Origin of the sequence: Nocardioides koreensis, from assembly GCF_039531775.1 — a bacterium.
GTDB lineage: Bacteria > Actinomycetota > Actinomycetes > Propionibacteriales > Nocardioidaceae > Nocardioides > Nocardioides koreensis.
In genome coordinates this window covers 1-114,669 of record NZ_BAAAQR010000016.1, presented here as the reverse complement: position 1 = coordinate 114,669, position 114,669 = coordinate 1, and the positions used below count along the sequence as shown (strand labels likewise).

Annotated in this window: 106 protein-coding genes, 1 tRNA gene and 1 pseudogene (1 of these 108 only partly in view); 48 read left to right on the top strand and 60 right to left on the bottom strand. The window is 72.3% G+C overall.

Going from position 1 to position 114,669, the window contains the following annotated elements; translation table 11 throughout:
* Positions 1-46, bottom strand: partial view of an HIT domain-containing protein gene (locus ABD268_RS21065; RefSeq protein ID WP_344157283.1) — the 5' end (the start) only. The gene continues 302 nt to the left of window position 1, outside the view; the window shows 46 of its 348 coding nt (coding positions 1-46); the start codon lies at positions 44-46; the stop codon falls past the left edge of the window.
* Positions 47-154: 108 nt separating this feature from the next.
* Between ABD268_RS21065 and ABD268_RS21060 the strand changes: the two genes are divergently transcribed.
* From ABD268_RS21060 to ABD268_RS21050, 3 genes are read left to right on the top strand one after another with little or no spacing between them, the layout of a single operon-like run.
* A complete protein-coding gene (locus ABD268_RS21060) occupies positions 155-676 on the top strand; it encodes a SigE family RNA polymerase sigma factor (RefSeq protein ID WP_344157280.1) in 522 nt (173 codons plus the stop codon).
* A gap of 1 nt (position 677) precedes the next feature.
* The gene (locus tag ABD268_RS21055) at positions 678-1,754 is read left to right on the top strand and encodes a Gmad2 immunoglobulin-like domain-containing protein (protein ID WP_344157277.1); all 1,077 of its coding nucleotides are present in this window, start codon (positions 678-680) and stop codon (positions 1,752-1,754) included.
* Positions 1,755-1,791: 37 nt separating this feature from the next.
* Positions 1,792-2,841 (top strand): winged helix DNA-binding domain-containing protein, encoded by a 1,050-nt coding sequence (locus tag ABD268_RS21050; RefSeq protein ID WP_344157274.1) that lies wholly within the window; start codon positions 1,792-1,794, stop codon positions 2,839-2,841.
* A 25-nt stretch (positions 2,842-2,866) separates the two neighbouring features.
* Here ABD268_RS21050 and ABD268_RS21045 read toward each other — a convergent pair whose 3' ends face one another.
* Genes ABD268_RS21045 through hrcA form a run of 3 tightly spaced genes read right to left on the bottom strand, consistent with a single transcriptional unit; the run spans position 2,867 to position 5,849 of the window.
* Positions 2,867-3,607 carry a 16S rRNA (uracil(1498)-N(3))-methyltransferase gene (locus ABD268_RS21045; protein ID WP_344157271.1) on the bottom strand — a complete coding sequence of 247 codons (741 nt, stop codon included), beginning with the start codon at positions 3,605-3,607 and terminating at the stop codon, positions 2,867-2,869.
* Positions 3,607-4,779, bottom strand: coding sequence for a molecular chaperone DnaJ (dnaJ, locus tag ABD268_RS21040; protein WP_344157268.1), 1,173 nt, complete (start codon positions 4,777-4,779; stop codon positions 3,607-3,609). Before dnaJ ends, ABD268_RS21045 begins: the two co-directional genes overlap by 1 nt.
* Positions 4,780-4,835: 56 nt before the next feature.
* Entirely contained in the window at positions 4,836-5,849 is a 1,014-nt protein-coding gene (hrcA, locus tag ABD268_RS21035; protein WP_344157265.1) for a heat-inducible transcriptional repressor HrcA, read from the bottom strand.
* Positions 5,850-5,994: 145 nt separating this feature from the next.
* On the opposite strand from hrcA, the gene ABD268_RS21030 reads away from it, so the two are divergent.
* The 5 genes from ABD268_RS21030 (at position 5,995) to ABD268_RS21010 (ending at position 9,458) form a co-directional block, all read left to right on the top strand.
* Positions 5,995-6,843, top strand: a complete 849-nt coding sequence (locus ABD268_RS21030) for an MBL fold metallo-hydrolase (RefSeq protein WP_344157262.1) — start codon at positions 5,995-5,997, stop codon at positions 6,841-6,843.
* 10 nt (positions 6,844-6,853) lie between these two features.
* Positions 6,854-7,705 carry an MBL fold metallo-hydrolase gene (locus ABD268_RS21025; RefSeq protein WP_344157259.1) on the top strand — a complete coding sequence of 284 codons (852 nt, stop codon included), beginning with the start codon at positions 6,854-6,856 and terminating at the stop codon, positions 7,703-7,705.
* 35 nt (positions 7,706-7,740) lie between these two features.
* On the top strand, positions 7,741-7,926 hold the full coding sequence (locus tag ABD268_RS21020; protein WP_344157256.1) for a hypothetical protein: 186 nt from the start codon (positions 7,741-7,743) through the stop codon (positions 7,924-7,926).
* A gap of 69 nt (positions 7,927-7,995) precedes the next feature.
* Complete coding sequence (locus tag ABD268_RS21015; RefSeq protein ID WP_344157252.1) at positions 7,996-8,844, top strand: DUF3097 domain-containing protein; 849 nt, start codon at positions 7,996-7,998, stop codon at positions 8,842-8,844.
* A gap of 77 nt (positions 8,845-8,921) precedes the next feature.
* Complete coding sequence (locus ABD268_RS21010; protein ID WP_344157249.1) at positions 8,922-9,458, top strand: DUF4870 domain-containing protein; 537 nt, start codon at positions 8,922-8,924, stop codon at positions 9,456-9,458.
* Between the two features lie 33 nt (positions 9,459-9,491).
* Here the strand turns inward: ABD268_RS21010 and hemW are convergent, their stop codons facing one another.
* From hemW to ABD268_RS20950, 12 genes are all read right to left on the bottom strand, one after another.
* The gene (hemW, locus tag ABD268_RS21005; protein ID WP_344157246.1) at positions 9,492-10,721 is read right to left on the bottom strand and encodes a radical SAM family heme chaperone HemW; all 1,230 of its coding nucleotides are present in this window, start codon (positions 10,719-10,721) and stop codon (positions 9,492-9,494) included.
* 22 nt (positions 10,722-10,743) lie between these two features.
* Positions 10,744-12,564 carry an AMP-dependent synthetase/ligase gene (locus ABD268_RS21000; protein WP_344157243.1) on the bottom strand — a complete coding sequence of 607 codons (1,821 nt, stop codon included), beginning with the start codon at positions 12,562-12,564 and terminating at the stop codon, positions 10,744-10,746.
* Between the two features lie 144 nt (positions 12,565-12,708).
* Positions 12,709-13,356, bottom strand: coding sequence for an MOSC domain-containing protein (locus tag ABD268_RS20995; protein ID WP_344157240.1), 648 nt, complete (start codon positions 13,354-13,356; stop codon positions 12,709-12,711).
* Positions 13,357-13,418: 62 nt separating this feature from the next.
* Positions 13,419-14,345, bottom strand: coding sequence for an aminoglycoside phosphotransferase family protein (locus ABD268_RS20990; RefSeq protein ID WP_344157237.1), 927 nt, complete (start codon positions 14,343-14,345; stop codon positions 13,419-13,421).
* 43 nt (positions 14,346-14,388) lie between these two features.
* Complete coding sequence (locus tag ABD268_RS20985; RefSeq protein WP_344157231.1) at positions 14,389-14,688, bottom strand: hypothetical protein; 300 nt, start codon at positions 14,686-14,688, stop codon at positions 14,389-14,391.
* Complete coding sequence (locus tag ABD268_RS20980; RefSeq protein WP_344157228.1) at positions 14,685-15,107, bottom strand: hypothetical protein; 423 nt, start codon at positions 15,105-15,107, stop codon at positions 14,685-14,687. The genes ABD268_RS20985 and ABD268_RS20980 overlap by 4 nt, the downstream gene beginning before the upstream one ends.
* Position 15,108: 1 nt before the next feature.
* A complete protein-coding gene (locus tag ABD268_RS20975; RefSeq protein WP_344157225.1) occupies positions 15,109-15,834 on the bottom strand; it encodes a WXG100 family type VII secretion target in 726 nt (241 codons plus the stop codon).
* Positions 15,831-16,406 carry a hypothetical protein gene (locus ABD268_RS20970; protein WP_344157222.1) on the bottom strand — a complete coding sequence of 192 codons (576 nt, stop codon included), beginning with the start codon at positions 16,404-16,406 and terminating at the stop codon, positions 15,831-15,833. The genes ABD268_RS20975 and ABD268_RS20970 overlap by 4 nt, the downstream gene beginning before the upstream one ends.
* Before the next feature lie 85 nt (positions 16,407-16,491).
* A complete protein-coding gene (lepA, locus tag ABD268_RS20965; protein WP_344157219.1) occupies positions 16,492-18,429 on the bottom strand; it encodes a translation elongation factor 4 in 1,938 nt (645 codons plus the stop codon).
* A 34-nt stretch (positions 18,430-18,463) separates the two neighbouring features.
* Complete coding sequence (locus ABD268_RS20960; RefSeq protein ID WP_344157216.1) at positions 18,464-20,503, bottom strand: acyltransferase family protein; 2,040 nt, start codon at positions 20,501-20,503, stop codon at positions 18,464-18,466.
* 75 nt (positions 20,504-20,578) lie between these two features.
* Complete coding sequence (locus ABD268_RS20955) at positions 20,579-22,303, bottom strand: thiamine pyrophosphate-dependent enzyme (protein ID WP_344157213.1); 1,725 nt, start codon at positions 22,301-22,303, stop codon at positions 20,579-20,581.
* 10 nt (positions 22,304-22,313) lie between these two features.
* Entirely contained in the window at positions 22,314-23,894 is a 1,581-nt protein-coding gene (locus ABD268_RS20950; protein WP_344157210.1) for an FMN-binding glutamate synthase family protein, read from the bottom strand.
* Between the two features lie 66 nt (positions 23,895-23,960).
* Between ABD268_RS20950 and ABD268_RS20945 the strand changes: the two genes are divergently transcribed.
* From ABD268_RS20945 to rpsT, 3 genes are all read left to right on the top strand, one after another.
* Complete coding sequence (locus tag ABD268_RS20945; RefSeq protein WP_344157207.1) at positions 23,961-24,902, top strand: phosphotransferase; 942 nt, start codon at positions 23,961-23,963, stop codon at positions 24,900-24,902.
* Positions 24,872-25,882 carry a hypothetical protein gene (locus tag ABD268_RS20940; RefSeq protein ID WP_344157204.1) on the top strand — a complete coding sequence of 337 codons (1,011 nt, stop codon included), beginning with the start codon at positions 24,872-24,874 and terminating at the stop codon, positions 25,880-25,882. Before ABD268_RS20945 ends, ABD268_RS20940 begins: the two co-directional genes overlap by 31 nt.
* A 97-nt stretch (positions 25,883-25,979) precedes the next feature.
* Positions 25,980-26,240 carry a 30S ribosomal protein S20 gene (gene rpsT, locus ABD268_RS20935; RefSeq protein WP_344157201.1) on the top strand — a complete coding sequence of 87 codons (261 nt, stop codon included), beginning with the start codon at positions 25,980-25,982 and terminating at the stop codon, positions 26,238-26,240.
* A gap of 79 nt (positions 26,241-26,319) precedes the next feature.
* Here rpsT and holA read toward each other — a convergent pair whose 3' ends face one another.
* The 7 genes from holA to leuS all read right to left on the bottom strand — a co-directional run bounded on the left by holA (position 26,320) and on the right by leuS (position 36,344).
* Complete coding sequence (gene holA / locus ABD268_RS20930; RefSeq protein ID WP_344157198.1) at positions 26,320-27,312, bottom strand: DNA polymerase III subunit delta; 993 nt, start codon at positions 27,310-27,312, stop codon at positions 26,320-26,322.
* Positions 27,313-27,367: 55 nt separating this feature from the next.
* Positions 27,368-29,686: a ComEC/Rec2 family competence protein gene (locus ABD268_RS20925; RefSeq protein ID WP_344157195.1), complete on the bottom strand. Its 2,319-nt coding sequence runs from the start codon at positions 29,684-29,686 to the stop codon at positions 27,368-27,370.
* A 1-nt stretch (position 29,687) separates the two neighbouring features.
* Complete coding sequence (locus ABD268_RS20920; RefSeq protein WP_344157192.1) at positions 29,688-30,704, bottom strand: ComEA family DNA-binding protein; 1,017 nt, start codon at positions 30,702-30,704, stop codon at positions 29,688-29,690.
* A gap of 137 nt (positions 30,705-30,841) precedes the next feature.
* Positions 30,842-31,186 (bottom strand): hypothetical protein, encoded by a 345-nt coding sequence (locus ABD268_RS20915; protein ID WP_344157189.1) that lies wholly within the window; start codon positions 31,184-31,186, stop codon positions 30,842-30,844.
* 28 nt (positions 31,187-31,214) lie between these two features.
* Positions 31,215-32,069, bottom strand: a complete 855-nt coding sequence (locus tag ABD268_RS20910) for a DegV family protein (RefSeq protein ID WP_344157186.1) — start codon at positions 32,067-32,069, stop codon at positions 31,215-31,217.
* A gap of 21 nt (positions 32,070-32,090) precedes the next feature.
* Positions 32,091-33,734, bottom strand: coding sequence for an alkaline phosphatase D family protein (locus tag ABD268_RS20905; RefSeq protein WP_344157183.1), 1,644 nt, complete (start codon positions 33,732-33,734; stop codon positions 32,091-32,093).
* A gap of 99 nt (positions 33,735-33,833) precedes the next feature.
* The gene (gene leuS, locus ABD268_RS20900; protein WP_344157181.1) at positions 33,834-36,344 is read right to left on the bottom strand and encodes a leucine--tRNA ligase; all 2,511 of its coding nucleotides are present in this window, start codon (positions 36,342-36,344) and stop codon (positions 33,834-33,836) included.
* Positions 36,345-36,514: 170 nt separating this feature from the next.
* Here leuS and ABD268_RS20895 point away from each other — a divergent pair, with 170 nt between their 5' ends.
* From ABD268_RS20895 to ABD268_RS20885, 3 genes are read left to right on the top strand one after another with little or no spacing between them, the layout of a single operon-like run.
* A complete protein-coding gene (locus ABD268_RS20895; protein WP_344157178.1) occupies positions 36,515-37,285 on the top strand; it encodes an SDR family NAD(P)-dependent oxidoreductase in 771 nt (256 codons plus the stop codon).
* A 58-nt stretch (positions 37,286-37,343) separates the two neighbouring features.
* A complete protein-coding gene (locus ABD268_RS20890; RefSeq protein WP_344157176.1) occupies positions 37,344-38,741 on the top strand; it encodes a wax ester/triacylglycerol synthase domain-containing protein in 1,398 nt (465 codons plus the stop codon).
* Between the two features lie 26 nt (positions 38,742-38,767).
* Positions 38,768-40,228 carry a flavin-containing monooxygenase gene (locus ABD268_RS20885; protein WP_344157173.1) on the top strand — a complete coding sequence of 487 codons (1,461 nt, stop codon included), beginning with the start codon at positions 38,768-38,770 and terminating at the stop codon, positions 40,226-40,228.
* A gap of 8 nt (positions 40,229-40,236) precedes the next feature.
* Here the strand turns inward: ABD268_RS20885 and ABD268_RS20880 are convergent, their stop codons facing one another.
* The 3 genes from ABD268_RS20880 to ABD268_RS20870 are packed head-to-tail and all read right to left on the bottom strand — an operon-like array spanning position 40,237 to position 41,911.
* On the bottom strand, positions 40,237-40,899 hold the full coding sequence (locus ABD268_RS20880) for an HAD family hydrolase (RefSeq protein ID WP_344157170.1): 663 nt from the start codon (positions 40,897-40,899) through the stop codon (positions 40,237-40,239).
* A 41-nt stretch (positions 40,900-40,940) separates the two neighbouring features.
* The gene (locus tag ABD268_RS20875; RefSeq protein WP_344157167.1) at positions 40,941-41,309 is read right to left on the bottom strand and encodes a metallopeptidase family protein; all 369 of its coding nucleotides are present in this window, start codon (positions 41,307-41,309) and stop codon (positions 40,941-40,943) included.
* A 53-nt stretch (positions 41,310-41,362) separates the two neighbouring features.
* Positions 41,363-41,911: a mycothiol transferase gene (locus ABD268_RS20870; protein WP_344157164.1), complete on the bottom strand. Its 549-nt coding sequence runs from the start codon at positions 41,909-41,911 to the stop codon at positions 41,363-41,365.
* A 61-nt stretch (positions 41,912-41,972) separates the two neighbouring features.
* Between ABD268_RS20870 and ABD268_RS20865 the strand changes: the two genes are divergently transcribed.
* Positions 41,973-42,935: a helix-turn-helix transcriptional regulator gene (locus ABD268_RS20865; protein ID WP_344157161.1), complete on the top strand. Its 963-nt coding sequence runs from the start codon at positions 41,973-41,975 to the stop codon at positions 42,933-42,935.
* Between the two features lie 73 nt (positions 42,936-43,008).
* On the opposite strand, the gene ABD268_RS20860 is transcribed toward ABD268_RS20865, so the two are convergent.
* The 5 genes from ABD268_RS20860 to ABD268_RS20840 form a co-directional block, all read right to left on the bottom strand.
* A tRNA-Ala gene (locus ABD268_RS20860) sits at positions 43,009-43,081 on the bottom strand.
* A 45-nt stretch (positions 43,082-43,126) separates the two neighbouring features.
* Positions 43,127-43,852 carry a histidine phosphatase family protein gene (locus tag ABD268_RS20855; protein WP_344157158.1) on the bottom strand — a complete coding sequence of 242 codons (726 nt, stop codon included), beginning with the start codon at positions 43,850-43,852 and terminating at the stop codon, positions 43,127-43,129.
* Positions 43,849-44,229 carry a ribosome silencing factor gene (gene rsfS / locus ABD268_RS20850; protein WP_344157156.1) on the bottom strand — a complete coding sequence of 127 codons (381 nt, stop codon included), beginning with the start codon at positions 44,227-44,229 and terminating at the stop codon, positions 43,849-43,851. The genes ABD268_RS20855 and rsfS overlap by 4 nt, the downstream gene beginning before the upstream one ends.
* Complete coding sequence (gene nadD / locus ABD268_RS20845; protein ID WP_344157292.1) at positions 44,226-44,864, bottom strand: nicotinate-nucleotide adenylyltransferase; 639 nt, start codon at positions 44,862-44,864, stop codon at positions 44,226-44,228. Before nadD ends, rsfS begins: the two co-directional genes overlap by 4 nt.
* Positions 44,865-44,986: 122 nt before the next feature.
* Positions 44,987-46,249, bottom strand: a complete 1,263-nt coding sequence (locus ABD268_RS20840) for a glutamate-5-semialdehyde dehydrogenase (protein WP_344157154.1) — start codon at positions 46,247-46,249, stop codon at positions 44,987-44,989.
* A 127-nt stretch (positions 46,250-46,376) separates the two neighbouring features.
* Here ABD268_RS20840 and ABD268_RS20835 point away from each other — a divergent pair, with 127 nt between their 5' ends.
* A complete protein-coding gene (locus tag ABD268_RS20835) occupies positions 46,377-47,843 on the top strand; it encodes a lysyl oxidase family protein (protein ID WP_344157151.1) in 1,467 nt (488 codons plus the stop codon).
* A gap of 30 nt (positions 47,844-47,873) precedes the next feature.
* Positions 47,874-48,371, top strand: a complete 498-nt coding sequence (locus ABD268_RS20830) for a DNA polymerase ligase N-terminal domain-containing protein (protein WP_344157148.1) — start codon at positions 47,874-47,876, stop codon at positions 48,369-48,371.
* Positions 48,372-48,386: 15 nt separating this feature from the next.
* On the opposite strand, the gene ABD268_RS20825 is transcribed toward ABD268_RS20830, so the two are convergent.
* Positions 48,387-48,836: an iron chaperone gene (locus ABD268_RS20825; RefSeq protein WP_344157145.1), complete on the bottom strand. Its 450-nt coding sequence runs from the start codon at positions 48,834-48,836 to the stop codon at positions 48,387-48,389.
* 399 nt (positions 48,837-49,235) lie between these two features.
* Between ABD268_RS20825 and ABD268_RS20820 the strand changes: the two genes are divergently transcribed.
* Both ABD268_RS20820 and ABD268_RS20815 read left to right on the top strand, forming a co-directional pair.
* On the top strand, positions 49,236-49,547 hold the full coding sequence (locus ABD268_RS20820; RefSeq protein ID WP_344157142.1) for a hypothetical protein: 312 nt from the start codon (positions 49,236-49,238) through the stop codon (positions 49,545-49,547).
* Positions 49,544-50,464 carry an HNH endonuclease signature motif containing protein gene (locus ABD268_RS20815; protein WP_344157139.1) on the top strand — a complete coding sequence of 307 codons (921 nt, stop codon included), beginning with the start codon at positions 49,544-49,546 and terminating at the stop codon, positions 50,462-50,464. The genes ABD268_RS20820 and ABD268_RS20815 overlap by 4 nt, the downstream gene beginning before the upstream one ends.
* A gap of 141 nt (positions 50,465-50,605) precedes the next feature.
* Here ABD268_RS20815 and ABD268_RS20810 read toward each other — a convergent pair whose 3' ends face one another.
* Positions 50,606-50,827, bottom strand: a complete 222-nt coding sequence (locus ABD268_RS20810) for a hypothetical protein (RefSeq protein WP_344157136.1) — start codon at positions 50,825-50,827, stop codon at positions 50,606-50,608.
* 105 nt (positions 50,828-50,932) lie between these two features.
* On the opposite strand from ABD268_RS20810, the gene ABD268_RS20805 reads away from it, so the two are divergent.
* Positions 50,933-51,478, top strand: coding sequence for an SGNH/GDSL hydrolase family protein (locus tag ABD268_RS20805; RefSeq protein ID WP_344157133.1), 546 nt, complete (start codon positions 50,933-50,935; stop codon positions 51,476-51,478).
* A gap of 37 nt (positions 51,479-51,515) precedes the next feature.
* On the opposite strand, the gene ABD268_RS20800 is transcribed toward ABD268_RS20805, so the two are convergent.
* The 4 genes from ABD268_RS20800 to ABD268_RS20785 all read right to left on the bottom strand — a co-directional run bounded on the left by ABD268_RS20800 (position 51,516) and on the right by ABD268_RS20785 (position 54,537).
* A complete protein-coding gene (locus ABD268_RS20800; protein WP_344157130.1) occupies positions 51,516-52,469 on the bottom strand; it encodes an electron transfer flavoprotein subunit alpha/FixB family protein in 954 nt (317 codons plus the stop codon).
* Between the two features lie 14 nt (positions 52,470-52,483).
* Positions 52,484-53,266: an electron transfer flavoprotein subunit beta/FixA family protein gene (locus ABD268_RS20795; protein ID WP_425573771.1), complete on the bottom strand. Its 783-nt coding sequence runs from the start codon at positions 53,264-53,266 to the stop codon at positions 52,484-52,486.
* Positions 53,267-53,413: 147 nt separating this feature from the next.
* Entirely contained in the window at positions 53,414-53,758 is a 345-nt protein-coding gene (locus ABD268_RS20790; RefSeq protein ID WP_344157124.1) for a hypothetical protein, read from the bottom strand.
* Positions 53,758-54,537: an enoyl-CoA hydratase/isomerase family protein gene (locus ABD268_RS20785; RefSeq protein ID WP_344157121.1), complete on the bottom strand. Its 780-nt coding sequence runs from the start codon at positions 54,535-54,537 to the stop codon at positions 53,758-53,760. Before ABD268_RS20785 ends, ABD268_RS20790 begins: the two co-directional genes overlap by 1 nt.
* A 116-nt stretch (positions 54,538-54,653) precedes the next feature.
* Here ABD268_RS20785 and glgX point away from each other — a divergent pair, with 116 nt between their 5' ends.
* Together glgX and ABD268_RS20775 are read left to right on the top strand one after the other, a co-directional pair.
* Positions 54,654-56,819 carry a glycogen debranching protein GlgX gene (glgX, locus tag ABD268_RS20780; protein ID WP_344157118.1) on the top strand — a complete coding sequence of 722 codons (2,166 nt, stop codon included), beginning with the start codon at positions 54,654-54,656 and terminating at the stop codon, positions 56,817-56,819.
* A complete protein-coding gene (locus ABD268_RS20775; RefSeq protein ID WP_344157115.1) occupies positions 56,816-57,631 on the top strand; it encodes a serine/threonine-protein kinase in 816 nt (271 codons plus the stop codon). The genes glgX and ABD268_RS20775 overlap by 4 nt, the downstream gene beginning before the upstream one ends.
* Positions 57,632-57,634: 3 nt before the next feature.
* On the opposite strand, the gene ABD268_RS20770 is transcribed toward ABD268_RS20775, so the two are convergent.
* Entirely contained in the window at positions 57,635-58,318 is a 684-nt protein-coding gene (locus ABD268_RS20770) for a response regulator (RefSeq protein WP_344157112.1), read from the bottom strand.
* Positions 58,315-59,961, bottom strand: coding sequence for an ATP-binding protein (locus ABD268_RS20765; protein WP_344157109.1), 1,647 nt, complete (start codon positions 59,959-59,961; stop codon positions 58,315-58,317). Before ABD268_RS20765 ends, ABD268_RS20770 begins: the two co-directional genes overlap by 4 nt.
* 124 nt (positions 59,962-60,085) lie before the next feature.
* Between ABD268_RS20765 and ABD268_RS20760 the strand changes: the two genes are divergently transcribed.
* The 3 genes from ABD268_RS20760 to ABD268_RS20750 all read left to right on the top strand — a co-directional run bounded on the left by ABD268_RS20760 (position 60,086) and on the right by ABD268_RS20750 (position 62,919).
* On the top strand, positions 60,086-60,913 hold the full coding sequence (locus tag ABD268_RS20760) for an ABC transporter ATP-binding protein (protein WP_344157106.1): 828 nt from the start codon (positions 60,086-60,088) through the stop codon (positions 60,911-60,913).
* Entirely contained in the window at positions 60,903-61,778 is an 876-nt protein-coding gene (locus ABD268_RS20755; RefSeq protein WP_344157103.1) for an ABC transporter permease, read from the top strand. Before ABD268_RS20760 ends, ABD268_RS20755 begins: the two co-directional genes overlap by 11 nt.
* Positions 61,779-61,863: 85 nt before the next feature.
* On the top strand, positions 61,864-62,919 hold the full coding sequence (locus tag ABD268_RS20750) for an ABC transporter substrate-binding protein (RefSeq protein ID WP_344157100.1): 1,056 nt from the start codon (positions 61,864-61,866) through the stop codon (positions 62,917-62,919).
* A gap of 78 nt (positions 62,920-62,997) precedes the next feature.
* Here ABD268_RS20750 and glgP read toward each other — a convergent pair whose 3' ends face one another.
* The gene (gene glgP / locus ABD268_RS20745; protein WP_344157097.1) at positions 62,998-65,577 is read right to left on the bottom strand and encodes an alpha-glucan family phosphorylase; all 2,580 of its coding nucleotides are present in this window, start codon (positions 65,575-65,577) and stop codon (positions 62,998-63,000) included.
* A 116-nt stretch (positions 65,578-65,693) separates the two neighbouring features.
* Between glgP and ABD268_RS20740 the strand changes: the two genes are divergently transcribed.
* The 7 genes from ABD268_RS20740 to ppdK all read left to right on the top strand — a co-directional run bounded on the left by ABD268_RS20740 (position 65,694) and on the right by ppdK (position 80,153).
* Entirely contained in the window at positions 65,694-69,107 is a 3,414-nt protein-coding gene (locus tag ABD268_RS20740; RefSeq protein ID WP_344157094.1) for a M36 family metallopeptidase, read from the top strand.
* A gap of 152 nt (positions 69,108-69,259) precedes the next feature.
* Positions 69,260-71,230, top strand: coding sequence for an alpha-1,4-glucan--maltose-1-phosphate maltosyltransferase (locus tag ABD268_RS20735; protein WP_425573770.1), 1,971 nt, complete (start codon positions 69,260-69,262; stop codon positions 71,228-71,230).
* Positions 71,231-71,271: 41 nt separating this feature from the next.
* A complete protein-coding gene (treS, locus tag ABD268_RS20730) occupies positions 71,272-73,002 on the top strand; it encodes a maltose alpha-D-glucosyltransferase (RefSeq protein WP_425573776.1) in 1,731 nt (576 codons plus the stop codon).
* Complete coding sequence (locus ABD268_RS20725; RefSeq protein WP_344157088.1) at positions 72,999-74,402, top strand: maltokinase N-terminal cap-like domain-containing protein; 1,404 nt, start codon at positions 72,999-73,001, stop codon at positions 74,400-74,402. The genes treS and ABD268_RS20725 overlap by 4 nt, the downstream gene beginning before the upstream one ends.
* Positions 74,399-76,639: a 1,4-alpha-glucan branching protein GlgB gene (gene glgB / locus ABD268_RS20720; RefSeq protein WP_344157085.1), complete on the top strand. Its 2,241-nt coding sequence runs from the start codon at positions 74,399-74,401 to the stop codon at positions 76,637-76,639. The genes ABD268_RS20725 and glgB overlap by 4 nt, the downstream gene beginning before the upstream one ends.
* Before the next feature lie 9 nt (positions 76,640-76,648).
* Entirely contained in the window at positions 76,649-77,437 is a 789-nt protein-coding gene (locus ABD268_RS20715) for an NUDIX hydrolase (protein ID WP_344157082.1), read from the top strand.
* 49 nt (positions 77,438-77,486) lie between these two features.
* The gene (gene ppdK / locus ABD268_RS20710; RefSeq protein WP_344157079.1) at positions 77,487-80,153 is read left to right on the top strand and encodes a pyruvate, phosphate dikinase; all 2,667 of its coding nucleotides are present in this window, start codon (positions 77,487-77,489) and stop codon (positions 80,151-80,153) included.
* Between the two features lie 36 nt (positions 80,154-80,189).
* Here the strand turns inward: ppdK and ABD268_RS20705 are convergent.
* A pseudogene (locus tag ABD268_RS20705) lies at positions 80,190-80,999 on the bottom strand (EamA family transporter); the annotation flags it as partial.
* Between the two features lie 92 nt (positions 81,000-81,091).
* Here ABD268_RS20705 and ABD268_RS20700 point away from each other — a divergent pair.
* Complete coding sequence (locus ABD268_RS20700) at positions 81,092-81,979, top strand: LysR family transcriptional regulator (RefSeq protein ID WP_344157076.1); 888 nt, start codon at positions 81,092-81,094, stop codon at positions 81,977-81,979.
* Positions 81,980-82,046: 67 nt separating this feature from the next.
* Here the strand turns inward: ABD268_RS20700 and ABD268_RS20695 are convergent, their stop codons facing one another.
* The 8 genes from ABD268_RS20695 to ABD268_RS20660 all read right to left on the bottom strand — a co-directional run bounded on the left by ABD268_RS20695 (position 82,047) and on the right by ABD268_RS20660 (position 89,332).
* Positions 82,047-83,027 (bottom strand): co-chaperone YbbN, encoded by a 981-nt coding sequence (locus ABD268_RS20695; protein WP_344157072.1) that lies wholly within the window; start codon positions 83,025-83,027, stop codon positions 82,047-82,049.
* Between the two features lie 10 nt (positions 83,028-83,037).
* Positions 83,038-84,255, bottom strand: a complete 1,218-nt coding sequence (locus tag ABD268_RS20690) for an acetyl-CoA hydrolase/transferase family protein (protein WP_344157069.1) — start codon at positions 84,253-84,255, stop codon at positions 83,038-83,040.
* 26 nt (positions 84,256-84,281) lie between these two features.
* Entirely contained in the window at positions 84,282-86,015 is a 1,734-nt protein-coding gene (gene icmA / locus ABD268_RS20685; protein ID WP_344157066.1) for a coenzyme B12-dependent isobutyryl-CoA mutase large subunit, read from the bottom strand.
* A gap of 39 nt (positions 86,016-86,054) precedes the next feature.
* Positions 86,055-86,603: an MmcQ/YjbR family DNA-binding protein gene (locus tag ABD268_RS20680; protein ID WP_344157063.1), complete on the bottom strand. Its 549-nt coding sequence runs from the start codon at positions 86,601-86,603 to the stop codon at positions 86,055-86,057.
* Positions 86,603-87,094, bottom strand: coding sequence for a MarR family winged helix-turn-helix transcriptional regulator (locus ABD268_RS20675; protein ID WP_344157060.1), 492 nt, complete (start codon positions 87,092-87,094; stop codon positions 86,603-86,605). Before ABD268_RS20675 ends, ABD268_RS20680 begins: the two co-directional genes overlap by 1 nt.
* A gap of 37 nt (positions 87,095-87,131) precedes the next feature.
* Positions 87,132-87,653, bottom strand: coding sequence for a PH domain-containing protein (locus tag ABD268_RS20670; RefSeq protein WP_344157057.1), 522 nt, complete (start codon positions 87,651-87,653; stop codon positions 87,132-87,134).
* A 25-nt stretch (positions 87,654-87,678) separates the two neighbouring features.
* Entirely contained in the window at positions 87,679-87,849 is a 171-nt protein-coding gene (locus ABD268_RS20665; RefSeq protein ID WP_344157054.1) for a hypothetical protein, read from the bottom strand.
* A gap of 133 nt (positions 87,850-87,982) precedes the next feature.
* Positions 87,983-89,332, bottom strand: a complete 1,350-nt coding sequence (locus ABD268_RS20660; protein ID WP_344157051.1) for a UDP-glucose dehydrogenase family protein — start codon at positions 89,330-89,332, stop codon at positions 87,983-87,985.
* Between the two features lie 201 nt (positions 89,333-89,533).
* Here ABD268_RS20660 and mptB point away from each other — a divergent pair, with 201 nt between their 5' ends.
* On the top strand, positions 89,534-90,934 hold the full coding sequence (gene mptB, locus ABD268_RS20655; protein ID WP_344157048.1) for a polyprenol phosphomannose-dependent alpha 1,6 mannosyltransferase MptB: 1,401 nt from the start codon (positions 89,534-89,536) through the stop codon (positions 90,932-90,934).
* Here the strand turns inward: mptB and ABD268_RS20650 are convergent.
* Together ABD268_RS20650 and ABD268_RS20645 are read right to left on the bottom strand one after the other, a co-directional pair.
* Positions 90,879-92,030: a glycosyltransferase gene (locus ABD268_RS20650; protein ID WP_344157045.1), complete on the bottom strand. Its 1,152-nt coding sequence runs from the start codon at positions 92,028-92,030 to the stop codon at positions 90,879-90,881. The two genes, mptB and ABD268_RS20650, sit on opposite strands and share 56 nt — an antisense overlap.
* Before the next feature lie 5 nt (positions 92,031-92,035).
* The gene (locus ABD268_RS20645) at positions 92,036-93,166 is read right to left on the bottom strand and encodes a glycosyltransferase family 4 protein (protein WP_344157042.1); all 1,131 of its coding nucleotides are present in this window, start codon (positions 93,164-93,166) and stop codon (positions 92,036-92,038) included.
* A gap of 77 nt (positions 93,167-93,243) precedes the next feature.
* On the opposite strand from ABD268_RS20645, the gene ABD268_RS20640 reads away from it, so the two are divergent.
* On the top strand, positions 93,244-94,113 hold the full coding sequence (locus tag ABD268_RS20640; protein ID WP_344157037.1) for an alpha/beta hydrolase: 870 nt from the start codon (positions 93,244-93,246) through the stop codon (positions 94,111-94,113).
* Positions 94,114-94,135: 22 nt separating this feature from the next.
* On the opposite strand, the gene meaB is transcribed toward ABD268_RS20640, so the two are convergent.
* A complete protein-coding gene (meaB, locus tag ABD268_RS20635) occupies positions 94,136-95,137 on the bottom strand; it encodes a methylmalonyl Co-A mutase-associated GTPase MeaB (protein ID WP_344157034.1) in 1,002 nt (333 codons plus the stop codon).
* Between the two features lies 1 nt (position 95,138).
* Positions 95,139-96,326, bottom strand: a complete 1,188-nt coding sequence (locus ABD268_RS20630; RefSeq protein ID WP_344157031.1) for an acetyl-CoA C-acetyltransferase — start codon at positions 96,324-96,326, stop codon at positions 95,139-95,141.
* Positions 96,327-96,513: 187 nt separating this feature from the next.
* Between ABD268_RS20630 and mce the strand changes: the two genes are divergently transcribed.
* Together mce and ABD268_RS20620 are read left to right on the top strand one after the other, a co-directional pair.
* Complete coding sequence (mce, locus tag ABD268_RS20625) at positions 96,514-96,966, top strand: methylmalonyl-CoA epimerase (RefSeq protein ID WP_425573768.1); 453 nt, start codon at positions 96,514-96,516, stop codon at positions 96,964-96,966.
* Positions 96,967-97,083: 117 nt separating this feature from the next.
* Complete coding sequence (locus ABD268_RS20620) at positions 97,084-97,353, top strand: hypothetical protein (RefSeq protein ID WP_344157025.1); 270 nt, start codon at positions 97,084-97,086, stop codon at positions 97,351-97,353.
* A gap of 40 nt (positions 97,354-97,393) precedes the next feature.
* Here the strand turns inward: ABD268_RS20620 and ABD268_RS20615 are convergent, their stop codons facing one another.
* Positions 97,394-97,780: a hypothetical protein gene (locus ABD268_RS20615; RefSeq protein WP_344157022.1), complete on the bottom strand. Its 387-nt coding sequence runs from the start codon at positions 97,778-97,780 to the stop codon at positions 97,394-97,396.
* A gap of 271 nt (positions 97,781-98,051) precedes the next feature.
* Between ABD268_RS20615 and ccrA the strand changes: the two genes are divergently transcribed.
* The 3 genes from ccrA (at position 98,052) to ABD268_RS20600 (ending at position 102,046) form a co-directional block, all read left to right on the top strand.
* A complete protein-coding gene (ccrA, locus tag ABD268_RS20610) occupies positions 98,052-99,392 on the top strand; it encodes a crotonyl-CoA carboxylase/reductase (RefSeq protein ID WP_344157019.1) in 1,341 nt (446 codons plus the stop codon).
* Positions 99,393-99,545: 153 nt separating this feature from the next.
* The gene (locus ABD268_RS20605; RefSeq protein ID WP_344157016.1) at positions 99,546-100,886 is read left to right on the top strand and encodes a hypothetical protein; all 1,341 of its coding nucleotides are present in this window, start codon (positions 99,546-99,548) and stop codon (positions 100,884-100,886) included.
* Entirely contained in the window at positions 100,883-102,046 is a 1,164-nt protein-coding gene (locus ABD268_RS20600) for an AI-2E family transporter (RefSeq protein WP_344157013.1), read from the top strand. The genes ABD268_RS20605 and ABD268_RS20600 overlap by 4 nt, the downstream gene beginning before the upstream one ends.
* 12 nt (positions 102,047-102,058) lie before the next feature.
* Here the strand turns inward: ABD268_RS20600 and ABD268_RS20595 are convergent, their stop codons facing one another.
* On the bottom strand, positions 102,059-103,036 hold the full coding sequence (locus ABD268_RS20595) for an EamA family transporter (RefSeq protein ID WP_344157010.1): 978 nt from the start codon (positions 103,034-103,036) through the stop codon (positions 102,059-102,061).
* 39 nt (positions 103,037-103,075) lie between these two features.
* Between ABD268_RS20595 and ABD268_RS20590 the strand changes: the two genes are divergently transcribed.
* From ABD268_RS20590 to ABD268_RS20580, 3 genes are all read left to right on the top strand, one after another.
* A complete protein-coding gene (locus ABD268_RS20590; RefSeq protein WP_344157007.1) occupies positions 103,076-103,624 on the top strand; it encodes a CGNR zinc finger domain-containing protein in 549 nt (182 codons plus the stop codon).
* A 55-nt stretch (positions 103,625-103,679) separates the two neighbouring features.
* Positions 103,680-104,948 carry a M23 family metallopeptidase gene (locus ABD268_RS20585; RefSeq protein ID WP_344157004.1) on the top strand — a complete coding sequence of 423 codons (1,269 nt, stop codon included), beginning with the start codon at positions 103,680-103,682 and terminating at the stop codon, positions 104,946-104,948.
* A gap of 70 nt (positions 104,949-105,018) precedes the next feature.
* Positions 105,019-107,190 carry an acyltransferase family protein gene (locus ABD268_RS20580; protein ID WP_344157001.1) on the top strand — a complete coding sequence of 724 codons (2,172 nt, stop codon included), beginning with the start codon at positions 105,019-105,021 and terminating at the stop codon, positions 107,188-107,190.
* Here the strand turns inward: ABD268_RS20580 and ABD268_RS20575 are convergent.
* The 3 genes from ABD268_RS20575 to ABD268_RS20565 are packed head-to-tail and all read right to left on the bottom strand — an operon-like array spanning position 107,150 to position 109,740.
* Positions 107,150-107,965 carry an alpha/beta hydrolase gene (locus ABD268_RS20575; protein WP_344156998.1) on the bottom strand — a complete coding sequence of 272 codons (816 nt, stop codon included), beginning with the start codon at positions 107,963-107,965 and terminating at the stop codon, positions 107,150-107,152. The two genes, ABD268_RS20580 and ABD268_RS20575, sit on opposite strands and share 41 nt — an antisense overlap.
* 19 nt (positions 107,966-107,984) lie before the next feature.
* A complete protein-coding gene (locus ABD268_RS20570) occupies positions 107,985-108,764 on the bottom strand; it encodes a hypothetical protein (RefSeq protein ID WP_344156995.1) in 780 nt (259 codons plus the stop codon).
* A gap of 4 nt (positions 108,765-108,768) precedes the next feature.
* The gene (locus ABD268_RS20565; RefSeq protein ID WP_344156992.1) at positions 108,769-109,740 is read right to left on the bottom strand and encodes a helix-turn-helix transcriptional regulator; all 972 of its coding nucleotides are present in this window, start codon (positions 109,738-109,740) and stop codon (positions 108,769-108,771) included.
* Between the two features lie 61 nt (positions 109,741-109,801).
* Here ABD268_RS20565 and ABD268_RS20560 point away from each other — a divergent pair, with 61 nt between their 5' ends.
* Positions 109,802-110,407 carry a DinB family protein gene (locus ABD268_RS20560; RefSeq protein ID WP_344156989.1) on the top strand — a complete coding sequence of 202 codons (606 nt, stop codon included), beginning with the start codon at positions 109,802-109,804 and terminating at the stop codon, positions 110,405-110,407.
* A 1-nt stretch (position 110,408) separates the two neighbouring features.
* The gene (locus ABD268_RS20555; protein ID WP_344156986.1) at positions 110,409-111,008 is read left to right on the top strand and encodes a DinB family protein; all 600 of its coding nucleotides are present in this window, start codon (positions 110,409-110,411) and stop codon (positions 111,006-111,008) included.
* On the opposite strand, the gene ABD268_RS20550 is transcribed toward ABD268_RS20555, so the two are convergent.
* On the bottom strand, positions 111,009-111,260 hold the full coding sequence (locus tag ABD268_RS20550; protein WP_344156983.1) for a hypothetical protein: 252 nt from the start codon (positions 111,258-111,260) through the stop codon (positions 111,009-111,011).
* A gap of 13 nt (positions 111,261-111,273) precedes the next feature.
* On the bottom strand, positions 111,274-112,707 hold the full coding sequence (locus tag ABD268_RS20545) for an MFS transporter (RefSeq protein ID WP_344156980.1): 1,434 nt from the start codon (positions 112,705-112,707) through the stop codon (positions 111,274-111,276).
* Between the two features lie 278 nt (positions 112,708-112,985).
* On the opposite strand from ABD268_RS20545, the gene ABD268_RS20540 reads away from it, so the two are divergent.
* From ABD268_RS20540 to ABD268_RS22855, 3 genes are all read left to right on the top strand, one after another.
* Complete coding sequence (locus tag ABD268_RS20540) at positions 112,986-113,483, top strand: DUF4234 domain-containing protein (RefSeq protein WP_344156977.1); 498 nt, start codon at positions 112,986-112,988, stop codon at positions 113,481-113,483.
* A 62-nt stretch (positions 113,484-113,545) separates the two neighbouring features.
* Positions 113,546-114,409: a phosphotransferase enzyme family protein gene (locus tag ABD268_RS20535; protein ID WP_344156974.1), complete on the top strand. Its 864-nt coding sequence runs from the start codon at positions 113,546-113,548 to the stop codon at positions 114,407-114,409.
* 86 nt (positions 114,410-114,495) lie between these two features.
* A partial coding sequence (locus tag ABD268_RS22855) for a helix-turn-helix domain-containing protein (protein WP_425573775.1) occupies positions 114,496-114,669 on the top strand: 174 nt, incomplete at its 3' end.

The window sequence follows — 114,669 nt, the reverse complement described above, 5'->3', positions numbered from 1 at the left end:
CCCCGGCCACGATCTTGCAGAACAGGCAGTCGGATGCCGCAGCCATGTGTCTCCCTCTCGTCCTGGTCATGCTGACACGGATGTCCATGAAACCTCCCGCGTCGCGCGTGTAAACCCCCGGGCCACCCTGCGCGTGGCACTAGCGTGATGACCCATGCAAGGGGGGCGCGAGGTGTGGAGCGCCGACGACGCGTTGGAGCGGCTGTACGCCGCGCACTGGCGCCGGCTGGTCCGGCTCTCAGTGCTGCTGGTGCGCGACGTACCGACGGCCGAGGAGGTCGTCCAGGACGCCTTCGTGGCCGTGCACGCGCGCTGGTCCCGGCTCCGCGACCCCGACCTCGCGCTGGCCTACCTGCGCCAGACCGTGGTCAACCGCTCCCGGTCCGCCCTGCGGCACCGGGCGGTCGTGACCCGGCATGCCGAGCGCAGCGTGCCGGCGTACGCCAGCGGCGCCGACGAGGAGGTGACCGCGTCCTCGCGGCGCGACGCCGTGCTCGACGCGATGCGGGAGCTGCCCCGGCGCCAGCGCGAGGTCCTCGCGCTGCGCTACTACCTCGACCTGTCCGAGGCCGAGATCGCCGACACCCTCGGGATCAGTCGCGGAGCGGTGAAGAGCCACGCGTCGCGCGGCTCGGCCGCACTGCGGGACCGCCTGCGCGACCAGTGGGAGGACTGACGTGACCGAGCCCCACACTCCCGGCTCCCGACCCGACGACGACACCCGCCTCGCCGCGCTGCTCTCGGACGCCGTGTCCGACGTGGAGCCCCGCGAGGCCCTCGACTCCATCCGCAACCGAACGAAGGTGACTCCCTTGTCCGCTCGCCGCCCCTGGACCTACGCCGTCGGCGGTGCCGTCGTGGCCACCGCCGCCGTGATCGGCGCGATCGCGTTCGCCGGTGACCAGCTCGGGCTCACCGGCTCCGACGACACCACCCCGGCCGCCTCGCACCGTCCGCGGCACACGCCGACGAAGGCGGTCACCAGCCCCGACCAGAACGCCACCGCGAGCAGCGCGCCCTCCGCGTCCCCGGTGACGACGTCCTCGACGCTGGCGGGGTACTACCTCGGGGACACCCCGCAGGGCCCGCGGCTCTACCGGGAGTTCGACCGCGTGGAGGCGACCGACCCGGTCGACGGCGCGCTGCAGCTGCTGGTCGCCGACCCGCACGATCCCGACTACTCCACGCCCTGGAAGCCCGGCGACCTCACGGACGGGGTGCTGAAGGACGGCGTCGTCGACGTCGTGGTGGACAGCTCGCTGGCGCAGCGGCCGGCGGGCATGACCGAGCAGTACGCCCGCGAGGCGGTGCAGCAGGTCGTCTACACGGTGCAGGCCGCGGTGCAGTCCCGGGTGCCGGTCCACTTCTCGCTCGACACGGTGCTCGGCGTGGACACCTCCGAACCGGTGGCCAACGCCCCGGTGCTCGACACGCTCTCCCACGTCTCCCTGACCTCGCCGTCGGAGGGCCAGGTCGTCGACAACGGCAAGCTGGCCGTCGAGGGCGTGGCCAACTCCTTCGAGGCCAACGTCGTCGTCCGCGTCCAGCGCTACGAGGGCACCGAGATCGTGGCCCAGGAGCCGTTCACCGCCGAGGCCTGGATGGGCGACAAGCTGTTCCCGTTCTCGGGCACCATCGACCTCTCCGGCGTCCCGGCGGGCAGGTACCTCGTGATGGCCATGACCGACGACCCGTCCGGAGGCACGGAGGGCAGCGGCGCGTTCACCGACACCCGCACCATCACCATCCCCTGACCCGTAGCTTGTTCACGCAGGAGAGCGCCGACCCGTCGTGAGCTCGCGCCTGACCGCCCGCCGGCTGAACCGGACCCTGCTGCAGCGACAGCACCTGCTGGCCCGGACGGACCTGCCCGTGGACACGATGGTCCGGCACCTCGTCGGGCTGCAGGCGCAGGACAACCTGCCGCCGTACCTCTCGCTGCACGCCCGGCTCACGTCGTTCGACCCGTACGACGTCAGCCGCGGCCTCGAGGACCGGACCCTGGTCCGCCTGCTCACGATGCGCGGCACGATCCACCTGCTCACGGCCCAGGACGCGCTGACGCTACGACCGTGGGTCCAGGCGCGGCTCGAGCAGCAGATGCGGGGCAGCGCGACGTACCGCCCCGCGTGCGACCTGGACCCGGACGCGTTCGCCGCGGCCCTCGCCGCAGCGCTCGCGGCCGGCCCGGTCAACGTCCGGACCCTGGGTGAGTCCCTGGCCGACGCGTTCCCCGAGGTCCCGGTCGCCGCGCTGAGCGGGTTGGCCCGCGTCGCTGCTCCCCTGGTCCAGCTGCCACCGCGGGGCCGGTGGAAGCAGACCGGCGGGGTCGTCTACGACCGCCTCGACCGGTGGGTGGACACACCGTTGGGCGAACCCGACCCCGCGGCCGTCGTACGCCGCTACCTGGGAGCGTTCGGCCCGGCGACGGCCGCGGACGTGACGGCCTGGTCCGGCGTGACCGGTCTGGCGAAGCTGGTCGCGGGCATGGACGACCTGGTGCGGTACGAGGACGAACGCGCCCGGACGCTGTACGACGTACCCGACGGCCGGCTCGCCGACGAGGACGCCCCGGCACCGGTGCGCCTGCTCGGCACCTACGACAACCTGTGGCTCGCCCATGCGGGACGGGACCGGGTCACCACCCCGGAGAACCGGCGCCGCTGGATGGGCGCCAACGGTGGCACCGCCCAGACGGTCTTCGTCGACGGGATGCTCGAGGGACTCTGGCGGCTCGTGGACGGCCGCGTCGAGGTCGACCCGTTCCGCAGGCTGGCCCGGGCAGAGCGCGCGGACCTCGACGCCGAGGTCGCTCGGGTCGACGCGCTGCTCGCCCTGTGACGCGTCGACGAGCGCCGGGTCGGGGTCAGGACCAGCGGGGGGTGCGGGAGAGCAGCGCCGCGGCGGCGGCGACGCCGGCGGTGGAGGTGCGCAGCACCTCGGCGCCCAGCCGGACCGAGGAGGCCCCGGCGGCCGCGAAGGTCGCGACCTCCGCCTCGGTGAGGCCGCCCTCGGGGCCGACGACGACCACGACCGGGCCGGCGGCCGGGACCTCGAGCGATGCCAGCGGCACCGACGCCTCCTCGTGCAGCACCACGCCGAGCGACGCGGCACCGAGCAGGGCCGAGACGTCCGCGGTGGACGCGAGCTCGTCCACCTGCGGGAACCACGACCGGCGCGCCTGCTTCGCGGCCTCGCGCGCGGTCGAGCGCCAGCGGGCCAGCGACTTCACCGCCCGCTCGCCCTTCCAGACCGCGACGCTGCGCGCGGCCGCCCAGGGCACGATCCGCGCGGCCCCGACCTCGGTCAGCATCTCGACCGCGAGCTCGCCCCGGTCGCCCTTGGGCAGCGCCTGCACGACGACCAGCTCGGGCTCGGGCCGGGCTCCGTCGGAGATCGCGGCGACGGTGACGGCGAAGACCCGCTTGCCGGTGCTCGCCACCTCCCCGGTCACCGAGCGCCCGGCGCCGTCGGTCAGCACCACCGGCTCCCCCACGCGCAGCCGGCGTACCGCGACCGCGTGGTGGGCCTCGTCGCCGGTCACCTCGACCGTGGCGCCGACCGTCACGCCGCCCAGGGTCGGCACGACGTGCACCGGCAGCGACATCAGTGCGGGTTGAAGGCGTCGCGCAGCCGGCCGAAGACCGACTTCGACCCGGGCCGGACGTGGCCCGAGGGCTGCTCCTCGCCACGCAGGGCCGCCAGCTCGCGCAGCAGCTCCTCCTGGCGCTCGTCGAGCCGGGTCGGGGTCTCCACCACGACGGTGACCACCAGATCGCCCCGCCCGCCCCGGAGCCCGGGGACGCCGCGCCCGCGGAGCACCTGCTCGGTGCCGGACTGGGTGCCGGGCTTGATGTCGAGCTCGAACGTGGTCTCCACGCCGGAGTCGGCGCCCTGCTCGACGTCGGCCTCCAACGTGGGCAGCGTCAGCGTGGTGCCGAGCGCGGCCGCGCTCATCGGCAGCGTGACCGTGCAGTGGAGGTCGTTGCCGTGCCGGGTGAAGGTGTCGTGCCTGGCGATCTGGATCTCGACGTAGAGGTCTCCGGGCGGCCCGCCGCCGGGACCGACCTCGCCCTGCTCGGAGAGCTGGACGCGGGTGCCGCTGTCGACGCCGGCCGGGATCTTCACGGTGATCGTGCGGCGCGAGCGGACCCGGCCGTCACCGGAGCACTCCCGGCACGGCTCGGGGATGATCGTCCCGAACCCGCGGCAGGCCGCGCACGGGCGCAGGGTGCGGATCTCGCCGAGGAACGAGCGCTGCACGTGGGCGACCTCGCCGGCGCCCCGGCAGGTCTCGCACGGGATCGGGTGGGTGCCCGTCGCCGTTCCCTCGCCCTGGCAGGTCCCGCAGAGCACGGCGGTGTCCACGGTGAGGTCGCGGGTCACGCCGAAGGCCGCCTCGGCCAGGTCGACCTCGAGCCGGATCAGCGCGTCCTGGCCGCGCCGGGTCCGCGGGCGCGGGCCGCGGCCGGCCGCGGCACCGCCACCGGCGCCGCCGAAGAAGGCGTCCATGATGTCGGTGAACGAGAAGCCGGCGCCCTGGCCGAAGCCCCCGGCGGCGCCACCGAACGGGTCACCGCCGCGGTCGTACGCCGCTCGCTTCTGCGGGTCGGACAGCACCTCGTAGGCGCGGGAGACCTCCTTGAACTTCTCCTGCGTCTCGGGGTCCGGGTTGACGTCGGGGTGCAGCTTCCGGGCCAGACGCCGGTAGGCCTTCTTGATGGCGTCGGCGTCCGCGTCGCGGTCGACACCGAGGAGGTCGTAGAGGTCCTGACTCAAGTCGGGTTCCTTCGCGTGATCGGGGGTGGAGCGTGGATCTGGTGTACGGGTGGGGGTCAGCCCTCGTCGAGGAAGCGGGAGACGTAGCGGGCGACCGCCCGCACCGCCGCCATCGTGCCGGGGTAGTCCATGCGGGTCGGGCCCACGATGCCGAGCGTGGCCAGCGCCTCGTCGCGCGGGCCGTAGCCGGTCGCCACGACGCTGGTCGAGGCCAGCTCCTGGTAGGGGCCCTCGTGGCCGATGCGCACCGTGACCGCGCCGCCGGTGCTGGCCTCGCCGAGCAGCTTGAGCAGGATCACGTGCTCCTCGAGCGCCTCGAGCAGCGGACGGACCGCCGAGTCGAAGCTGTCGCCGTACCGCGCCAGGTTGGCGGCCCCGCCGACCGCGATCCGCTCGTCGGAGCGGTGGTCGGACATCGCCTCGACCAGGGAGTCGACGACCGCGGCGATGGCGTGCCCGTCGACGTCGGGCACGCTGCCCTTCAGCGCGGCTGCGGCGTCGGCGATGATCTCGCCCGTCGCGGCCCGGTTGACCAGCAGCCGCAGGTCGGCCAGCTCGTCGTCGCTCAGCGACGTCTCGAGCTCGACCAGCCGCTGCTCGACCCGGCCGGTGCTGAGGATGAGGACCACGAGCAGGCGGCTGGGGGTCAGCGCGACCAGCTCGACGTGGCGGACCGTGGAGCGGGAGAGTGTGGGGTACTGCACGACCGCGACCTGGCGGGTCAGCTGTGAGAGCAGCCGCACCGAGCGGCCGACGACGTCGTCGAGGTCGACCGCACCGTCGAGGAAGGTGGCGATCGCGCGCCGCTCCGCGGGGCTCATCGGCTTGACCGTCGTCAGCCGGTCGACGAAGAGGCGGTAGCCCTTGTCGGTGGGCACCCGGCCGGCGCTGGTGTGCGGCTGGGTGATGAACCCCTCCTCCTCCAGCACCGCCATGTCGTTGCGCACGGTCGCAGGCGAGACGCCCAACCGGTGCCGCTCGACGAGCGCCTTGGAGCCGACCGGCTCCTCGGTGGACACGTAGTCCTCCACGATCGCGCGGAGCACGGCGAGCCTGCGCTCCTCCTGCATCCCGCCTCCTCTCGGCTGTGGCCCGACTCTGGCACTCGAAAGTCCTGAGTGCCAAGACTACAACCCGCGCGTACTGAGACTCACTCGACGCAGGCTCCCGACAAACCCGTGGCCCGGGTGGACGGGCCGCCCTAGGGTCTGCCCCATGCCATTCCCCACAGACACCGGCTTCCACGAAGTAGCCGACCGCATCTGGGTCGCGCGCTACGCCTGGTTCGACGTCAACGTCACCCTCGTCGGTGGTGAGCGCGGGCTGCTGGTGGTCGACACGAACGCCTCGAGCCTTTCGGCCCGACAGGTGATCGACGACGTACGCCGCCTCGGCGCCGGCGACGTCGTGGGGGCGGTCAACACCCACGAGCACTTCGACCACACCCTCGGCAACGCCGAGTTCCGCACGGCCTACGGCGCCATCCCGATCCACGCCCACGCGACTGCGGCCGAACGGACCGCGGCCGCGTGCGAGCGGGTGAAGGGACTCTTCGCCGACCAGCCCGACGACGAGCCCCTCGACGAGCACACTGACGACGTCCTGGGGACGGAGATCGTGCCCGCCGACCACACCTTCACCTCGACGGCCACCGTGGACCTCGGCGACCGCCTCGTGGAGCTGGTCCACCCCGGTCGCGGCCACACCGGCGGTGACCTGGTCGTGCGGATCCCCGACGCCGACGTCGTGCTGGCCGGGGACCTCGTGGAGGAGTCGGGCCCGCCCGGCTTCGCCGCGGACTGCTACCCCCTCGACTGGCCGTCGAGCCTGGAGAACGTGCTCGGCCTGCTCACACCGGGCAGCATCGTCGTGCCAGGGCACGGCGCGCCGGTCGACCGGGCCTTCGTGGAGCGGCAGCGCAAGGAGATCGGCATCGTCGCCGAGACCATCCGCGACCTGGCCGGGCGCGGCGTACCGCTCGAGGAGGCCCTCGACGCCGCCGACTGGCCGTTCCCGAAGCGGGCCCTGGCCAGCGCTGTGGCCCGCGGCTACGAGCTGCTCTAGGGTCCGCGGCATGGCGGAGTTCACGGAGGTTGCGGAGCGGGTCTGGGTCGCGCGGTACGAGTGGTTCGACGTCAACGTCACCCTCGTGGGCGGCGAGCGCGGGCTGCTGGTGGTGGACACGCACGGCTCGGCGGCCGCGGCCCGTGAGGTCGTGGACGACGTACGCCGCCTCGGCGCCGGCGAGGTCGTGGAGGTCGTCAACACGCACTGGCACTTCGACCACACCTTCGGCAACGACACCTTCCGCGAGGCGTACGGCGCGCTGCCGATCCACGCCCACGAGAACGCCCGGGACGAGCTCGAGAAGTGGGGCGAGCAGGTCAAGAAGCGGTACGACGACGCTCCCGAGGACCCGCGCCACGACGACATCATGGCGACCCGCATCGTGCTGCCGGACCACACGTTCTCCTCCGCGAAGGTGCTCGACCTCGGCGACCGGGCGGTCGAGCTGGTCCACCCCGGCCGCGGCCACACCAGCGGTGACCTCGTGGTCCGGGTGCCCGACGCCGACGTCGTGCTCGCGGGCGACCTGGTCGAGGAGTCCTCCCCGCCGTACTTCAACGACGACTCCTGGCCGATGGACTGGCCGCTGAGCCTCGACATCGTGCTGGGCCTGCTGACGCCGGCGACCGTCGTCGTCCCCGGCCACGGCACCCCCGTGGACCGCGACTTCGTCGAGGAGCAGCGCAACACCGTCGGGATCGTGGCCGAGACGATCCGGGACCTCGCCTCGCGCGGTGTCCCGGTCGACCAGGCCCTCGAGGCCGGCGAGTGGCCCTGGCCGCGGGAGCACCTGGCCACCGCCGTGCGGCGGGGCTACGAGCACCTGCCCCGCAGCCAGAAGCGCCTGCCGCTGATCTGAGGTTCACCCTCTTCGCCCGTGGGTACGGTCGCCGCATGACGAACTCCAGCGACGAGGCAGCCGAGCAGGGCATCACCGACGAGCAGCTGCCCGAGGACCTCCAGCCGAGCGAGGAGAACCCGCTCGCCCAACCGCTCGACGACGAGGTCGACCCCGCGGATCTCGACATGGACGGCGGCCGGGGCGCCGACGAGTGGGACGACGAGCAGCTGGAGGACTGAACCGCTCGAGGTCCGGGCGTCCGGCGCGTCATCCCGACCCGGGGCCGTCCGCCCACCTAGCGTTGTCCGGTGACTTCTCGCGACCGCTACGGATCCGACGTCCTCTCCACCGACTGGCGCGCCCCGAAGCGCGGCCGCGCCGTCGAGGCGCCCGCCGAGCTCGGGGCCGTCGTCGAGGAGGTCACCACCGACTGGTGCGGCGAGATCGTCGCGGTCGACCGGGACCTCCACACCGTCACGCTGGAGGACCGCCGCAGCAAGCGGCGCACCTTCCCGCTCGGCGCCGGCTTCCTGCTGGAGGGCAAGCCGGTGATCCTCACCGCACCGGTGCGCGCCGCGGCGCCCGCCAGGCCGACGCGTACGGCGTCGGGCTCGGTCGCCGTCCACGGCGCCAAGGCGCGGGTGGCCAGGGCCAGCCGGATCTTCGTCGAGGGCCGGCACGACGCGGAGCTGGTCGAGAAGGTCTGGGGCGACGACCTGCGGATCGAGGGCGTGGTGGTGGAGTACCTCGGCGGTGTCGACGACCTCGCCGACCACCTGCGCGACTTCAAGCCCGGGCCGCAGCGCCGGGTCGGGGTGCTCGTCGACCACCTCGTCAAGGGCTCCAAGGAGAGCCGGATCGCCCAGAACATCGCGAAGTCCCCCATCGGCAAGGACGTGCTGATCGTCGGGCACCCCTTCATCGACATCTGGCAGGCGGTCAAGCCGGCCCGGCTGGGCTTCGCGCGCTGGCCCGACGTGCCGCGCAGCATCGACTGGAAGACCGGGACCTGCCAGCAGCTCGGCTGGCCGCACCGCGACCAGGCCGACATCGCCCGCGCCTGGAAGCACATCCTCGGCGGGGTGCGCTCCTACAACGACCTGGACCCGGCGCTGCTCGGGAGGGTCGAGGAGCTGATCGACTTCGTGACGGCCTGAGGCCCCGAGGACTACGGTGGAGACCAAGGACCGACGCTTCATCCGACAGTGAGCAAACCCGACCCAGGGAGCACGTGATGAGTGATCCGACCCGACCGCCCCACCACGGGGACGAGCCGCCTCGGGAGTCCGGCACGGGGAGCGGCGGCTACGGAGTGCCCCCGGCGGGACCACCCCCGCAGGGCCAGCCCGGCCTCGGCCCGCAGCGCCCGGCGTACGGCGGCCCGCCCCAGCAGCCGGCACAGCAGCCGGGACAGCAGCCGGCGTACCCCGGCGGCGTCACCCCGCAGGAGATCACCTGGGGCTGTGCCGCCCACTGGAGCGCGCTGGTCGCCTCGGTGATCGCGCTGGCGTTCCTCGGCCCGCTGATCGTGATGCTCACCAAGGGCAACGAGTCGGCCTACGTGCGCCGGCAGGCGGTCGAGTCGCTGAACTTCCAGCTGTCGATCCTGATCTACGGGATCATCTCGTTCGTGCTCGTCTTCGTGCTGGTCGGCTTCGTGCTGCTGCCGATCGTCGGCCTGATGTGGCTGGTCTTCACGATCATCGGCTCGATCCGCTCGTCCAAGGGCGAGGAGTACCGCTACCCGCTCACGATCCGGATGGTCAGCTGACCAACGCCCCCGTCGAACCGGAGCGGGGCGGAGTCAGGGCAGCAGGTCACGCACGACCGCGTCGGCGAGCAGCCGGCCCGTCCGCGTGAGCACCAGCCGGTCCCCCGCGGTCACGAGCAGCCCGCGCGCGACCAGGTCGGGGACCGCCGCCCGTCCGACCGGGTCCAGCACCTCGGGCGCCAGGCCCTCACGCAGCCGCAGCTCCAGCAGCACCCGCTCGACCCGCCGGCTCTCCGCGTCGAGGACCTCCCGCGCGTGGGCCGGGCTGCGGCCGGCGGCCAGCCGGTCGGCGTACGCCGCGGGGTGCTTGACGTTCCACCAGCGCACCCCGCCCACGTGGGAGTGCGCACCGGGGCCGACCCCCCACCAGTCGGCGCCGGTCCAGTAGAGCAGGTTGTGGCGGCACCGGCTGGCCTCGTCGCGCGCCCAGTTCGAGACCTCGTACCACCCCAGGCCGGCGGCCACGAGCCGCTCGTCGGCGAGGGTGTACTTGTCGGCCAGGTCGTCGTCGTCCGGCATCGGCAGCTCGCCGCGCCGCACCTGACGGGCCAGCGCGGTCCCGTCCTCCACGATGAGCGAGTACGCCGACACGTGGTCCGGCCCGCAGGCCAGTGCCGCGTCGAGGGAGGCCTCCCAGTCCGCGAGCGACTCCCCCGGCGTCCCGTAGATGAGGTCCAGGCTGACCTGGTCGAAACCCGCCTCGCGGGCCCAGGCCACCGCGTCGGGCACCCGGCGCGGGTCGTGGGTGCGGTCCAGGGTGCGCAGCACGTGACCGACCGCGGACTGCATGCCGAAGGAGACCCGGTTGATCCCGCCCGCGCGCAGCTCCTCGAGGTCGGCGCGGGTGACGCTGTCGGGGTTGGACTCGGTGGTGACCTCGGCGCCCGGCGCCAGCCCGAGCTCGGACTCGATCGCCGCCACCACCGCCGTCAGGTCGCCGGCCGGCAGCAGCGTCGGCGTACCCCCGCCGAAGAAGACCGTGGAGACCGGGACATCGCGGTCACCCAGCGCCTTGCGGACGCGGCGCACCTCCTCGATCGCCGCCTGGGCGTACGTCGCCCGCGACGCGCCCGGGGCGGCGGAGGCACCGCCGAGCTCCTCGGCGGTGTAGGTGTTGAAGTCGCAGTAGCCGCACCGCACCGTGCAGAACGGCACGTGCACGTACAGCCCGAACGGCCGCTCCCCCACGCCCTCGAGCGCTGCCGGCGGCAGCGCACCGTCCTCGGGCACCGGGTCGCCGACGGGCAGGGAGGATGGAGGCACGTGCTCCATCCTCCCATCCGGGTCAGGCGTAGAGCGCGTCGATCCTCTCCTGGTAGTTGGTCTCGACGACGTTGCGCTTGACCTTCATGGACGGGGTGAGCTCTCCGGACTCGACGCTCAGGTCGTGGTCGAGGAGGTCCCAGCGCTTGATGGTCTCCCACCGGTTCAGGCGCGTGTTCAGCTCGTCCACGTAGTCGGCGACCATGCTGTGGACCGTGTCCGAGGTGACGATGTCGGAGTACGACGCGCCCGCCATGCCGTTCTCCTCGGCCCAGCCGGCCATCGCGTCGGGGTCGAGCGTGACCAGCGCGACGCAGTAGTTGCGCTCGTTGCCGAACACCATGAACTGGCTGGCGTAGGGGCAGATCGCCTTGAACTTCGACTCGATCGCCGACGGCGCGATGTACTTGCCGCCCGAGGTCTTGAAGAGGTCCTTGATCCGGCCGGTGATGGTCAGGAAGCCCTCGGCGTCGATGCTGCCCTTGTCACCGGTGCGCAGCCAGCCGTCCTCGGTCAACGACTTGGAGGTCTCCTCGGGCAGGTTGTGGTAGCCGTCCATGATGCCCGGGCCCTTGATCAGGATCTCGTCGCCCTCGCCGAGCTTGACCTCGCTGCCGGGGAGCACCGGGCCGACGGTGCCGATCTTGTAGTCCTGTGGGTGGTTCACGAACGAGCCCGCCGAGCTCTCGGTCAGTCCGTAGCCCTCCAGGATCAGGATGCCGGCGGCGTTGAACCACTGCGCGATGTCCTGGTTCAGCGCGGCCGCGCCAGAGATGAAGAAGCGGACCCGTCCACCGAAGCGATCCCGGATCTTGCTGAAGACCAGCCGGTCGAACAGGCCGTGCTGCACCTTCAGCGGCAGCGGCACCGACTTGCCCTCGCGGCGCAGGCCCTCGACCTCCAGCCCGACCTTGAAGGCCTGGTTGAAGATCTTCTCCTTCAGCCCGCCCTCGGTCTGCTGCATGGTGATGATGCGGCCGTGGGCCTTCTCGAAGATCCGCGGGGCCGCACCCATGAAGGTGGGCTTCACGATCCCGAGGTTCTCCACGATCTTCTCGACCCGCCCGTCGATCGCCGTGGCGAAGCCGCAGGCGAGCTGCGTGGAGAGCAGCACCTTGCCGAACGAGTGCGCCATCGGCAGCCACAGGAACTGCAGGTCGTCCTCGTGGAGGATGTCCTGGACCTCGATCGCCGCGCCCTCGTAGACCCAGGACCGGTGCCGCAGGCGAACGCCCTTGGGGCGGCCGGTGGTGCCGGAGGTGTAGATCAGCGTCGCCAGCTGGTCGGGGGTGATCGCCTTGGCCGTCTCCTCGATCACGTCGGGGTGCTCGGCGAGGTAGGCGTCACCGAGCTCGGCGAGCGCGTCGAGGTCGATGACCCAGCTGTCGTCGGTGGTCCCGTCGAAGGTGACGACGCGGAGCAGGTGCGGCAGCTCCGCCTTGTGCTCCTTGAGCTTGGCGATCTGCTCGTCGTCCTCGGCGAAGACGACCCGGCACTCCGAGTCGCTGAGGATGTACGACGTGTCCGCGGCGTTGGTGGACGGGTAGACGGTGGTCGTCGCGGCACCGGCGCACATGACGGCGAGGTCGGCGAGGATCCACTCGTAGCGGGTGTTGGAGGCGATACCGACGCGCTGCTCGCGCTCGATCCCCAGGGACAGCAGGCCGGCCGCGAGCCGCTTGACCTGGTCTCCGGTCTGCTTCCAGGTGACGGACTCCCAGTCCTCACCCTTCGGGTAGCGGTAGGCCTCGCGGTCGGGCGTCCTGGCCACGCGGTCGAGGAACTGCGCGGCCACGTTGGGGGCCAGACGGTCGAGGAAGCTGGTGTCGTAGTTGATCGGCATGACACTCCTGCACGGCGGCGATCGGGGCGGGGAAGACGTCTCTGCCGCTAACCTAGATCACCCGGTTACGCTCCGGTAGCCAATCCCACCCGAGCGTCCCCATCCCGGGCTACGTGCGGGGCCGTGCAGCCACCCGGGACCGTCTCATCGCAGTGCGGCCACGTAGCGCTCGGCCGTGGCGCGGGCCTCGGCCACCAGGCCGTCCACGCGCAGCAGATCCGGGAGCAGGCTGCGGTCGGTCGTCAGCGCGCGGAACATCGTGCTCACGGTGACGCCGTGCCCGGGTTCGTGGACGACCTCGATCTCGTCGCCGGCCGCGATCGCGCCCTCGCCCAGCACCCGCAGGTACGGCCCGGGCCGGCCCTGCTCGGCGAAGCGCCGGACCCAGGCCCGGTTGTCGTAGCCGCAGAGACCCATCCAGCCCTTGAAGTCGTTGCAGGGGATGCGGATCGAGGCCACCTCGAGCAGGACCTCCCCGATGCGCCAGCGCTCGCCCACCTCGGCCTCGTTGACGTCGATCCCGGAGGTGGTGAGGTTCTCGCCGAACTGGCCGTCCTGGATCTCCTGGCCCAGCTCCCCGGCCCAGAAGTCGAGGTCCTCGCGGGCGAAGGCGTAGACCGCCTGGTCGAGCCCACCGTGGTGCTTGGTGTCGGAGACCTGGTCGCCCTCGATGCCCAGCAGGCCCACGTGGACGGGTCGCCGCACCGGCCGCTTGTCGATCGAGGTGCGGCCGATGCCGGCCCAGGCGGCCTCGCGCGGGAGGCCGACGTTGACGGAGACGAGGGAGGGCACCCCCGGATTGTCGCCGCGCGGGGCGATGCCGGCCAACTCATTTCGGTCCGGCCGCGGCGCGGTCAGTCCTGCACGGCCTTGGCAATCGTGACGCACCGGGTGATCCAGTCCCGCTGCTCCTCGTCGAGCGGGCTCCCGGCCCGCTCGGCGTCCTCGATGGTCCAGTGCGCGTTGATCACCATCCGCACGACCACCCAGTCCCGGGCGCGCTCCTCGTCGAGGGCGGCGTCGTCGACGAGGGTGTGGAAGCGCCGCCGCACGGCGCCGCGTACGTCGCCGGAGGCAACCACCCGGTCCCAGCAGTTCCAGAGCATCGGCGCCGGCTCGTAGTGCGGGTCCCCCGACATCGGCTTGGGGTCGATCACCAGCCACGGCTCCCGGTCGGCGGCGAGCACGTTGTGGTGGTGCAGGTCGCCGTGCACGGTGACGCCGGTGCTGGCCGGGTCGGCGACCAGGTCCCGCGCCAGCGCGAGGGTCTGCTCCACCATCCGGTGCGGGACCGGCGCCCCACGCGGGAGCGCGGCGAGCGGCGCGACCCAGCGCTCGACGTACGACGTGACGGTGCGCAGCTGCGGCGGTGCGGGCCGGTGGATCCGGCCGTAGAGCCCGGCGACGACCTCGCACGCCTCCGCGTCGCCGACCCCGGAGAGGTCCCGGGTGTGGACGCGCTCGAGCAGCAACGCGCGACGGGCGGGGTCGGCGCGCAGCAGTCGGACCATCGCCTCACCGCCGGCGCGCTGGAGCATCAGCGCCTCGAACTCGCTCTCGTCGTCGCCGTCGAAGGTGATCTTGAGGACGCACCGCTCTCCCGCGGGCGTCCGCACCGGCAGCACCAGCGAGCAGAAGCCGTGCATCGGCTCGCCGTCGCGCTCCAGCTCCCACTCGGCCAGCACGTCGGCTGCGCGGCCGGGCAGCCGGTCCAGCCAGGCCGCCCAGTCCGGCCCGAGGGCGCGGTTGCTCTCGAGTCCCTCGGGCACGTCCACCTTCACGAGGAGAAGCGAACCATCCGCGCGGTCCCGTCGGGTGGCGCGCTCACATCAGGTAGAAGGGCACCATCGCGCCGAGGACGAAAAGCAGCAGGCCCAGAGCCCGCCACGGGAGGCGCTGGTAGACCCATCCCCGCAGGATGAACCAGCCGGCCAGCGGCAGCGCCACGACGCCGAGCAGCGCCCAGGTGTTGTCGGCCATCACGAACATGGCGACCTGGATGCCGAGCATGAACAGGCAGCCGAAGGCCGCGAAGGAGCTGCGGACCGTACCGGTCGGGTTGGCGACCCAGATCCGGCGGAACGCCTCCTTGAACGGCACCTGCTCCTGGGTCTCCACGGTCACCACTGGGCCCTCCTCGCCATCTCCTCGGCCGACCGGATGGCGGCCTCGTGCTCGCGCAGGAAGTCGGGGTCGGCCTCGCGCATCTGCTCGACCTGCTCCTCGACCTGCTCACCGACGGCCTCGCGCAAGGCAGCCGCGGTCCAGTGGTCGTCGGTGCCCGCGGCGACCGCGCGCCACGTCGTCTCGCCGCGGTCGATGCGCTGCACGAGCGCGCGCTCCTGGTGCCCGAGGGTCCCGTTGCGGTACGCCGCCAGCGCGTCGCGCTCGAGCCGCTGCCGCTCGGCGCGCAGCTGGGCACGCTGCTCCTGGAGGGCGGCGCGACCGGCCTGCGCCTCCCGGGTGAGCCGCAGCGCCTGCTCCCGCGCCCGGGCCACGACGGTGCGGAGCTCGGTGAGGTCGGCCTCGCCGGCCCTGGTCATCTCAGAACCCCGCGTTCGCCAGGTCGTCGGTCTTGGTGCCGTTGTTGATGTTCACGCTCGAGCTGGCCACGAGGAACACCGCGTCGAGGGCCTTCATCATCCCCTCGAGGCAGGCGCAGGCCTGCAGCAGTGGCGGGATGACGTTCTCGAGCTTCTTGATCAGCTCGATGGCCTGGTGGACGAGGCCGATCACCTTGCGGATGCCGGCGCCGCCGGTGGCGATCTCCTTGAGCACCTTCGCGACGGTCATCGAGAGCACGATCTCGTCGACCATGCTCAGCAGGTCGGCCAGGAACTCCACGATCGACTTCGTGGCGACCAGCATGTCCTGCATGGCCACGCCGATGAGCTGGGCCCCTTCGGACTGGGTGGCGAAGCCGTCGGCGAAGTGGGAGATCCTGGCGATCGCGGCGTCGGAGGCCTCTCCCGTCCACACGCCGGGCGTCGCGCCGGCGAGGGCGGTGAAGTTGTCGCCCACCTGCCCCAGGGCTGCACCCAGGACCCCCCAGTTGGCGGCCATCGCGTCGACCGCGTCGTAGTCCCCGGCGATCGGGTCGAAGATGGCCGCGATCAGGTCGAACCCGAGCTTCCGGGTCACCCAGTCGACCGCCTGGATGATGAAGCCGCAGTTGTCGCGGACCTGGTCGATCAGCGGCCCGTCACCGCCCGAGGTGTTGGGTACCATCGTGCTCGCCGGGTCGACGAGCGAGATGTCGAGCGTGCTCACCGGCCGTTCCGTCCCAGGTAGTCGTCGATGTCGTCGTCGTGGTCCAGGCCCTGGCCGGTGTTGTCGGCGTTGTCGGCCATGCTCATGGTGGCGTCGACCAGGCCGAGCGGAGAGTTGAGGGTGGCCTCGGGCACCCAGCCCGGCGGCCTCGGGCCGGTCATGTGCCAAGGAGCGTCGGCGAGGTCGTTGGCGTTGACCACCTGGTCGTCGAGCTGCGGTACGCCGCCACCCGAGCCGGGCACGTATCCCTGGCACTCGACCGCGGCGTTGATCCTGGTGTGCAGCTCCGCGACCCCGCTGTCGGTGCCGCGCAGGTCCTCGCGCACGTCGCCGATCCGGGCCGAGAGCTCGCGGGCACCGGTCATCGCCTTGTCCAGGCTGTCGGTGACGGTCTCCAGGGCGCTGGTGTACGACCCCTTGAAGAGGCCAAGGATCCCGCTGAAGGCGCCGGTGTTGCCCAGCTGCGCCGAGCAGATGAAACCCGACGCCTCGGACAGGTTGAGGTACTGGTCCCGGGTCATCGAGACCAGCTGGTCCATCCCCTGCCAGGAGACGGCGACCTGATCGTTCATGCGTGTTCCCCCGTCGTGCTCGTCGAGCCGGCGATCACGCCGGCTCACCCGAGGGCCTACCCGGCGGCGCGGCGCGCCAAACAGGCTACTTCTTGCCGGGCTTCTCCGCGGTCGGCGCGTTGGAGAGGGCGGCGATGAAGGCCTCCTGGGGGACCTCGACCCGGCCGACCATCTTCATCCGCTTCTTGCCCTCCTTCTGCTTCTCCAGCAGCTTGCGCTTGCGGGTGATGTCACCGCCGTAGCACTTGGCGAGCACGTCCTTGCGGATCGCGCGGATGTTCTCGCGGGCGATGACCCGGGCCCCGATGGCGGCCTGGATCGGCACCTCGAACTGCTGGCGCGGGATCAGGTCCTTGAGCTTGCCGGCCAGCATCACGCCGTAGGAGTACGCCGCGTCGCGGTGCACGATCGCGGAGAAGGCGTCGACCGGCTCGCCCTGCAGGAGGATGTCGACCTTGACCAGGTCGGCGGCCTGCTCGCCGGAGCGCTCGTAGTCGAGCGACGCGTAGCCCTTGGTGCGCGACTTCAGCTGGTCGAAGAAGTCGAAGACGATCTCGCCCATCGGCAGCGTGTAGCGCAGCTCCACGCGGTCCTCGGAGAGGTAGTCCATGCCCTGCAGGTTGCCCCGCTTGGTCTGGCACAGCTCCATGATCGTGCCGATGTAGTCCGAGGGGCTCAGGATCGTGGCCTTGACGACCGGCTCGCGCACCTCGGCGATCTTGCCCTCGGGGTACTCGCTCGGGTTGGTGACCGTGTGGACGGTGCCGTCCTCCATGGTCACCTCGTAGACCACGTTGGGCGCCGTCGAGATCAGGTCGAGGTTGAACTCCCGCTCGAGCCGGTCGCGGGTGATCTCCATGTGCAGCAGGCCGAGGAAGCCGCAGCGGAAGCCGAAGCCGAGGGCGCCGGAGGTCTCCGGCTCGAAGGTCAGGGCGGCGTCGTTGAGCTGCAGCCGCTCGAGGGCGTCGCGCAGCGTCGGGTAGTCGTCGCCGTCGATCGGGTAGAGGCCCGAGTAGACCATCGGGTTCGGGTGCTTGTACCCGCCGAGGGCCTCCGTGGCGCCGTTGTGCTGGCTGGTGACGGTGTCACCGACGCGCGACTGGCGCACGTCCTTCACCCCGGTGATCAGGTAGCCCACCTCGCCGACGCCGATCTCCCCGGCCTTGACCGGCTCGGGGCTGATCACGCCGACCTCGAGCATCTCGTGGACCGCGCCGGTCGACATCATCTTGATCCGGTCGCGATGGGACAGCTTTCCGTCGACCACGCGCACGTAGGTGACCACGCCGCGGTAGGTGTCGTAGACCGAGTCGAAGATCAGGGCCCGCGCGGGGGCATCGGCCTTGCCGACCGGTGCCGGGGTCTGCTTGACGATCTCGTTGAGCAGCGCCTCGACGCCCAGCCCGGTCTTGGCCGAGGTCCGGAGCACCTCGGAGGGGTCGCAGCCGATCAGGCCGGCCAGCTCCGCGGCGTACTTCTCGGGGTTGGCGCTCGGCAGGTCGATCTTGTTGAGCACCGGGATGATGTGCAGGTCGGCGTTCATGGCCAGGTAAAGGTTGGCCAGGGTCTGGGCCTCGATGCCCTGGGCGGCGTCGACCAGCAGGACCGCCGCCTCGCACGCCTCGAGCGAGCGGGACACCTCGTAGGTGAAGTCGACGTGGCCGGGCGTGTCGATCATGTTCAGCACGTAGGTGCCGGGCCCTGAGTCGACGCCGTGCCCTGCTGCCGCTTCGTCCGTGACCGTCCACGGCATCCGCACGGCCTGGCTCTTGATCGTGATGCCCCGCTCCCGCTCGATGTCCATGCGGTCGAGGTACTGGGCGCGGGCAGCCCGCTCGTCGACCACTCCGGTCAGCTGCAGCATCCGGTCGGCCAGGGTGGACTTGCCGTGGTCGATGTGGGCGATGATGCAGAAGTTGCGGATGATCGCGGGATCGGTGCGGCCGGGCTGCGGCGCGGGCGTGGTGGGCACGGGAACGACTGCCGACTCTCGTTGGGTTACGGGACCCGCCCATTGTTCCATCCGGTGCCGCCTCGCCCCCACTCGGCGGCGAAGGTCAGCCCGACGAGCCGTCGTCGAGCAGCCCGGTGCCGAGCAGCGCCTCCCACAGCGCGTGCCGGCGCTGCATGGCCCAGCTGACCGTGTAGTGGTGGTCGTCGCGCCACACCACGGTGTCGTCACGCACCGGCGGGCAGACCGGGGTGGTCGGGCAGAAGACCCGGCCGAGCGAGAGCGGGTGCACGTCCTCGTCCTGCGCCGCGATCGCCGAGACGTACCCGTCGCTGGCCGAGGGATCGACCGGCACCGAGACCGTGCACTGGCCGAGCCGGTCGGCGCCGGCCAGGCACTCCAGCGGGTCGAAGCTCTCGGGCATGACCAGGCGCTGCACCACCACCGCGGGCGCCACCCGGGTGACCTGGCGCAGCGTGGCGCGGGTGGTCTCGTAGACGGCGCGGCCCAGCGGCTGGCTGCGGCCGTCGCGCCGGGCCACCTCCCCGCCCCACTCCTCGGGGTCGTCACGGGGGCGGTCCAGCAGGACCACGACGTCGGGGTCCAGCTGCCGCAGCGCGGTGCGGTACCAGCCCACGCGCGCCTGGGTGCACTCCTGGGTGCGCCCCTCGGCGAGCCGGTCGTTGGCCAGCCCCTCCTGCCACGGGCAGCCGGCGATGACGTTCACCGACAGCGTCAGGTCGTACTCGCGGGCCAGCCGCTCGAAGACGGGGACCAGCGTCTCGGCCTGACTGTCGCCCACGAGCAGCACGTGCGGCCCGGAGCCGTGGGCGACGGTGCAGGACCCCGGGTCGTCGGCGGCGCACCAGTGCTCGGTGCCGTGCTCCCCCTCCCCCGCGGCCTCCTCGAAGTCGATCGAGGGCACCGGCCGGCCGAGCTGGCGGTCGATCTGCTCGGTGGGCGCTGCCGGCTCGGTGCTTGCCGCCGCCGGCGCGACCAGGGCCGGCTTGCGCTCCGAGGAGAGCACGGGCGCCACCACCAGGCCGGCGACGAGGGCACTGGCGGCGACACCCGCGACGGCGACCGGCCAGCCGCGGGTGTCCAGGCGTCGCCAGCGGCGCACCGGCATCTCGAGGACCTCGTAGGAGAGGGCGGCCAGGCCGGTGGCCACGAATGCCGTGAGCAGCGCGACCGCACCGGCACCGGCGTCCAGCAGCGCCCCGAGGGCGATGATGACCGGCCAGTGCCACAGGTAGGTGCCGTAGGAGATCCGCCCGAGGTGGACCGGCACCCGCGTCGCCAGCAGCCGCGACAGCGCGCTGCCCTCGGCGAGCGCCAGGCCGCCGAGCAGCAGCACCGACGCCGCCGTCGCGCCCACACCCCGGCCCGAGGGCCCCAGGGCCAGCAGCCCGCTGCCGAGGAGCACGACGCCCCCGAAGCCGAGCAGCGCCGCAGCGTGGGCGACCCGTGGCGGGGGCCGCCGGGAGGTGCCGGCCAGCCACGTGGTGAGCAGCGCGCCGGCGAGCAGCTGGTAGAGCCTGGTGTCGGTGCCGTAGTAGGCGCGGTCGGTGCTGCCGGGGGCGAGCACCAGCTGGGCGACAAGCGAGGCCACCAGCAGGGCGCCGAGGACGCCCAGCGTGACCGGGCGCCGTACCCGGCGGGGCACCCGGGAGAGCAGCAGGAGCAGCAGCGGGAACCCGACGTAGTACTGCTCCTCGATGGACAGCGACCAGAAGTGCAGGAACGGGCTCTTGTCCACGTCAGCGGCGAAGTAGTCGCCGGAGGAGGCCAGGAAGTGCCAGTTGGCGTAGTAGAGCAGCGCGCTGCGCGCGTCGCCGATGATCGCCAGGCGCGGCACGACCGACCACAGCAGCGTGAACACCAGGCAGGTCGCCACCACGACCAGGACCGCGGCCGGCAGCAGCCGGCGGACCCGTCGGGCGTAGAAGCGGCCGATGCGCAGCGTCCCGGTGTCCTCGAGCTCGCCGAGCAGCACCCCGGTCACCAGGAAGCCGGAGAGGCAGAAGAACAGGTCGACGCCGATGAAGCCGCCCGTGGCCCAGCCCACCCCGGCGTGGAAGAGCAGCACGAGGTAGACCGCCACGGTGCGGAGCCCATCGAGGTCGGGTCGGTAGCCGCGGATCACGCCCGACACCGTAGGCGAGGCCGGGAGGCCGGCTCGTGGCCGCCGACCCGGCACGTGAAGCACCTCACTCGCCCGTCACTCCGCGCTGGCCACGAACTCCTTGCTCTTGGCGATGGCGAACCCCCAGCCCTGCTCGAGCGTGGGCTTGGGCGGTACGGCGATCTCGTCGGGGTTGGTGAGCACGTCCAGCAGCACCGGGCCGTCGTGCTCGAGGGCCTCGCGCACGGCGGTCTCGACGTCGCGCGGTCGCTCGACCCGGATGCCGCGCATGCCGATGGCCTCGGCGACCCGGGCGAAGTCGGGGTTGTGCAGCACGGTGCCGAACTCCGGCAGCCCGACCTGCTCCATCTCGAGCTTGACCATCCCGAGGCGGCCGTTGTCGAAGACGACCAGCTTGACCGGCAGGTCGTGCGAGACCGCGGTGATCAGGTCCCCCATCAGCATGGACAGCCCGCCGTCCCCGCAGAAGGCGACGACCTGGCGCTGCCGGTCGAGCCCCTGGGCGCCGAGGGCCTGCGGCATCGCGTTCGCCATCGAGCCGAGGTTGAACGAGCCGAGCAGCCGGCGGTCGCCCGACATCCGGACGAAGCGGGCCAGCCAGGTCGTCGCCATGCCGGTGTCGGTCGTGAAGATCGCGTCGTCGGCGGCGTGGCGGTCGACCATGGCGGCGAGCAGCTCGGGGCGGATGCGGGAGTCGGGGTTGTCGACCTTGCGGCGCAGCAGCCCCTTGGGCTTGCGGTCGTAGCCGGGGTCGAGGAACTGCTGCTGGCGCTCCCGCCACGCGTCGTACGACGACCGCGCCTTGTCGAGGTGGCCGCGGTCGGGCTTCGGCTCGAGCATCGGCAGCAGCGCCTGCAGCCCGAGGCGGGCGTCGCCGACCACGGGGTGCTCCACCGGGGTCCGCCGCCCGATGTGGGTGCCGTTGGCGTCCAGCTGGACCACGGTCTTGCCCTGGGGGAAGAACTCCTTGTACGGGAAGTCCGTCCCCACCATGAGCAGCACGTCGCAGCCGTCGAAGGCGACCGCGCTGGCGTGGTTGCCGAGCAGCCCGGACTGGCCGACCTCGTAGGGGTTGTCGTGCTCGAGCCCCTCCTTGCCCTTGAGCGAGATCACCATCGGCGCGGAGAGCCGCTCGGCCAGCTCGAGCACCTCGTCCCGCGCGTGCCGGGCTCCCTGGCCGACGAGCAGCGTCACCGGGCCGGCGGCGTTCACGGCCGCGGCCGCCCGGGCGAGGGCCTCGTGGCTCGGCGCCGCCGGGGGCAGGTCGGTGACGAACCGCGGGACCGTGGTGCCCTTGGGCAGGTCGAGGCCGCCGACGTCACCCGGCAGCGTCAGCACCGCGACGCCGCGCTCGTGGAGGGCGGCGTTGCCGGCCTGCTCGATGAGGCCCGGCAGCTGGTCGGGGGAGGTGACGGTCGCGGTGAAGACCGCGACGTCGGAGAAGAGCGTGTCGTTGTCGACCTCCTGGAAGAAGTCCGTGCCGATCTCCCCGCGCGGCACCTGCCCGCAGATGGCGAGCACCGGGGCGTGGGACTTCTTCGCGTCGTACAGGCCGTTGAGCAGGTGGATCGCGCCGGGGCCGACGGTGCCCATGCAGACGGCGAGCCGGTCGGTGAGCTGGGCCTGCGCGCTGGCCGCGAACGCCCCCGCCTCCTCGTGCCGCACCCCGACCCACTCGATGCGGTCCTCGCGGCGGATCGCGTCGGTGACGGGGTTCAGCGCGTCGCCCACCACTCCCCACACCTGGGTCACGCCGTGCTCGGCGAGGGCCTCGATCAGCAGCTCGGCAACGGTGGTCATGCCACTCCTGTCAGGGGTTGAAGACGTCCGGGTCGGCTCGTACCCAGTCCCGCTCCCACGATGCCGGCGGGTCGCGGAGCAGCTGCCCGTCGGCCAGGTGCTCGAACATCTCGGCGTAGGAGCGGATCGTGCCGTGGTCGACGCGGCGGCGCAGCATGTGCGGGCGCAGCTGGTCGAAGGAGCTCAGCCCCATGGAGGCCACGACCTGCATCGCCTGCTCGACGGTGGCCTGCTGGTAGCGGACGACCCGCTCGGTCTTGTCGGGCACGTCGAGCGCCCGCATCCGCTTGGGGTCCTGGGTGGCCACCCCGACCGGGCAGGTGTTCGTGTGGCAGGTCTGGGCCTGGATGCAGCCGACGGCCATCATCATCGCCCGCGCCGCGTTGGTGTAGTCCGCGCCCTGGATCAGCCGCTTGACCAGGTCGATCCCGGTGGCGACCTTCCCGGAGGCCGCGACCTTCACCCGGTCGCGCAGGCCCGCGCCGACCAGCGCGTTGTGCACGGTCATCAGCCCCTCGGTGAGCGGCATCCCGACGTGGTCCTCGTACTCCAGCGGCGCCGCGCCCGTGCCGCCCTCGGCACCGTCGACGATGACGAAGTCGGGGGTGATGTCCTCCTCGACCATCGCCTTGCAGATCGCCAGGAAGTCCGTCCGCGAGCCGAGGCACAGCTTGAACCCGGCGGGCTTGCCAGCGGCCAGCTCGCGGAAGTGGCCGATGAACTGGACGAGCTCGCGCGGTGTCGAGAACACCCGGTGGTACGGCGGCGAGATCACGGTCTGTCCCTGGGGGACGTCCCGGGTCTCGGCGATCTCGCGGGTCACCTTCGCGCCGGGCAGGACGCCGCCGATCCCGGGCTTGGCGCCCTGGCTGAGCTTGAGGCTGACCATCTTCACCTGGTCGTCGGCGGCCTTCTCGGCGAACTCCCGCTCGTCGAAGCCGCCGTCGTTGGTCCGCGCGCCGAAGTAGCCCGACCCGATCTCCCACACCAGGTCGCCACCGTTGCGGTGGTAGGGGCTGATCGCCCCCTCCCCCGTGTCGTGGGCGAAGCCGCCCCTGGCCGCGCCGCGGTTCAGGGCCTCGATCGCGTTGGCCGACAGCGACCCGAAGCTCATCGCCGAGACGTTCAGCAGCGCCATGTCGTAGGGCTGGGTGCAGGCCGGGCCGCCGATACGGACCCGGGGCGGCTCCTCCATCTTCTCCACCGGCGCGGTGGAGTGGACGAGGTACTCGTACCCCACGGCGTACAGGTCGCGCTCGGTGCCAAAGGGCTGCTCCTGCTTGATGCCCTTGGCCCGCTGGTAGATCGACGACCGGGTGTCCCGGTCGTAGGGGCGGCCGTCGAAGTTGCGCTCGATGAAGTACTGCTGGAGCTCGGGCCGGATCCCCTCGAGCAGGAAGCGCATGTGTCCGAGCACCGGGTAGTTGCGCAGGATCGAGTGCTTCTTCTGGAGCAGGTCGTGCACGGCGACCAGCAGCAGGAAGACCAGGACCACCAGCAGCAGCGCCCACCCCGGATCACCCAGCGTGGCCGCCAGGGTGGTGAGTGCACCCAGCACGACGAGGACCCCGAGGACGAAGAAGCGCAGCACGCCGCCAGTCCTACCACCGCGGCAATCCGTTCGCGGTGTGGCGCGGCCGTGGGAAAGGATGTGCCGGTGATCCCGACGACGATCCCCCACGGCAGCACCGCGCGACGTCTCGAGTGGGTGCACCTGCCGCCGCACATCCGCGCGGTGGTCGAGCGTCGCACCGGCTCGCCGGTGGTCTCCGCGGAGTCGCAGACGGCGGGCTTCACGCCGGGCTTCGCCTCGGTCCTGACCTGCGCCGACGGCAGCCGGCACTTCGTCAAGGCGGCCTCGCTCAAGGCGCAGCGGCCGTTCGCCACGTCGTACCGGGTGGAGGCGCGCAAGCTCGGCGCGCTGCCGGCCGGCGCACCCGCCCCGAGGCTGCTGTGGACCCACGACGGCGACGACTGGGTGGTGCTCGGCCTGGAGTACGTCGAGTCCCGCCGGCCGCGGCGCCCGTGGCGGCAGTCCGACCTCGACGCAGCGCTCGCCATGATGACCGAGGTCGCCTCGCTGCTCACCCCCGCGCCACCCGCGCTGGCCCTCGACGACTTCGCGACGGAGTTCGCGCAGTGGCCGTCCTGCTGGGACCACCTGCGCACCCATCGGCCGGACCTCCCCCACCTCGAGGAGGCCGCCGCCCTCGCGGCTCGGTTCGCCGAGGTGACCGGCGGGACGACCGTGGTGCACACCGACGTCCGCGACGACAACATCCTGCTGGCGAGCGACGGCCGGGTGCTGATGTGCGACTGGAACTGGCCGGTCGTGGGGGCGCCGTGGCTGGACACGCTCTTCCTGATGATCGGCCCGCGCGGCGACGGCCTCGACGTCGAGGGCGTGCTGGCCTCGCACCCGCTGACCCGCGACGTGCCGGCCGAGCACGTGGACATCGTGCTGGCCCTGGCCGTCGGCTACTTCCTGAAGTCGGCGGACGAGCCGGTGCCGCCGACCTCGCCGTACGTCCGGGACGTGCAGCGGTGGCAGGGCGAGGTCGTGTGGCAGTGGCTGTGCGAGCGTCGGGCCTGGTCGTGAGCGGCGCGCAGCCGCGGGCGGTCGGCGTCCGCGCGCCCTACGCCGCCCTGCCGGACGCCGTGCGCGCCTGGGTGGACGACACGCTCGGTTCCCCGGTCGTCGCGGTCGCCGAGCAGGTGGGCGGGATGTCGCCCGGGTGCGCCACCCGTGTCACCTGCGCCGACGGGACGCGTGCCTTCGTCAAGGCTGTCGGAACCGAGCTGAACCCGGACACCCCGAACCTCTTCCGCCGCGAGGCGACCGTCCTCGGCCTGCTCGGCTCGCACCCGCTGTGGGCGGAGCTGCTGGCGTCGTACGACGACGGCGCCTGGGTGGCGCTGCTGCTCGAGGACGTCGAGGGCACCCACCCCGACCTCGACGACGACCGGGAGATGGCGCGACTGCTCGAGGCCACCGACGAGCTGGCCGCGGTCACCAGGTCCCGCGTGCCGGACCCGCCGGTGCCCGACCCGGGCTCCGGCGGGCTGAACGACCTGAGGGACTTCTCGCGCTGGAGCAACGCCTTCGACCACCTCGACGAGGTCCCCGCCCACCTGTTGCCCGGCTGGGTCCGGGAGCGGGCCGGGTCGCTCCAGGCCGGCGTGGACGCCCTGTCGGCGATGCCGGGCGCCCAGCTCGTCCACTGGGACATCCGCCAGGACAACCTGCTGGTGCGGCCGGGCGGCGAGCTGGTGTTCGTCGACTGGGGGCAGGCAGGCGTCGGCGCCGACTGGCTGGACCCGCTGCTGGCGCGCCTGGAGCGGGTCCACCTCCCGTGGTTCGACGACGCGCTCGCGGCCTCCCCCGCGCTGGTGCGCGCGGGCGACGGGGCGGTGACATCCTGGCTGGTCGGGTTCGGTACGTTCCTTGCCTGGCGCGCCGTCACCGCGGTGGACGTGAACCTGCCGACGCTGGGCGACTTTCGGCGGCGGGAATCGGCTCGGGCGCTGGGCGCCGCGGCGCGGCGACTCGATTTGGGCGGTCACGCGGCCCGCTGCTAGTCTTTCTCGTCGCGTGTCTGGCGCCAGCAGACCTGGCTGGAGCGCCGACAGCACCACAGCTCAGCACCACCCCCACACCTACGACGAAGGCGCAGTAGTGGCGAACATCAAGTCCCAGATCAAGCGGAACAAGCAGAACGAGAAGGCTCACGAGCGCAACAAGGCCGTCAAGACCGGCCTGAAGTCCGCCGTGCGCAAGTTCCGCGAGGCCGCCGAGGCCGGTGACAAGGAGGTCGCGATCGTGGCCGGCCGCGACGCCGCCAAGAAGCTCGACAAGGCCGCCTCCAAGGGCGTCATCCACAAGAACCAGGCCGCCAACCGCAAGTCGGCGATTGCCAAGAAGGCCGCCTCTCTCTGAGGCCCTCAGCTACTGGCGCCGTCCCCTCGGGGGCGGCGCCTTTTTGCGTGCCCGAGCCGTGGTCTCCGATGGTCGAGGCTCAGCGCTGGTCACGCAGCCCGGTGATGGTGAGCACCAGCCGCTCGAGGGTGTACGACGCGTCGCTGGCGGCACCCTTGATGTCGGCGTCGGCCCGGGCCACCGCGCGGATGGCCCGGGAGATCGCGGCATCGGACCAGCCGCGGGACTGGTCGCGGATGGTGCGCAGCTTCCACGGCGGGACGCCCACCTCGCGGGCCAGGTCGGCGTCGCGCATGCCCCGCGGGGCGGCCTTGTAGCGGGCCACGCCCCGCGCTCCCCCGGCGAACGCCGAGGTGACCAGCACCGGCGCCGTCCCGGCGTCCAGCGCCCAGCGCAGCTCCTCGAGCGCCGCCTCCCGGCGGCCCCAGAACGCGGCGTCGGCCACCGCGAAGGACTTCGCCTCGGCACGCCCGCCGAAGTACTGCTTGACCTTCTCGATGCTCAGGGACTGGCCCGGGAAGTCGTTGGTCAGCTGGTCGGCCGCGGCGGCCAGCGAGCGCAGGTCCTGGCCGACCGCCTGCACGAGCACCGCGGCCGCCTCCCTGTCGATCGACGAACCGTGGCTGCGCACCTCGGCCGCGACGAACGACGGGAACTCCGAGGCCTTGAGGTCACCCGACTTCGACTCCGTGACCGGGCCGAGCTTGCGCAGCTTGTTGAGCACGCCGCTGCCCTTGGGGCCGCCGCCGTGGACGAGGACCAGGGCGACCTCCTCGGCCGGCGCCGCGGCGTAGCCGAGCAGGCCGTCGACCGACTCGTCGGGCAGGTTCTCCAGGCCGCGGACCACGACGCACCGGATGCTGGAGAACAGCGACGGCGCCGCCAGCTCCCCGAGCGTGGCGAGGCTGAGCTCGGAGGCCGAGGTCTCGGAGAGCTCGGCCTCCGGGTCGTGGGCCCGGACTGCCTGGCGCACCCCGGTGACCGTCCGCTCGTTGAGGAACTCCTCCTTGCCGGTCACGAGGATGACCTTGCCGAGGACGTCTGCTGTGCGCATCTGGGAGGGGCCTGCCATGGTGCGGACAGCCTCCCACAGCTCACCGACCGTCCGGTGCCGGGCCGGGCCCGCCTCACCCGCCCGTGAGGGCGGACAGGCGGCCGTCGCGCTCGACCACGACGAGGTCGCCGTCGAGATCGGTGCGCAGCACCCGGGCACCGGTCGCGGCCAGCGGTGCCAGCGTCGAGGCGGCCGGGTGGCCGTAGTCGTTGTCGGCCCCGACCGAGACCAGCGCGAGCCGGGCGCCGAGGGAGAGCAGGAAGTCGAGGTCCTGGTAGCGGCTCCCGTGGTGCGGCACCTTGAGCACGTCGACGTGCAGGCCCGGCAGCAGCTGCGCGAGTCGCGCCTGCCCCTCCGGCTCGACGTCACCGGCGAGCAGCAGCCGCACCCCGCGCACCTCCGCGAGCAGCACCACGCTGGCCTCGTTGGCGGTGCTGCCGTCGCCCGGCCCGACCGTGGGCGAGTCGGCGGGCGGCCAGAGCACCTGCAGCGTGACGTCGCCGACGGTGCGCGTCACGCCGTACGGCGCGGGCACGGCGGCGACACCCGCCTCGCCGGCCATCTCCTCGACCAGCCCGACACCGCCGGGCGGGTCGCGCAGACGGGTGGTCTCGACAGCGCCGACGCTGCGGCCGTCGAGGACGCCCTCGATGCCGTCCACGTGGTCGGCGTGGAAGTGCGTGAGCACCAGCAACGGCACGGCGGTCACCTCCAGACGGTCGAGGCAGGCGTCGACGGCGGCGGGCTCGGGGCCGGCGTCGACGACGACACCGCTGTGGGGGCCGGCGTTGAGGACCAGCGCGTCGCCCTGGCCCACGTCGCAGGCGGCCATCACCCAGCCGGCCGGCGGCCAGCCCGGGGTCGGCGGACGCACCAGGACGCCGAGCACCAGCAGCCCGGAGCAGGCCAGCCCGGTGCTGCGCCGCCGCAGCAGGGCCGGTCCGGCGAGCGCGAGCCCGAGGGTGAGCAACGTCAGCACCGTCAGCGACAGCATCCCGGTGCCCCAGTCGACGGCCGCTGCCGGCAGGGCCGCGCCCCGGCGGGCCACCAGCACGATCCAGGCCACGCACCAGGCCGCCATCGTCCCGGCGAGATGGCCCACCGGCGCCCAGAGCAGGCCCAGCAGGCCGCCCGCGAGCCCCAGCACGGTCGCCGGCCCCACCGCCGGGGCGACCACCAGGTTGGCGCCGACCGCCACCAGGCTCACCTGGCCCGAGATGGCCGCGACGAGCGGGGTGCAGGCGAGCTGGGCTGCGGACGGCACGGCGATCGCCTCGGCGAGCCAGCGGGGCAACCAGCGGCACAGCGCGTCGCGCCAGCCGGGTGCCAGCAGCAGGATGCCGCCCGTCGCCAGCACCGACAGCGCGAAGCCGACCGACGTGGCCAACCCGGGATCGACGAGCAGCAGCGCGACCAGCGCGACCCCGAGCGCCCGGGTCCCGCGCTGGCGGCCGTTGGAGCCCATGGCCAGCAGCCCGACCCCGCCCATGGCGGCCGCCCGCAGCACGCTCGGCTCGGTGCGGGCGAGCAGCACGAAGCCGAGGATCCCGAGCGCGCCCACGACGTACAGCCATCGCCCGCGCACCCACAGCCAGCGGGCCAGCACCAGCAGGAAGCCCACCACGAGCGTCAGGTTGGTCCCGGAGACCGCCAGCAGGTGGGTCAGGCCGGTGGCCCGGAAGTCGTCGGCCAGCGCCGGGTCGACCCCGCCGTCGTCGCCGTCGACGAGCGCGGGCACCAGCGCCCGCTGCTCGGCGGGGCGACCCGACACCGACTCCCGCAGCGAGGCCCGGACGGCGCCGGAGGCCCGCCACCACACGTCGGGCCCGTGCAGGGTGCGCGGCGGGCCGGTCGCCATCAGCACCGCGGCCACGTCGGGGCCGCGCGACGGGCCCAGCCGCCCCGAGGCCCGCACCGTCGCGCCGAGCGGCACGTCGCGCCAGCCCTCGTCCGCGAGGACCAGCACCGGCGTCGCCAGGCGGTACGTCGCGCCGCGACCGCTCACCCGGCGTACCTCGAGCCGCACCAGCACCTGCTGCCCGAACGGGCCGGTCGTCACACGCGGGTCGGTGGTGACCGTCCCCTCGACCGTGGCGACCGCGCCGTCGCCGGCCAGCGCCGACACCGGGTTGTGGGTGACCTGCTGCTGCCGGACCACCCCCACCCAGGCGACCGAGGCCAGCACCAGCAGCACGCCGGCGCCGGTCAGCCAGCGCCGCGGCCCCAGCCGGTGCCGAGCCGCCAGCAGCACGATGAGCAGCGCCAGCACCACCGCGGCCGCCGCCGGGACCGGCAGCCAGTGGGCGACCAGGCCGCCGGCCCACGCGGCAGCCCCCAGTGCCGGCATCCGGAGGTCGGGGACCTCGCCGGCGCCCGGCTCCGGCGGGGCCACGTCAGACGGTCACGAAGGGCGCGAGCTGGCTGAGGGTGGCATCGCCGATCCCGTCCACCTCCAGCAGCTCGTCGACCGACGAGAACCCGCCGTGCTCGTCACGCCAGGTCAGGATCGCCTGGGCCGTCACCGGTCCGACCTCGGGCAGCGACTCCAGCTCGGGCTCGGTGGCGGTGTTGAGGTTGACCAGTGGGCCGCCCGGCGCGCCCGCGGACGGGACGGCCGACGCGGCGAGCCCCACCGGCGCGGGGACCCCGACCAGGATCTGCTCGCCGTCGACGAGCAGGCGCGCGAGGTTGAGCCCGGAGAGGTCGACGCCCGGGCGCGCTCCCCCGGCCGCCTTCAAGGCGTCCACGACCCGGGCGCCGGCGTCGAGCACCGCGATGCCCGGACGGCGTACCTTCCCGGCCACGTCCACCGTCACCGAGCCGGCCGGCGCCGCCGCGGCCGTGGAGGCCGCCGATCCGGTCGCCGCCACCTCGCTCGGCGCCGCCGGTGACAGGGACACCAGGCCGGCCGCCGGGGTCGGCAGGACCGGTGCCACCACCTCGTCGGCGCCCCCGCGCACCACCCACCAGCAGGTGACGCCCAGCCCGAGCGCGACCAGCACCGCCAGCACCGCCACCTGGGAGGGGCCGATCGCCACCCGGCCGCGCACGGTCTCGGGCACCACCGCCGCGAGCAGCCGCCGGGGTCGCCGGGAGGCGTGCCGGCCGGGGACGGGCACCAGCGGCGCGGGCTGGTCCTCGGGTGGCACTGCGGGTGGCACGGCGGGTGGCACGGCGGGTGGCACGGCGGGCGGGTGCGGCACCCGGTTGCCCGCGACGCGCGTGTGGGACGCGGTCCAGTCGTCCCACTCCTCCCCCCATCCGTCGTCGAGCTCGTCGGGCTCGTCCTCGGGCTCGTCGTGGGGCGGGGGCTCCTGCGCAGCCGGGCGCACCGCCGCGAGCTCGGCGCTCAGCTGCGCCAGCCGGCGCGCGACGGCTTCCTGGTGCTCGGGCGTGGGGCGACTTCGCATGGGAGCGACGCTAGGAAGCACTCCCGTCGGTCGGCGGGGCACGGCCGAGCACCTGTGGACAGCCGCCGCGGTGGCACCGGCTGTGGACTGCTCGCGGCGCGGGGGTAGCCCCCGCCGGCACCTCGGTGCCGCAGCAATCAGCGCAGTCGGTTCTCGGGCCGTCGCCTGAGCGTCACATCGACGGCGCTGCCTGCGCCTGCCACGATCAGGAGCACGTAGGCGACCGCGGCGCCCAGGCCCGCGGCGGCCTGCGCACGCTCGATGCCCGCCGGGACCGGACGGTAGGAGTCCGCGTGCTCGAACCCGATCCCCCACAGCCACCAGTAGGCGGTCAGGGACCCGACAAGGGTCACGCCGGAGACGATGCTCGCGGTCGCGACCCAGCGACGACGGTGGTTCAGGCTGATCGCGAGCACCGCCAGGGCCAGCGCGAGTGGAACGACGGTCAGCACGACCAGAGTCAGCACGTCGTCCCGGTCCACGACCCAGAGGGTACGCGCAGCGCGGAGCTCAGAGCCGCGGGGCCACGCAGACGGCCAGCATGCCGGGCCCCACGTGCGCGCCGAGGACGGCGCCGAGCTCGCCGCACCACACGTCACGACCGCCGAGCTGGTCGGCCAGCCGCGTCGAGAGGTGCTCGGTGAGCTGGCCGGCCCGGTCCGGGCTCGCCAGGTGGGCGACGCAGACGTCGACCTCCTGCTCACCGGCCGCCTGGACGGCGAGCTCCTCGAGCCGGCTGAGCGCCCGGGCGGCGGTGCGGACCTTCTCGAGCGTGGCCACGACGCCGTCCTCGATCTGGAGCAGCGGCTTCACCGACAGCGCGCCGCCGAACAGGGCGGCGGCGGCGCCGATCCGGCCACCGCGGCGGAGGTACTCCAGGGTGTCGACGTAGAACAGCGACGACGACGCGGCGGCCCGGGCCCGGGCCGCGGCCGCCGCCTCGTCGGCGGAGCCGCCCTCCGCGAGGACGTCGTGGGCGGCCAGGGCCGCGAAGCCGGTCGCCACGCCCACCTGCCGGCTGTCGACCGGGGTGACCGGGATCGACGCCTCCCGGGATGCCAGCTGGGCGGACTCGAAGGTGCCGCTCATCTCGCCGGACAGGTGGATCGACAGGACCTCGGTCGCCCCGGCGCGCGCCGCCGCCTCGTAGGCCTCGAGCAGCACGGTCGGCGCCGGCCGCGAGGTGCTCACCGGCTTGAAGGCACGCAACGCCTCGGCCACCACCTCGGGCGTGGCGCCGTCGGCGCCCTCGTCGAGCACCTGCGCCCCGATCACCACCTGCAGCGGCACCACGACGATCCCGCGCTCGGCCGCCACGTCCGCAGGGATCATGGCGGTCGAGTCGGTGACGATCGCGGCCGGCATGGCGCGAAGGTTACCCGGGAGTCAGCTGTGAATCCCCTGTCCGACCGTGTCCTCCACGATCTGCGCGTCGCTCGGTCGGGCCCGACGCGCCGGCGACCCGACCGGCGACGGGTGGTCGCCCGTCTGGTGCAGCCCGGGCACCCGGTCCTCGACCACGAACGACGCCCGGGTGAACACCGGGGCACCCGGCTCGGTGACCGCCCGCACGCACCGGAAGTCCGCGGTCAGCGAGTCCGGCGTGATCGTGGTGCTCACGTAGCCGCGCAGGTTGGCCCAGAACCTCAGGTTGGGGTTCCAGGCCGCCCACGGGTGCTTCCCGTCCCCGGAGTCGTAGCCGTCGCCCCCCGACGTGATCGAGCTGGTGACGAGCTCCGCCCCGAGCACCTCGGAGCTGTCGTCGTCGAAGTCGGCGAGCACCTCCGAGGCCCAGTGCGCGTGCACGTCCCCGGTCAGCACCACCGGGTTGCGGACCCCGGCGTCCACCCACCCGCGGACCACCCGGTGGCGAGAGGCCGGGTACCCGTCCCAGGCGTCCATCGACACCGTGCTCGCGGCGCCGGGGTCCCGGTCGCGGCGCCCGAAGAAGACCTGCTGGCCGATCAGGTCCCATCGTGCCGCCGACTCCCGGAAGCCGTTGACCAACCAGTCCTCCTGGAGCAGCCCGGGCAGCGAGCGGTTCGGGTCCGCGGCGGCCTTGCAGTCGTCGTACCCGTCGCCGCAGGCCTGGTCGGAGCGGTACTGCCGGGTGTCGAGCATGTGGAAGGTCGCGAGGCTCCCCCAGCCCACGCGTCGGAAGAGCTGCATGCCGGGTCCGGCGGGGACCGACGTTCGCCGCAGCGGCATGTTCTCGTAGTAGGCGCGGTACGCCGCGGCGCGGCGCTCGCGGAAGCCGTCCGCGTCCCCGGCCTTCTCGGGCACCTCGCCGGCGTAGTTGTTCTCGACCTCGTGGTCGTCCCACACGGCGAGCCACGGCGCCGCGGCGTGGGCGGCCTGCAGGTCCGGGTCCGTCTTGTACTGCGCCTGCCGCTGGCGGTAGTTGGCCAGCGTGGTGGTCTCCGGCCCGACGTGCGAACGACCCAGGTGGTTGTCCGCGGCCGGCCCTTCGTACTGGTAGTCCCCCAGGTGCAGCACCAGGTCCGGGCGCTCCTCGGCGAGGTGCCGGTACGCCGTGAACCAGCCGGCCGGGTAGCTCGAGCACGACACGAAGGCCATCGCCAGCGACCGCACCTCGGACCCCGGCGCCGGGGCCGTGAGCGCCCGCCCCCGGTCGGAGAGCCGGCGGCCGACCCGGAACCGGTAGAAGTACTCCCGGCCGGGCTCGAGCCCGGCCAGCTCGACGTGCACGGCGTGGGCGGTCTCGGGCCCGGCGGTGACCGCCCCGGCGCGCACGACGTCGGTGAACCGGTGGTCGGCGGCGACCTGCCAGCCGACCTCGTAGCGGCGGGCGGGCATCCCGCCCAGCCCGTCGTGGTCCAGCGGCGACGGCGCCAGCCGGGTCCAGATGACGAAGCCGTCGGGCCACGGGTCACCCGAGGCGACCCCGAGCGTGAACGGGTCCTGGCGCAGCTCGGGCGAGGCGGCGGTCCCCCGGAGGTCCGTGACGGCGGCGCCTGCGGGGGCCTGCTGCAGGGCGGTGGCCCCGGTGACGGCGACGGACCCGGTCACGAGCCCGGCGGACAGGATGCTTCTCCGAGATGTCAGCACTTCCCCGAGCCAACCGGCGGCGAGAGGCCGCCGGTTGGCCCGGACGTGAAGCGGAGCGAACTATCCGACGACGACGTTGACCAGCTTCGGCGCGCGCACGATGACCTTGCGCACCGGGCGCCCGTCGATCGCGCGCACCACGGCCGGGTCGGCCATCGCCAGCGCCTCCAGGTCCGCCTCGCTGATGTCCGGCGAGACGTCCAGGCGGGCCTTGACCTTGCCCTGGATCTGCACGACCGCGGTGACGGCGTCCTCGACCAGCAGGGCCGGGTCGACCGTCGGCCAGCCGACGCGGGCCACGGTGGGCCGGTGGCCCAGCCGCTCCCACATCTCCTCGGCGGTGTACGGCGCCACCAGCGACAGCAGGATCGCGACCGCCTCGACCGCCTCGCGCACGGCGGGGTCGGCCGGTCCGCACCCGGAGTCGATGGCCTTGCGGGTGGCGTTCACCAGCTCCATCGTGCGCGCCACCATCACGTTGAACCGGTGGCTGTCGATCAGCTGCTCGGCCTCGTGCAGGGTCTTGTGGGTGACCTTGCGCAGCGCGACGTCGCCGTCGGCCGGCGAGGTGCCGGTGGGCGAGGCGACGTCGCCCGACAGCCGCCAGGCGCGCTGCAGGAACTTCAGCGACCCACCCGGCGACAGGTCGGCCCAGTCGATGTCGTCCTCCGGCGGGCCGGCGAAGACCATCGTCAGCCGCACGGCGTCCACGCCGTACTCGTCGATCGTGTCGCCCAGGTTCACGCCGTTGCCCAGGGACTTGCTCATGGCCTTGCCCTGGTTGATGACCTGGCCCTGGTTCATCAGCGCGCTGAACGGCTCGACGAAGTCGACCATGCCCATGTCGTGCAGCACCTTGGTGAAGAAGCGGCTGTACAGCAGGTGCAGGATCGCGTGCTCGACGCCGCCGACGTACTGCGCCGCCGGCATCCAGTCGCGCACCGCGTCCTCGTCGAACGGGCCGTGCTGGTAGCTCGGCGAGCAGTAGCGCAGGAAGTACCACGACGAGTCCACGAAGGTGTCCATCGTGTCGCTGTCCCGCTTGGCCGCACCGCCGCACTCGGGGCAGGCGACGTTGACCCAGTCCTCGGCCGCCGCCAGCGGCGAGACGCCCTTGGGCTTCAGGTCGGCGCCGCTCAGCTCGGGCAGCCGCACCGGCAGCTCGTCGTACGGCACCGGGACCTCACCGCACTTCTCGCAGTGGATGATCGGGATCGGCGCACCCCAGAAGCGCTGCCGCGACAGCAGCCAGTCGCGCAGCCGGAAGTTGACCGTGCCCTTGCCGCGGCCGTCGGCCTCCAGCTGCTCGATGATCCGCGCGATGCCGTTGGCCTTGTCGGTCAGCCCGTCCAGCGGGCCGGAGTTCACGTAGGTGCCGTCGCCGGCGGTGGCGACGTACGTCTCCTCGGGGTTCTCCTCGTCCGGCACCGCGACGACCCGGCGCACCGGCAGGCCGAACGCCTTGGCGAAGTCCAGGTCGCGCTGGTCGTGCGCGGGCACCGCCATGATCGCGCCGGTGCCGTAGTCGGCCAGCACGTAGTCCGCCGCCCACACCGGCATCCGCTCGCCGGTCACCGGGTTGGTCGCGAAGACGCCCAGGTCGACCCCGGACTTCGGGCGCTCGGTCGACAGCCGGTCGATGTCGGTCTCCTTGCGGACCTCGGTCAGGTACGCCATGAATGCGTCGCGCTGCCCGGGCGCGACGATCTCGTCGGCCAGCCTCGCGTCGGCCGCGACCACCATGAAGGTGGCGCCGTACAGCGTGTCCGGACGGGTCGTGAAGACCGTGACGGTCCGGGTCGAGCCGTCGGCCAGCGTGATGTCGAAGTCGACGTGCGCCCCCTCGGACCGGCCGATCCAGTTGCGCTGCATCGCGATGACCCGGTCCGGCCAGGTCTCCTTCAGCGGCTCCATGTCGTCCAGCAGCCGCTGGGCGTACTCGGTGACCTTGAAGTACCACTGGGTCAGCTCGCGCTTGGTGACCTCGGCGCCGCACCGCTCGCACATGCCGCCGACGACCTGCTCGTTGGCCAGCACGGTCTGGTCGTTGGGGCACCAGTTGACCGGCGAGTTCTTGCGGTAGGCCAGCCCGCGCTCCCGGAACTTCAGGAACAGCCACTGGGTCCAGGCGTAGTACTCCGGGTCGGAGGTGTGCAGCCGCCGCGACCAGTCGAAGCTGATCGCGTAGCGGCGGAACGACTCGGCCTGGACCTCGATGTTGGCGTAGGTCCACTCGGCCGGGTTGGCGTCGTTGCGGATCGCGGCGTTCTCCGCGGGCAGGCCGAAGGAGTCCCACCCGATCGGGTTCAGGACGTCGTACCCCTTCTGCCACCAGAACCGCGCGATCACGTCGTGCAGCGCCATCACCTCGGCGTGGCCCATGTGCAGGTCACCGCTGGGGTAGGGGAACATCGTCAGCGCGTAGCGCTTCTCGGCTCCCGGCGCCGCGGTGCCCGCGCGGAAGGAGTCCAGGTCGTCCCAGACCTTGCGCCACTTGTCCTGCACGGCCGCGATGTCGTACGTCGCGGCGTCGTGCGCCGCCGGGTCGCTCGCCGGGCTCTGCTCGCTCATCTCGTCTCTCCCACGTCTGGTCGGTGATCGGGCTCCGGGCACAAAAAAGCCCCTCGGGCACGAGGGGCAGCCGCGTCGATGTGTGCGTGTCGACGCGGCTAGGTAAGGAGCAGGATCCTCCGCATGTGGTCCATCCTACCGCCCCGGCGCCCGGTGGCTACAGTCACGGCATGGCTGACAAGACCGTCCCCGATCTCTTCCGACTCGACGGCAAGGTCGCCGTCGTCACCGGCGCCTCCAGCGGCCTGGGCGTGGCGTTCGCGCGTGGCCTCGCCGAGGCCGGCGCCGACGTGGCGCTCGGGGCCCGCCGCGCCGACCGCCTCGAGGACACCGCGAAGCTGGTGGACGGCGCCGGCCGCCGGGCGCTGACCGTGGCGACCGACGTGGCCGACCCGGACTCGTGCACCCACCTGGTGGCGCTCGCGATGGAGGAGTTCGGTCGGGTCGACATCCTGGTCAACAACGCCGGGATCGGCACCGCCGTGCCCGCCACGAAGGAGACGCCCGAGCAGTTTCGCCAGGTCATCGACGTCAACCTCAACGGCTGCTACTGGATGGCCCAGGCCTGTGGCCGGGTGATGCAGCCCGGGTCGAGCATCATCAACATCAGCTCGGTGCTGGGTCTCACCACCGCCGGCCTCCCCCAGGCGGCGTACGCCGCGTCCAAGGCCGGCCTGATCGGGCTGACCCGCGACCTCGCGCAGCAGTGGACCGGGCGCAAGGGCATCCGGGTCAACGCGATCGCCCCGGGCTTCTTCGAGTCGGAGATGACCGACCAGTACCCGCCCGGCTACCTCGAGTCCCAGGGCCCGCGGATCCCCGTCGGCCGCAAGGGCGACCCCGCCGAGCTCGCCGCCACCGTCGTCTTCCTCGCCTCGGAGGCCGCCGGCTACATCACCGGGCAGACGCTGCCGGTCGACGGCGGCATGACCATCACCTGAGCGCCGGCGGGGACCAACGGCCCTCGCCACCCCGCCGGGGCGGACCTAGCGTCGGGGCATGGCACCCCCCGGGGCGTACATGCGGGCGACCGACGCCTTCGCGTGGCACATGGAGCGCGACCCCGCCCTGCGCTCCACGGTCGTGGTCCTCCTCTGGCTCGACCGGGCGCCCTCGTGGGACCGGTTCGCCGACCGCGTCGACCGCATGTCGCGGCAGATGCCGTCCATGCGCCAGCGGGTGGTCGCCGCACCGGTCCCGCTCACCAACCCGCGCTGGACCTACGACCCGCACTTCGACCTGCGGTGGCACCTGCGACGCGTCACGGCTCCCAAGCCGCGGACCAGGGACACGGTGCTCGAGATGGCGCGGCAGTCGGCGATGGACAGCTTCGACCGCGACCGTCCGTTGTGGGAGTTCACGCTGGTCGAGGGCCTCCACGGCGGGGAGGCGGCCCTCGTCGCCAAGATCCACCACTCCCTGACCGACGGGGTGGGCGGCATGCGGCTGCTCACCGTCCTCTTCGACCTGCAGCGCAGGGGGACCGACCTCGGGGAGATGCCGTCGGCTCCGGCCGGGGAGGACATGAGCATCCGCGCCGAGGTCACCGACGCGGTGGGGGCCATGGCCGAGCGCGCCGCGCACCTGGCCCGGCGCGGCGCCGGCGTGGCCGTGCCGAGCCTGGCGCACTGGGTGCGGCACCCGGTGGGGTCGGCGATGGGGGCCACCGCGATGGCGCGGTCGGTCTACCGGACGGCCGCGCCCATCTCCGACACCCTGTCCCCGGTCATGCGCGAGCGGGCGATGGTCCGTCGCCTGGCGACCACCGAGGTGCCCCTGGCGGCCCTGAGGAACGCGGCCGAGACCGTCGGCGGGACCGTGAACGACGCCTACCTGACGGCGGTGACCGGGGCCCTGCACCACTACCACCAGCGCCACGACGTCGAGGTGGAGTCGCTCCGGGTGACGATGCCCATCAGCATCCGGTCCGAGGACGACCTGGTGTGGGGCAACCGGATCACGCTGCAGCGGCTGACGCTGCCGGTGGGCGAGCCGGACCCCGGAGCGCGCATGCGCATGGTGCACCGGGCCATCCAGGCCGCCCGCGACGAGCCCTCGCTGCCCGTGACGGACGCGATCGCCGGCGGGCTGAACCTGCTGCCCAGCGCCTACGTCGGCGGGGTGCTCAAGCACGTCGACTTCCTGGCCAGCAACGTGCCGGGCAGCCCGGTGCCGATCTACCTCGCCGGCAGCCTGGTCACCGGCTTCTTCGCGTTCGGGCCGACGATCGGCGCCTCCCTGAACACCACGCTCATCTCCTACCGTGACCGCTGCCTGATCGGCATCAACATCGACACGGCCGCCGTCCCGGACCCCGACGTCTTCCTGGAGTGCCTCGGGGAGAGCCTCGACGAGGTCACCGACCTCGGCGCCGTCGACGAGACGGCCGCGCCGTGACCCGTGGCCTGCTCTAACGTCGGCGCATGAGCTCTCCGCGCGTGGTGGTCATCGGTGCCGGGTTCGGCGGTCTCGGCGTCGCCCAGGCGCTGCGCAGGGTCGGCGTGGAGGACATCACGATCCTCGAGCGCGCCGACGACGTCGGCGGGGTGTGGCGGGACAACACCTATCCGGGCGCGGCCTGCGACGTGCCCACCCCGCTCTACTCCTGGTCGTGGGCGCCGAACCCGGAGTGGGGCCGCCGCTACGGCCCCCAGCCCGAGATCCTCGACTACCTGCGCCGGGCCGCGGACGAGGCCGGGCTGCTCGACCTGGTCCGCACCGGCGTGGAGGTCAAGGCCGCGGAGTACGACGACTCGCGGCGCCGCTGGCGGGTCACCACCGGCGACGGCGAGACGCTCGAGGCCGACCTCGTCGTCTCCGCCGTGGGCCAGCTCTCGAACCCGGTCGTCCCCGACATCCCCGGCGCCGACAGCTTCGCCGGCCCGGCCTTCCACTCCGCGCAGTGGCGCCACGACGTCGACCTGACCGGCAAGCGGGTCGCGGTCGTCGGCACCGGTGCGAGCGCCATCCAGCTCGTGCCCGGCATCGTCGACCGGGTCGGCTCGATGACGGTCTTCCAGCGCTCCGCGCCGTACGTCGTGCCGAAGCCGGACCAGGCCTACGGGCCCCGCCACCACGCGCTCTTCCGGCGGCTGCCGTGGACCCAGCTCGCCGAGCGCCGCTCGGTGTTCTGGCTGACCGAGCGGCTCAACGGCGCCCTCGGCGGCGACTCCCCGCTGACCCGCCCGCTGCTCGCGGCGGTCCGTGGCGCGTTCCGGCTCCAGCTGCGCCGCCAGGTGCGCGACCCGGAGCTGCGTCGCAAGCTGGTCCCGGACTACCCGATCGGCTGCAAGCGGCTGCTGTTCTCCAACGACTGGTACCCCGCGCTGGACCGCGACCACGTCGAGGTCGTGACCGACCGGGTGACCCGGATCGAGCCGGCCGGCCTGCGCACCGCCGACGGCCGGCTGCATGAGGCCGACGTGGTCATCTGGGGCACCGGCTTCGCCGCCACCGACTTCCTCGCCGGGATCGAGGTCCGGGGCGCCGACGGGGCCGACCTGCACGAGGTATGGGCCGACGGCGCCCGGGCCCACCTCGGCCTCACCGTGCCGGGGTTCCCGAACCTGTTCTGCGTCTACGGCCCCAACACCAACCTCGGCGGCAGCTCGATCATCGCGATGATGGAGGCCCAGGCCGGCTGGATCGCCCAGGTGGCCCGCAGGATCGTCGACGGCGGCGCCCGCCGCGTCGCCGTACGCCCCGAGGTGGCGGAGGCCTACGACCGGGAGATGCAGGACCGGCTCGCGCGCAGCGCGTGGGCCGGGTGCACGAGCTGGTACCGCGACGGTGCCCGGATCACCACCAACTGGCCGGGGCTGGTGCAGGAGTACCTCGACCGCACCGCCACCGTCGACTGGTCCGAGCTCGAGGAGGTCGGCTAGAGACGGCCCTAGGCCCGCGCGGCCTTGGTGAGCGCCTCATCGAGGTGCTCGAGCAGGTCGGCGGGGTCGTCGTACACCGCGACGGCACCGGCCTCGAGCAGCTCCTGGCGGCTGTAGCCGCCGGTGAGCAGGCCGATCGTCGGCAGGTCGGCCCGGCCGGCGGCCTCGACGTCCCAGACGGCGTCACCGACCATCACCGCCTCGGTCCCGGCGACCTTGTCGAGCGCCTTGCCGATGAGCTCCGGGTGCGGCTTGGACTCCTCGGCGTCCTCGCTGGTGGTCCACGCGTCGGAGTGCTCGTCGGCGTGCAGCAGCTCCAGCGCGTGCTCGGCGTGCTGGGGGATGCCCGAGCTGGCGAGCACGACCTTCGGGCCGGCCCTGCCGATGGCAGCGAGGAGCTCGCGGGCGCCCTCGAAGAGCACGGTGTCCTCGATGATCCGGTCGTACTCCTGCTTCCACCGGTCGCGGATGTCGTCGCCGTGCCGCTCCTCGGCCTCGTCCCCGGCGACCGCGGCGACCAGGCGGTCCCCACCCATGCCGATGGCCCGGTGGATGGTCGAGACCGCCACGTGCCGGTCGACGTACGCCGCGATCGCGCGCGACCAGGCCAGCGCGTGGTGGTAGTTGGAGTCGAGCAGGGTGCCGTCGATGTCGAGGACCACGGTGTCCATCGGTGCTCCTTCCGTCGGAGCCCCACCGTAGTGGGCCGGGGTCAGGCCCACCCGTGCGCCCGCAGCTGCCCCTCGCTCAGGCCGAACGCGTGCCCGACCTCGTGCCCGAGCACCTTCAGCACCCGGGGGCCGACCTCCTCCGGGGTCCGGCAGACCGCGAGGATCGGCCGCCGGTACAGCGTGATGACGTCGGGCAGGCTGCCGGGGACCCGCCCACCGGTCCGGGTGTGCTCGATGCCGCGGAACATCCCGAGCAGCAGCTGCCCCGGCTCGGTCGCGCCCGGCTCCGGCTCCTCACGCACGACCACGGCGATCTCGGCGACCAGCTCGAGGGCCTGGTCCGGCAGCTGGTCGAGGGCGTCACGGACCAGCTGGTCGAACGCCTCGGGGCCGATGGCATCGGGTTCCACCCGGCCATCCTGTCCGCGGGCCCCAAGTCAGCCGCGCGGCCCGCGCAGGCGCCTCACCGCGGCGGGTCCTCGCCGACGAGCCCGTCGACCGACTCGCGGATCAGGTCGGCGTGCCCGACGTGTCGCGCGTACTCCTCGACCATGTCCAGCAGCAGTCGCCGCAGGCTCGGGGTCTCGGTCCAGTGCGACCGCCGGGCCGGCTGGTCGAGGCCGCCCTCGGCCAGGGCCTGCGCGACGGCGGCGCGGGAGCGGGCCACGGCGGCCTGCCACAGGGCCATGAGCTCCTCGGGGGTGTCCTCCGCGGCCGTGCGCCACTCCCAGTCGGGGTCGGCGTCGAAGTCCACGCCGTCCCACGGCGGCCCGAGCTCCCGCCCGCGCAGGGTCCAGGAGAAGGTGTGGTCCTCGACGAGGGCCAGGTGCTTGAGCAGCCCGCCCAGGGACATCGTCGAGGGTCCGAGCGTCGCCCTCGTGCCGGCCGCGTCCAGGCCACCGCACTTCCACGCGAGGTAGGAGCGGACCCGCTCCAGCTCACCGAGCAGGGAGTCCAGCTCGGAGCCGGCCACCGGCGGATGCGTGATCTCGATCGTCTCGCTCTCGGTCATGCGTCGGACGCTAGCCTGCATTCAGGACGAAAGCCTTCCGCAAGGAACAGGAGGTGCCCCGGTGCCCGACACGAGCCCCACGGCACGGGCCCTGCTGGCCCTCGAGCTGGTCCAGGACTGCCCGGGCATCACGGCGGAGCGCCTGGCGCACCGGTTGCAGGTCTCGACGCGCGCGGTCCGTCGGTACGTCGACATTCTGCGCGAGGCCGGCGTACCGATCGAGTCCAGCCGGGGCCGGTACGGCGGGTACCGCGTCGGCCGCGGGCACCGGCCGCCCCCGCTGCTGTTCACCACCACCGAGGCCCTGGCACTGGTGATGGCGGTCCTCGAGGGCGACCATGCCGCCGGCGACCCGACCACCCCGGTCGGCCACGCGCTCGCCAAGATCATCCGGGTCCTGCCCGAGCCGGTCGCCGGGCCGGCCGACGCCGTACGCCGCGTGGGTGCGGGTCGCCGCGATCACGACGACGCGACCCCCGACCCCGAGACGACGGCGCAGCTGGTGCAGGCCAGCGCGTCCGCGCTCCGGCTGCGGCTCGGCTACCGCCTCGGACCGGGCCGCGAACGGGTCATGGAGGTCGACCCGTGGGCGGTCGTGGTGCGCCACGGCCGGTGGTACCTGCTGTGCTGGTCGCACACCAGCGAGGCCCGGCGGGTCCTGCGCCTCGACCGGGTCGTCAGCGCCGACACCCTCGAGGACACCTTCACCCCGCCGGCGGACCTCGACCCCGTGCGTGCCGTCGAGGCGCACCTCTCGGAGGGGTGGAGGTACCGGGTGGAGGTCGTCGTCGACGCGCCCGTCGACACCGCGGCCCGGTGGGTCCCACGCAGCCTGGGCCGCCTCGAGGCGCTCGACGACCAGCGCAGCCGGCTGGTCGCGTCCACCGACGATCCCGACTGGTACGCCCGTCAGCTCACGGCGATCGAGGCGCCGTTCCGGATCGTCGAGCCGGCCGAGCTGCGGGAGGCCGCAGCGCTCCTCGGCCGGCGGCTCACGGAGGCGGTCACGACCGGCGACTGCTGAGCTGTTCAGCAGCGCGCCGGCCGGGAGACACAGGAGGCCGGCACCCACACGGGTGCCAGCCTCCTGCTTGTTGTGGAGCTGAGGGGACTCGAACCCCTGACCCCCTGCATGCCATGCAGGTGCGCTACCAGCTGCGCCACAGCCCCATCGCTTCCGCGGTGTCTCCACCGGGGTGAGCAACGCGGGGAATACTAGCCACTCGGTGCGTCGCTTGCGAAATCGGGGGTCCCCTCCGGCGGCAGGACGCCCGGATGGGCGGTCTCGTTGTACGAGCTCAGCCGCAGCCGGCCGCTACGGTGCTCCGCGATCGTGGCCCAGCCGCAGTTGTCCATCACGAAGATCGCCTCGTCCGCCTCGATCGGGAGCCCCAGCAGGGCGACCAGGGAGACCTTCAGGCAGGCACCGTGGGTCACGACGATCCCGGTCTGCCCGGGCGCCAGCGACGCGACCATCTCGTGCAGCGCCGGCACCATCCGGCCGGTCACGTCCGCGATGGTCTCCGCGCCCGGGACGCCGCCGGTGATGTGGCCCGAGGCCCAGCGCGCGTGCGCCTCGGGGTACTTCTCCGCGAACTCGGCGACGGTCAGCCCGGCCCGCTCCCCCACGTCGAACTCGCGCAGCCGCGGGTCGGTGGTCGCGACGAGACCGGTCGCGGCCTCGACGTACGACGCGGTCTCCCGGGCGCGGGCGAGGTCGCTGCTCCACAGCGCGGCGGGGCGGAGCAGGGCGAGGTACGGCGCGGCCGCGGCCGCCTGGGCCCGACCGGTGTCGTCGAGGGTGACGTCGGAGTGCCCCTGCGCGCGGCCCTCGAGGTTCCACGCGGTGCGACCGTGGCGCAGCAGCACGAGCCGCCGCGACCCCACGGTCTCGGCGATCTCGACCGCCGAACGCTGGTCCGGACGCGGAGGAGCGCTCAAGCGCGCCCGGCCTGGGTCACGTCGGCGGGCAGCTCGATGGCCGGGCAGTCGCGCCACAGCCGCTCGAGGGCGTAGAACTGCCGCTCCTCCTCGTGCTGCACGTGCACGACGATCTCGCCGTAGTCGATGAGGACCCAGCGACCGTCGCGCTCGCCCTCGCGGCGGATCGGCTTGGCGCCGATCTCACGCAGCTTGTCCTCGACCTCGTCGACGATCGCCTTGACCTGCCGCTCGTTGGAGGCCGAGACCAGCAGGAAGGCGTCGGTGATGGCGAGCTGCTCGCTGACGTCGAAGGCGATGATGTTCGTCGCCAGCTTGTCGGAAGCGGCGCGTGCGGCGGTGCGGACGAGCTCGAGGGCGTGGTCGGTGGCGGTCATACGGGTTCCTTGCGCGGGTAGAGGTCGTGCTTGGCGATGTACTGCACGACGCCGTCGGGCACGAGGTACCACACGGGTTCCCCGCGCCGCTTGCGCTCACGGCAGTCGGTGGAGGAGATGGCCAGCGCCGGGATCTCGACCATGGTCACCCGGTCGGCCGGGATCGAGTCGAGGGTGGCGGCGTCCATCGTGTAGCCCGGGCGCGTGCAGCCGACGAACTGGGCGAGCTCGAAGAGCTCCTCGGCGTCGCGCCAGGTGAAGATCTCGGCCAGCGCGTCGGCGCCGGTGATGAAGTACAGCTCGGCGTCGGGCATCGCCTTGCGCAGGTCGCGCAGCGTGTCGATCGTGTACGTCGGGCCGGTGCGCTCGATGTCGACCCGGGAGACGTTGAACCGGGGGTTGGCCGCCGTCGCGATCACCGTCATCAGGTAGCGGTGCTCGGCCGGCGAGACGACCCGGTCGGACTTCTGCCACGGGTCCCCGGTGGGCACGAAGACGACCTCGTCGAGGTCGAACCACGCCTGGACCTCCGACGCCGCCACCAGGTGACCGTGATGGATGGGGTCGAAGGTCCCACCCATGACCCCCACCCGGCGGGGGCCGGGGGCACGTGACGGGGCGGCTGCCGCGCTCAGCTGTGCTCGCGTCCCGCGCCGAACATCAGAAGTCCGGCCATCATGAAGAGCAGGATGCCCAGGGCGATCGCGCCCACAACCCAGTGATTCATGGCGGACAGCCTACCGGTGCACGCCGGGACTCAGCGCACCTGGCCGTCCCCGGTGACGACGTACTTGGTGGAGGTCATCTCCGGAAGCCCCATCGGGCCCCGCGCGTGCAGCTTCTGGGTGCTGATCCCGATCTCGGCGCCGAAGCCGAACTCACCGCCGTCGGTGAACCGGGTCGAGGCGTTCACGAGCACCGCGGCGGAGTCCACCTCGGCGACGAACCGTCGGGCCGCGCCCTGGTGCTCGGTGACGATGGCGTCGGAGTGCTGGCTGGAGAAGCGCCGGATGTGGCGGATCGCCTCGTCGAGGTCCGGCACCACCCGGGCCGAGATGTCCAGGGAGAGGTACTCCTGGCCGTGGTCCTCGTCCGCGGCGGGCACCACGCCGTCGTACGCCGCGAAGCCGTCGTCGCCGTGGATCGTCACGCCGGCCTCCTGCAGGGCCCCGACGACCCGGGGCAGGAACGCCTGCGCCACGTCGGCGTGGACGAGGAGGGACTCGGCGGCGTTGCAGACGCTGGTGCGGTGGGTCTTGGCGTTGACCACGATCGCGAGCGCCTTGTCGAGGTCGGCGTGCGCGTCGACGTAGACGTGGCAGTTGCCGACCCCGGTCTCGATCACGGGCACGGTCGACTCCTCCACGACGCTGCGGATCAGGCCCGCCCCGCCGCGCGGGATCAGCACGTCGACGAGGCCGCGGGCGCGCATCAGCACCTTGACGCTCTCGTGCGAGTCGCCCGGCACCAGCTGGACCACGTCGGCGTCCAGCCCGGCGCTGACGGCCGCCTCGCGCAGCACCGACACGATGGCGGCGTTGCTGGAGCGGGCGCTCGAGCTGCCGCGCAGCAGCACCGCGTTCCCGGACTTCAGGCAGATGCCGGCAGCGTCGGCGGTGACGTTGGGGCGGGCCTCGTAGATCATGCCGACGACGCCGAAGGGCACCCGCACCTGCCGCAGCTCGAGCCCGTTGGCCAACGTGCTCCCGCGCACGACCTCACCGACCGGGTCGGGCAGGCCGGCCACGTCGCGCAGTCCCTGCGCCATCCCGACCAGCCGCTCGTCGGTCAGCCGGAGCCGGTCGACGATGTTCCGCGGCGTGCCGCCCTCCTCCGCCCGGCGCACGTCCTCGGCGTTCGCGGCGAGCACGGTCGCGCTCGCCGCCAGCAGGCCGTCGGCCATCGCGTGCAGGGCCTGGTCCTTCCGTGCCCGGGTCGCCAGCGCGAGCCCGTGGCTCGCCTCCCGCGCCCGGCGCGCCGCCTCGAGGACCTCGTGCCGCCCACTGCCCTGGTCTGCCATGCGAACGAGCGTAGTTCGCCCCGGCCGGAGATCGGGCCGCGTCTTGTTCCCAAAGCCGCCATGCCCGTCGGCGCCGCGTCGTACGCTCCGCGGGACCCCCACCCACGCCTTCGAGAAGGACGGTCCCGTGCCCCGTCGTCACTGGCGCTCCGGCGCCCTCGGGATCGCCGCGGCGCTCGCGCTCGCCGTTCCCGCCGTCACGCCCGCGGACGCGACCGTGCCCGCCGCCGACGGCTCGCCGATGATCCTGTGGGCACCCGACAAGGTCGTCACGTACTCCTACGACGGTCAGGTCTACACCGACTTCGGCATGCGCCTGATCGCCACGACGGACCCGGTCGAGATCCGGTCGACCCGGACGTCGTACGACGACCCGATCCTCAGCGAGTGGCTCTCCCCCACCGGCGCCCGGACCCTGCCCGACGACCTCGTCATGTCCGACTTCACAGGCCTCACCGGCTTCGCGGACCTGACCATCACACGCGTCGACAGCGGCCAGCAGGTCGGGGAGATGGACCTCGACGTCTGCCTCAACGGCTACTCGCAGCGGATCCGCCCCGACGCCCCCGCCCGCTCGCCGTTCCCGCACGGCTGCCCGTGGAACCCCTACACGCTCGGCTCGGTCATGGGGATCGAGGCGGGTTATGCCAGCCCGCTGGTCCAGCAGTGGGACAACAACCTCATGCTCCAGCCCGGGCGGTACGACGTCACCGCGACGCTCGCGCCGGCGTACGCCGAGTTCTTCGGGATCGCCGCGGCCGACGCCCAGCGCACCACGCGGCTGGTGGTGAAGAAGGACGGCGGCGGCAGGTACCGACCCGCCCCGGCTCCCCAGGGCGAGCCCGCCGTCCCCGCAGCCCACGAGCCGAGCGGCGAGTCGGCGGGCGTCGCCACGGGCCCGACCCCCGACCTGCGCTCGCTGCCGGCCTTCGGGGTCGGCCTCAACCGCAAGGGCACCCTGCTGCGGTTCGCGGCCACGGTGTGGAACGCCGGCACCAGCCCGCTCGTCGTCGACGGGTTCCGCGTCGAGGGCGAGGACCGGATGGACGCCTACCAGTACTTCTTCGACGCCGACGGCAACCAGACCGGCTACCAGCAGGTCGGCGAGATGCACTGGCACGCGCAGAACCACCGGCACTGGCACTTCGAGGACTTCGCGCGGTACCGCCTGCTCGACGAGGACCTCGGCGAGGCGGTGGCCTCGGGCAAGCGGTCGTTCTGCCTGGCCAACACCGACGCCGTGGACTACACGCTCGAGGGTGCCGACTGGCACCCGGACAACACCGACCTGTCGACCGCCTGCGGCGGGCGCGACGCCCTCTCGGTGCGCGAGGTGCTGGCCGCCGGCTCGGGCGACACCTACCTGCAGCACCGCTACGGCCAGGCGTTCCCGATCAAGGACATCCCCGACGGGACCTACTGGATCGCGGTCGAGGCGAACCCCGTCCACACCGGCGGCACCCGGAACCTGATCGAGTCCGACTACGCGAACAACGACTCACTGCGCAAGATCAGGATCACGACCGACAAGCACGGCGACCGAAAGGTGAAGGCGTTCCAGGTCGGCATCGTCGAGGAGCCGGTGGGTCGTTAGCCGGCCCCGGCCGGCGGGTACCTGTCAGCCATGGCCGATGAAGTCTTCGTGGTGCAGCGTCACGACGCGTCCACGCTGCACTTCGACTTCCGCCTCGAGATCGGTGGCGTGCTGGTCTCCTGGGCGGTGCCCAAGGGACCGTCGCTCGATCCCCGCGACAGGCGGCTGGCCGCGATGACGGAGGACCACCCGCTCGACTACGCGGACTTCGAGGGCCGGGTCGGCGACGGGTACGGCGCCGGCACCGTCGTCGTCTGGGACACCGGCACCTTCGAGAACATCACCGAGAAGCAGGGCGAACCGGTCTCCGCCGAGGACGCCCTGGCCGCCGGGCACCTGAAGTTCGTGCTGCACGGCCAGAAGCTCACCGGCGCCTTCGCGATCACCCACACCAAGATGGGCGGCGACGACAAGTTCTGGCTGCTGGTCAAGATCGACGACGACGGCGCCGACCGCCGCCGCAAGCCCGCCCTCACCCAGCCGGAGTCGGTGCTGAGCGGCAGGACCAACGAGGACTTCGAGGACTGACGCCGCCGATCCCGGTCAGGAGGTGGCCGCCTGCACGAGCTCGACGACCTTCGTCTCCACCGCGGGGCTCCACTGCTTGAGCGCGTAGGCCACCGGCCACAGGTCGCCGTCGTCGAGGTTCGCGGTGTCCTGGAAACCCAGGGTCGAGTACCGGTACTTGAACTTGCCCGAGTCCTGGAAGAAGACGACGACCTTGCCGTCCGCGTCCGCGTAGGCGGGCATGCCGTACCAGGTCTTCGGCGACAGGTCGGGGGCGGTCGCGGTCACCGTCACGTGCACGCGCTCGGCGAGCACCCGGTCCTGGGGCTCCATCTTCGCGATCGCGTCGAGGACGGCCTGCAGGCCGTCGGCCTTCTTGGCACCCTTCCTGCCCTCGGCACGCAGCTCGGCCGCGCGCTCCTTCATCGCGGCACGCTCCTCCGCGCTGAAGCCGTCTGACTCGTTGGTGGCATTCTTCGTGGGCATCTCGGGCTTCCTTCCGACGCTCGGGCTCGGCTGTTCCGGCCTTCCGCAGCAACGCTAGGTCCGACGACCGCGTCGTGCTTCTCGATTCCGGATCGGTTTCCGGAGCGTGGAGACGCACCGTTGCGGCGGGCTGCACGAGAATTCGCGAGCGGAGGCAACGTTTCCGGTCGCTGCCGGCCATGGAGGGCTCCAATGGGGGAACACCACAGGCGGGCCACTGGGTGGTTGCGGTCTTGCCGGCTCCCGGGACGGGTACGCCGTGGGTTGCGGTCGCCGCCCGGGTCTCGGCCGGCGCGGCTCCGCCGGTGACCGAAAATTTTGCTTTCGAAGTTCCCCAGACCCGCTCAACCACGCGGTTTTCGGGGCCGGGCTGTCGGTGCCCGATGCTTGGATTGATCCATGCTCGAGGTGGACGCGATGGGACAGCCGGTGGTGGTCGAGGACCTCGACCCCGACTGGCTCCTCGCCCTGCTCGACGACGCCAAGATCGCGGCCCGGGTCGCGGAGCGCAGCAAGCTCCGGCTGGCCGCGCAGTGGTGCGTGCGGCACCCCGCCACCACCGACACCGGGGTCGCCACCTGGGCCGGCGACGCGCTGCCCGGCGTGCTCCACGAGGACGAGTCCCTGGGTGGGGAGGGCACCCCCGCGGTCTCGGCGTTCGCGCCCGAGCCGGTCGCCGCCGCGCTCGGGGTCTCCACCCTGCCGGGATGAAGCTGATCGCCGACGCCCAGCTCGCCCCGAGGCTGGCCTCGTGCGGGTTCACCGCGATCCAGACCGAGGTCACGATGGCGATCGCGAAGTACCACCCCGAGCTGCTCGAGCAGCGCGAGAAGCAGGGAAAGAAGGGCTGGCACGTCACCCTGCGCCACCCCGCCCCCGGCGACGGCACCAGCTACCTCGACGTGGCCGGGGACACCCTCGACCTCACCGCGTTCCACCACCTGGTCTGCGACCAGGCCGCCGCATTGAAGGCGCTCGGGGACGCCGACGACCTGGGGATCCGCAAGGCCAAGGCCCTCGGCGTGATCGCCGCCCAGCAGGCCACCCTCGACCTCGCCGCGCTCACCGGCGACAGCGGCGACGGCGTGACGGGGTTCGAGCCGGTCGCGACCGTCCCGGTGCGGCGGCGGCAGACCATCCTCTACGTCCACGCCTCGCTCACGGACCTACTGCACCTCGACCGGGACGCGGTCGGTGAGGTGGAGAGACTGGGCCCGGCCACGTTGGCGAAGATCCGGGACTGGCTCGGCCGTTCCGAGGACGTGGTGATCCGGCCCGTGCTCGACCTGAATCACTGGCCCGCCGTGGACGGGCACGACCCGACCGAGGAGATCCGCGAGATCGTCATCCTCCGCGACGGCCACTGCATCTTCCCCTGGTGCGCCGTCGACGCCCGCCACACCGACCTCGACCACATCGACCCCTACGTCCCGCTCGACCAGGGCGGACCACCCGGGCAGACCAACCCCCACAACCTGGCCTGCCTGTGCCGGCGACATCACCGCTGCAAAACCAGCGGCCGCTGGAGATACCGAAGACGCGACGACGGCACCTACGCATGGCACGGCCCCCACGGCCGCTCCTACCTGGTCACCCCACTCGGCACCATCCAGCTCAACAACGACTGAGCACCCGCAGGGCAGTGGGACCGCAGCTCCAGCCGATCCACGCTGACACCCAGAAGACCAGGCCGTCTGCCCTCGGTTCGGGGCGCCGGCCGGAGCAGCGCACGACCGGCTCCTCCCCGCCTCATCGGGGACCGGCGATCTCTACAGGACGGCACCGCGGGGCGCGACCTCCACGGCCGCAACCCCCCTCGCGTACAGCACCAGGAGCCGCCCGCCGTGTCGGCAGCGGAGCAGTCCGGACGCGTCCGCCAGCGTGGAGACCACGTGGTCGATGATCTCCGACTCGCTGCCCGAGTCGTGCTCGTACGTGACATCCAGGCTGTCACCGCTGACGAGCCGCACCCGGAGCACGATGCCTTCCATGCCTACGCACCCTAGACGTCCGGCCGGTTGACTCGGTGCAGCGTAGCCAGCGTCGGCTCGGGAATGTCGCCCACGGTGGCGTTCTGACCCGCCTAGGGTGCGCGCATGCGGATCGTATTGCTCGGGGACAGCCACCTGGCCCGGGTGCGGCGCGACAGGGCGCGGCTGGCACCGCCGGGCGCCGACGTGGTGAACGCCGCCGTCGGCGGTGCCGTCGCGAGCGAGCTGGTGCCGCAGGCGGTGGCGGCCGGGGTAGGGCCCGACGACGTCCTCGTGGTGTCGATCGGCTCCAACGACGCCGCACCCTGGAAGCAGGTGCACCTGGACACCATGGCGGCCTGCATCGACGACTTCCTCGCTCGGACGCCCCGCCGAGCGCTGGTGTACGTCGTGCCGCCCGGCGTCGACGAGGCCGGACTGACCGGGCCCGGTGACCGCACCGACGCCGTCGTCACGGCGTACGCCGATGCGGCGGCCGAGCGGTTCGGGGCGGCCGGGGCCACGCTGGTCCATGCCCGGGACCTGCTCGCTCCCCTCGGCGCGGCGGCGTTCGCCGACGATGCCGTGCACCTCACGGGCGCGGGCTACGACCTGCTGCTGCCGGCGATCCGCGAGGCCGTCGCGCAGACCGCAGGACGCCCCGCCACCTGAGGTGACGGGGCGTCCGGGGTCTCGACAGCCGGAGCGGTCAGCCCTTGCGCTTGTTGATCTCCTCGGTGGCCGCGGGGAGCACCTTGTGCAGGTCACCCACGACACCGAAGTCGACCAGCTCGAAGATCGGGGCCTCTTCGTCCTTGTTGACGGCCACGATCGTCTTCGAGGTCTGCATGCCGGCACGGTGCTGGATCGCACCGGAGATGCCGTTGGCCACGTAGAGCTGCGGCGAGACGGTCTTGCCGGTCTGGCCGACCTGGAAGCTGTGCGGCATCCAGCCCGAGTCGACGGCGGCACGCGAGGCGCCGACCGCCGCGCCCAGCGCGTCGGCGAGACCCTCGATCGGCTCGAAGTCACCACCGGTGCCGCGGCCACCGGAGACCACGATCGCGGCCTCGGTGAGCTCGGGACGACCGGTCGCCTTCCGGGGCTGCGAGGCCACGATCTGCGCGGTCTTCGCGGCGTCGGAGATGGTCGGGGAGAACTCCTCGACGGTCCCGGCGCCCTCGGACTCCTCCGGCGCGGCGGAGTTCGGCTTCACCGTGATGATCGGGGTGCCCTTGGTGACCTTCGCGGTCACCGTGTAGTTGCCGGCGAAGACCGACTGGGTGGTGACCGGCCCCTCCTGCACGTCGACGGCGTCGGTGATCAGGCCCGACTCGAGCTTGATCGCCAGCCGGCCCGCGATCTCCTTGCCCTCCGCGGTCGAGGGGATCAGGATCACGGCGGGCGACGACTTCTCGGCGAGCTGCTGCAGCGCCTCGGCCTTCGGGGCCACCAAGTAGCCCTTGAGCGGCGCGTCGTCGACGACGTAGACCTTCTCGGCGCCGTACTTCTTGACCTTCACGGTCGCCTCGGCGGCCTGGTCGGCCGGGCCGATGAAGACCGCGGACGGCTCGCCGAGCCGCTTGGCGATGGTGAGGAGCTCGTACGTCGGCTTGCGGACCGCACCCTCGACGTGGTCGATGAGAACCAGGACTTCAGACATCAGCGATCAGCTCCTCAGATGAACTTCTTGGAGGCGAGGAACTCGGTCAGCGCCGTGGCGCCCGAGCCGTCCTCGTCGGTCACGATCTCCCCGGCGGTGCGCGGCGGGCGGGCCGTGGTCTCCTCCACCTCGGTCCACGCGACCGACAGGCCGACCTGCTCCGCCTCGACCCCGAGGTCGCTCAGCGACCAGGTCTCCATCGGCTTCTTCTTCGCGGCCATGATGCCCTTGAACGACGGGTAGCGGGCCTCGCCCGACTGGTCGGTGACCGACAGCACCAGCGGCATCGTGCCGCCGATGACCTCGGTGGCGGTGTCGCCGTCACGCTTGATGCGGACCTGGTCGCCCTGGGTCTCGATGACCGAGGCCAGCGTGACCTGGGGCAGGCCCAGGCGCTCGGCGAGCATCGCCGGGACGACGCTGCCCGAGGCGTCGGTCGAGGCCATGCCGCACACGACGAGATCGACCTTCTCCTCGGCTCCGATCTTCTCGACCGCCTTGGCGAGGACGAGCGAGGTGGCGACGTAGTCGGAGCCCGCGATCGCCTCGTCGGTCACGTGGACCGCCTTGTCGGCGCCCATCTGGAGGGCCTTGCGGACGGCGTCCACGGCCTTCTCCGGGCCGACGCAGAGGGCGGTCACGGTGACGTCGTCACCCTCGGCCTTCTCCTTGATCTGGAGCGACTGCTCCACGGCGTACTCGTCGAGCTCCGACAGCAGGCCGTCGACGCCGACGCGGTCGACGGTGTTGTCCGACTCGAACTGCCGGTCGGCAGTGGCGTCGGGCACGTACTTCACACAGACAACAATGTTCATGGTGGTGTGGCCGTTACGGCCCCTCCTGTGCACTCGGTGTGTGTGGCGAGGTTACTAGCGAGTCACCAACCGCGGAACGGGTCGTCCCGGTGTGGTCGGTCACAGCGTCGGGTGGGTCACATCGGGGTGTCAGGGCCGCACGATGCGGTCGAGGATCCGACCCACGACCAGCCACGCGATGGCAGCCAGACCCCAGTTGAACAGGGCGTTCTTCGTGTCCGCGTTCTTGCCCGTGAACTCCTTGATCCCGTCCTCCCGGGAGAAGACCTGGAGGTCGAGCTTGTCAGCGACGTCCAGCACGAACTTCACCAGGTCGTTGCTCTGGTTGGCGTCCAGGGCGATGAGCAGGGCCCCGACCGCCAGGAAGAGCGCGGCCAGCGCGCAGACCAGCCACAGGACGCGCGCCAGCTGCAGCCGGACCTTGGTGGCCGTGACCCTGGCGGACTTCGACTCCACCTCGGCTCTGCGCTTCATCAACGCCCCTCGAACTCTGCCTTGCCGGGACCGTTCTCCACGAAGGATCGCATACCGGTGGTCCGGTCCTCGGTGGCGAACAGGGCGGCGAACTGCTGGCGCTCGATCTCCAGCCCGGTCTCGAGGTCGGTCTCCAGGCCGCGGTCGATGCACTCCTTCGCCGCCCGCAGCGCGAACGTCGCGGCACCGGCGAACTGCTTCGCCCAGGTCACGGCCTCGTCGTACACGGACTCGGCAGGGAACAGCCGGTCCACCAGCCCGATGGCGAGCGCCTCGTCGGCCTTGACGAAGCGGCCGGTGAAGATCAGGTCCTTGGCCTTGCTGGGACCCACCAGCCGGGTCAGCCGCTGGGTGCCGCCCGCGCCGGGGATGATGCCGAGCAGGACCTCGGGCTGACCCAGCACCGCGTTGTCGGCGGCGAACCGCACGTCCGCGGCGAGCGCCAGCTCGCAGCCCCCGCCGAGGGCGTACCCCGTGACGGCGGCGACGACCGGCTTCGGGATCCGGGCGACCGCGGTGACCGCGGACTGCAGCGGACCGGAGCGCTTGACCATGTCGGTGTACGACATGTCGGCCATCTCCTTGACGTCGTTGCCGGCCGCGAAGACCCGCTCCCCGCCGTACACGACGACGGCCTTGACGTCGTCCCGCTCGGTGGCCTCGGCGGCCGCGGCCCGGATCTCCTCCTGGACCTGGATGCTGATCGCGTTCATCTTCGGCCGGTCCAGCCGGATCGTGCCCACGCCGTCGGCAACCTCGAGCCGCACGTATTCACCCATCGGGTCGTCTCACCTCATCGCTTGCTCTTCGTCGGCGCGCTCGGTCGGCGGCCCACCGGCATTATTCACAGGGTGGACCGGCGGGCGGACGGCGTCCATCGTGAACAATGACTCAGGTGACACCGGGAATGTGGAGCCACCTCGGACAGACGGCCACCGTGTGGCCGGGCCGGAACTACCCCTTGGGGGCGTCCTGGTCGGAGGAGTCGACCAACTTCGCGGTCTACGCACCCGCCGGCACGCAGGCCTGGGTCTGCCTGTTCGACGACCAGGACGTCGAGACCCGGTACGCCCTCACCGAGCGCTCCCTGGGCATCTGGCACGGCGCGCTGCCCGGCATCGCGCCCGGCACCCGCTACGGCTACCGCGTCGATGGCCCGTGGCTGCCGAAGGAGGGGCTGCGGTTCAACCCGCACAAGCTGCTGCTCGACCCCTACGGGCAGGCGGTCTCCGGCAGCTTCGCGCCGCACCCCGCGGCGTACGGCTACGACCAGGCCGATCCCGACCAGCGCAACCTCGAGGACTCCGCGCCGCACGTCCCCCGCAGCGTGGTGGTCAACGACGCCTTCGACTGGGGTGAGGACACCCCGATGCGACGTCGGTGGCGCGACACCGTCATCTACGAGATGCACGTCAAGGGCATGACCGCCCTCCACGACCGGGTCCCCGAGGAGCTCCGCGGCACCTACGCCGGGCTGGCGACGCCGGCGGTCACCGACTACCTGCGCGACCTCGGCGTGACCGCGGTCGAGCTGCTGCCGGTGCACCAGTTCGTCTCCGAGGCGGCCCTGGTCGCGCGGGGCACCTCGAACTACTGGGGCTACAACTCGATCGGCTACTTCGCCCCGCACCACGGCTACTCCTCCTCCGGGGACCGCGGCGGCCAGGTGTCGGAGTTCAAGCGGATGGTCAAGGCGTTCCACGACGCCGGGATCGAGGTCCTGCTGGACGTGGTCTACAACCACACCGCCGAGGCCGGCGCCGAGGGACCGACGCTGTCCTTCCGGGGTCTCGACGACCGGGGCTTCTACCGCCGGGTGCGGCCCGGGCGCGACAGGTCGACCTCGACGGCCGCCTTCGACGACACCTACTGGGACGTCACCGGCTGCGGCAACACCGTCGACTCCTCCAACCCGCTGGCGCTGCGGATGATCCTGGACTCGCTGCGCTACTGGGTCACCGAGATGCACGTCGACGGCTTCCGGTTCGACCTGATGTCGGCGCTGACCCGCACCGGCTACGACATCGACATGCACTGCGCCCTGCTGGTCGCGATCGGCCAGGACCCGATCCTGCGGCACGTGAAGCTCATCGCGGAGGCGTGGGACGCGTCGATGGACGGCTACCTGGTCGGGCGGATGCCCCCTCCGTGGGTGGAGTGGAACGACCAGTACCGCGACACGATCCGGGACTTCTGGCGCGGGCACTCCTCGGGGGTTCGCCTGGTCGCGACCCGGCTGGCGGGCTCCTCGGACCTGTACGCCGACGACGGCCGGTCGGCGTACAACTCGGTGAACTTCGTGACCGCGCACGACGGTTTCACGCTGCGCGACCTCGTCTCCTACGACCACAAGCACAACGAGGACAACGGCGAGGACAACCGCGACGGCACCGACAACAACCGGTCCTGGAACCACGGCGCCGAGGGCGAGACCGACGACGAGGAGATCGTCGCGCTGCGCCGGCGCCAGGCCGCCAACCTGATGGCGACGCTGCTCCTGTCGAACGGCGTCCCGATGATCACCGCCGGCGACGAGCGCGGTCGCACCCAGCGCGGCAACAACAACGCCTACAGCCAGGACAACGAGACCTCCTGGATCGACTGGCGGCCCGACGACGCATGGCTCGACGTCTACGAGATCACCAGGACCGCGCTCCGGCTGCGACGCGAGCACCCGGCGCTGCGGCAGCGGCACTGGTTCGAGGGCCGCCCGGCGATCCGGGGCGGCCCGAAGGACCTGGCCTGGCTGCACCCCTCGGGGCGCGAGATGACCGCCGCCGACTGGCACGACGAGCGGCTGTCGGTGGTGTCGATGTTCGTCTCCGGCGCCCCGCTGCGCTCCCCCGGTCCCCGGGGCGAGCAGCAGGTGGACAAGTCGTTCCTGATCTACCTCAACTCCGACTCGACGCCGGCACGCCTCGAACTCCCCGAGCAGTCGTGGGTGCGCGCCGGCGAGGTGGTGCTCTCCACCGACCCCGATCTCCCCGTCGGCACCCCGGTCAAGGTCGGCGACCGGCTCTCCCTCGCCTCCCGCAGCGTGCTGGTGCTGCGCGAGGCGTGAGCGAGCGAGACCTGGCGCGGCCCTTCCCGGTGCCCGACGCCCCCGTGCGCCTCGAGCCCTGGCTGGCCTCGGTCGGCACCGTCTTCGCCGAGATCCGCGGGCACGACTCGGGCTGCACCTCGTACGGCGTGCAGGTCGACGGCGTCCGCTGGTTCGTGAAGGCGGCGTACGGCGCGGACCGGGCGCAGCTCGCCGGCGCCCGCCGGGTCCACGCGGTGCTGAGCCATCCCGCGGTGGTGCCGCTGGTGGCCGCCTTCGCGCTGGCGGACGAGGGCCACGCCGTCGTCCACCCCTGGGTCGACGGGGAGATCCTCAACGACCCGTTCGCGCCCGGCGCGCTCCCCCACGCCGCTCCGTCCTCGGCGCTCAACCGCTTCCGGGCCCTGCCGCTGGCGCAGGTGCTCGCGGCGTACGACGTCGTGCTCGACGCCCACCTGGCCGTGCGCGAGGCGGGCCTGGTCGCGGTCGACTTCTACGACGGCTGCCTGATCCACGACTTCGACACCGGCACGACCCGGCTGGTGGACCTGGACCTGTACGCCCCGCCGTACGTCCTCGACGTCGACCGCCAGTTCGGGTCGAGCCGGTTCATGGCCCCCGAGGAGTGGCGACGCGGCGCGGACGTCGACGCCCGGACCACGGTCTTCACCCTGGGCCGGACCGGCTTCCAGCTGCTGTGCGGGCCCGGTGGCGACGAGGCCACCTTCCGCGGCGACGACCGCCGGCGGCACGTGCTCGAGCGGGCGACGGCGCACGACCCCGCGGAGCGGTTCGCCGACGTCGACGACCTGGTCGCCGCCTGGCGGGGCTGAGCGTCAGTCCCGGCGCCCGAGCCACTCGAAGCAGTGCTCGGGCCGACCGGTCGTCCCGTAGCGCAACGTGAGGCGGACGTGCCCGTCGCGGGCGAGGTCGGAGAGGTAGCGCTGCGCGGTCGCGCGGGAGACCCCCGTCGCCTCGGCGACCTCGACCGCGGTGACCGCGTCCGCGGCCGCGCGCAGCACCCCGACGATCGCCTCGGACGTCACCGGCGAGCGGCCCTTCCGCGCGCTGGCCACCGGGGAGTCCGCCATCCGCAGCGCCTGCTGCGCCCGGTCGACGGCGGTCTGGTCGAGGTGGGCGCCCGGCCCCAGGAGCCCCCAGAAACGCGCGAACGCGACCAGCCGGCCGGTCAGCACCGAGGGAGGGAAGGGCTTGAGGACGTAGTTGACCGCCCCGGCGGCCAGCGCGCGGCGTACGACCTCGGAGTCCTCGGCCGCGCTCACCATCAGGACCGCGGCGTCCAGCCGGCGGAGGATCTCGGAGCCGTTGGAGTCGGGGAGGTACTCGTCCAGCAGCACCAGGTCGGGCCGCAGCTCCTCCGACATCCGCACCGCATCGGCGGCGGTGTGGGCCACGGCGACCGTCTCGAACCCGTCGGTGGCGTCGACGTACGACGCGTGCAGCCGCGCCACCCGGAAGTCGTCGTCGACGACGAGCACCCGGATCGGCTCTCTCGTCATGACAGGTCCCTCTCTCGGCCTCGGTCGCTTCGCACCGCTGCCGTGAGCCCACCGACCAGCCGGGCCTCGAACGCCGCGCCATGCTCGTCCGACCCGGGGTCGACGAGGCGGACGTCGCCCCGGTGCGCCCGGGCAGTGTGCCGCGCCAGCGCCAGGCCGAGGCCGTGGCCGGGCACGTCGGCCGCGCGGGTGGTGAAGCCGTGGGCGAAGAGCTGGTCCACGTGCTCGGCCCGAACGCCCTCGCCGCTGTCTACCACGTGGACCACGAGGTCGGCGCCGTCGCCGAGCAGCGTGACCTCGACCGTGCGCGGCTCACGGTGTCCCTCGGCCGCGGCCCGGATCCCGTTGTCGAGCAGGTTCGCGACGACGGTGACGGTGTCGAGCGGGTGTGCGAGCCGGTCCTCCAGCCACGTCGCGTCGGACACCACGAGGTCGACGCCCGCCTCGGACGCGGCTGCCGACTTGGCCGCCAGGAGCCCGGCCAGGTACGGGTCGTCGACGCCGGACACCCAGGTGCTCGACTCGCTCAGCCCGGAGAGGTACTCCCCCGCTTCCGCGACGTCCCCGTGGTGGAGCAGGCCGGTCAGCGTGTGCAGCCGGTTGCTGTGCTCGTGGGCCTGGGCCCGAAGTGCGTCGGTGAGGACCCGGGTCGCCTCCAGCTCACGGGCCAGGTCGTCGAGGTCGGTGCGGTCCCGAAGGGTCAGCACGGTGCCGAGGTCCCGGCCGTCGCGGCGCACCGCCAGCCGGGTGACCAGCACGACCCGCCCGCCCAGCACGCGCAGCGCCCCGCTGGGGGGCGGCTCCTCCTCGAGGAGCTCGAGCACCTCGGGCCCGACCCCGGTCCCGGCCAGCGGCACGCCCCGCGGCAGGTCCCGGCCCAGCAGCCGGCACGCCTCCGGGTTGGTCACCGTGACCCGTCCCCGGTGGTCGACGGCGAGCACCCCGTCGCGCACGCCCCCGAGGACGGCGGCGTGCTCCCGCACCAGATCGGCCATCTCCTCGGGCTCCAGGCCCAGGGTCGTACGCCGCAGCCGCCGCGAGAGCAGCACCGCGCCGGCCAGCCCGAGCGTGAGCGGGACCAGTGCGACCAGTCCCAGCAGCACGACCAGCTTGCGGGTCTCGCGCTCGAGCTCGGAGACCGCGATGCCGACGCTGACCTCGCCGACGACCTGACCCGCCCCGTCGCGCAGCGGGACCTTGCCCCGGGCCGAGTAGCCGAGGGTCCCCCGCTCGATGGTCACCACCTCGTGCCCGGCCAGCGCCTCGTCGGGGCTGGTGCTGACCGGGTCACCGATGTTGGCCACCGTGGGATGGCTGTAGCGGATGCCGCGGCCGTCGGTGACCACGACGTACAGCGCGCCGGTGGCGACGCGCACCCGCTCGGCCTCGCGCTGGACCGGCCCGCGCGGATCGGGACGCCCGGACTCGACCTGGGCGGCCAGGACCGGCGAGGACGCCACGCTGCGCGCGATCGCGAGCGCCCGCTGCTCGTACTGCTTCTCCAGGTCGTCGCGCAGCACCGCGGTGGAGGCGAGCAGGGAACCCAGCACGACCAGGAGCAGGAGCAGCGCGAGCGCCACCGTCGCCTGGGTGCTGAGCGCCAGGCGATGACGCCCCAGGGACGCGCGAAGGGGGCTGGGCACCCGGTCACTCTAGGGCCGGCCGACGCTCGTGAGCACAACGCGCACAACGTCGTTTGTGCGGGGATCGGCCACAAGCCGCGCAAGGGTGGTGACCACCGTCACTCGGCTCCTACGGTCCTGCGCCATGACCCAGATCACACCCAGCGCGGGCGACGCGGCGATCTCGCTGCGCGACGCCACCAAGCGCTTCCCGACCAAGAGCGGGGGTGCCTTCACCGCCCTCCGCGACGTGAACCTTGACGTCGCACCCGGCGAGTTCGTCTCGATCGTCGGGCCGACCGGCTGCGGCAAGTCCACGACCCTGTCGCTCGTCTCCGGCCTCGAGCCCGCCTCCGCCGGCACCGTCCACGTGCAGGGCAGCCCGGTCGCCGGCATCCCCGACGGGGTCGGCTACATGTTCCAGGCCGACGCCGTGCTCCCCTGGAAGAACGTCCTCGACAACGTCGCCCTCGGGCTGCGCTACCGCGGTACGTCGAAGTCCGAGGCGCACGCCCGGGCCCGCGACTGGATCGAGCGGGTGGGGCTCGCGGGCTTCGAGGACCGCTACCCGCACCAGCTCTCCGGCGGCATGCGCAAGCGCGTGGCGATGGCCCAGACGCTCATCACCGAGCCGTCGCTGCTGCTGCTCGACGAGCCGTTCGGCGCGCTGGACGTCCAGACCCGCGAGCTGATGCAGGACGAGCTGCTCCGGCTCTGGTCGGGCACCGGCGCCGCCTGTGTCTTCGTCACCCACGACCTCACCGAGGCGATCACCCTGGCCGACCGGGTGGTCGTGATGACCGCGGGACCGGCCACGGTCAAGGACGTGGTGCAGATCGACCTCCCCCGGCCCCGCCGCGTCGAGGAGATCCGGCTGACCCCGGACTTCATCGAGCTCTACAAGCAGGTGTGGGACAGCCTCCGCGAGGAAGTCGAGATCACCCGGACGAGAGGAGCCTCCCGTGTCGCTTGACACCCACGCACCCGTCGAGGCGGCCGCCGCCCCGGCACCCGCGGAAGCCCCGGCTCCGCGCCGTCGTCGTACCTCCCGACGAGCCCTGCTCACCCACGCGGTCCGAGTCGCCCTGATCGCGGCCTGGCTCGGCTCCTGGGAGCTCACGGCCCGGACGGTGATCGACCCCTTCTACTACTCGATGCCCAGCCAGATCTGGGACAAGCTCGTCATCTGGTTCACCGAGGGCAGCTCGCAGGGCTCCATCTGGGGCACCATCGCGGTCACGCTGGAGGAGGCGGTCCTGGGCTTCGTCCTGGGCACCCTGGCCGGCGTGGTGCTCGGGGTCGTCCTGGGCCGCAGCCGCTTCGTGGCCGACGTCCTCGCGCCGTTCATCAAGGGCGCGAACGCGATCCCGCGGATCGTGCTGGCCTCGCTCTTCGTCATCTGGTTCGGCCTCGGGATGTCCTCGAAGGTCGCGACGGCGTTCGTCCTGGTCTTCTTCGCGGTGTTCTTCAACGCCTTCCAGGGCGCTCGTGAGGTCGACAAGGTGCTGGTCGACAACGCCCGGATCCTCGGGGCCGGCCGCTGGGCCCTGATGCGCTCGGTGATCCTGCCCAGTGCGACCTCGTGGATCCTCGCGAGCATGCACGTCGCCTTCGGCTTCGCGCTGATCGGGGCGATCGTGGGCGAGTACACCGGCGCCGACAAGGGCCTCGGCCTGCTCATCAACCACTCCCAGGGCAACTTCGACGCCGCGGGCATCTACGCCGGGATGCTCATCACCACCGTGCTGGCCCTGGTCGCCGAGTGGCTGATCACCCAGCTCGAGGTCCGGCTGACCTCGTGGCGGCCGCCCGCCACCAGCCAGGCGTCCGCCCTCTGACGCCGGCACCCCCGCGCACCTCTCCCCTGCACCACTCCCACCCCACCCATCCATGCGGGCCCGGCCCGCGAAGGAGCTCCTCACCATGCAGCAACACACTCGGCGGCTCGCCGCCGCAGCGCTCGTGTCCGTCGTCGCCTCCACGTCCCTCGCGGGCTGCCGCGGCGGCGAGGCCAGCGCCCAGAGCGGGGACGACGCCGACGGCCGTCCCCAGGTCACGATCATGGTCGGCGGCATCGACAAGGTGATCTACCTGCCCGCCATGCTCACCCAGCAGCTCGGCTACTTCGACGACGAGGGCGTCGACGTCAAGCTCCTCACCGAGCCCTCCGGGGCCAGCGCCGAGAACGTCCTCGTGGCCGGCCAGGTGCAGGGGGTCGTGGGCTTCTACGACCACACGATCACCCTCCAGGCCCAGGGCAAGTGCCTCGAGAGCGTGGTCCAGCTGGCCAAGGTGCCCGGCGAGGCCGAGGTCGTCTCGACGACCGCGGCGAAGTCGCTCACCGGGCCCGAGGACTTCTCGGGCAAGAAGCTCGGGGTCACCTCCCCCGGCTCCTCGACCGACTACCTGACCCAGTACCTCGCGACGAAGAACGGCATCGACACCTCCGACTACACGACGGTGACCGCCGGCGCCGGGTCGACGTTCCTCGCCGCGCTGTCCAACGGCGGCATCGACGCGGGCATGACCACGGACCCGACCATCGCCACCGCCGTGTCCAAGGGGCTGGGCAAGGTGCTCATCGACATGCGCACCGAGGAGGGCACCAGGGCCGCGCTCGGCGGCCTGTACCCCGCGGCGTCGATGTACATGGACTGCGGGTACGTCGAGGACAACCCGGAGACGGTCCAGAAGCTCGTCAACGCGTTCAGCCACACGATGCAGTGGATCAGCGAGCACGACGCCGCCGACGTCGCCGCCGAGATGCCGGCCGACTACAACGGCGGTGACCCCGCGCTGTACGAGAAGTCCATCGAGGACTCCTCGCCGATGTTCACCGCGGACGGCCGGATGCCGGAGGGCGGCCCCGAGACGGTCCTGGACGTGCTCGGCACGTTCAGCGACACCGTGAAGGCCAAGAAGGACGACATCGACCTGTCGAAGACCTACACCACGGAGTTCGTCGACAACGTGGAGTGACGGCCGAAGTGCGACGAAGGCCGGCCGGACCCCAGGGGTCCGACCGGCCTTCGTGCGTGAAACTGCGCCGACTCGGGCCTACGGCAGTGCCACGACCCCCAGCTCGGCGGGCGAGGTGAGCAGGTCGTTGCGCGGGATCACGCGGACGGTGTAGCCGAACGAGCCGCTGTGGTCGAGCACGACGTCGCCGTCGAAGCGGTGGTGGCCGCCCTCGTAGCTCTCGGCCACGTGCAGGGCGTCGACGACGGTCTCGGCGAGCTGGTCCTCGCTGTCGATCCGGCCGTGCACGAGCTGCACCTCGACGTCCTCGGGCGAGAGGTCGCCCAGGGCGACGAACGCGCGGGCGCTCATCACGTCACCGACCTCGGGAGCGTCCGAGACGCCGCTGCTCTCGACGTGCTCGACACGGACGCCCGGCCAGCCGCTGCGCACCTTCTTCTTCCAGGCGGCCAGCTCGGCGGCGCCGTGGTAGTCGGAGTTCAGCTGACGGGCGATGCCGGCCGAGGGGGCGTAGAGCTGGCGGACGTAGTCGCGCACCATGCGGGTCGCCAGGACCTTGGGGCCCAGCGACTTCAGGGTGTGCCGCACCATCTCCAGCCAGCGCGTGGGCACGCCGTCGGCGTCGACGTCGTAGAACCGCGGCGCGATCTCGTGCTCGATGAGGTCGTAGAGCGCGTTCGCCTCGAGGTCGTCGCGGTGGTCGGGGTCCTCGACACCGTCGGCGGACGGGATCGCCCAGCCGTTGTTGCCGTCGTACCACTCGTCCCACCAGCCGTCGAGGATCGAGAGGTTGAGGCCACCGTTGAGCGCGGCCTTCATGCCCGACGTGCCGCACGCCTCGTAGGGGCGCAGCGGGTTGTTGAGCCACACGTCGCAGCCGGGGTAGAGCGGCTGCGCCATCGCGATGTCGTAGTTCGGCAGGAAGACGATGCGGTGCCGGACCTCGGGGTCGTCGGCGAAGCGCACCATCTCCTGGATCAGCTTCTTGCCGCCGTCGTCGGCCGGGTGCGACTTGCCGGCGATGACCAGCTGCACCGGGCGCTCGGGGTCGAGCAGCAGCTTCTTGAGCCGGTCGGGGTGGCGCAGCATCAGCGTGAGGCGCTTGTACGACGGCACCCGGCGCGCGAACCCGATCGTGAGCACGTCGGGGTCGAGGGCGTTCTCGATCCAGCCGAGCTCGGCCTTCGCGGCGCCACGCTTCTCCCAGGAGCGGGCCAGTCGCCGGCGGGCGTCCTGGACCAGTCCCTCGCGCAGCTGGCGCTTGACCGCCCAGATGTCGCCGCCCGGGATCTTGTCCACGGTGGCCAGGAAGCTGTCCGGCTCGTCGCTCTCGCGGTCCGCGCCGTGGGCGACGGCGAGGTCGAAGACCTCCCGCGCCACCCAGGTCGGGGCGTGCACGCCGTTGGTGATCGAGCCGATCGGCACCTCGGCCTCGTCGAAGGCCGGCCACAGGCCGTTGAACATGCCGCGGCTGACGTGGCCGTGCAGCAGGGAGACGCCGTTGGCGCGCTGGGCGAGGCGGAAGCCCATCACGGCCATGTTGAACACCGAGGCGTCGCCACCGTGGTAGTCCTCGGTGCCGAGCGCCAGGATCCGCTCCACCGGGACCCCGGGGGTCGCGCCGGCGTCGCTGAAGTACTGCTCGACGAGCGTGCGGGGGAACCGGTCGATGCCCGCCGGCACCGGGGTGTGGGTGGTGAACACGGTGGAGGCGCGGCCGACCTCGAGCGCGGTGTCGAAGTCCAGCTTCGGGCCGCTGTCCTCGACGGTGAGCTCGCGGATCCGCTCGAGGCCGAGGAAGCCGGCGTGGCCCTCGTTGGTGTGGAACACCTCCGGTGCGGGGGCACCGGTGATGCGCGAGTAGGCGCGCAGCGCCCGGACGCCGCCGACGCCGAGGAGGAGCTCCTGGCGCAGGCGGTGCTCGCTGTTGCCGCCGTAGAGCCGGTCGGTCACGTCGCGGTAGTGGTCGGGGTTGCCCTCGACGTCGGAGTCGAGCAGCAGCAGCGGCACCCGGCCGACGCTGGCGACCCAGATCCGCGCCAGCAGGTCCGGACCGTCCGGCATCGAGATCGAGATCAGCGCGCGGGTGCCGTCCTTCTCGCGCAGCAGCGAGATCGGCAGCCCGTCGGGGTCGAGGACCGGGTAGGACTCCAGCTGCCAGCCCTCACGCGACAGGGCCTGCTCGAAGTAGCCGTGGCGGTAGAGGAGGCCGACGCCGGTGATCGGCACGCCGAGGTCGCTGGCGGCCTTGAGGTGGTCGCCGGCAAGGATGCCGAGGCCGCCGGAGTACTGCGGGAGGACGGCGGTGATGCCGAACTCCGGGGAGAAGTAGGCGATGGCACGGGGCCCCTCGGCCGCCTGCCGGCGCTGGAACCAGCGGTCGCCGGTCAGGTAGCGCTCGAGGTCGGCCCGGGCCTCGCCCAGCCGCTCGAGGAACGCCGGGTCGGCGGCCAGCTCCTCGAGCCGGGCCCGTCCGACCGCACCCAGGAGGGTGACGGGGTCACGCCCCGTGGACTCCCACAGCACGGGGTCCACCGCCGCGAAGACGTCCTGCGTCTCCGGATGCCAGGACCACCTGAGGTTGCCGGCCAGGTCCCCCAGTGCGGCCAGGGCCGGAGGGAGGACGGGACGGACCGTGAATCGTCGAATCGCACGCACGAGAGGACGGTAGCGTGAATCCTTGGAACGATCCAAGGTTTCGCGGTCGCCTGCGCGTAACGGAGTGGTAACCCAGGCCGACATAACCAACCGGCCGTGGACCCGTTGTCCAGCGCATGAGACCACCTTCCGCGCGCCGCGGCCGTCTGACGACGGCGGGCCTCGCCCTGCTGACCGTCACCCTGGTCCCCGGGCTCACGCAGATCCCCGCCCTCGCCACCGAGCCCGCCGCGACGCGGGGGCCCGGGCTCGTCACCCCGGGCGACAGCCTGCCCGGGCTCTCCGACCTCGACGCCCGAGGCACCGCGCTGCCGACGGTCACCCAGCGCGCGGCGGTCTCACGGCTGGGCGCGGTGGACGTGCGCTGGAACCAGTTCGGCACGCCGGCCTCCCTCCTCCCCGCCGACGGGACGCTGGCGACGGCCGCCTCGGCCGACCCGGTGGAGGCGGCGCGCGCCTGGCTGGCGCAGAACGCCGCGGCCTTCGGTCTCACCGCCGACGACGTCGACAGCCTCGAGCTCGTCAACGACCAGCGGCTGGCCCGGAGCGACGCGCACGCCGTGCTCTTCCGCCAGAGGTTCGGCGACCTCACCCCGGCGCTCGACAGCATGGTGACCGTGGGTGTCGCCAACGGTGAGATCGCCTACGCCTCCTCGTCGATCACCCCGACCGACGACACCCCGGCCGCCGCCGCACTCAGCCCGGTCGAGGCCTGGGGCAAGGCGGCCGCCAACGTCGGCCGTGCCGTCGGCGCGGACGTCCTCGACGGCGTCACCGCGAAGGCCGACGGGGCCGGCGACTGGACCCGGTTCACAGTCCCCGGCTTCGCCCAGGAGCAGCAGGCCCGCCTGCGGGCGCTGGTGACGGCCGACGGCACCGTGCACCCGGTCTTCGAGACCAACGTCGTCGACGCCGAGAAGGGGTCGGCGTTCGCCTACACCCTGATGGTCGACGCCACCGACGGCACGATCCTGCACCGGCAGAACCAGGTGGAGAACAACAACGACGCCTACCCGTTCAGCGGCGAGATCACCGCGACCGAGTGCGGCCCGGAGCACCCGTTCGAGCTGACCGACGGCAACACCAGGCGCATCGACGCCGTGGCCGTGATGGCCAACTCCGCCGACGACATCGTGGTGAAGCTCTACGACCCGCAGGGTGAGCTGCTCGTCTCCGGCGACCTCGGCACCAGCCCCGAGACGGCGTCGTACACCGCGGACTCGATCCCCGCCGGCATCTACACGATGCGGGTCTGCCCGTACGACGACCCGACGGCGCCGTTCACGCCGCCGGGCAGCTACGTGGCGAGCGTGACCTCGAGCGACACCACGACGCCCGGCACCGACAGCAGCCTGCCGGCCCCGCAGTGGCGCTACTTCGCCGCCAACCCGGCGCTGGACTGGTCGCCGAAGACGACCCCCGGGAACTCCGTGGTCGGCTGCTGGACCGCCATGAAGGGCTGCACCACGCCGACCGGCCCGTTCCGCAACGTGGCGGCAGCGGGTCCCTGGGACGTCGCGGCGAAGACCGGCCAGCCGACCCTGACCACGGTCGGCAACAACGCCAACACCCACGAGGCGTGGGGCAGCCCGCTGAGCCCGGGCGGTACGGCGCAGGCGCCGGTCTCCCCCACCCGCGAGTACACCGAGAAGTTCGCCGACGCCTGGAACAACTCCCAGTGCGACCCGACCCAGCTGCACCCCGGCGGCAACGACATCAACCAGGTCGTGACCAACCTGTTCGTGGCTCACAACCGGATGCACGACTACTCCTACTACCTCGGCTTCACCGAGGAGAACTACAACCTGCAGCAGGACAACCTGGGCCGGGGCGGCGCGGCGAACGACGCCGAGGTCGGCAACGCGCAGGCGGGCGCACTGACCGGCGGCCAGCCGTCGTACCTCGGCCGTGACAACGCCAACCAGATCACGCTGCAGGACGGCACCCCCGGCATCACCAACCAGTACCTCTTCCAGCCGATCGCCGGCGCGTTCTACTCCCCCTGCGTCGACGGCGGCCTGGACATGAGCGTGGTGGGCCACGAGTACACCCACGCGATCAGCAACCGGATGATCGCCGGCCCCGACGAGGGCATCACCTCCGAGCAGGGCGGGGCCATGGGCGAGTCCTGGGGCGACCTGACCGCGGGCGAGTACATGTTCAGCCACGGCTACTCGACCGGGGCCAACCCCTGGGTCGTCGGGCCGTACGCCACGGGGAACAGGAAGGCGGGCATCCGCGACTACGCGATCAACCGGAACCCGCTCAACTACTCCGACTACGGCTTCGACAGCACCGGCGTCGAGGTGCACGCGGACGGCGAGATCTGGAACGGCACCCAGTGGCAGGTGCGCCAGGCACTGGTGAACAAGTGGAACGCCAGGTACCCGTACGCCGACAAGGCGCTACAGCTCAGGTGCGCGCAGGCCGGGACGGTCAGCACCCCGCTGCCGGCGAGCCGCTGCCCGGGCAACCGCCGGTGGATCCAGCTCGTGTTCGACGCCTTCCTGCTCCAGCAGGGCGCGACGAGCATGCTCGACGCCCGGGACGCCATGCTGGCCGCGGACAAGATGCGCTTCGGCGGTGCGGACCTCGAGGTGATGTGGGACGCGTTCGCCAAGCGGGGCATGGGCAAGGGTGCCTCGACGCCCAGCTCCGACTCGGGTGACCCTTCGCCGAGCTTCGCCTCGCCCACGTCCCGGAACGCGACGGTGCGGTTCGAGGCGCCCGGCGCCGGCAAGGTCTACGTCGGACGGTACGAGGCGCGGGCCACGCCGGTGGCCGACACCGCGGCGGGCACGAAGCTGGGCAACGTCGTCCACCTCGTGCCGGGTCGTCACCAGCTGCTGTTCGCCTCCGCCAAGCGGGGCTTCAAGCGGTTCGTGCTGACCGTGCGACCGGGCCAGCACCGGACCGTCCACCTGCATGCACCGAAGAACCTGGCGGCGGGCACGGGCGGCGCGAAGGTGATCGGCGCCAGCGAGGGCTCGCTGAACCCGAAGCACCTGATCGACGGCACCGAGAACACCAACTGGGGCGGTGTCAGCGACAGCTCCGTGGACGCGACGCACCCCTTCGTGGCCGTCGACCTGGCCGGCCGGGTCCACAAGATTCGTCGGGTGCAGGTGAGCGCCATGCTGAACCCGGCGCCGGCGAGCGGCAGCGACGTCCCCCTGGCCGCCGACCCCGACTCCGGGTCCCGGTTCACGGCGCTGCGCCAGTTCGCGCTCGAGGCCTGCGTCAGGCACTGCACCTCGGCCAAGGCCACCTGGAAGCGGTTCTACACCTCGAAGGCCGGTGCCTTCCCGGCGATGCGGCCCCGGCCGGTCGCACCGAACCTGGTCCTGCGCTCGTTCCGGGTCCCCGCGACCCGGGCGGCCGCGATCCGGTTCGTCGCCCTGGAGAACCAGTGCACCGGCTTCGCCGGCTACGCCGGGGAGCAGGACGCCGACCCGACCAACGACACCGACTGCAAGTCGGCCTCCGACCGGGGCTCGATCGTGCACGCGGCAGAGCTGCAGGTGTACTGACGCCACACAACGGGCACGGGTGACCAACGGGTGGGCTCCTCGACGGAGTCCACCCGTTGGTCGGTCCCCCGTTTCCCCGTTCACGCAGTCCCCGGCTTGCGCGCTCCGGGGCGATTCGAAAGTGTGGTGGCATGGTCGGTCGTATCCCCGTCATGAATGTCATGCCCGTCGTCGATCTCGGTCGTCAGCCGGCCAAGGCGACCGTCGACGAGCCGTTCCCGGTCTCGGCGACCGTCTTCCGGGAGGGCCACGACAAGCTCGGCGCCGAGGTGGTCCTGACCGGTCCCGACGGCCGGCGCCGCCCCCCGGTCCGCATGGTCAAGCACCCCGAGGTCCCCGACCGGTACGACGCGTGGGTCACCCCCGACGCGCTCGGTGCGTGGACGTTCGAGGTGCAGGCCTGGTCCGACCCGCTGGCGACCTGGGAGCACGCCGCCGGCCTCAAGATCCCCGCCGGCGTGGACGTCGAGCTCATGTTCACCGAGGGCCGGCTGCTGCTCGAGCGGGTCCGCGAGGGCCTCGACAAGTCCGACCGGCACGGGCACGGCATCCTCGAGGGCGCCATCGACGCGGCCTCCGACACGCAGCGTCCGGTCGGCGCCCGCCTCGCGGCGCTCCAGGCCCCCGAGCTCGTCGCGCTGCTCGAGGCCAACCCGTTGCGGGAGCTGGTCACCGTCGAGGGCCCCTACCCGGCGTACGCCGACCGCACCCGGGCGCTGTACGGCAGCTGGTACGAGTTCTTCCCGCGGTCCGAGGGCGCCACCCGGGACCCCGAGACCGGCAGGGTCACCAGCGGCAACTTCGAGACCGCCGCCAAGCGCCTCGACGCCGTGGCCGCGATGGGCTTCGACGTCATCTACCTGCCACCGATCCACCCGATCGGCGAGGTCAACCGCAAGGGCCCGAACAACACGCTCACCCCGGGCCCGGACGACACCGGGTCGCCGTGGGCCATCGGGTCGAAGCACGGCGGCCACGACGCGATCCACCCCGACCTGGGCAGCTTCGAGGACTTCGACGCCTTCGTCGCGCACGCCCGGGACCTCGGCCTCGAGGTGGCGATCGACCTGGCCCTCCAGGCCGCGCCGGACCACCCGTGGGTGACCAGCCACCCCGAGTGGTTCACCACCCGCGCCGACGGCACCATCGCCTACGCGGAGAACCCTCCGAAGAAGTACCAGGACATCTACCCGGTCAACTTCGACAACGACCCGATCGGCATCTGCCGCGAGGTGCTCCGCGTGGTGCGGCTGTGGATGTCCCACGGCGTGCGGATCTTCCGGGTCGACAACCCGCACACGAAGCCGGTGGCCTTCTGGGAGTGGCTGCTCAAGGAGATCCGGCGCACCGACCCCGACGTGCTGTTCCTCTCCGAGGCCTTCACCCGGCCGGCGATGATGCACGGCCTCGGCGCGATCGGCTTCCACCAGTCCTACACGTACTTCACCTGGCGCAACGCCAAGTGGGAGCTCGAGGAGTACCTCCGCGAGCTGTCCACGGAGTCCGACCACCTGATGCGGCCGAACTTCTTCGTCAACACCCCCGACATCCTGCACGCCTACCTGCAGTACGGCGGCCCGGCGGCGTTCAAGATCCGCGCCGCCATCGCCGCCACGGGGTCACCGAGCTGGGGCGTGTACGCGGGCTTCGAGCTCTTCGAGCACGTGGCGGTCAAGCCGGGCAGCGAGGAGTACCTCGACTCGGAGAAGTACCAGATCCGCCTCCGGGACTGGGACGCCGCCGAGCGTGAGGGCCGCACCCTCGCGCCGTACCTCACCCGCCTCAACGAGATCCGCCGCGCGCACCCGTCGCTACAGCTGCTGCGCAACGTGCACGTGCACCACAGCGACGACGAGAACATCCTGGTGTTCAGCAAGCGCGCGAGCAGCACGACCGGCGGCGAGGACGACATCGTGCTCGTGGTCGTCAACGTCGACCCGCACGCCACCCGCGAGACCATGGTCCACCTCGACCTCCCCGCCCTCGGCCTGTCGTGGGGTGACTCCTTCGTCGTCCACGACGAGATCACCCACGAGGACTGGAGCTGGGGCCAGCACAACTACGTGCGGCTCGACCCGTCGCACGAACCCGCGCACATCCTGACTGTGAGGAGCCCCCGTTGACGGACGTCTCGAGCGAGGTCGCGACGACCTCGGCCCACGAGGTGGTGACGACCGGCGACCCGGAGGCGGACCCGTTCCCCGACAACGTCGGCAGCACGCCCGACTGGTTCAAGACCGCGGTCTTCTACGAGGTGCTGGTGCGGTCCTTCCGGGACTCCAACGGCGACGGGACCGGTGACTTCAAGGGCCTCACCGAGAAGCTGGACTACCTCCAGTGGCTCGGCGTGGACTGCCTGTGGATCCCACCGTTCTTCACCTCACCGCTGCGCGACGGCGGGTACGACGTGGCGGACTACACGAACATCCTCCCCGAGTGCGGCACGGTCGAGGACTTCCACCACTTCCTCGACGAGGCGCACAAGCGCGACATCCGCGTGATCATCGACTTCGTCATGAACCACACCAGTGACCAGCACCCGTGGTTCCAGGCCAGTCGGGAGGATCCCGACGGGCCGTTCGGCGACTTCTACGTGTGGTCCGACACCGACGAGCTCTACCAGGACGCGCGGATCATCTTCGTCGACACCGAGCCGTCGAACTGGACCTGGGACCCGGTACGCCAGCAGTACTACTGGCACCGGTTCTTCTCGCACCAGCCCGACCTCAACTTCGACAACCCGCGGGTCCACGATGCCATGCTGGACGCGATCTCGTTCTGGTTCGACATGGGCCTCGACGGCTTCCGCCTCGACGCCGTGCCGTACCTGTACGAGCGTCCCGGCACCAACGGCGAGAACCTGCCCGAGACGCACGAGTTCCTCAGGAAGGTCCGCAAGTTCGTCGACGACCAGTACCCCGGCAAGGTACTGCTCGCCGAGGCCAACCAGTGGCCCTCCGACGTCGTGGACTACTTCGGCGACTTCGAGTCCGGTGGCGACGAGTGCCACATGTGCTTCCACTTCCCGGTGATGCCGCGCATCTTCATGGCCGTCCGGCGCGAGTCGCGGTTCCCGATCTCGGAGATCCTGGAGCAGACCCCGCCGATCCCGCACGGCTGCCAGTGGGGCATCTTCCTGCGCAACCACGACGAGCTCACGCTCGAGATGGTGAGCGACGAGGACCGCGACTACATGTGGGGCGAGTACGCCAAGGACCCCCGCATGAAGGCCAACATCGGCATCCGCAGGCGGCTGGCGCCGCTGCTCGACAACGACATCAACCAGATCGAGCTGTTCACGGCCCTGCTGCTGTCGCTGCCCGGCTCCCCCGTCCTCTACTACGGCGACGAGATCGGGATGGGCGACAACATCTGGCTCGGTGACCGCGACGGCGTGCGCACGCCGATGCAGTGGACGCCCGACCGAAACGCGGGCTTCTCCTCGGCGACCCCGGGCAAGCTGCACCTGCCGGCGATCCAGGACCCGGTCTACGGCTACCAGAGCGTGAACGTCGAGGCGCAGCTGGAGAACTCCTCCTCGCTGCTGCACTGGACCCGGCGCATGATCCAGGCACGACGCCGTCACCAGGCCTTCGGTCTCGGCTCGTTCGTCGACCTCGGCGGCTCGAACCCCACGGTGCTGTCCTACGCCCGCGAGCACGAGGGCGACGACGGCCGGCGCGACGTGATCGTGTGCGTGAACAACCTCTCCCGCTTCCCGCAGCCGGTCGAGCTCGACCTGCGCCGCTGGGAGCGCATGGTCCCGGTCGAGCTGCTCGGTGGGGTCCCGTTCCCGGCGATCGGCGAGCTGCCGTATCTCCTCACGCTGGGTGGGTACGGCTTCTACTGGTTCCGCCTGACCGCGCCCGACACCGACGAGGGGATCACCCAGTGACCGACCCGCTCGAGCTCCTCCAGCCGTTCATCGAGCAGTCGCGGTGGTTCGGCGGCAAGGGGCGTGCGTTCACGCTCACCGGCGTCCGCCGGCTCGGGGAGGTGCCCGGGCACGTGGCTGACGGCCCCCGCGTCGCCATCGACCTGGCCACGCTGGCCTACGAGGACGGCGGCGAGGACGAGTACTACCAGGTGCCGCTGGCCTTCTACCCCGAGCCGCAGGCGCGCCTCGAGCACGCCTACATCGGCGAGTGGGCCGACGGCGACTTCGGCACCAGCCACGTCTACGACGCGGTCCACGACCGGGAGGCGATGGCGTGCTGGCTGCGCTCGTTCGCTGCCCCGCCGGAGGGCCTGGCCCTGTCGTTCCACCGGCTGCCCGGGCACGAGCTGGACGTGGAGGCGCACTCGACGCTCTTCACCGGGGAGCAGTCGAACTCGTCGGTCGCCTTCGGCGAGGACTCGCTGCTCAAGGTCTTCCGCAAGATCACCCCCGGCGTGAACCCCGACATCGCGATCCACGACGTGCTGACCCGCGCCGGCTCGGAGCACGTCGCCGCGCTCTACGGGTGGCTGCAGTGCCCGGCCCTGCGCCAGGAGGGCGAGAACGGCGACGCCGTGCTCCAGCTGGCGATGCTCCAGCAGTTCCTGCGCACCGCCACCGACGGCTGGGACCTCGCCCTGGCCAGCGTCCGCAACCTCTTCGCCGAGGCCGACCTGCACGCCGACGAGGTCGGCGGCGACTTCGCCGGGGAGGCCGCCCGGCTCGGGGAGGCACTGGCCGAGACCCATCACACCCTGGCCGACCACTTCCCCGTCGAGGAGCGCGCCTCGGACGACCTGGGCGCCCTGGCGGCCGCGATGAACCGGCGGCTCGACGCCGCGCTGGACGTGGTGCCCGACCTCGCGGCACACGCCGACGAGCTGCGACACGTCTACGCCGCGCTGAGCGGCCTGCCCGGCGTACGCGTGCAGCGGATCCACGGCGACCTCCACCTGGGGCAGACCCTGCGCACGGTGCGGGGCTGGAAGATCGTCGACTTCGAGGGTGAGCCCGCCAAGCCGCTGTCCGAGCGGGCGCTGCCCGACTCCCCCTGGCGCGACGTCGCCGGGATGCTGCGGTCCTTCGACTACGCGCCCCGGGTGGTGGAGCGCACCTGGGGCGAGGACCAGGAGGGTGCGATCGAGCAGCGCGCCTACCGCGCCGCCGAGTGGTCGACCCGCAACCGGGACGCCTTCCTGGCCGCGTACGCCGGCCGCGACCTGACGCCCGAGGAGCGGACCCTGCTCGAGGCGTACGTCGCGGACAAGGCCGTCTACGAGACCGTGTACGAAACACGCAACCGTCCGACGTGGGTGGGGATCCCGCTCGCGGCCGTGGCGAGGATCGGAGTGTCATGACCAGCACACCCACCGTCAAGCCCGTACCTGTCGAGGAGCTCGACCAGGTCGTCCGTGGCGAGCACGGACACCCGCACGCCGTCCTGGGGGCGCACCCCCACGAGGGCGGGGTCACGGTGCGGGTCCTCAAGCCGCTCGCGTCCCGGGTGGTCGTCCTGCACGACGGGGCCGAGACCGAGCTCCGGCACGAGCACGAGGGCATCTGGGTCGGCGTCCTCGCCGTCACCGAGGTCCCCGACTACCGGGTCTCGGTCGCCTACGGCGGCGAGGCGACCGTCATCGACGACCCGTACCGGTTCCTGCCCACGCTGGGCGAGGTCGACCTGCACCTGATCAACGAGGGCCGGCACGAGCAGCTCTGGGACGTCCTCGGTGCCCACGTCCACCGCTACGAGACCCCGCTGGGCGAGACGATCAGCGGCACGTCGTTCGCCGTGTGGGCGCCCTCGGCCCGCGGGGTGCGGATCAAGGCGTCCTTCAACAGCTGGGACGGCCGCGAGCACCCGATGCGCCAGCTCGGCACGTCCGGTGTCTGGGAGCTGTTCGTCCCCGGTGTCGGCAACGGCACCGGCTACAAGTTCCTGATCCTCGGCACCGACGGCCAGTGGCGCGAGAAGGCCGACCCGATGGCCTTCCACACCGAGGTGCCGCCGGCCACGTCGTCGGTGGTCTTCGAGTCGTCCTACAGCTGGGGCGACGACGAGTGGATGACCTCCCGGGCCGGCCGGCAGCCGGTCAACGAGGCGATGTCGGTCTACGAGGTCCACCTCGGCTCGTGGAAGAAGCACCACGGCGGCGGTCTCTACTCGTACGCCGACCTCGCCGACCACCTGGTCCCCTACGTCACCGACCTCGGCTTCACCCACGTCGAGTTCATGCCGGTGATGGAGCATCCGTTCGGTGGCTCGTGGGGCTACCAGGTCACGTCGTACTTCGCCCCGACCGCGCGCTTCGGCGACCCCGACGGGTTCCGGTACCTCGTGGACCGCCTCCACCAGGCCGGGATCGGCGTGATCGTCGACTGGGTCCCCGCGCACTTCCCCAAGGACGAGTTCGCGCTCTCCCGCTTCGACGGAACGCCCCTCTACGAGGACCCGAACCCGTCGCGCGGCGAGCACCCGGACTGGGGCACCTACGTCTTCAACTTCGGCCGCCGCGAGGTGCGGAACTTCCTGGTCGCCAACGCGCTCTACTGGCTCGAGGAGTTCCACATCGACGGGCTGCGCGTGGACGCGGTCGCCTCGATGCTCTACCTCGACTACTCCCGGGAGCCGGGCGAGTGGACGCCCAACGTGCACGGCGGTCGGGAGAACCTCGAGGCCGTGCAGTTCCTCCAGGAGATGAACGGCACGGTCTACAAGCGGGTGCCGGGCGCGATCACCATCGCCGAGGAGTCCACGTCCTGGGAGGGTGTCACCCGCCCCACCTCGGAGGGCGGCCTGGGCTTCGGCTTCAAGTGGAACATGGGCTGGATGCACGACTCGCTGGGCTACATGCAGCACGAGCCGGTGCACCGCTCCTACCACCACGGCGAGATGACCTTCTCGCTCGTCTACGCCTGGTCGGAGAACTACGTGCTGCCGATCAGCCACGACGAGGTCGTGCACGGCAAGGGCTCGCTGCTGCGCAAGATGCCGGGCGACCGGTGGCAGCAGCTGGCCAACCTGCGCGCCTACCTCGGCTTCATGTGGGCACACCCCGGCAAGCAGCTGCTGTTCATGGGCGCCGAGATGGGTCAGGAGTCGGAGTGGGCCGAGGCCCGCGAGCTCGACTGGTGGCTGCTCGACCACCCCGAGCACCGGGGCGTCCAGTCGCTGGTGCGCGACCTCAACCGGGTCTACGCCGGCACCCCGGCCGCTTGGACGCGTGACAACGACCCGGGCACCTTCCAGTGGATCGACGCCAACGACGCCGGACGCAACGTGTTCTCCTTCATCCGGCGCGGCGGCACCGGTCCTGGCGCCACCTCCGATCCGGCCACCTCCGATCTCGCCACCCCCGATCTGGTCTGCGTGGCCAACTTCGCCGCCGTCCCGCACGAGGGCTACCGGCTCGGGCTGCCGCAGGCGGGCGTGTGGGACGAGGTCCTCAACACAGACGCCGAGTCCTACACCGGCTCCGGGGTCGGCAACATGGGCGCGGTCACCGCGGTCGAGGGCGACTGGTCCGGCCAGCCGGCGCACGCCGACATCGTGGTGCCGCCGCTGGCCACGGTGTGGTTCAGGCGCCGCGACTAGGGTTGTTGCGTGTCCGAGCAGCCCACCACCGTGTCCACCGTCGCCCTCGGGATCGCGCGTATCGAGTGGGTCCCCGAGCTGCACGACGAGGGGCTCTCCGCAGCCGTCGACGTCGTACGCCGTGAGGTCGAGGCCGCGCTCGTCGCGCACCCGCGGGTGGAGGCCCTGGTCGCGCCCGAGGACGAGCTGGCCCAACGGGTGGCCACCTGGTCCGGGCTGCGCCGCGAGGGGGTGATGCGCGGGGTAACCGTGGACGGCGAGACCGTCGACCGGATCGTCTACGCACGGCTGGCCACCGACGCGCCCGCCCACGAGCCCGACGGGTTCCGGGCACTGCTCAACTCGTTCCTCCCCCGCAAGCGCGCGATCAGCCAGATGCTGATCCGTGACTCCGACGCGCGTGTCCTCCTGTGCCAGCTGACCTACAAGCAGGACTGGGACCTGCCCGGTGGTGTGGTCGAGGTGGGTGAGTCCCCGCAGCTCGCCGTGGCCCGCGAGGTCGAGGAGGAGCTGGGCCTCGAGCTCGAGGCGGGAGCCCTCCTGCTCACCGACTGGCTGCCGCCGTGGGGTGGCTGGGACGACGCGCTGTGCCTGGTCTTCGACGGCGGCACCCACGAGACCGCGATCCTCGAACGGGTGGTCAAGCAGACCCGGGAGATCCGGGCCGCCGAGTTCTGCACGCCGGAGCAGGTCGAGAAGCGCTGCGCGGACTTCACGGCGCGGCGCGTCCGCGCTGCTCTGGACCAGCTCGGCCGGGGCGGCGGCGCCGCGTCGGCGTACACCGAATCCGGGATCTGAACCCCGCTGGGCCCTGCCCATCGGGGGCGAAACGGGGTACAGATGCCCTGTGACCACCTATGTCTACGACTTCGCACAGGGGAACAAGGACCAGAAGGACCTGCTCGGCGGCAAGGGTGCCAACCTCGCCGAGATGACCAACCTCGGTCTGCCGGTCCCGCCCGGGTTCACGATCACCACCGAGGCCTGCCGTGCCTTCCTCGAGCACGGCAGCGAGCCCGGCGACCTGGCCGCGGAGGTGAGCAAGCACCTGGCCCGCCTCGAGGAGGCGATGGGACGACGCCTCGGTGACCCGACCGACCCGTTGCTGGTGTCCGTGCGGTCCGGGGCGAAGCACTCGATGCCCGGGATGATGGACACCGTCCTCAACATCGGGCTGAACGACGAGTCCGTGCACGGCCTGGCCTCGCAGAGCGACGACGAGCGCTTCGCGATGGACTCCTACCGCCGGCTGCTGCAGATGTTCGGCGCGACGGTGCTGGGCATCGAGGACGAGGTGTTCTCGACCGAGCTGGACGAGCTGAAGCGGCGCAAGGACACCACCGCCGACCTCGACCTGGACGTCGACGACCTGCGCGAGCTGGTCTCGGCGTTCAAGAAGGCCATCGAGGAGCACGCCGGCCGGCCGTTCCCCCAGGACCCCCGCGAGCAGATGGACCTCGCGGTCCGCGCGGTGTTCGACTCCTGGAACACCCCCCGCGCGGTGCTCTACCGCCGCCAGGAGCAGATCGCCGAGGACGGTGGCACCGCGGTCAACATCCAGGCGATGGTGTTCGGCAACCGCGGGATGACCTCGGGGTCGGGCGTCGCGTTCACCCGGGACCCCGCCTCCGGTGCGCAGGGGGTGTACGGCGACTACCTGCAGAACGCGCAGGGGGAGGACGTCGTGGCCGGCATCCGCAACACCGTGTCGCTGGCCGACCTCGGCGAGATCGACCAGAAGTCCCACGACGAGCTCCTCGGGATCATGCAGACCCTCGAGGAGCACTACCGCGACATGTGCGACATCGAGTTCACCATCGAGCTCGGCAAGCTGTGGATGCTGCAGACCCGCGTCGGCAAGCGGACCCCCGAGGCGGCGTTCCGGATCGCGGCGGACATGGTCGGGGAGGGCCTCATCGACCTCGACGAGGCCCTCGGCCGGGTCAACGGGGCCCAGCTGGCCCAGCTGATGTTCCCGCGGTTCGACGAGAGCGCCGAGCGCACCCTGCTGGCGCGGGGCATGAACGCCTCGCCCGGCGCGGCGGTCGGCAAGGCGGTCTTCGACTGGGCGACCGCCGTCGAGTGGGCCGACCGCGGCGAGGACGTGATCCTGGTCCGCAAGGAGACCAGCCCCGACGACCTCCACGGCATGGTGGTCGCCAAGGGCATCCTGACCAGTCGGGGCGGCAAGACCTCGCACGCCGCGGTGGTGGCCCGAGGCATGGGCCGCACCTGCGTCTGCGGCGCCGAGGCGCTCGACGTCGACGTCCGGGAGGCACGGTTCACCGTCCGTGACGGCAAGACCATCCACGAGGGCGACGTCATCTCCATCGACGGGACCACCGGCGAGGTGTTCGACGGTGCCGTGCCGGTGGCCGCGTCGCACGTGGTGCAGTACTTCGAGGGCCAGCAGGTGGACGACCCCGCGGTCAGCGCGGTCGCCCGGCTGATGGAGCACGCGGACTCCAAGCGCCGGCTGCTGGTCCGCACCAACGCGGACACCGCGGAGGACGCCGCCCGGGCCCGCCGCTTCGGCGCCCAGGGCATCGGCCTGTGCCGCACCGAGCACATGTTCCTCGGCGAGCGTCGCGAGCTGGTGGAGAACCTGATCGTGGCCGACGACGAGGCGGGCCAGCGCAAGGCGCTCGACGCCCTGCTCCCCCTCCAGCGGCAGGACTTCATCGAGATCCTCGAGGCGATGGACGGGCTCCCGGTGACGATCCGGCTGATCGACCCGCCGCTGCACGAGTTCCTGCCCGACTTCACCGAGCTGTCCGTCGCGATGGCGCTGGCGGACACCCGCGGGCACCGCAAGAAGCGGCAGCGCAAGCTGCTCGAGGCCGTCCGGAGGCTGCACGAGCAGAACCCGATGCTCGGCCTGCGCGGCGTGCGGCTCGGCATCGTCATCCCCGGCCTGTTCACGATGCAGGCGCGCGCGATCCTCGAGGCCGCGGCGGCACGGGTCAGGGACGGCGGTGACCCGCACCCGGAGATCATGATCCCCCTGGTCGCCTCGGTCCGGGAGCTGGAGATCGTCAAGCAACGCATCGTCGACGTGGCCCGCGAGGTGCGCGACGAGACCGGCGTCGACCTGTCGTTCAGCATCGGCACGATGATCGAGCTGCCGCGGGCCGCGCTCACCGCCGACAAGATCGCGGCGGCCGCCGAGTTCTTCTCGTTCGGCACCAACGACCTCACGCAGATGACCTGGGGCTTCTCGCGCGACGACGTCGAGGCGGCGTTCTTCGGCGCCTACCTGGACCAGGGAATCTTCCCGGTGTCGCCGTTCGAGTCCCTCGACACCGAGGGGGTCGGGTCACTCGTGCGCACCGCCGCGGCGCGGGGACGGGAGGCACGACCCGACCTTCACCTCGGGATCTGCGGCGAGCACGGCGGTGACCCCGCGTCGATCCACTTCTTCGACGAGGTGGGGCTGGACTACGTCTCCTGCTCGCCGTTCCGGGTGCCGGTCGCCCGCCTCGAGGCCGGCCGCTCTTCCGTGGGAGGTGACTGACGGCCGCGCCCGGGCGCTGGGCCGCAGGGCGACCAGCACCCCGGCCACCAGGACGAGCCCGCCGAGCGTCTCGGCCGCGTTCGGGTGCTGGCCGAGGAGGAGCCAGGCCGAGGCCATCGCGACCACCGGGGCGAGCAGCACCCAGGGCACGACTGCGGAGGACGGGTTGCGGGACAGCAGCGAGTTGAAGATGCCGTAGCCCACGAGCGAGGCCAGTCCCGCGGTGTACAGCGTCGAGACCGCGGCCTGCCACGAGAACGACGCGAGCGCCGAGGAGACCGCCTGCGGCCCGTCCAGTGCCAGGGACAGACCCAGCAGCGGCACCGGGACGACCAGGGCCGACCACACCGTCAACGAGAGACCGCCCGCCACGCCCGAGGCCCGGGAGACGACGTTGCCGATCCCCCACGACAGCGCCCCCAGCAGGCACAGGACCAGCGCCGCCGCGCTGACGTGACCGCCGCGCCCGGCCGCCACGACGACGAGCCCTGCCGAACCGAGGACGATGCCGACCAGCTGGGCTGCGGTAGGACGCTCGCGGAGGACGCCGGCCGCGATCAGCACCGTGAAGATCACCTGGGCCTGGAGCACCAGCGCGGCCAGGCCCGGCGGCATGCCCGCGGCCATCGAGACGTAGAGGAACCCGAACTGCCCGAGCGACATGAACGCCCCGACCGCGGCGACCACCCGCCAGGGCGCGGCCGGCCGCGGCACGAGCAGCACCGCGGGGAGGAGGACCGCCGTGAACCGCACCGCCGCGAACAGCAGCGGTGGCACCCCGCGCATTCCCCAGTCGATGACGACGAAGTTGAAGCCCCAGATCGCCGCCACCGCGGCCGCCAGCATCGAGTCCCGTCGGTTCACGCCGTCCAGCGTGCCGGACCATGACCATGCAGCACCAGCGAACGATCATGCACTGATCCATGTAGCATCACTGCATGATCGATCTGCCGGCGCTCGCCTCGCTGCGGGCCGTCGCCACGCACGGCTCGGTGGTCGGGGCCGCCGAGGCCCTCGGCTTCACCCCCAGCGCGGTGTCCCAGCAGGTCAAGCGCCTGGAGCGGCAGACCGGGGTGCCGCTGCTCGAGCGCGTCGGCCGCGGCGTCATGCTCACCCGGCACGGCCGGCACCTCGTCGACGCCGGGTCGCGCCTGCTGACCGACCTCGAGGAGGTCGAAGCGGGCCTGCACCTGCAGGCCGGCGCGGTCGCCGGCCGACTGCGGCTGACCGCCTTCTCGACGGCGATGCGCGGCCTGGTGGCCCCCGTCGTACGCCGTCTCCGCGACGAGCACCCCGCCCTCACCCTGGCGCTCACCGAGCGCGAGCCCTGGGACACCATCGACCTCGTCGCCTCCGGCCAGACCGACATCGGCGTGGTGCACAGCTGGGGCGACGTCTCGCTGGCGACCCCGGACCACCTCGCCACCACTCCCCTGGCCAGCGACGTCGCGGACGTGGTCGTCCCGCTCGACCACGCACTCGCCGGTCGCGCCCGCGTCAGCCCGCGCGACCTGGTCGACGAGGACTGGATCGCCACCCCCGAGGGCACCATCTGCCGCCAGTGGCTGACCCGCATGTACGACGGCACCGGCCGCCTGCCCCGCATCGCGCACACCTCGATGGAGTTCGACTCGCACCTCGCGCTGGTGCGGGCAGGACTCGGCATCGCCCTGGTGCCACGCCTGGGCCGTCAGCCCCTCGGCGACGAGCTGGTCGCCCTGCGCGCGCACGACCCGGTGCCGACCCGCGACATCGTCGCCGTGCACCGGCGCTCGATGACGGACTCCCCCGCCGTCAGCGCCGTGCTGGCCGCCCTGGCGCGCTGAGAAGGGACATCCTCCCGCGTTGATCGAACGTTCGATCAACGCGAAGAGGTGATGGCCTCACTCCCCGTCAGAACAACGCGGACGCCAGGTTCTGCCGGCCGCGCAGCACGCGCGGGTCGTCGTTGCCGACGGCGCCGAAGAGGCCGAGCAGGTGCTCACGGGCCTGGTTGCGCTCGTCCCCGGAGCTGCGGCGCACCAGCTCGACCAGTCGGTTGAACGCGTCGTCGACGTGGCCCCCCAGCATGTCGAGGTCGGCGACCATGGTCTGGGCGTCGACGTCGTCGGGGTTGGCCGCCGCGGCCTCGCGTGCCTTCTGGAGGTCGACGCCCTGGGTGCGCTGGAGCACCTGGGCCATCGCCAGCCCGGCCGCGGCCTCGGCGTCGGCGGGGTTGGCGTCGACGAGCTTCTGGTACTCCTCGACCGCGCGGTCGATGTCCCCGTCGCCGAGCGCCTCCTGGGCGGCGGCGTAGCGCGGGTCGACCTCCTCCTCCTCGCCCTCTGCGGCCGCCTCGGTCGGCGCCCCCGTGCGCGGCTGGTGACGTCCGGTGATCCCCTGCGTGGTCAGCTGCTGCATGACCTGGGTCAGCGCCGTGCGCAGCTCCTCGAGCGGCAGCACGTCCTGCAGCAGCGGGGCCGGGCGGCCGTCGATGACCGCGACGACGAGCGGGATCGAGGGGATCTGCATCGCCTGCGCGATGGCCGGCGCGGCGTCGATGTCGACGAGGCCGGCCAGGAAGCGCCCCTCGAACTCCGCGGACACCGTCAGCAGGTCGTCGGCGAGCTGTCCGCTCTCGGGCATCCGGGTGCGCGAGTAGAACACCAGGATCACCGGCGCGGTCATCGACGCCTCGATGGTCGCCTGGAAGTTCTGCTCCGAGATGTCCACGGCGTACGGCGACCCCGAGGCGTCGCGGGAATCCTCCGCGGACGCGCCTCCGGCCGCGGCGCCCGCGGGACCGGTGGGTGCACCACCGGACGCCGGCGCTGCCGGGCGCTTGAGGGCAGAGAGGTCGATCGCTCCGGGACGGCTGAACGGCTGCTGCGTCATGCGGCCAATCCTAGAGAGCGCCGGCCAGCCCGAGAGCCGCGGCCTCTTCCCAGAGCTCCTCGCGCACGCTGGGGTGGGCGGCGTTCTCGATGATCTGCCGCGCCTGCTCCCGCTGGTCGCGGCCGAAGACCTCCGCGGTCCCCTGCTCGGTGACGATCGCGCTCATCTGGAAGGAGGTCACCGGTTCGTCCACCAGCGGCACCACCGTCGAGCAGTCCGCCTTGGGGTGCCAGGACCTCAGCGCGATCAGTGCCTGACCGCCGACGCTGTGCAGCGCGCCCACGATGAAGTCCGTCTGTCCGCCGAAGCCGGAGTGGATGCGGGCCCGGATCCGCGAGGCGTTGGCCTGGCCGAACAGGTCGACCTGGAGCGCGGTGTTGACGCTGACCATGGCCCGGTTGGCCGCGATCCGGGCCGGGTCGTTGGTCACCTCGGTGCGGACCATCTCCACCCGCTCGTTGCCGTCGACCCACGCGAGGAGCTCGGGCGACCCGAACAGGAACGACGAGCGGATCGGCACCTCCCGGTCGAGCGCGCCGGCCCGCTCCAGCGCGAGCACGCTGTCCGAGAACATCTCGGTCCAGATCCGCAGGCCGCGGCGGCCCACCAGCCCGTGCATGGTCGCGTCGGGCACCGCACCGATGCCGGCCTGCAACGTGGCTCCGTCGGCGACCCGCGCCGCGACCAGGCTGCCGATCCGTGCGGACTTCTCGTCGATGGCGGCGACCGGGGCGTGCGCCGGCGGCTCGTCCGCCTCCACCATCACGTCCACGTCGTCGACGTCGAGCAGCGCGTCGCCGAAGGTCCACGGCATCTGCCGGTTCACCTGGGCGACGACCCGCCCGCCGCGGCGTCGTGCCGCGTCCAGTGCGGCCGGCAGCACGTTGACCTCGGTGCCGAGCGAGACCCGACCGTCCCGCGGTGGCGTGGTGTGCACCAGGACCAGGTCGGGGACCAGGGAGGTCTCGAACAGCCTCGGCACCAGGGACAGCCGCGAGGGCACGTAGCTCAGCCGCGGGCTGCGCCGCATCCCCGGTCCCACGAACGACGTCTCGAGGACGACCCCGTCCCGGTCCGGCAGCCCGTGCTGCCCGTTGAGCGCCCAGAGCCGGTACGACGGCAGCGCCGCGTCGAGCAGTGCGAGGGCGTGCCACGGCGTCGCGTGGTTGCCGGACACCACGACGCGCGGATCAGGGGGCAGTCCGGCCAGCAGCCCGGCGAGGTTCACCCCGCGATTGGATCAGAACCTGTCGATCAGAACCGGGCCGGCTCGCGGTACTCGCCCCACTCGGCACGCAGCGCGTCGCAGATCTCGCCCAGCGTGGCCTCGGCGCGCACCGCCTCCAGCATCGACTCGATCATGTTCTCGTCGGTGCGCGAGACCTCGACCATGCGCTGCACGGCAGCCGCGGCAGCCGCGGAGTCGCGCGACTCGCGCCGCCCGGCCAGCTCGCGGACCTGCTCGACCTCGACCTCGTGCGAGACCCGCAGGATCTCCAGGTCGTGGGTGACGGACTCCTCGTGGCAGTTGACGCCGACGATCCGCTTCTCGCCCTTCTCCAGGGCGGTCTGGTACTGGAAGGCCGCCTCGGCGATCTCCGACATGAACCAGCCCTCCTCGATGCCGCGCAGCAGGCCACGCGTGACCGGCCACTCGGCCTGGTCACCCGTCGCGCCCGTCGAGCGCCGCATCGTCTCGGCGAGCCGGTCGGTGTCGGCATGGGTGAGGGTGGATCCGCCCATGGCGAGAATCTTGTCGAAGATCGCGTTGGCCTCGGCCTCGATCTTGTCGGTGAGGGCCTCGACGTACCACGAGCCACCGAGCGGGTCCGCGACGTTGACTACGCCGGTCTCCTCCATGATCACCTGCTGGGTGCGCAGCGCGATCTCGGCGGCCTGCTCGCTGGGCAGCGCGAGGGTCTCGTCGAGGGCGTTGGTGTGCAGCGAGTTGGTGCCGCCGAGGACCGCCGAGAGCGCCTCGATGCCCGTGCGCACCACGTTGTTGTAGGGCTGCTGGGCGGTCAGCGACACACCGGCGGTCTGGGTGTGGAACCGCAGGCACTGGGCCTTCTCGGTCTTCGCGCCGTAGACGTCGCGCATCCACCGGGCCCAGATCCGGCGGGCCGCGCGGAACTTCGCGATCTCCTCGAAGAAGTCCACGTGGGCGTCGAAGAAGAAGGACAGCCCGGGCGCGAACACGTCCACGTCGAGGCCGCGGGAGAGCCCGAGCTCGACGTACCCGAAGCCGTCGGCGAGCGTGAAGGCCAGCTCCTGCGCGGCCGTCGAGCCGGCCTCGCGGATGTGGTAGCCGGAGACCGAGAGCGGCTTGTACGCCGGGATCTTCTCGGCGCAGTGCTCCATCAGGTCGCCGATCAGGCGCAGGTGCGGCTCCGGGCCGAAGAGCCACTCCTTCTGGGCGATGTACTCCTTGAAGATGTCGGTCTGGAGCGTGCCGTTGAGGGTGCCGGTGTCGACGCCCGCACGCTCGGCGGCCACGAGCATCATGCAGAAGACCGGGACCGCCGGACCGCTGATCGTCATCGAGGTGGTGACGTCGCCCAGGTCGATCCCGTCGAAGAGGACCTCCATGTCGGCCGCGGTGTCGACGGCCACGCCGCAGTGGCCGACCTCGCCGAGCGACTTCGGGTCGTCGGAGTCGCGCCCCATCAGCGTCGGCATGTCGAAGGCCACCGAGAGGCCACCCCCGCCGCGGCCCAGGATCATCTTGTAGCGCTCGTTGGTCTGCTGGGCGTTGCCGAAGCCCGCGAACTGCCGGATCGTCCAGGTGCGGCCCCGGTAGCCGGTCGGGTAGAGGCCCCGGGTGAACGGGAACTCGCCGGGCCACTCGGAGTCCTCGGTGCCGTACGCCGGCTGGACCTCCAGGCCGCTGAGCGTCGTGAAGTCGACGTCGCGGACCCGCGACTTCTCGTAGCGGGACTGCCAGCGGGCGCGTGCCGAACCATCGTCGGTCGAGCTTGTCGAGACCATGGACAGATAGTAGGACGTCCTACTAGTTCGGGGAAGTCGTCACCGTACCCAGCGGTACAGCTGCCCGTGCCGCACCTCCACCTGCCGCGGCGGCCGGGGCGTGGGGTGGCTGCGGAGGTGCTCGAGCACCTGGTTGCGACCGCGCAGGTGCAGCGCGCCGTCGGACCACTGCACGTGCGGGTGCAGCAGCGGCCGGACCTCGCCCCAGCTCCCGGCGTCCATCGCCGCCCAGGCCGCGGCCGTGGGCTCCGGCATCTCGGGGAGCTCGTGCAGCATGGCCGGCACGCACATCCGCCAGGCATCGGTCACGAGCTCGCGCAGCTCGTCGGCGTCGAGGCGCGCCAGGTGCGCGCAGACCCACTGGTAGCGCAGGTCTCGCGCCGCCGGCAGGAAGAACGTCTCCGGGTCGGACGCCACCAGCCCGTCCCGTTCGGCCCTCGGGAACCCGAAGCCGATGTCCTGCTCATCCGTCGAGAACGCCACGAACACGATCTGGCCGACCTTGAGCTTCCAGCGGCCACGGACCTGGCGCTCGTAGGCGCGTGGCAGTGCCAACCCCACGCGGCGTACGTCGTCGGCGGTGCTCATCAGAAGTCGCCGGCGGCGTGCCGCACCGGCGCGAGCAGCGCGGAGAGCGTGGTCAGCTCGGCCTCCGTGAGCGCACCGAGGGCGAAGTCCGCGCCGACGAGGTCCTGGGTGGCCTGCTCCACCACGGCGCGTCCGGCCTCGGTGATCTCGGCCAGCACGGCCCGGCCGTCCTCGGGGTGCGGGCGGCGCACGACGAGCCCGGCGGCCTCGAGCCGCTGCACGATCGAGGTGACCGACGTCGGGTGGACCTGCAGCCGCTCCCCCATCTTGCCCAGCGGCAGCGAGCCGCGGGAGGAGAAGACCAGCAGCACCAGCGCCTCGTAGCGGGCGAAGGTGAGCCCGTGCGGCCTGAGGATCGCGTCGAGCCGGCCGATGACGAGCTGCTGGACCCGCATCAGCGAGGTGACCGCGTGCATGGCGGGCACCCCGGGCCAGCGCTGCCCCCACTGCCGGGCGGCCTCGTCGATCGGGTCGAAGGGCAGGCGCGACATGCGCGCACCCTATCCGGACGGGAGGGTCCGGACCGCGCTAGTTCACCCGCCGGGGACCGCGCAGGCCGGAGCGCTGCACGACCCGCTGGATCGCCAGGTCGCGCTGGTCGGGCCGCCCGACGTACCGGATGTCGCGCAGGCCCTGCTCCTGGGCGGCGGACTCGAACACGAAGTGCCCGAACCCCAGGATCCGCCCGTGCAACGGCTTGACGACCGTGATGTCGAGGATCCGGTGGAGCGGCATCGTGGCGAGCGTCTGGGACAGCACCCCGTGCACCCGGAACACCCGCATGTTGGTGATCACGAACCGGTCCTTGCGCTCGCGTGCGGCCCCCCACGCCGCGTGGGCGAACAGGCCGAGCGCGAGCACGAACGGCACGGTCGACAGCTGGACGGGCACCACCGAGGTCGCCCCCAGCATGAGCACCGCGAGCGCGCTCTCGAGGAGCGAAAGGGTGTACGCCGCCCAGTGGTGGTGCACCACGTCCACGATGACCTCACCCTCCTCGCGGAGGAGGTGCCGGCCGATGTCCAGGTCCGTCGGCCGCGACAGCCTCACCGACGCACGCTCCGTCTCATCCTGCTCAGCTCAGCTCACCGAGGAACCGGATCAGGCCGCGGAACACGACCGTGAGTGCGTCCCACGAACCGGAGAACAGCTCCCTGGCGGACACGGCGAAGCCGTGCGGGTCCTGGAACATCCAGAAGCCGAGGAACAGCACCAGCAGGACGAGGACGACCTTCTTGGCGTTCATCCCGAACAAACTCCATCCACTACCCCCGACAGCACTGGTCCAGACGTGTCTAGCAGGGTCGTCGGAGCGGTGGGGACAGGCGCGCCCGGCCTCCCCGAAGACGCCCCCGCTGCGCGTGTGATGTGCGCAACACTCACGCGGCGGCCGCGCGCCCGAGCGCCCGGTAGCGCCAGCCCGCGTCCCGCCAGGTGCCCGCGTCGAGCACGTTCCGGGCGTCCACGACGGCCCTCGCCCCGACCACGCGGCCCAGCACCCGGGGGTCGATCCCCCGGAACTGGTCCCACTCGGTCAGCAGCGCCACGACCTGCGCACCCTCGGCCGCCTCGAGCGCGGTGCCCGCGAACTCCAGCTGGGGGTGCGAGCGCCGGGCGTTCTCGATCGCCTGCGGGTCGAAGACGACCACGTGGGCGCCGGCCGCGTGCAACTGGGCGGCCACGTCGAGCGCGGGTGCGTCGCGGGTGTCGTCGGAGTGCGGCTTGAACGCCGCGCCCAGCACGCACACGCGGACCCCGCGGAGGTCGCCGCCGGCCTGCTCGCGCACCAGGTCGACGGTACGGCGGCGCCGACGCTGGTTGATCGCGTCCACCTCGCGCAGGAACGAGACGCTCTGCCCGGTGCCGAGCTCCTCCGCCCGGTGGATGAACGCCCGGATGTCCTTGGGCAGGCAGCCGCCGCCGAACCCCAGACCGGGCTTGAGGAACCGGCCGCCGATGCGGTCGTCGTACGCCAGCGCCGAGGCCAGGTCCGAGACGTCCGCGCCGGTCGTCTCGCACACCTCGGCCATGGCGTTGATGAAGGAGATCTTGGTCGCCAGGAACGAGTTCGCGGCGACCTTCACCAGCTCCGCCGTCGCGAGGTCGGTGACCACGGTGGGCACCCCGGCGTCCAGGAGCGGCCGGAAGGTGTCCTCGAGCAGCCGCCGCGCCCGCTCCGAGACCACTCCGAACACCAGCCGCGACGGGTGGAGGGTGTCCTCGATCGCGTGCCCCTCGCGGAGGAACTCGGGGTTCCAGGCGAGCTCCACGTCGCTCCCGCACGGCGCGGCGGCCTGCAGGATCCCGTGCAGCCGCGCGGCGGTGCCGACCGGCACCGTGGACTTGCCGACGACCAGGCAGGGCCGGAAGAGGTACGGCGCCAGCGAGCGCAGCACCTCCTCGACCTGGCTCAGGTCTGCCCCGAGCGAGTCGGGCAGCTGCGGCGTGCCGGTGCAGACGAAGTGGACGTCGCCGAAGGCAGCCACCTCGGCGACGTCGGTCGTGAAGCGCAGGCGACCCGAGTCCAGCGCCTTGCGCAGCATCTCCGGCAGGCCGGGCTCGTGGAAGGGGACCACACCTGCGGCGAGCGCCTCGATCTTGGCGTGGTCGCGGTCGAGGGCCAGGACCTCGTAGCCGAGGACGGCCATGCAGATCGCGTGCGTGGCGCCGAGGTACCCGGTGCCGATGACGGTGAGACGGGGCTGGTCGATGGTCGGGGTGACGGACATGTTGGTCTCCTCCTCGAGGGCGTCGCCACCACCGTGGGCGGGCCGGCCGACCGGCCGTCCGCTTTGTCCTGAAGGTCTCGTGAACGGGTGCCGAACGCCTCGTCACCCCGACCCGGCACCGAGCGGGCAGGTCGGTCGCCGTTGCCGCGTCGTTCACGCGAGGGACCCCGGCGCATCGCCGGGCCCTCCTAGCGTCGTCGCGTGACCTCTCCCGAGCCCGGATCGTCAGAGACCCTCCGACTCGGCACGTACGGCGCGGTGCTGCTCCTCGTCGGCGGCCTGGTCGTCTCCCCGCTCCCCGACTCCTGCCGACTCGCCCAGCTGGCGGCGCGCGACACCGCGGCCGGACGGACGATCGGCATCGTCATGGTCGGCGCCGGGCTCGTCCTGGTGGCCGCGGCCTGGGTGCGGCTGTGGCGCGCGGCCGGGGCGGGGCTCGTGGACCTCGCGGTCGTACGCCGTGCCACGGCCGCGTGGTGCGCCCCGCTGCTGCTGGCGCCGCCATTGTTCAGCCGGGACGGCTGGAGCTACGCGGCCCAGGGCGAGCTGACCCGTCTGGGACTGTCGCCCTACGTGTGGGGGCCGGGCATCCTCCACGGCCCCATCGTGGAGGCGGTCGACCCGCGCTGGATGGCGACCCCGACGCCGTACGGCCCGCTCCCGCTCCTGTGGGGCGCGGGGGCGGCCGGGATCATCGCGGATCCCTGGCTGCTGGTCGTCGCGCACCGGCTGCTCGCCCTCGCCGGCCTGGCGCTGCTCGCGTGGGCACTCCCCCGGCTCGCGGCATGGAGCGGGCGCGACCCGGTCCTCGTCTCCGCGGTCGTGCTGCCCAGCCCGCTGGTGCTCGCGCACGGGGTCGGCGGGCTGCACAACGACCTCGTCATGGTGGGCCTGGCCGCCGCGGCGCTCGTGGTGGCCGCCGAGCGTGGCTGGTTGCCGGGCGCCGTGGTCGCCGGCCTGGCCGCCGCGGTCAAGGTGCCCGGGGGCCTGGTCTGCGTGGGCGTCGCCCTGCTGTCGCTGCCGGTCGCCGCGACCCTGCCGGCACGGCTGCGGCGCCTGGCCGAGGTGGGTGCGGTCTGCGTGGCGACCCTGGTCGGGACCGGCTACGTCAGCCGGGTCGGCACCGGTTGGGTCGCGGCCCTCGGCGTGCCCGCCCAGATCGACACCCCGCTGTCGCTCACGACCCAGCTGGGGCGCCTCGTCCCCGGGACGGAGGTGCTCGGGGCCGCCCTGGTGGTCGCGACCGTCGGGTGGATCGCGCTCTGGTGGTCGACCGGGACGCGGACCGGCGGGCTGCACGCCGCGACCTGCGCGCTGACCGTGACGGTGCTGCTGAGCCCGGTCGTGCAGCCCTGGTACTTCCTGTGGATCATCCCTCTCCTCGCCGCCTGCGCCCTCGGCCCGGGGATCCGGGCGGTGCTGACCTGGGTCGCGCTCGCCCTCGGGGTCAGCGCACCGCTCGGGTCCTCCCTGCAGGGCAGGCCGGTGGCGACGGTCGTCACCACCGCCCTCGTCCTCGGGGCCCTGGTGGTCCTGGCGCGGTCGATCAGGCAGTCCGCTCCGTCCGACCACCTCGAGGCTCCACGCGCTCCGGCCCGGTGACGCCTGCGTGCACGGCCAGCATGCTGTCGACGCTGGTGCTCCAGCAGAACTGCTCGGCGCGGGCCCGGGCGGCCGTCCGGGCCGGCGTCGCGGGTCGGGCGGCGAGGTCGACCACCGCGTCCGCGAGGAGCTCGGGGTCGGGATCGGCCCAGGCGCCGCAGTCGGCGTCGACCAGCTCGCGCGCCCCGCCGTACGCCGCGGTCACGACCGGCGTGCCGCAGGCCAGGGCCTCCAGGACCGCGAGGCCGAAGGTCTCGCCCGGGCACACCGCCAGCGCGACGTCGGCCCGAGCGAGCCGGCGGGCCAGCTCGCCGCGGCCGGCGACGTGGCCGTGGAAGACCACCGGCGCGCTCCCCGCGAGCGCCTCGAGCTCGCCGCGGTGCGGGCCGGTGCCGTAGACGTCGAGGCGCACCGGTACGCCGCGCCGGTGCAGCGCCACGGCGGTCGCGACCGCCAGGTGCGGGCTCTTCTCCCGGGACAGCCGCCCGGCATGGACCAGGCGCAGCACGTCGCCCCGACCGGCCCGGGCCGGCACCGGCCTGAACGTGGCGAGGTCGACCCCGAGCGGGATGCGGTGCAGGGCCGTGCCCGCGGCGGCCGCGACCGACCGGAACTCGTGCCGGGCGAACCTCGAGGTGACCACGACCGTGTCGAACTGCCGGACCAGGACCCGGTTGAGCACCTGGACCGGCGCCCGCACGCCCGGTCCGGTGCCCAGTCCGGTTCGAAGGGAGAGCATCGCGTCGAGGCGCTCGTGGGAGAGCAGCACGGACCCGACCCGGCGCCGGCGTGCCCAGCGGGTGACCGGCATCAGCGTCGACTTGTCGGAGACCTCGATCGAGGTGGGCGCGAAGTCCTCGAGCAGGTCGACGACCCGCCACGGCTCGAGGATCATCCGGTAGCCCCCGCCCACCATCGGGGCTCGCAGCTGCACGACGTCGCCGTGCTCCGTCGAGGTGCGGGCGTCCCGGGCGCCGGGGACGACGAGCAGCCGCGGCACCCCGGCGTCGGCGTAGCCGGCACCGAGCCGCTCGACAGCGGTCTTCATGCCTCCCGACGCGGGTCCGATGAAGTTGGCCAGCTGGGCGATGCGCACGCGGGTCAGGCCGCCGCGGGGGCCGACCCCGAGCCGAGCACCTGGCGGTAGTGCTCCTCGACCAGCTGGCCGACCACGTTGCCCCAGCTGCGCTCCGCCACGTCGGCGAGCGCTGCGGAGGCCAGCCGCGCCCGCAGGTCCGGGTCGCCGACCAGGTGGCGCACGGCGCCCCGCAGCGCCGCCGGGTCCCGCGGGTCGTAGAGCATCCCGGTCCGCCCGTGCGCCACCAGGTCCAAGGGGCCTCCCGCGGCCGGGGCGACGACCGGCACCCCGCTGGCCTGCGCCTCCTGCACCGTCTGGCAGAACGTCTCGGCCACCCCGGTGTGGACGAACACGTCGAGGCTCGCGAACGCCGTCGCGAGCGCCTCGCCGCCCAGCATCCCCGTGAACCGGGCTCCCGGGACGTGGCGCTCCAGCCAGCCGCGCTCGGGACCGTCCCCGACCGCCACCAGCCGGACCCCGGGCAGGCCGGCGAGGTCGCGGAGCCGGCGTACCTGCTTCTCCGCGGCCAGCCGCCCGACGTAGCCGACGACCACCTCCGAGCCCGCCACCCCGTGCCCGGACCAGCTCGCGCGCAGCTCCTCGCTGCGACGGCCCGGGTCGAAGAGGTCCAGCGAGACCCCGCGCCGCCACAGGTGCACGTCGGGGACCCCCATGGCCTCGAGCTGGGCGAACGACGAACGGGACGGCACCAGCGTGCGGGTGGCCCGCCGGTGGATCCGGCCCACCCATCGCGCGGTGGGGATGTCGGCACGCAGCCCGTAGTGACGCGCGAAGCCGGCGACGTCGGTCTGGTAGACGGCGACGGTCGGGACGTCGAGCTTGCGAGCCACCCGGAGCCCGACGGCGCCGAGCACGATCGGGGAGGCGAGGTGCACGACATCGGGTCGGAACCCGGCGACGGCGCGCTCCACCGCGGGGTCCGGGAGCCCGATCGGGAAGGACCGGTAGCCGGGCAGGCCCACCGACCGGACCCGCACCACCGGGACTCCCTGGTGCTCCGCCGGGCCGGGGCCCGGTGCGACCACGAGGACCTCGTGCCCCATCCGGCCGAGGTGCTCGACGACCTGGCGGACGGTGTTGGTGACGCCGTTGACCTGCGGCAGGAACGACTCCGTGACGATGGCTACGCGCATGGTCCCAGGGTGGTGAACCCCGCTGAACGGTCGGTGTCACCCGCGTGAGGGTTGTCCGACGAGGACATCATCGGGGCATGAACCCCACCCCCGTCTCGTACGACGTCCCCGGCGGCAGCCTGCACGGCCTGCGGTTCGGCACGGGCCCACGGACCGTGCTGGCGGTCCACGGCATCACGGCCTCCGCGATGGCCTGGCCCGCCGTGGCGACCGCGCTCCCCGACGACTGGAGCCTGGTCGCCCTCGACCTGCGCGGGCGCGGGGCCTCCCGTGACCTGCCCGGGCCCTTCGGCCTCGGCGTCCACGCGGGCGACGTGGCCGCGGTCGCCTCCGCGCTCGGCGGGCGCCCGGTCCTGCTGGGGCACTCGATGGGCGCCTACGTGTCCGTCCTGGCCGCGGCGGAACGGCCCGAGCTCTTCGAGCGGGTGGTCCTGGTCGACGGCGGCGTCCCGCTGCCGCTCCCGGAGGGCGCCGACCCCGACGACGTGCTCGCCGCCACGCTCGGCCCCGCCCTCGAGCGGCTGCGCACGACCTACCCCTCGGTCGACGCCTACGTCGACTTCTTCCGCGCCCACCCCGCGCTGGGCCCGTCCTGGAACGACACCATCGAGGACTACGTGCGCTACGACGCCCTCGAGACGGCCTCGGGCGTGCGCTCCCGCGCCGTCGACGAGGCCGTCCGGGCGGACGGCCGCGACCTGCTGCTGTCCGCGCCGGCGCTCGACCGCAGCCTGCGGGGCGCGAAGCTGCCCACCACGCTGCTGGTGGCTCCGGCGGGCCTGTTCGGCCGGCCCCCGGGCATGCTGCCGGCCGAGGCGGTGGCGGCGTACGACGCAGCGGTCCCCGAGCTGACCGTGGCCACGGTGGCCGACACCAACCACTACACGATCCTGTTCGGGGCGACGGCCGCCCGGCGGGTCGCCGCCGCCGTCACCGGCGAGGGGTGAGCACCCGGTCGCCGGACCGGGCTCAGTCGGTGAAGGCGTCCAGCAGCTCGTCGGCGGCGGCGTACGGGTCGGACTTGCCGGCGGCGACCGACGCCGCGAGGTCGTCCAGCTCGGAGCGGCCGTGGACGTCGCCCCAGCGCTCGCGCAGGGCGGTCACCGCGATCGCCTCGATCTCGTCGCGGGCCCGGCGGGTACGCCGCTTCTCGAGCTCCCCGGAGGACCGGAGCCAGGCGTAGTGCTGGTCGATCTGCTCGACCACCTCGTCGAGGCCCTCGCTGCGCTGGGCGACGGTCTTGACGATCGGCGGCTTCCAGGCCCCCTCGGAGCGGTCGGCCAGCGCCAGCATCGACCGCAGGTCGCGGCGGACCTGGTCGGCACCGTCACGGTCGGCCTTGTTGACCACGTACAGGTCGCCGATCTCGAGGATCCCGGCCTTCGCGGCCTGGATGCCGTCGCCCATGCCGGGCGCGAGCAGGACCATCGTCGTGTCCGCGAGGCCGGCGATCTCGACCTCGCTCTGACCGACCCCCACGGTCTCGATCAGGATGACGTCGCAGCCCGCGGCGTCGAGGACGCGCAGCGCCTGGGGCGTGGTCCAGGCGAGCCCACCGAGGTGACCGCGCGAGGCCATCGACCGGATGTAGACGTCCCGGTCGAGGGCGTGGTCCTGCATCCGCACCCGGTCACCGAGCAGGGCACCGCCCGAGAACGGCGAGGACGGGTCCACCGCCAGCACGCCGACCCGCTTGCCGTGCTTGCGCAGCTCGGAGACGAGCGCACTGGTCGAGGTGGACTTGCCGACACCCGGCGACCCGGTGATCCCCACGATCTGGGCGTGCCCGGTGTACGGCGCCAGGGCCGCCATCACCTCACGCAGCAGCGGCGACGCGTCCTCGACCAGCGAGATCAGCCGGGCGACGGCGCGCGGGTCGCCCTCACGGGCGCGGGAGACCAGGTCGGGGACCGACGCCGTCGAGCGGCGCCGACCCCCGACCTTTCCGGTGGTCGAGCTTGTCGAGACCAAGTCAGGCCGGGACCCGGATGATCAGCGCGTCACCCTGTCCGCCGCCGCCGCACAGCGCGGCGGCACCGGTGCCGCCGCCGCGGCGCTTGAGCTCCAGGGCGAGGTGCAGCACGATGCGGGCGCCGGACATCCCGACCGGGTGGCCTACGGCGATCGCGCCGCCGTTGACGTTCACCTTGTCCTCGGAGACGCCGAGCTGGCGGGCCGACTCGATGCCGACCGCGGCGAAGGCCTCGTTGAGCTCGAAGAGGTCGATGTCGGAGACAACGATGCCCTCCTTGGCCGCGGCGGCCTCGATGGCGCGCGCCGGCTGGAGCTGCAGGGTGGAGTCCGGGCCGGCGACCTGGCCGGAGGCGCCGATCTCGGCGAGCCAGGTGAGCCCGAGCTCCTCGGCCTTGGCCTTGCTCATCACGACGACGGCGCAGGCGCCGTCGGAGATCTGCGAGGCCGAGCCCGCGGTGATCGTGCCCTCCTTGCTGAAGGCCGGGCGCAGCTTGCCGAGCGACTCCGCGGTCGTGTCGCCGCGGACGCCCTCGTCCTGGGAGACGACGACCGGGTCACCCTTGCGCTGCGGGATCTCGACGGGCACGACCTCCTCGTCGAAGACGCCGTTCTTCCACGCCTCGGCCGCCCGCTGGTGGGAGCGGGCGGAGAACTCGTCCTGCTCCTCACGGGTCAGGTTGGCGCCGGCCGCGTTGCAGGACTCGGTCAGGCCACCCATCGGCTGGGTCGTGAACTGGTCGTAGAGCGCGTCGTAGGCCATGGAGTCGACGAGCGCGGTGTCGCCGTACTTGAACCCCTCGCGCGACTTCGGCAGCAGGTGCGGCGCCTGGGTCATCGACTCCATGCCCCCGGCGACGACGATCTCGTGCTCGCCGGCGCGGATCAGCTGGTCGGCCATGGCGATCGCGTTGATGCCGGAGAGGCAGACCTTGTTGATCGTGATCGCGGGGACGGTCATCGGGATGCCGCCCTTGACCGCGGCCTGCCGCGCGGTGATCTGGCCTGCGCCGGCCTGGATGACCTGGCCCATGATGACGTACTCGACCTGGTCTGCGGCGACGCCGGCCTTCTCGAGCGCGCCCTTGATGGCGACACCGCCGAGGTCGGCGGCCGACTGGTCCTTCAGCCCGCCGAGCAGGCGGCCGATCGGGGTGCGGGCCCCGGCGACGATCACGGATCCAGACATTGGTGCCTCCATCGATGCGTAGCGGATGGCCCGGTCGGTGGGCCCGGCCCAGACGGACGGCCGAGCAGCCGGCGGGCTGATGACTGCGACGATACCCACACCCCCGAGGCCGGAGGCAGTAGGTGGCCGGTGAGGAAAACCTCACACCCCCTCGCGGCCACACCCCCGTCGTACGACGATGTCCGCCATGAGCTCTGCACCCCTGGGGGACCTCCCCGAGCACCTGTTCACCGCCATCGACCACGTCGGCATCGCGGTGCCCGACCTCGACGCCGCCATCGCGTTCTACCGCGACACCTACGGCATGAGGCTGGCGCACGAGGAGACCAACGAGGAGCAGGGGGTCCGCGAGGCGATGATGGCCGTGGGTGACTCGGGCTCCTGCATCCAGCTGCTGGCGCCGCTGTCGGAGGAGTCGACGATCGCGAAGTTCCTCGACCGGTCCGGACCCGGGATCCAGCAGATGGCCTACCGCGTCACCGACGTCGACGCGGTCAGCGCGATCCTGCGCGAGCGCGGCCTGCGCCTGCTGTACGACGAGCCGCGCCGCGGCACGTCCAGCTCCCGCATCAACTTCATCCACCCCAAGGACGCCGGCGGTGTGCTCGTCGAGCTGGTGGAGCCCGCCGCGTCACACTGATCCCCGCGGGTCCCCGATTTTGCGGAAGTTCGCCCCGGATCCCCGATCCGCCTCCACTCGCCCCGCACCTTGGCTGGGTAAGGACCCAGGTGGTCTCACGGGGGAGGACAAGGGCTGATGCCTACGGACTCGGGGCCGGATCGTTTCGACCCCACCGACGCGCTCATGGGCGTCACCATGGACGTCTCGCGCGCGCACCTGCTGCTCAGCGGGACGCTCGAGTGGGTGCCGCACCCGGTCCGGACCCACACCGACGAGGCCCTCGACATCCTCGAACGGGCGATCACCGCCCTGCGTGACATCGCCGTCGTCCTCGCCGAGGCCGACGCGATGGCGCGGGCCACCGAGCCGCGGCCGGGTGACCACCACGGCCACCAGGCGGGCTGAGGCCCGGCTCACCGGCGGGGGGCTCACTCCTCGGCGGCGTTCACTCCTCGGCGGCGACTTCGCTCTCGGTCGGCCGCAGCGACGCGAGCGCGGTCCAGTGGTGGATGCTCGCGAGGTCGCCCATCACGTCGTGGATGTTCTCGTAGGCCGCCCGCATCTCGGGGTCCTGCGACTCGCGCAACGGCGCCAGCAGGAGCATGGCCCGGCACACGCGACGCGACGCGTCGTGCAGGCTGGTGTCGACGCGACGCGAGGCCAGGTCGGCCAGCGGCGCACCGGCCCGGTGGCTCGTCGTCGACGTGATCCGCATGGCGCTCGACGACGCCGTCGTCGAGCGGGGGCGCCACAGCCCCGCGAGCGCGACCGCGTAGTCACGCGCCGTGTTGATGAGGCGCTCCCTCGGGTGGAGTACTTCGATGTTCGCCATGCTGGATCCCCCCTGGACAGTGAATGGCGGTACTCCCGTGACGCTAGACATCCAGATTCCGCCCAGACAGGGACCAAAGGCCCCTACGGCATGGCCCGTGTGGGCAGGACGGTCGAGTGGGTCGGCCGTGCACGTCAGCGAGGCGAGCCAGATAGGTCACAGGAGGCTGACACCCTTGGCTACTCCTGAGTAGATTTCGTCGCCACGACCGGCAGCCCGGCCCCGCCCGCGGACGCCGAGCAACGCGCCGACCCATCGATCAGGAGCACTCGTGAAGCAGATCCTCGACGCCATCCTCGCCGGCGACACCTCGTCGGAGGACTTCGCCGCCCTCCCGCTGCCCGAGTCCTACCGCGCCGTGACGGTGCACAAGGACGAGGTCGACATGTTCGAGGGCGTGCCCACCCGGGAGAAGGACCCGCGCAAGTCGCTGCACGTCGAAGACGTCGCACTGCCCGAGCTGGGCCCGGGCGAGGCGTTGGTCGCGGTGATGGCGAGCGCCATCAACTACAACACCGTGTGGACCTCGATCTTCGAGCCGGTCTCGACCTTCGGCTTCCTGGAGCGCTACGGCCGCCTCTCGCCGCTGGCCAAGCGGCACGACCTGCCCTACCACGTCGTCGGCTCCGACCTGGCCGGCGTCGTGCTGCGCACCGGCCCCGGCGTGCACTCCTGGAAGCCCGGCGCCGAGGTCGTGGCCCACTGCCTGTCGGTGGAGCTCGAGCACCCGGACGGCCACAACGACACCATGCTCGACCCCGAGCAGCGGATCTGGGGCTTCGAGACCAACTTCGGCGGCCTCGCCCACGTCGCGCTGGTCAAGGCCAACCAGCTCATGCCCAAGCCCGGGCACCTGACCTGGGAGGAGGCCGCCTCCCCCGGCCTGGTCAACTGCACGGCCTACCGCCAGCTGGTCAGCAAGAACGGCGGCGACATGAAGCAGGGCGACAACGTCCTGATCTGGGGCGCCTCGGGCGGCCTGGGCGGCTTCGCGACGCAGTACGCCCTCAACGGTGGCGCCACGCCGATCTGCGTGGTCTCCAGCGACGACAAGGCCGACATCTGCCGCTCCATGGGCGCCGAGCTGATCATCAACCGGAACGAGGAGGGCTACCAGTTCTGGAACGAGGAGGGCACGCAGCAGAACCCGCGTGAGTGGAAGCGCTTCGGCTCGAAGATCCGCGAGCTCACCGGCGGTGAGGACATCGACATCGTCTTCGAGCACCCGGGCCGCGAGACCTTCGGCGCCAGCGTCTACGTCACCCGCAAGGGGGGCACCATCACCACCTGCGCCTCCACCTCGGGCTACATGCACGAGTACGACAACCGCTACCTGTGGATGAACCTCAAGAGGATCATCTCCTCGCACTTCGCGAACTACCGCGAGTCCTGGGAGGCCAACCGCCTGATCGCCAAGGGCAAGGTCCACCCGACCCTGTCGAGGACCTACGGGCTCGACGAGGTCGGCCAGGCGGCGCTCGACGTCCACAAGAACGCTCACCAGGGCAAGGTCGGGGTGCTCTGCCTGGCCCCGGAGGAGGGACTCGGCGTCCGGAATCCGGAGATGCGCGCCGGCCTCGAGACGCAGATCAACCGGTTCCGCGGGGTCTGAGACCCGCGTCACACGACCGACACCCCGGTTCGCGGATTCGATCCGCGAGCCGGGGTGGGTTGTTTCCGGATCATCGGGGAGACTGGGCGCCTACGGCTCGACGCCACCAGGTCGACGCCACAGGAACCACGACTCCGGGAGAGGTACCCACACATGAGCGACGAGGGTCTGTCCATCTTCGACAACGAGCCGGAGGCCACCGACGCGTCCGTCGACGAGGAGGCGACCCAGGTGATGCCCGCGGTCGGGAAGTCCGAGCCCAAGACGGGCTCCGCCCCCGCGTCCAAGCCTGCGAGCGACAAGCCCGCGAACGCCGGACCCGTGAGCGACAAGCCCGTGAGCGACAAGCCGGCTGCCGGCACGCCGGCGAGCCCGGCGGCACCCAGCGCACCCGCGGCCGGCAGGCCGACCCCCGGGCCGCTGCAGCCTCCCGCCGCTGCCCCGGCCGCCCGCGCGTCGGCCGCGGCCGGCTCGTCGTCAGGGACGATCACCACGTCGGTGACCGGCTTCCCGGTGGTGCGGCGCGGCGGCTACGACCGCGAGGCCGTGGACGCCCGGGTCCGCCAGCTCGGCAGCGAGCGGACCGAGCTGAGCAACAGCCTCGGCACGGCCCAGCGGCGCCTGTCCGAGATGGAGGCCGAGCTCGCGGCGGCCCGTGAGGAGCTCGCCGAGAACCGGAACCCGTCGTACGCCGGGCTGGGCGGTCGCGCCAGCGCCATGCTCCGCCTCGCCGAGGAGGAGGCCGCCGAGGTGCGCGCCCGGGCCGAGCTCGACGCCGAGGAGATCCGCCACCAGGCCGGCCGCGACGCGAAGGCGATCCGCGCCGACGCCGCGCGCGAGGCCGAGGACATGCGGATGGTCCAGCTCAAGGAGCTCGACGAGAACCGCAGCCGACTGATGGCCGACGCCGAGCAGGAGCGGGACATGGCCCGCAGCGAGGCCGAGGACATGCTGGCCTCGGCCAAGCGCGAGGCCGACCAGCACCGGCTGGCCGCGCAGCAGGAGACCAACGAGCTGCGGATCTCGGCCAAGCGCGAGGCCGAGCAGGCTCGCGCCGCCGCCGACCGGGAGGTGCAGGAGGCGCGGCGCACGCTCGCGGTGGAGAAGGAGCGCCTCGCCCGCGAGGCGACCGACCACCACTCCAACGCGACCGCCGAGACCCGACGGCTCGTCGAGGAGGCCGAGGAGCGGGCGGCCGCCGCCGAGCAGCGCGCCCGCGAGGCCGCCAAGCAGGCCAACGAGCTGCGAGGTCAGACGCAGAAGGAGGCGGAGTCCCTGCTGGTCCGCGCCCGTCGCGAGGCCGAGCAGATCGTCGCCTCGGCGCGCACGCAGGCCGACTCGATCACCTCGACCAGCACCGCCGAGGCTGAGCGCGAGCTGAGCGCGGTCCGGGCGGAGCTCGACCGGATGACCAAGCGCCGGGACGCGATCACCGCCCAGCTCGCCTCGCTGCGTGACGTCGTCGCCGGCTTCGGCGAGGACGACGGCAAGTGAGCCAGGACTCGGCGGCGGCCTCCGACGAGGCGGCCGCCGCCGAGCCGGAGCAGGCTCCGCAGGACCAGTCCTCCGGCGACCGCTCGCCCGACAGCCAGACCGGTCCCGACCTCGGCGAGCCCGGGAAGCCGTTCTCCAAGCGGTCGCCCTTCGTGATCGGGTTCTTCGGCGGGCTCGGGCTGTTCCTGGCCTGGTGGCTGGGCGGGGTGGTCACCTCGATCGGGTCGGTCCTGATCCAGATCGTGGTCGCGCTGTTCCTGGCCGCGGGCCTCAACCCCGTGGTCGAGTGGCTCGAGCGCCGCGGGATGCGCCGGGCGTTCGCGGTCGTGGCGGTGATCGCCGGCGTGATCGCCGCGCTGGCGCTGTTCCTCGTGGCGATCGTGCCGGTCATCACCGACCAGGTGCGGGCCATCGGCGAGAGCGCCCCGGACTGGCTCGACACCTTCCAGCACACGCGCTGGATCCAGGACCTCGACCGGCAGTACGACGTGATCGACAAGGCCAAGGAGTTCGTCTCCGACGGCAAGTTCGTGAGCAGCCTGTTCGGCGGGGTGCTGGGCATCGGCCTGGCCGTGCTCTCGGTGCTGCTCAACTCGTTCGTGGTCGTGGTGCTGACGCTGTACTTCCTCTCCTCGCTGGAGAAGACGAAGCAGGCGCTCTACGGGCTCGCGCCGGCATCGCGCCGCGACCGGGTCAGCAAGCTCGGCGACGAGGTCCTGCGGGGCGTGGGTGGTTACGTGTCGGGCGCGTTCATCGTCGCCCTGTGCGCCGGCATCTCCTCGCTGATCTTCCTGTTCGTGGTGGGCCTGGGCGACTACGCGATGGCGCTCGCCTTCGTCGTCGCGCTGCTCGACGTGATCCCGATGATCGGGGCCACGATCGGGGCGGTGATCGTGACCGCGATCGCGTTCGCGACCGACCCCAAGATCGGCCTGATCTGCATCATCTTCTACGTGGTCTACCAGCAGCTGGAGAACTACGTGATCTACCCGCGGGTGATGTCGAGGTCCGTCGACATCCCGGGCGCCGTCACGGTGATCGCGGCCCTGGTCGGGGCCGCGCTGCTGGGCGTGATCGGTGCGCTGCTGGCGATCCCGACCGCCGCGGCGATCCTGATGCTGACCCGGGAGGTCCTGGTGCCGAGGCAGGACGCGAAGTAGTCAGCCCTCACCTCAGGTGGACGTGCCCGCGGCCGCCGCGGTTCCACGCTCGCCGAGCTTGACCACGACGACCCCGGCCAGGATCAGCACTCCCCCGACGACCTGGACCGCGCGCGGCAGCTCGCCCAGCAGCAGCCAGGCGAAGAGCAGCGCGAACAGCACCTCGAGCAGCGCCACGAACGACGCCAGCCTGGAGCCGAGCCGTCGGCCGGCGGCGATCCCGGTGACGTAGGCCAGCGCCGCGGTCACGACCCCGAGGCCCAGCAGCGGCAGCCACCACGGGACCGTGGCCCCGTCGTACGACACCGGTGCGGTGGAGGCGCTCATCGGCACCACACCCACGGCGCCGGCCACGAGCAGGGCGACCGCGCCGAGCGTGAGGCCGGACGCGGCGAGCACGAGGGGCGGCAGCCCGTTGTCCTCGCTGGCCGAGAGCACGAAGTACGTCGCGGCACCGGCCATCGCGCCGAGCGCCCAGAGCACGCCCGGGACGCTCAGGTCGGCACCCGAGAGCAGGTCGAGCACGAGGACCAGGCCGAACGCGGCGACCACGGCGCCGACGAGCGTGAGGACCCCGGGGCGGTGTCCGTGGCGCAGCCACATCCAGCCGATCACGGCGACCGGCGCGGTGTACTCGATCAGCAGCGCGACCCCGACCTGCATGTGCACGACGGCGTTGAAGTACGCGAGCTGGCAGCCGGCGACCGCGACCATCCCGTAGACCGCGACCAGCCCGGCGTTCCGGCGGAGCAGGCCCCAGCGACCACGCAGGGAGAGCACGGCGGGCACGGCGAGCACCGCGGCCGCGACGAGCACGCGCACGGTCACGGCGGCGCCGGCGGTCCAGCCGGTGTCGAGCAGACCTTTCGCCAGCGAGCCAGACAGGCCGAACGACATCGCCGAGAGCACGGCGAAGCCGAGCCCGGGCAGCAGGCGCGAGGCCGGGAGCTCGGCCACCCGCGTCCCGGCGTCATCAGCAAATGTCGTCATGACTCATGACACTAAGCGCGGATGCGGTAATCTGTCAACGTGCCCTTCGACCATGACACCGAGTCCTCGCTGCTCGCCGCCGTCGCGCTGGTCAACTCCGCCGAGGAGCCGGACACGCTGACCAGCGTGGCCGCGCTGGACGCCTTCTACGCCGAGCACGCCTACACGGGGTCGCGCACCCACGACCAGGCCGAGCTCGACGAGGTGCGCGCCCTCCGCGCTCCCCTGCGGACGCTGCTCACGAGCACCCGTGACGACGCGGTCGCGATCGTGAACCGGATGCTGTCCGAGGCCGGGGCGGTCCCCCAGCTCGTGCGCCATGACGGCGAGGACTGGCACCTGCACGCCACGGAACGCACCGCGTCGTTCGCGACCCGGATCGCCGTCGAGACCGCGATGGCCATGGTCGACGTCATCCGCGCCGACGAGATGTCGCGGCTCGACCTGTGCGCCGACGAGACCTGCGGCGGCGTCGTGCTGGACCTCTCGCGCAACCGCTCGAGGCGGTTCTGCAGCACCGCCTGCGGCAACCGGAACGCCGTCGCCGCCTACCGGGCCCGGCAGACCGGGGGCGGTCACCAAAACTGATGAGGTCTACCCCGAACGGGGAGAGGCGGGGCGGACCCCCGCCTTGGGTGTCTGCATGGACGCCGGCAGGGCCACTCGCGTGGCCGCACTCATCCTGGGCCTGACCGCCCTGGCGTCGCCCTCCCCGGCGGCCGCCGCGCCGACCGACCTCCCGGAGGCGACGACGCACGCGGGACGTCTGCTCATGGTCGGCCACGTCGCGCGCCCCTCGACCGGGACGGACCGGCCCGCCGGGGCCCGCGCGGCGAAGGAGGCCCGGGCCGAGCGCGACGTCGCGCTGGCGGCCACCTGGCACCTCGATCCCGCCCTGCTCCGCCCCGCCCCCGCCGACAGCGAGGCCACGGCGGCCGCGCGCCAGCAGCTGGCGATGGTCGACGCCCACCTCGGCGAGGTCCTGAAGACCTACGAGAAGGCCCACGCCGCGGCCGACGACGCCACTGCCCGGGCGCGGGACGCCCACGACGCCCTCGTCGCGGCCAAGCAGGCCGCCAAGGTGGCGGCCGCCCGCTACCGGGCCGACCGGGAGCTGATGATGTCGGTGGTCACCGAGGCCTACACCACCAGCCAGCTCGGCGCCTTCGGCCTGCTGCTGTCCGCCGACTCCGACGAGGACCTCGTCCAAGGAGTCACCGTGCTCCAGGAGATGGGCCGGACCCAGTCCGACGCGGTGGTGGCCGCCGAGCAGTCGCGAGACCGGCTCCGGGAGGCGACCGTCGCCGTCGCCGAGGCCGACCGGGACGCCCGGGAGACGCTGGTCTCCTCCCGAGCGGCCCTGGCCGCGGCCGAGCAGGCCCGCGCGCGGGTGCTTGCCGACGTGCGGACGGCCCGCCACCTGCTCGAGGACTCCGTGCTGGCCGACCAGGCGTTGCGGGAGACGACCGCCGGGGGCTACGACGGGGCCCTCTCCTTCCCGCTGCCCCCGGGCACGTCATTCGTCGACCAGCACAACTGGGGCCACCGCAGCCGGCACTGGGCCTCGGTGCACACCGGGGACGACTTCTCCACCGCGTGCGGCACCCCGGTCCTGGCGGTCAACGACGGCACCGTGGCGATCCGCACCGACCAGGGCTGGTCGGGACCCTGGCTGGTCATGGTCGGCGCCGGCGACGGGGGGCTCACGACCTGGTACGCCCACATGCAGGCCCTGCTGGTGAGCAGCGGCCAGCCGGTCGTGGCCGGGCAGCAGATCGGGGTCGTGGGCCAGGCGGGCAATGCCACCGGCTGTCACCTGCACCTCGAGGTGCACCCCAGCGGCGGCAGCATCTACCAGGACGACACCGACCCGTCCCGGTGGCTCGACACGGTCGGCGTGCACGCCGGCTGAGCCGAGGTCCGCGGGCCCGGCGAGTTGCGGTAATACCTGCGTTCGCGCGAACAGTCAGTACAGTGACGCGGTGTCTGTGTTTCGGGGGGACATCCAGGGGCTTCGCGCGGTGGCCGTGCTGCTCGTGGCCCTCGACCACGCGGCGATCGAGCCGTTCCACGGTGGCTTCGTCGGCGTGGACGTCTTCTTCGTCATCTCCGGCTTCCTGATCACCTCGCTGCTCCTCGCCGAGGCGGTGCGCGAGGGCCGGATCTCCCTGATCGGCTTCTACGCGCGCCGGGCCCGCCGGATCCTGCCGGCCGCGACGGTGGTGACCCTGGCGACGATCGCGGCGTCGGTGTTCTTCCTCAGCGGCGTGGACGCGCTCGGCGCGATCGAGGACGCCGTCTGGGCGACCTTCTTCGCGGCCAACATCAAGTTCGCCAGCGACGGCACCGACTACTTCCAGAACGAGGCCGCCCCCTCCCCGCTGCAGCACTACTGGTCCCTGGCGGTCGAGGAGCAGTTCTACCTCGTGTGGCCGCTGCTGGTGCTGATGCTCTGCCTGCTGGTCCGCCGGACGCGCCGTCGACGCGAGCGACCGGGCCGGGGGAGGCACGCGGCCCGGGCCTCCGACCCGCCCGCGCCGGGCGCCGGTGTCACCGGCGCAGCCGTGGTGCTGCTGACCGTCGTGGTGGTGGCGTCGTTCGCGTGGTCGGTCGTCGACACCCGGCACGACGCGGTGCCGGCGTACTTCTCGCCGCTCACCCGCGCCTGGGAGCTGGGCCTGGGCGCGCTGACCGCCTGCCTCGTCCCCGCGCTCCGGCGGCTCCCGCGCCTCGTCCTCGGCGTCGTGTCGTGGCTGGGACTCGCGGGCGTCCTGGTCGCGGCGCTGACCTACGACCCCGGGACACTGTTCCCGGGGTACGCCGCGGCGCTGCCGGTCGTCGGTACGGCGTTCCTGCTCGCCGGCGGGCTGGTGCCGGCTCCCTGGGGGCCGCAGCGGCTGCTCAGCGTGCCGCCGATGCGGGCCGTCGGCGACTGGTCGTACTCGTTCTACCTGTGGCACTGGCCGGCGCTGATCATCGCCGGCGCGCTGTGGGGGCCGGTCTCGGGCTGGTCCGGACTGGTGGTGCTCGGCGGCGCCCTGGCCGTCTCGGCGGCGAGCTACCAGCTGATCGAGAACCCGGTGCGCCGGATGCGCATCCTCTCCGCCCGGCCGGCGCGTGGCCTGGTCCTCTACCCCGCCGTGGTCGTGCTGATGCTGCCGCTGATGGCGGGCGCCCAGACGGTCGTGGAGAAGATCAACACGACCGACGGCGACTGGATCACCACCAGCAACTTCGGCCGGCACCGCGGCGACCCGAAGCCAGACTTCAGCAGCGATCCCGACGTCGCCCTGGTCGAGGCGTCCGTGCTGGCCGCCCGCAACGGCGCCGAGATCCCCCGCGGCCTCTCCCCTGCTCCGCTGGCGGCCGACCAGCTCAAGCCGGAGGTGGGCGCGTGCGAGTACTACCCGGGCTTCCTGGACAAGCTCTGCCCCCGGGGCGACCTGTCCGCCGACCGCACGCTGGTGCTCGTCGGTGACTCGCACGCCCGCCAGTGGATCCCGGCACTCGACGTCCTGGCGGAGAAGTACGGCTACAAGGCCTACTACCTCGTGCGCGTGGGCTGCCCGGGCGCCGACGTCACCCCGGAGCTGAAGGTCGGCGGCCCGAGCACCAGCTGCGAGCGGTTCCAGGACTGGGCGGTGGACAAGGTCGAGCAGCTCGAGCCCGACGTCACCATCGTCGGCTCGGAGTCCAGCTCGAACCGGGGCTACGTCGACGACCACGGCGACCTGGTCGACGACCCCGACCAGACCCTGGCGATGTTCGAGGACGGGATGGAGCGGTCGGTCGCCCGGCTCGGCGCGCACTCCGGGCGGGTCGTCTACATCGGCGACCCGCCGGCCACCGACTTCCAGGTCAGCGTCTGCCTCTCCAAGCGCGACGCCTCGCTGCGCGGCTGCATGGCCACGCGGGACCCCCGGTCGATGGAGATGACCGCGGCCGCCAAGGCCGGCGCGCTGCGTGCCGGCGCGGACTACGTGGACCCGACCAAGTGGTTCTGCGTCGAGGACAGCTGCCCCGCGGTGATCGGGCACTTCGTGCCCCGGCGGGACCTGGCGCACATCACCGTGGAGTACGCCCGGCACCTCACGTCGGCGCTGGACCGCGAGCTCAGTCTCCGGCGGGGCGCTGAGCCGGCCCGGGCACCTTGACGTCCCTGTACGCCGCGAGGTTGTGCGCGTTGTAGGCGCTGGTGTCGGCGGTCTCCATGGGGCCGTCCCACTCGGTCGGCAGCGGCACGCCCACGTCCGGGGCGACCCGGCGGACGATCTCGTCGAGGACCCGCTCGGCATCGCCGACCCACAGGTGCTTGCTGCCCTCGAACGGCACCACCTCGGCCTGCGGGATGGCGCGGAAGCGCTCACGGGCCTCGGCGGGACGCAGGTAGTCGTCGTGCTCGGGGACGAACGCGCTGACCGGCTTGCCGGACTCGGCCCACTGGCTCAGGTGCTCCGCGTCGCTGAACCGCAGCGGCGGGCTGAGCAGGATCGCCCCCTGCACCAGCGGGTCGTTGCCGTGCATCAGCGCGAGGTCGGTGCCGAACGACCAGCCCACCAGCCACACGTTCGGCAGGTCGTTGAACTCGGCGTACTCGATGGCCGCGGCCACGTCGTACTGCTCCCCCACGGCGTTGTCGAAGGAGCCCTCGCTGGTCCCCTGCTCGCTCCAGGTACCCCGGGTGTTGAACCGCAGCACCGCGACGCCTGCGAGGGCGGGCAGCCGGAACGCCGCCTTGCGGTAGACGTGGCTGTCCATCATCCCGCCGTGGGTGGGCAGCGGGTGCAGGCAGATGATCGTGGCCACCGGCTCGCGCCCCTCGGGCACGGCGAGCTCGGCCACCAGGTCCAGCCCGTCGGCCGTGGTCAGCGTGACCGGCTCGCGCCGGGCGGGCAGGACGGAGTTCGCGCGGATCTTCTGGGCGGGCACGCGAGCAACCTAGCCGACGTCAGAAGTCGAACATGTCCCCGATGTCGCCGAACATGTCACCCACGCCGTCGCCGACCGCCCCGATGCCGTCACCGATGCCGTCACCGAGGGCGCCGATCCCGTCGCCGAGCGCGTCGAAGCCACCGAGGCCGCCGAACATCATGCCCATGAACATCATGTCCATGACCCCGGTCCGGCCGAAGTAGCCCGCGGCGTACGGCTGGTAGGCGCGGCCGCCCTGCCAGTACGGCACCCGCTGGGCGCCGACCATCACCTGGCGGACGTCGGGCTCGGCCCCGGCCCGGACCCGCTCGGCGTCGAGCGCACAGGCCGGGACGTCGCGCGGTGCGCCGCCGGCGGGGGCCCAGGACACGTCGGCCACCGAGAGCCCGTGCCGCGGGTCGAAGAAGCACGGGGCCCTACGGGTCGGCAACGGCTCGCCCGCGACCCGGGCCCGGACGCAGGCCATCGCGTAGCGACCGTCCTCGAGGATCTCGGTGACGTGCCTGATGTCGTCGGGCTGCGCGATCCGCTCGCCCGCGGTCTTCGCGGACTCGTAGGCGTCGAGCGCCCGTTGGTAGTCGGCGTTGGCGCCCGGGTCGAGCTCGCGGCCGGCCAGGTCCAGGTCGAGGGACTGGAGCTCCTCGCCGAGGGCGGTGATGTCCTCGAAGGCCAGCTTCTTGACCGGCTCGAGCTCGGCCTGCCGCCGGGCGAGCTCACGCTCCTTGCCCCTCCGGTTGGACACGACGAGGGCCACCACCACGGCGGCGAGCACCAACAGGATCACGAGGCCTTCCATGGCTTCAGGATACGGACGCGCGGGTGAGCCGGGCCGCCACCTCGGCGACGGCGTCCCGGAGCTCCGGCGGATCGAGCACCTCGAAGTCCCAGCCGAGCATCCCCAGGTGCAGCGTGAGCGCGTAGAGGCTGTCCGACCCGCTGAGCAGCAGGCAGGTGTCGTCGTCGAGAGGCTCCAGGGTCGCCGTGGCGCTGGTGGTGGCGCGTCGTACCTCCTCGACGGGGGCGTGCACCCGCACCCGCGCGCGGTGGCGGTAGGGCGCCACGCTCACCGCCTGCTGGACGTACGCCGCGGGGTCGGGATGTTCCCGCCGGGTGAACCGCCACGTCGTGGTGCGCAGGTCGCTCATCCGGTCCAGCCGGAAGGAGCGCCAGTCGTCCCGGTCGAGGTCGAAGGCCAGGAGGTACCACCGCCGGCCGGTCGCCACCAGCTGGTAGGGCTCGACCCGCCGCAGCCCCGGCTCGGCCCCGCGTCCGGTGTAGGTGAGCTCCACCCGGACGGTGTCACGGGTGGCCCGGGCCAGGGCCAGCAGCAGGTCGGCGTCCACCTCGATCCGGCCGCCCTCCAACGTGACGATGGCGTCGTGCAGCGCCCGGACCTCGGCGCGCAGCCGCGCCGGGAGCACCTGGTCGAGCTTGGCCAGGGTGCGCACCGCGGCCTCGCTGGCCCCGGCCACGGTGCCGCCGGCCGCGAGCCGGAGCGAGACCGCGGTCGCGATGGCCTCCTCGTCGTCGAGGAGCAGGGGCGGCAGCGCCTTGCCGGCGCCGAGCTGGTACCCGCCCCCGACCCCCTGCGTGGCGTTCACGGGGTAGCCCAGCGCGCGCAGGCGCCCGACGTCGCGCCGGATGCTCCGGGTGGTGACGCCGAGCCGCTCGGCGAGCTCGGTGCCGGTCCACACCGGCCGCTGCTGGAGCAGGGCGAGCAGACGCAGCACGCGCTCGGTGGTGCCGCCGGTCTCGCCGGGACTGGGGCTCATGCGCCCACCCTGCCACGGGTAGCGGACCGTTCCTGTCCTGATTCACCACGAGACTGGTCGCATGACGACAAACCTGGAGTGGAACCCGCTCCTCCTCGACCAGCTCGAGCTCCACTGGACCTACGCCCTGCGGCCGCGGCTCGAGGGGCTCTCCGACGACGAGTACCTCTGGGAGCCGGCGCCCGGCGCCTGGAGCATCCGGCCGCGGGGCGCCTGCACCTCCCCGGCGCCGATCGGCCGCGGGCCGTTCGAGCGCGACGACGCCCCCGACGACCCGAGCCCGGCACCGGTCACGACGATCGCCTGGCGCCTGGCCCACATCACCGTCGAGGTGATGGCGATGCGCAGCGCGTCCCACTTCGGCCGGGAGGCCGCGCACCACGAGTCGTGGACCTACGCCGGCACGGCGGTCGAGGGGCTCGCCCAGCTCGACCAGGAGTACGCCGTGTGGCGCGACGGCGTGCGCGGGCTCGGCGAGGAGGGGCTCACCCGGCCCTGCGGGCCCGCGGAGGGTCCGTTCGCCGAGGCACCCCTCGCGGCGCTCGTCCTGCACATCCACCGCGAGGTGATCCACCACGGCGCCGAGATCGCCCTGCTCCGCGACCTCTACCCGCACGCCCACCGGCGCGGCTGTTCCGACCCTGCTGATTCCGGAAAGGACTCCTGACATGCCTGCCCAAGCCCCACCCGTGACCGACGAGCGCCACGCGCTCTCCGCCTACCTCGTCCAGCAGCAGGACGCCTTCCGCTGCGCCGTCTACGGCCTGACCGACGAGCAGGCGGGCATCGCCGCCTCCCCGCCGAGCACCCTGACGGTCGGCTCGCTGCTCAAGCACGTCACGCAGACCCAGGAGCACTGGCTCGGCCTGGCGGTGGCCGGGCCCGGCCGTCCGGTCGACGACCGCACCATGGAGCAGAAGCTCGCCGCGCACCGGGACGGCTGGACCTGGCACCCGCACGACAGTGTCGAGGCCGCGCTCACGGCGTACGACGAGGTCTGCGTGCGCGTGCTCGAGGCGGTGGGCGACCTCGACCTCGACACCGCGGTGCCGGTCCCGCCCGCACCGTGGAGCCCGACGGACGTCGCGGCCTGGTCGGTGCGCTGGGTGTGGTTCCACCTGATCGAGGAGCTGGCCCGGCACGCGGGGCACGCTGACCTCGTGCGCGAGGCGATCGACGGCGCCACCATGTACGAGCTGGTCGCGGGCCGCGAGGGCTGGCCGGAGACAGACTGGCTCAAGCCCTGGCGGCCCGCGAGCTCGCGCTGACTACCGCAGGAGCGGCGTGCTCGTCGCGACCGTGCCGTCCGCGCTGCGGTGGACGACCCCGTCGGTCACCGCGAACGCCAGGGCACGGTCGAAGCGACCCGGCTCCCAGTACTCCGCTCCGACCAGTCGGGCGAGGTCGGCCGGGTGCTGGGGTCCGTTGACGGTCAGCGCCCGGGAGATCTGCGCCATCTCGTGGGCGACGTGGCGGTCGCGGTGCCCCTCGGTCGAGGGCTTGGGGGGTGGCATCGGCATGGTGTGGTCCTCCTCAAGCGGGCTGGGGTGCGGTGCGGCCGCCGCTGCCGGACTCGCTGGAGGAGTCCTCGGCGGTCAGGGGCTGGGCGATGCTCTCGAGCGACTGGCCCTCGGCCTTCACACCGAGGAGCGCCTCGACGATGCCGCCACCGATCATCAGCACCGCGCCGAGGTAGTAGCCGACCGAGATCTGCGTGATGTCCATGCTCGCGGACGCCTGCTCGATGAGGTAGCCGAAGAGCAGCGGGCCGGAGATGCCGCCGGCCGCGGTGCCGATGGCGTAGAAGAAGGCGATGCACAGCGCCCGGGTCTCCATCGGGAACACCTCGCTCGCGGTGAGGTACGCCGCGCTCGCGCCGGCCGAGGCCATGAAGAAGATGATCGCGCCCATCAGCGTCAGGGTGACGGCGCTGAAGCTGCCGAGGAAGAAGCCCGTGATGCCCAGCAGCGCTCCCGAGAGCACGTAGGTGGCCGTGATCATCTTGACCCGGCCGATGCTGTCGAAGAGCCGGCTCAGCAGCAGCGCCCCGAGGAAGTTGCTGAGGGCGAAGACCGCGATGTACCAGCCGGTCTGCTTGACGCCCATGAACGTGGTGAGGGTGTCCCCGTAGGTGAAGAAGAACGCGTTGTAGAGGAACGCCTGCCCGACGAAGAGCGAGAAGCAGAGCACGGTGCGCTTGGGGTACATCGTGAAGACCGTGCGGGCGATCAGGCCGATGCCGATCGACTTGCGCTGCCGGATCGTGATCGTGTCCGAGACGTCGTGCAGGGTCTTGCCGGACTCGCTGGAGACGGTGCCCTCGATCTCGCGGACGATCTCCTCGGCCCGGTCCTCGTGGCCGTGGATGAACAGCCAGCGGGGGCTCTCCGGCACGTTGCGGCGGACGACCAGGATGCCGACGGCGAGGATCGCGCCGAGGCCGAACGCGAGGCGCCAGCCCCACTCCTGGTTGATGACCGTGGGGTCGAGCAGCGGGATCGTGAGGATCGCACCGCCGGCCGCGCCCACCCAGAACGAGCCGTTGATGGCCACGTCGACGCGGCCCCGGTACTTCGCCGGGATCAGCTCGTCGATCGCGGAGTTGATGGCGGCGTACTCACCACCGATGCCGGCGCCGGTCAGGAAACGCGCACCGAAGTACCACATCGGGTTCATCGAGAACGCCGTGAGCACGGTGGCGAACGTGTAGACCGCCAGCGTGATCAGGAAGAGCTTCTTGCGGCCGAGGCGGTCGGTCAGCTGGCCGAAGAACAGCGCGCCCAGGCAGGCGCCGGCGACGTAGACCGCGCCGGCCATGCCGACCTGGAAGCTGGTCATGCCGAGACCCGTCTTGGGGTCGGCCAGCGCGTCGGACATCGAGCCGACGATCGTCACCTCGAGCCCGTCGAGGATCCAGACGGTCCCGAGACCGATCACGACGAGCCAGTGCCACCTGGCCCAGGGCAATCGGTCCAGTCTCGCTGGAATGTCTGTGGTGATGCGTCCTGTCTCGACAGCCATGAGTGTCCTCCGTTCACTCCGCGCGGTCGCCCCTCCGGGGTGGGGAGGCGCGCCGACGCGTGTCCTGCCTCGACCCGTACCCCATGGATTCGCGGATCAATCCTCGGTGCCCTCGAGGGAGATCCGGCCCGTCCCGACGATCGGGGAAAGATCGCCTCGGGACCCCTCCCGACCGGGAAGATGTGCCAGCGTCGCGGACGCACCCGAGCAGACGAGGAACGGCCATGTCCGACGTCAACGAGCCGCAGCCCGACAAGACCGCGGAGGGTGGCTCCGACCCCGTCCCCGGCCCCGACAGCGGCGGCGCGACACCGGCCCAGTACTCCGCGGGCGGTGCGCCCGCCGCCTCCGCGCCCGTCGGCGAGGTGCGCGAGACCGGCACCTGCATCCTGCTCACCGTGGTCACGCTCGGCTTCTACACCTGGTACTGGTACTACAAGACCCACGAGGAGATGAAGCAGCACACCGGCACCGGCATCGGCGGACCGGTGGCGCTGATCCTCGCGATCTTCGTCGGCGTCGTGATGCCGTTCTTCAGCTCGCACGAGGTCGGCGGCCTCTACGAGCGGCGCGGCGAGGCCCGGCCGGTGAGCGCCGTGACGGGCCTGTGGGCGCTGCTGCTGGGCTGGTTCTTCTTCGTCGGCGCGATCGTGTGGTTCGTGAAGACGAACCGGGCGCTCAACGACTACTGGCGCTCGGTCGGCGCGTCGAGCGAGGGCTGAGGCCCGCGCGATGACCGTCGCGCAGGGACCTGCTCAAGCCGAGTTCCGGCACCATGAGCCACATGGACACCGAACCGGGCGAGCAGGCGAGGCCGCGCATCGAGCAACCGGGCGCTGACTCCGAGGCGATGCCGAGCACGGCGGACGCCGTGGCGGCCTCGATCGCCTGCGGACGCGCGGTGGGGCTCACCGTCGAGCGGCCCGAGGTCATCGCCGAGGGCTACAGCGTCCGCGTCCGACTGCACCCCGAGCCAGTGGTCACCCGAGTCGTGACGCTCGGCCGCGCGCTGCGCGGCACCCCGAGAGCCTGGCTGGAACGCGAAGTCGCCGTGGCTCGCTTCCTGGCAGCATCCGAGGTGGGCGTGACGGCTCCCTGGCGCGACGCCGGTCCACACCACGTCGCCGGGATCGATGTCTCCCTGTGGCAGTGGGTCGAGCAGGACCAGAGCACCGTGACGGACGCAGACTTCGGAAGGTCCCTCGGGCGGCTGCACGCCGCCCTCGCGACATACCCGGACGATCTCCCACTGCTCGCGGGACCACTCGCTGACATCGCCGCGGCGATGTCACGCTCCGACGATCAGTTCCTGCATCGTGCGGTCGCAGTACTCGTGCCGCTGGCCGAGGGCTGGCCTCGCCGTCCCTTGCACGGCGATGCGCACACGGGAAACGTGTTGATGACCGCCGACGGACCCCGCTGGACCGACTTCGAGGACGTCTGCGTGGGCCCCGTCGAATGGGATCTCGCGTCACTGACGGTGACCGAGGAAGCACTCTCGGCGTACCCGGGACGCCTCGACATCGTGAGGCTGGAAGAGTGCCGGGACCTGCGACGGCTGCAGATCCTTGCCCAGCTTCTGGTGGGCGACTTCGACGAGCCGGCGCTCGAGGAGGAGATACGTACGCGGCTGCGTCGCCGTCTCTGATCGAGGACCTCTCAACAGGCTGAACGCCCCCCGTGTTTTCAACCGGTAGTTGCAACTCGTGACTGAGTTGGAAGAGGTTGCCGGCCATGCCTGGTGCGCGATTGACGGTGGAGCAGCGACGAACGATTGAACGGGGGTACCGGATCGGGTTGTCGCAGGGGCAGATCGCCTCGATCATCGGCAAGCATCCCTCGACGGTGAGCCGAGAACTGGCGAGGAGCTTCTCCGCGCCGGGATCGCGCTCGCCCAGACGGCGAAGC

Coding starts and splice junctions, on each gene's coding strand:
- ABD268_RS20640 (WP_344157037.1), top strand. CDS start 93,244: ATGAACCCCACCCCCGTCTCGTACGACGTCCCCGGCGGCAGCCTGCAC.
- ABD268_RS20805 (WP_344157133.1), top strand. CDS start 50,933: ATGCGGATCGTATTGCTCGGGGACAGCCACCTGGCCCGGGTGCGGCGC.
- ABD268_RS20535 (WP_344156974.1), top strand. CDS start 113,546: ATGGACACCGAACCGGGCGAGCAGGCGAGGCCGCGCATCGAGCAACCG.
- ABD268_RS20540 (WP_344156977.1), top strand. CDS start 112,986: ATGTCCGACGTCAACGAGCCGCAGCCCGACAAGACCGCGGAGGGTGGC.
- ABD268_RS20550 (WP_344156983.1), bottom strand. CDS start 111,260: ATGCCGATGCCACCCCCCAAGCCCTCGACCGAGGGGCACCGCGACCGC.
- ABD268_RS20750 (WP_344157100.1), top strand. CDS start 61,864: ATGCAGCAACACACTCGGCGGCTCGCCGCCGCAGCGCTCGTGTCCGTC.
- ABD268_RS20735 (WP_425573770.1), top strand. CDS start 69,260: ATGAATGTCATGCCCGTCGTCGATCTCGGTCGTCAGCCGGCCAAGGCG.
- ABD268_RS20820 (WP_344157142.1), top strand. CDS start 49,236: ATGCTCGAGGTGGACGCGATGGGACAGCCGGTGGTGGTCGAGGACCTC.
- ABD268_RS20910 (WP_344157186.1), bottom strand. CDS start 32,069: ATGCCGGCCGCGATCGTCACCGACTCGACCGCCATGATCCCTGCGGAC.
- glgB (WP_344157085.1), top strand. CDS start 74,399: ATGACCAGCACACCCACCGTCAAGCCCGTACCTGTCGAGGAGCTCGAC.
- ABD268_RS20605 (WP_344157016.1), top strand. CDS start 99,546: ATGAGCGACGAGGGTCTGTCCATCTTCGACAACGAGCCGGAGGCCACC.
- ABD268_RS20885 (WP_344157173.1), top strand. CDS start 38,768: ATGAGCTCTCCGCGCGTGGTGGTCATCGGTGCCGGGTTCGGCGGTCTC.
- ABD268_RS20620 (WP_344157025.1), top strand. CDS start 97,084: ATGCCTACGGACTCGGGGCCGGATCGTTTCGACCCCACCGACGCGCTC.
- ABD268_RS20695 (WP_344157072.1), bottom strand. CDS start 83,027: ATGACGCAGCAGCCGTTCAGCCGTCCCGGAGCGATCGACCTCTCTGCC.
- ABD268_RS20890 (WP_344157176.1), top strand. CDS start 37,344: ATGGCACCCCCCGGGGCGTACATGCGGGCGACCGACGCCTTCGCGTGG.
- ABD268_RS20675 (WP_344157060.1), bottom strand. CDS start 87,094: ATGTCGCGCCTGCCCTTCGACCCGATCGACGAGGCCGCCCGGCAGTGG.
- ABD268_RS20790 (WP_344157124.1), bottom strand. CDS start 53,758: ATGAAGCGCAGAGCCGAGGTGGAGTCGAAGTCCGCCAGGGTCACGGCC.
- ABD268_RS20810 (WP_344157136.1), bottom strand. CDS start 50,827: ATGGAAGGCATCGTGCTCCGGGTGCGGCTCGTCAGCGGTGACAGCCTG.
- ABD268_RS20645 (WP_344157042.1), bottom strand. CDS start 93,166: ATGCGCGTAGCCATCGTCACGGAGTCGTTCCTGCCGCAGGTCAACGGC.
- ABD268_RS20680 (WP_344157063.1), bottom strand. CDS start 86,603: ATGAGCACCGCCGACGACGTACGCCGCGTGGGGTTGGCACTGCCACGC.
- rsfS (WP_344157156.1), bottom strand. CDS start 44,229: ATGACCGCCACCGACCACGCCCTCGAGCTCGTCCGCACCGCCGCACGC.
- leuS (WP_344157181.1), bottom strand. CDS start 36,344: ATGAGCGAGCAGAGCCCGGCGAGCGACCCGGCGGCGCACGACGCCGCG.
- ABD268_RS20785 (WP_344157121.1), bottom strand. CDS start 54,537: ATGGGTGAATACGTGCGGCTCGAGGTTGCCGACGGCGTGGGCACGATC.
- ABD268_RS20830 (WP_344157148.1), top strand. CDS start 47,874: ATGGCCGATGAAGTCTTCGTGGTGCAGCGTCACGACGCGTCCACGCTG.
- hrcA (WP_344157265.1), bottom strand. CDS start 5,849: ATGCAGGAGGAGCGCAGGCTCGCCGTGCTCCGCGCGATCGTGGAGGAC.
- ABD268_RS20630 (WP_344157031.1), bottom strand. CDS start 96,326: ATGTCTGGATCCGTGATCGTCGCCGGGGCCCGCACCCCGATCGGCCGC.
- ABD268_RS20980 (WP_344157228.1), bottom strand. CDS start 15,107: ATGACCAGGGCCGGCGAGGCCGACCTCACCGAGCTCCGCACCGTCGTG.
- ABD268_RS21045 (WP_344157271.1), bottom strand. CDS start 3,607: ATGTCGCTGCCGGTGCACGTCGTGCCGACCCTGGGCGGCGTGACGGTC.
- ABD268_RS21000 (WP_344157243.1), bottom strand. CDS start 12,564: ATGCCGATCAACTACGACACCAGCTTCCTCGACCGTCTGGCCCCCAAC.
- ABD268_RS20555 (WP_344156986.1), top strand. CDS start 110,409: ATGCCTGCCCAAGCCCCACCCGTGACCGACGAGCGCCACGCGCTCTCC.
- ABD268_RS20660 (WP_344157051.1), bottom strand. CDS start 89,332: ATGTCCGTCACCCCGACCATCGACCAGCCCCGTCTCACCGTCATCGGC.
- ABD268_RS20585 (WP_344157004.1), top strand. CDS start 103,680: ATGGACGCCGGCAGGGCCACTCGCGTGGCCGCACTCATCCTGGGCCTG.
- ABD268_RS20560 (WP_344156989.1), top strand. CDS start 109,802: ATGACGACAAACCTGGAGTGGAACCCGCTCCTCCTCGACCAGCTCGAG.
- ABD268_RS20800 (WP_344157130.1), bottom strand. CDS start 52,469: ATGTCTGAAGTCCTGGTTCTCATCGACCACGTCGAGGGTGCGGTCCGC.
- ABD268_RS20595 (WP_344157010.1), bottom strand. CDS start 103,036: ATGACGACATTTGCTGATGACGCCGGGACGCGGGTGGCCGAGCTCCCG.
- ABD268_RS20880 (WP_344157170.1), bottom strand. CDS start 40,899: ATGGACACCGTGGTCCTCGACATCGACGGCACCCTGCTCGACTCCAAC.
- holA (WP_344157198.1), bottom strand. CDS start 27,312: ATGGCAGGCCCCTCCCAGATGCGCACAGCAGACGTCCTCGGCAAGGTC.
- ABD268_RS20955 (WP_344157213.1), bottom strand. CDS start 22,303: ATGACCACCGTTGCCGAGCTGCTGATCGAGGCCCTCGCCGAGCACGGC.
- ABD268_RS21010 (WP_344157249.1), top strand. CDS start 8,922: ATGAGTGATCCGACCCGACCGCCCCACCACGGGGACGAGCCGCCTCGG.
- ABD268_RS20665 (WP_344157054.1), bottom strand. CDS start 87,849: ATGAACGCCAAGAAGGTCGTCCTCGTCCTGCTGGTGCTGTTCCTCGGC.
- ABD268_RS21025 (WP_344157259.1), top strand. CDS start 6,854: ATGGCGGAGTTCACGGAGGTTGCGGAGCGGGTCTGGGTCGCGCGGTAC.
- ABD268_RS20565 (WP_344156992.1), bottom strand. CDS start 109,740: ATGAGCCCCAGTCCCGGCGAGACCGGCGGCACCACCGAGCGCGTGCTG.
- ABD268_RS20700 (WP_344157076.1), top strand. CDS start 81,092: ATGATCGATCTGCCGGCGCTCGCCTCGCTGCGGGCCGTCGCCACGCAC.
- ABD268_RS20815 (WP_344157139.1), top strand. CDS start 49,544: ATGAAGCTGATCGCCGACGCCCAGCTCGCCCCGAGGCTGGCCTCGTGC.
- ABD268_RS20615 (WP_344157022.1), bottom strand. CDS start 97,780: ATGGCGAACATCGAAGTACTCCACCCGAGGGAGCGCCTCATCAACACG.
- mce (WP_425573768.1), top strand. CDS start 96,514: ATGAGCTCTGCACCCCTGGGGGACCTCCCCGAGCACCTGTTCACCGCC.
- ABD268_RS20920 (WP_344157192.1), bottom strand. CDS start 30,704: ATGCGAAGTCGCCCCACGCCCGAGCACCAGGAAGCCGTCGCGCGCCGG.
- icmA (WP_344157066.1), bottom strand. CDS start 86,015: ATGGTCTCGACAAGCTCGACCGACGATGGTTCGGCACGCGCCCGCTGG.
- ABD268_RS21030 (WP_344157262.1), top strand. CDS start 5,995: ATGCCATTCCCCACAGACACCGGCTTCCACGAAGTAGCCGACCGCATC.
- ABD268_RS20760 (WP_344157106.1), top strand. CDS start 60,086: ATGACCCAGATCACACCCAGCGCGGGCGACGCGGCGATCTCGCTGCGC.
- ABD268_RS21020 (WP_344157256.1), top strand. CDS start 7,741: ATGACGAACTCCAGCGACGAGGCAGCCGAGCAGGGCATCACCGACGAG.
- ABD268_RS20740 (WP_344157094.1), top strand. CDS start 65,694: ATGAGACCACCTTCCGCGCGCCGCGGCCGTCTGACGACGGCGGGCCTC.
- ABD268_RS20770 (WP_344157112.1), bottom strand. CDS start 58,318: ATGACGAGAGAGCCGATCCGGGTGCTCGTCGTCGACGACGACTTCCGG.
- lepA (WP_344157219.1), bottom strand. CDS start 18,429: ATGGAACAATGGGCGGGTCCCGTAACCCAACGAGAGTCGGCAGTCGTT.
- ABD268_RS21060 (WP_344157280.1), top strand. CDS start 155: ATGCAAGGGGGGCGCGAGGTGTGGAGCGCCGACGACGCGTTGGAGCGG.
- ABD268_RS20870 (WP_344157164.1), bottom strand. CDS start 41,911: ATGACCGAGAGCGAGACGATCGAGATCACGCATCCGCCGGTGGCCGGC.
- ABD268_RS20825 (WP_344157145.1), bottom strand. CDS start 48,836: ATGCCCACGAAGAATGCCACCAACGAGTCAGACGGCTTCAGCGCGGAG.
- ABD268_RS20970 (WP_344157222.1), bottom strand. CDS start 16,406: ATGAACGATCAGGTCGCCGTCTCCTGGCAGGGGATGGACCAGCTGGTC.
- ABD268_RS20895 (WP_344157178.1), top strand. CDS start 36,515: ATGGCTGACAAGACCGTCCCCGATCTCTTCCGACTCGACGGCAAGGTC.
- ABD268_RS20840 (WP_344157154.1), bottom strand. CDS start 46,249: ATGGCAGACCAGGGCAGTGGGCGGCACGAGGTCCTCGAGGCGGCGCGC.
- ABD268_RS20570 (WP_344156995.1), bottom strand. CDS start 108,764: ATGGAAGGCCTCGTGATCCTGTTGGTGCTCGCCGCCGTGGTGGTGGCC.